Below are 115,343 nucleotides of genomic sequence, written 5' to 3' on the forward strand. Positions count from 1 at the left end.
AATAATAGCTGCTATCATTCTTCTGGAAACACTTCTTTTCAAATTTGGAATTGGAGGTGAGGCTTTTCTGAATGAGTCAAAATCTCTATTTACCAATCTCACCATCGCCATTTTTGGTCATGGTGATTTTGAAGCATTCTTTCGCGTTGGTACAGGTGTTCTTGAATTGGTTGCGTCCATCCTTCTTCTTTGGCCAAAACATGCCGGACTTGGTGCATTACTCGGGGTGTTTTTAATGATGGGAGCTATCATTTCACATATTTTCTTTATAGGAATTATCGTAGGAAACGACGGCGGACAACTAATGGTAATGGCACTCATCGTCCTCATGTGTTGTACCAAAGTTCTATTTGATGAAAAACAGCAAGTCCTTTCCTATATTGGAAAGTGATTTTTCTTATTTTACTATGAAGGAAGTGCTACCCATTTTATAGTCGTCAGTGTAGATTTCGAGGATGTACTTTCCCAAATCATAGTCACTGCCTTTATTGTACAAAAAGGTCATCTGTTGGCTATTTCTATCAAAAAGAATATCCTTCTTGACCGTGTAGAAGCTTTCCCTTCCATCGTACATAAATGTTCCAGATCCTGCAGCTACATCAAAAATCACGTTGCCATCCGGTCCGGTTATTTTTAGTAGTATGCCCTTGCCTTCAATCGGTGCTACTCTATTTTCTAATATTTCGAATTGTATATTCAAGTGGTCAATGTGCCTGTTCTTAAACGGAGATGGTCGTTCTTTTCCACTCGAACTAACCGCCAGAATTTGAACACGCTCTACTTTTAATTTTGAAGCTGTAGCTACTTTCTCTTCAAGTTGGGCCTTACTTTGATTTAGCCCTTTGATAGACTCGTTCAGCGTATTGGCCACTACCTTCAATTCTGTGTTCTCGCTCATCAATGAATCATTGAGCACCTTGAGTCTAGCTATTTCCACGTCTTGCGCTACCAATAACTCTTTGTATCCCTCCACTGTACTCTTCAGTTCATTGATTTGTTTGTATACTTTTTTTCTAAAGGATTTCTTCTCTTCTTCAAGTTGCATTTTTATTTGCAACAGCGTATCAATCTCTCCACCAAGTTGGGCAATTTTAAGAATTCTGGTGTCCAACTCATTGCTCATAGAATCGAGATCATTGTAGGCACGATCTAGCTGTTCCTGAGTTAATCTGTTCTGTTCGGCAAGTTCAGATGACTCAATAAACTTGTAGATCAAAGCTCCGCCAGCAGCAAGAAGTAGCATTACCAAAATGACGGTGACTATTTTTTTATTTTGAGTTTTTTCCGGAGGATTTCCGGGTTGAGATGTCGATGATTTATTTTCCATAGGTGAAAGTAATATGCTGCAAAAATAGAAGATAATTAGTGATAATCAATCTTACTTAACATGTTCTATTTTCTATTCGCTAGAAGCGCAGAATATAGTGTTTTTGTTCGCTTGGTCTATTTACAAATACTATTCCAATTTCATAATTTTCAACAAAAATACAAGTCTTGTTATCTTCAAGAATGCTGTTCCAAGCCCTATTCATATCCGGGGACCAATTGATGTCATCCAATATAATTACCCCTTCAGATGAAATTAAATCCATGCATTTTCTAAAGTATCGAATCGTAGCGTCTAATGTATGGTTTGCATCAATATATACTAAATCATATCTACGATGATCATTATCCAAAAAATGATCAATATCATCATTGATTTGATCAATATTGGAAGCTCCATGTGACTCAAAATGCAAGCGAGATAAAAGAGCGAGTTCTTGATTGCCTTCAACGGTTACCACTTCCTTCGTAGTATTTGCCTCACTTAAATATAGCGTATTGAGCCCGAGCGAAGTACCAAGCTCAAGTACCGTTTCTGCTTTTGTCCATTCAATAAGATTGACTAAAATTTCTGACTGTTTTGGAGTAGAAACACCAAATTTCGCAATACCACGGATTGATCCTCTCTGGCTAGTAGAAAGACTAGAACCAGAACCGTAAGTATTTGCAATGGTATGACGGCCTGCCAAAAGAGACTTCCTCAGTTCCTCAATAGTAGGACGGGTGATTTTATTCAGATTTGAAGGTGACAGAGCCTGTGTGTACAATTGAAATAAAAAAGGTGATTGCAAACTATGCTCGTCCAGAGCCAGAAGCCAATATCGTAAGTAACGATACACACGAAAAAAAAAGATTTTGAGGCTCAACCTAATCTAATCGATTAGTTGAATCGGTCTGGAACAACCATCACGAATTCAGGAATACGCACTTCAATAGTCTTCCCGTCAATAATTCGCTCAATAAGATAGGTGCCAATCATCTTGCCAACACCACTTTTCAGATTACACCCTGATACGTACACATGTTCTTGTCCAGGCTCAATAATAGGCTGCTGTCCTACTACACCCTCGCCCTCAATCTCTCGATCACTATAAGCGGCATCTTTGATATACCAATGACGGGATTTGAGCTGCACCGTATGTTCGCTTTGATTTTCGATGGTTACCTTGTAGGTGAAGACATAGTGGAACTGTCTGGGACTTGAATACTTAGGCTGGTATTCCGTCTCAACACTTACTTTTATGCCTTTTGTTATTTCTGTTACCATCAAAAATTAAGATTTCAATTACCAAATTGTGTGTGGATTGAGCGTACAAGTAAATCAATTTATTTTATTTTCGAAAATTATGGATGTAAAAATTGAGAAAAGCTGGAAAAGCAGACTTCAAGCAGAATTTGAAGCGGACTATTTTAAGAACCTGACAGTCTTTGTGAAGTCAGAGTATCAGAAGCATAAAGTATTTCCCCCGGCTAAAGATATTTTTAGTGCTTTTGAACTCAGCCCTTTTGATTTTACTCGTGTGGTCATTCTAGGACAGGACCCCTATCACGGTGTTGGTCAGGCGCATGGTTTGTGTTTTTCTGTGCAGTCTGGCACTCGTAAGCCACCTTCCCTGCAGAACATTTTCAAGGAGATCGAAGATGATTTGCAGATCACCCCACCTGCAGATGGTTGCCTGGACAGATGGGCAAAACAAGGTGTATTGCTCCTCAATGCTACTTTGACCGTAAGGGCACATCAAGCTGGATCTCATCAAAAGAAAGGATGGGAAGAATTCACTGACGCGGTCATCCGTGAACTTTCACATCAAAAAGAAAACCTAGTGTTCTTGTTGTGGGGTGCATATGCCCAGAAAAAAGGAGAATACATTGATCGCAAAAAGCATCTGGTTCTTAGTTCGCCACATCCATCTCCATTTGCGGCACACAAAGGATTTTTTGGCAACAAGCACTTTAGTCAGACTAACGCCTATCTAAAGGACAAAGGACTCGAAGAGATTAATTGGTAGTGTCAAATCAATCTATGCCGCTGAATAGTCTCGACCAACGGATTTTGTCGGTAAATCCACCATTAGGATCAATTGACAACCAAATGAAAGAGGCTTCTCCCACTACATGGTCTCCAGGAACAAATCCCCAGAACCTTGAATCTTCAGAATTGTGTCTATTGTCTCCCATCATGAAGTAATAGTTCTGCTGGAAGGTGTATGTTGCAGGTTTTTTACCATCTATGTACAATTCTGTTTCTTTGAGCTCAACATTATCCAGTCCTTCATAGTTTCTGATTGTGGAACCATACATGGCTATATTATCTTCTGTTAGGTCAATGGTCATTCCTTCTGCAGGAATAACCAGTGGTCCGAAAAAATCAGCATTCCATGGAAACCTCGAAGCGTTTGGGAAGATTCTTGGGTTTACAAAACCTTCAGGCTCTTTGTGTGGGATGACTTCTTCTATGAAGTCCAGGCTTTCAAATTTTTTGGCATCTTCAGGCCTAGCATGCATTTGATAGTATTCGTTGTTGTTCACACGGTTATAATCCCAAACGCCATTCCTCTTAAATACTCGATCGTTGATCACATTGCTACTTTTCAAGTAATAAGCAAATTGCATGTTTTCAGGATTTTCTCCTTCTTTCCCATTAATGAATACCTGTGAGTCTCTCACCTCAATCGTATCTCCGGCAATAGCGATACATCTTTTAATATAGTGAGTTTTAAGATCTGTAGGATGCTCAAATTCAGGTGGATAGTTAAATACAACCACGTCATTTCTTTCTACTTCACCAAAACCAGGGAATCGGTATTGAGGCAATTGAATGGCGTCTGTGTAGCTAGGAATATTGGTGAGCCAAATTTTGCCGTGTGTAAGGGGAAATTGAATTGGTGTTTTTGGTGTTCTCGGCCCGTAATTGATTTTGCTTACGAATAGATAATCTCCAACTAGTAGAGAATTCTCCATAGAAGGAGTCGGAATCGTAAAAGCCTCCATAAACGCCCAGCGTATCAACGTCGCTGCCACTACAGCGAAAACGATTGCATCTACCCATTCCTGTACAGGTCCCTTCTTTACTTCTTTCTTTTTCGGCTTAAAAAAATTCCAATTCATAGTTGACTTAATTTCCGCAAAGTTATGATTAAATATGATTCCTAAAAATTGAGTAAATCGTCCATAGTAAATACTCCCTTTTTGCCAGCAAGAAACTCAGCAGCTAACACGGCTCCCTGAGCAAATCCCTCTCTACTATGCGCTACATGGCTGATTTTTATGGTGTCTACTTCAGAATTGTAAATAACGTCGTGTGTGCCTGGTACATTGTCTATTCTCTCTGACAATATGGACAATTCTTTGGATTGTTCGGTGGGCCGATTTACCCAGGAAGTCTTAGATTTATTGTTAGCCATAAGGCCTTCTGCCAATGTGATAGCTGTTCCGCTGGGTGCATCCACCTTTTGGGTATGATGTATTTCTACCATCGAACTGTCGTAGCCTCTGCCATTCATCATTTTTGCCAGGTGCTCGTTGAGTTTAAAAAAAATGTTTACTCCCAAACTATAGTTGGACGCATAGAAAAAAGCTGTTTCATTTTGATTGCAATGTTCCACTACCTCTTCGTAGTGGTCAATCCATCCTGTACTGCCGGAAACAACAGGTACCTTGTTTCCCAGACAAGTTTTAATGTTCTGTAGAGCAGAGTCTGGAGTAGTAAATTCTATAACTACATCAGTGTTACTTGGACGTATTTCTCCAATTTCATCTATATTATCTATATTGATGATTTTTGATATTTCATGCCCCTTGTCGAGCAGTATTTTTTCAATGGCCTGTCCCATTTTGCCATAGCCTACCAATCCTACTTTCATTGATTGCTCTTTTTTTAATTATGGATAATTAGTGTCTGAGATCTTTGCTTTATTACTATTTGTTCAGTTTAAAAACCAAAGACATTCCTACATTTTGGGCAAAGTACTTTTCTCTTGGGTAATAAGTTGGATGCATGGCTAAATCATCGTTGATATCGAACTCGATCAAGTGTGCTGAAACATGCGCATCGACAATCTGAACGATATAATACACCACCCCCATAATCATCATAAAATCTCGGTTGCGTTTAAATTTTTCAGCATTTACTTGAAGCGCTTGCTCAGAAAATTGTGGAAATGGGTTTATAGTGAGATCATCTCCATCGGTTTCCGCGATATATGCATTTCGAAAGGCATTGTAGAAGTCATTGTTATATTTGATAAAATGACCTATTACGATGGCTCCACCATAGACGATGGGTAGCTTCCAATATTGTTTATTGTACATTTGACCCAAGCCAGGAAAAACAGCGGCGTAAAGGGCTGCTTTTTCGGGATCTAGTTTTGACTTACTTTGAAAGGTTTCAATTCCAGATAAATCGGTTGAAATTACTGTACTGTCAGAATGATTACGAATAATAGTCTCGGTTTGAGCCAAGGCGGATGTTGAGATGATTAGACCTCCTAAGACTACAAGTATCGATGATTTCACTTCTTATTTAAGCGTCAATTATTTCCAAAATACGATTCAATTCTGAAACGGAAGTGAAAGGTATTTTGATTTCTCCTTTGTTATTATCTTTCGAGGCAATCATGATTTTTGTCCCGAAATGCGAAGATAACTTGTCTTGAACACTTAATATCTCTTTATTCTCTTCTTTTTCTTCTTCTTTGATCTGCGGCTCATCAGGAAAAGAAGCTTGCTTTACCAGTGCTTCCACCTTTCTTACAGAGAGATCTTCATTGAGAATTCTCTTTAGCAAGTCAAGTTGAGACGAGGTATTTTCTACATTGACAAGTGCTCGTGCGTGCCCCATAGATATTCTACCATCTCGTACCGCTGCCTGTATGTCTGGTGGCAATTTTAATAATCTGAGATAGTTATTAACTGTCGACCTCTTCTTTCCTACTCGATCTCCAAGCTCTTCTTGCTTTAGGTCACATTCAGAAAGTAGTCTCTGATAACTCAATGCTACTTCCATAGCATTTAGATCCTGGCGCTGAATATTCTCAATAAGCGCCATTTCCAACATTTGTTGGTCATCAGCTGTTCTGATATAGGCTGGCACTTTCTCCAAGCCTGCAAGTTTGCTTGCCTGAAATCTTCTCTCCCCAGAAATAAGTTGAAAGGAGTTGTTGTTAAGTTTTCTAACTGTGATAGGCTGGATGATTCCCTGAACTTTTATAGACTCAGAGAGCTCCTGTAACGCCTCTTGATCAAAATCTGTCCTTGGTTGAAATGGATTGACTTCTATTTGATCAAGGCTGATCTCAGAAATACTTCCTGCCGATGCACTTCTCTCGCGAAGTGGTTTTTTAGCCAATACCTTTTCTGCTCCTGCACCATCATCATTAAGCAGAGCACCTAATCCTCTACCAAGAGCATTCCTCCTATTTCCTTTCTTTTGGCTCATCTAAACTATCTTTTACTATTAGGCCATCTCGGCCAATTGTTCGTTGTTGGCTACAATCTCGTTGGCCAGATTCAAATAACTAATGGCTCCTTTACTCTCTGCATCATGTGAGATCGCAGGCAGACCAAAGCTCGGAGATTCACTCAACTTTATGTTTCTTGGTATGAGTGTATCGAACACCATTGACTTGAAGTGAGTAGTCACTTCTTCTACCACCTGATTTGACAATCTTAATCTCATGTCGTACATGGTAAGTAGAATACCTTCAATCTCAAGATCAGGATTTAACCTTGACTGAATGATTTTGATCGTATTCAATAGCTTACCCAATCCCTCCAAAGCGAAATATTCGCATTGCACTGGAATGATCACCGAATCTGAAGCTGTTAGCGCATTGACCGTGATCAGACCTAAAGACGGCGAGCAATCAATAATAATAAAGTCATAATCCTCTCTAATAGCTTCCAATGCGGTACGCATTTTCATTTCTCGCTCATCGTAGCTGACAAGTTCTACCTCTGCTCCTACCAGGTCGATATGAGAAGGAAGTAGATCCAAATAGTCAATATCAGATTTAATGATACACTCATATGGGTCGATGGCATCCACCATGCACTCATATATTCCTGCTTTTATTTGTTTTGGGTCTTCTCCAATGCCTGACGTAGAATTGGCTTGCGGGTCAGCGTCTACCAGCAGGGTCTTATATTCCAGCGCTGCCAAACTTGCTGCCAGATTAATAGATGTGGTAGTTTTACCTACACCACCTTTTTGATTTGCAATTGAGATGATCTTACCCATAAAGCTCGTTGTCAGATTAAATGAAAATTGTCAATAAGTCGATACTTGCACATGATCGACATTCGCAAATATAATTTTCGTTTCCACATTTATTCTATTTGTGAATGGAAACTTCTCCACATTGAAATGTTGATAAATTCCTAAATGCCTGAAAACAAAAAAGTCCCGCTAAAAACGGGACTTTAAATTTACTTCTTTTTCTTTCCTTTTTTTCGCTGATCCTCGCCTGCCTTCATGGCTTCCTCGAGTTTGAGCTGGAATTTAGATTTTTTCTTATTTGCATTCTTTTTGCGATTCTCCTCCATTACTTTCAGAATTTTGTCTTCATCAACAAATTTTCTGAATAGAGCCATTTGTCCAAAAGACACAATGTTCGATACGAAGTAGTAGAACGTCAATCCTGCTGAGAAACTATTGAGGAAAAACAAGAACATAATAGGCATCATGTACTGCATAGTCTTCATCGGTCCCTGCATTTGCGAGTTCATCTGACTGTTGGACCAGGTATAAAGAATCGTGGATGCGGTCATCAATAGGGTGAACAAACTGACATGATCTCCATAGAATGGAATTTCAAATGGTAGGTTCAACACATTATCATAGGTGGATAAATCCTTCGCCCAAAGAAATGCTTGCTGCCTTAGCTCTATCGAGTTAGGGAAAAAATTGAACATCGCTAATAGGAATGGAAATTGGAGCAGAACCGGAATACAGCCACTCAGTGGATTAATCCCTGCTTTGCTATATAGCTCCATGGTCTCCTTCTGAGACTTTTGCATGTCTCCTTCGTGTTTCTCCTTGATGGCGTCCATTTCAGGCTTTAGCACCTTCATTTTAGCCATCGACATGTGTGACTTGTAAGTCAATGGCGCTAAAATCAATCTGATCACAAAAACCAGAATAATGATGATCACACCATAGTTGGAGATGAAATTTTCTAACAGGTTGAATATAGGAATAATCAGAAACTTGTTGACCAGACGGAAGATAAACCATCCGAGGTCTACATTTTGTTCGAACCCATCGACCACCTTCTTCTGAACAGTATAATCATTTGGTCCAAAGTAGTACTGAAATTTACCTTTACCGGTTTTCAAATCTCCTATTGGTAAGCTCAATACTGCTGTTCCTGATTTTACAGTTGAGCTATCCGAAGTATCAACATACGTACTCAAGGTGGCTTTGCTCATCTGGTTGTCAGCGATCAATGCACTGGCAAAGAAACGTTGTTTGAAAGCGAACCACTTCAATCCTTGCTCTATCGTCTCAGATTCTGTACCTTCTCCTACACCCAGGTCATCAAAATCACCACCAGTGGGCTGATAATTGATCGTCGTTTTCGCCCTTGACTCCTTGAGGGTATGCTCCACATTCTTCATGTGGTCTACCCAGGTTAACTGCGCATCTTGATTGTCTATGATGCCATCCATGCCTATCAGGTTGATTTCATATCTTAACTGAAATCCAGTGCCACCCAGTTTATACTTGTGCTCTATGTACCTGCCTCCGTCTATGGCTATCTTGAAGCTCAAACTGAGTGAATCTGTACCAGATACTTCCAATCTCGAGTAATCAGGCGTATAATAAAGCTCTGATACATTGACAGGCTTATAGTTGCTAATTAAAACCAAATCTGATTGGCTACTATTTCGGTCAATGAGTACGAGTGGCTCCTTGTCATATGTCAGATAGTCTTTGAGTTCTACTCGTTTCACGACGCCTCCTCTGCTAGAGAGCGTGATTTTGACTGACTCATTTTCGATATTAATTTCTTTGGCTTCCCCGCTGGCATAAGGTGCAAAAATTCCATATCGATCTTGATGAATCGCTGTGGTCAGCGAATCATTTACTATTGCTGCTGATGGCATGCCAGGATTTTCTTGCGCTGCTGGTGAGGCCACTGTGGTTTCCGTCGCAGCTTGTTCGACAGGCTCCTGGGGAATTTCATCAGCGAAGAATTGAAAATAAATGGTCATTAATGCAAGCATTAAGACCAATCCTGTGATCTGATTTTTATCCATTTAATTAAATATTTTTTTCTGATAAGTTGTCTTTCTTGTAGGCCAAAGCTGCTTTCACAAATTTGACAAATAGCGGATGTGGATTGAGTACTGTACTCTTAAGTTCGGGATGAAACTGAACACCAAGAAACCACCTGTGGTCTTTGAGCTCAATGATTTCAACCAGATTGGTCTTTGGGTTTCTACCTGAAGCAATCATCCCATTCTCTTCAAAATCTTTGAGATAGGCATTGTTAAATTCATATCTGTGTCTGTGACGTTCTTGAATTTTGGTGTGTCCATACACATTATATGCTTTAGTACCTTTTTTGATTTGGCAATCATATGCGCCCAATCTCATAGTACCTCCCATTTCTGTAATATTCTTCTGATCCTCCATGATGTCTATCACCGGATGTTTCAGTTTCTCAGCCATCTCTTTGGAATTGGCATCTTTTAGCATCAATACGTTTCTTGCGAATTCTATACTTGCACACTGCATACCGAGACATATACCGAAGAAAGGTATATTTTGTTCTCTGGCTATCCGAATGGATTCGATTTTACCTTCTATACCTCGCTCGCCAAATCCTGGAGCTACGAGCAGTCCATCTACTCCTTCCAACTGCCTGGCTGCGTTGTCAGACGTAATATCTTCTGACGACAACCATTTGACTTTCACTTTACATTCGTTTTCTGCACCTGCATGAACAAACGCTTCGGATATAGATTTGTAAGCGTCCTGGAGCTCTACATATTTACCCACAACCGTAATGTTGACTTCTGCTATGGGGTTTTTAAGTTTTCCCAAGAAGGTTTTCCAGTGCTCAAGTCCTGGCTCTTTTTTATATGAGAAACGCATTCTGGACAATACTCGCTCGTCCAACTTTTCTTTTCTCATTAATAATGGCACATCATATATGGTCTCAGCATCTTGTGCTTCGATCACGCAATTCACGGGCACATTGCAAAACAGAGCGATTTTCTTCCTCAAATCCATACTGAGCTTGTGCTCACTTCTGCATACCAAGATATCAGGTTGAACCCCTGCCTCTAGTAGCTGTTTTACCGAGTGTTGAGTCGGTTTGGTTTTAAGTTCGCCAGCAGCTTTTAGATAAGGCACTAAAGTGAGGTGAATATTGATAGCTTGAGTCGGGCCCAATTCAAATCTTGCCTGACGCATGGCCTCAATAAACGGCAAGGATTCAATATCACCTACACAACCACCAACCTCTGTGATTACAAAATCATATTTTTCTGTCTTACCTAAACGGTAAATACTTTCTTTTATCTCGTCTGTAATGTGCGGTACAACCTGAACAGTTTTACCCAGAAATTCACCTTCCCGTTCTTTCTTTATGACGTTATAATAGATTCTACCTGTGGTTACGTTATTAGCTTGTGAAGTAGGTTCGTTTAAGAATCTTTCGTAGTGACCTAAATCCAGATCTGTTTCAGCGCCGTCGTCTGTGACATAACATTCGCCATGTTCATAAGGGTTGAGTGTGCCTGGATCTACATTGATGTAGGGGTCCAATTTTTGAATAGTTACCGAGAAACCTCTGGCTTGCAATAACTTACCTAAAGATGCTGAAATAATTCCTTTACCAAGAGAAGAGGTAACCCCGCCCGTAACGAAAATGTATTTTGTTGATGTCATTTGATGTGTACTTGGAACCTTTTGTTACGGGGCTCAAAGTTATGTCATTAGTATCAATAATCTGAGGACAGGCTTGATAATATTTTGAGAATCTCTGCAAAAGGTAGAAGTTTGATTTCAGGATAGCATCTTGCATCCAAAGTCAGCTCAGATTCAAATGTCAATGGCGTATTTATGTATTTTACTTCTACTTAAAATTAGATAAATGATGTACTTAGACTGGGTTTTGAGTTGAATAACAAAAAAATAATATATTAATGATTAAACCATTGTAGTGTCAGAGCATCTAAGCACCAAATATTACTACTTTGACTGACCAGGATTTATTAGAAAAACTCAGTAGAGAGGAGAGTCGAAATCACGGCTTCAACTTACTGGTACGAGAGTATCAGGAGAGGATCTATTGGCATATTCGCAAAATGGTGGTGGATCATGACGATTCGGACGACCTGGTACAGGAGGTTTTTGTGAAGGTTTGGAAGAATCTTGATAAGTTCAGGGAGGACTCTAGTCTCTATACATGGATATATAGAATAGCAACAAATGAATGCCTGAGTTTTCTAAAAAAGAAAAGGAATAAATTCTTTCTGCCTATTAATGATGTTGCTGGTGAGCTTTCAGAAAAGTTGGATCATGGGTCTCACATTACAGGAGACGAGATTCAGCTGAAACTACAAAAAGCGCTACTAAAATTGCCTGACAAACAAAGACTCGTATTTAATATGAAATATTTTGAAGAAATGAAATTCAGTGAGATATCAGAAATAACAAAGACCAGCGTAGGAGCCCTAAAGGCGAGCTATCACCTGGCGGTAAAAAAAATAGAACATAATATTCAACTGGATTAAACCCTGGGCCTGAAATAGGGTCTAACACTCAGATGCTAAGATTATGAAAAATAAGAAATTTGATCTTGAAGACATAAGAAAAGAGAACATACATCAGGTACCTGAGGGCTATTTTGATGAACTTCCCTTGAAAATTCAATCGAGAATAGCTGTGGAGCAAGAGGTCTCTTCTCCCCTATTTATACCAAGAATGCAATTGACTCATGTTCTGACTGCTGCTATAGTAATTTTTGTACTTGGATGGTTGTTTTATCCTATGGGTCAAGGTGATCTGAGCATAGACCAAAGTTTGGCAGAAATAGACTCTGCCGATCTGATCGAGTATTTATTTGAAGAAAATGTAAGTACTGAAGACATCCTTGCGGTGGTTGACCAGGAATATCTCCTGGATGAAATAGGAGGATTTGAGCCCGAGCTTTTCGATGAGAGTTTATCGGAAGAAGAGTTGGAATCAATCTTCTCTGAAATGGATGACTCAATAGAATTTTTGTAAACTGCGTATTTAAAGTAAAGAGCCATGAATATATTTGTCATAATGAAAAAACTAATACTTGTGACCTTGTTGATGGGCATGGGCTGGGCAGGTATTGCTCAAAACAATGAGGCCAGACAAAAAATAGAATCAGCGAAAATCGCATTGATCAGCGAGAGGTTAGGGTTGACTCCTGAAGTAGCTCAGGAATTTTGGCCGATTTACAACGAGTATAGCAGTAAACGGCGCGAGAATCAAAGAGAGTTTAGTCAGGCTAGAAAAAATTTCAATGCGGAAACGGCTTCCGAACTGGAGACTAAAGACTTGCTGGAATTGGGACGCAAGGTGAAAGAAAGGCAGCTCAATCTAGAAAAGGAGTATTCTGACCGCATGCTAAAAGTACTCGATTCTAAACAGCTGATGTCCTTGCAGAATGCTGAAAGAGATTTTAAGAAAATGCTACTTAACAGACTCGATCAACGAAGACAACAACAAAATAGCACCAATGAGCAAATAAGAAGACAAAACAATGAACGTCTGAGAAACAAACGAAACAATTAGCCCCTCGCCTTTGCGCCTTACGACTTTAACCATATTATGCTTTTTATTGACCCTACTTTTTCTAGCACCTATTGGTGCCAGCGGACAAGATACGTTGCAAGATGAGTTGGATGCTCTCAATGCCGAATTGGATTCAATCTTTGCTAACGAGGCCGATTCTGCCTCCCTGTTCTCACTCATCGATGAGCTACTAAAACCGCAGCCTCGACAGTCCGAAGTTCAGTTTAGAATAGGCTACTCGAGTAGAGTCACTTCTGCCGGTAGAGATTTTGGACTTGATCAACAGGGCCTGACACCTGGAATTAGTCTGTACCATCACTCGGGCATCTATGTTGATGCCTCTGGTTTTTGGAATAGTGAACTGGACCCAAAATACAACCTTACAGTCATGACGTTGGGTTATCTCGGCCGAATCAAAAACAAAACCACATTCGGTCTATCGTATGATCATTCATTTTTTACGGATAAAGATGAAAGTCAGACACTAACTAACTCGTTGAGTGGATCTCTCACCCAAGATTTTAAATTTCTGTATTCTGGACTTGACTATTCTTATTCATTCGGTAGTGAAAGTGCCCATCGGGTGATATGGAATATCACAGGGAATCTAAGTATGACTGGTTTTGGTCCTATCAAACGAATTACCTTCCTTCCCTCCTTTGCGATTTTGTTCGGAAATCAAAATATCACTACCCAATACACACGAACAAGTCATGTGACACGATTTCAAAATACTAGCGATCGCGAAATGTTGTTATTTTCCAATCGTTTACAAAACGCTGGTTTCGAGAATACGACAGCCAGATTTCTGATCAGGCTTAGAGACGCTTTGAACAATGATGAACCACTGACTGATATTCAGTCAACCGCGTATGAGCTTTTGTTTTTGACGTCAGATAGTGAGAATAATTTTTCTCTGATGAACTACTCCATTTCAGTTCCTGTCATGTTTGAAACAAAGAGTGTCAACTTCTTTATGAGCTACAACTATAACATCCCTCAGAATCAGGAAGGAGCCGAATATGTATTCGAATCAAATGGCTATTTTGGATTCACGGCGACCTATAATCTACCTATCAAGAGTAGGTAAATGATCTGTTGAACGAATTTTCAAACCTATTAAACAGTTATACTTATACGGGAACCTCATTTTGCTTTTTTAGATCATTCAGGATAAGACTGGCTGCACCTATAATCGGTGTGTGCGTACTGTTTAGTTCGGAAGGAAGAATCTTTATTTTATTCTTATATATACTGAGGAGGTTTTTTTCGAAGTGTTTTATTGTCGGATCGAAAATCAAATTTCCTGCTTTAGCTAAGCCACCCATGATAAATATGGCCTCTGGACTGGTATGCGCAACGGCATCAGCTAACTTAGCTCCGAGCACCTTTCCGGTGAGAGCAAAGGCCTCCTGTGCCACTTTATCTCCTTTACGAGCGGCATCAGCCACCATTTTAGTATTCAGTTCGTCAAAGCTGCACCTTTTCAGCACGCTATCCATATGATGATCTGCAAGCAATTTATAAACGGTTCTTTTCAATCCTGTGGCTGAAACGTAAGTTTCAAGGCAGCCCTTTTTGCCACATTTGCAGAGACGACCACCTCCTATTTTGTAAGCGATATGGCCAAGTTCTCCAGCGTGGCCATCATGACCCTGTATCAACATCCCGTTGGACACAAAACCAGAACCTAGTCCGGTACCTAATGTGATAGCCAGGAAATCATCCATTCCCTGTGCACCACCAAACATCATTTCACCCATGGCAGCAGCATTGGCGTCATTGGTGAGTTTGACGGGTACATTAAATTTGCTCTCAAGCATATCGGCTAAGGCTATTTCTCCGGACCATGGTAAATTTGGTGCATCCTCTATTACACCCTTTTTGTAGTTTGCATTGGGAGCTCCTACTCCTATTCCCAGGATTTGAACCGGTTTGTCAAGATTTTCTATTTCTGATTTGATAGTATCGACCAACTCATCAAGGTATCCATTGATATCTGGATTCTCAGTAGCCATACTGTCGTGCATCACCACTTTACCCTCTGTATCTACCAGTCCAAATTTTGTACTGGTTCCTCCTATGTCTATTCCAACTATTAACTCAAGCATTATTTAGCAGTGAAATGTTTATTAATATGATATTGTACCAACTGTTCTATCGGCTCTTTGATAATCTTTCCCAATTCAATGTTTTTTTCCACTAAAATTTCTCTCAGGATATCTTCGAAAAAGAATGGGATAGAGCCTACAAAATGAACTGTATATTTGTTGTAATCTGGAAAACACTCCAGATAGATTTCTATATATTTTCTAATACCATCCTTCAGTATTGTTCTAAAAAAAGGATGATCCTTATATTTATGAATAAACGTCGCAAATGATGCCAAATAGACATTAGCAAAAGGCTTCATGTATACGTTTTGTAAAATATCGTCTTTCGTAATATTATAGGTTTGCTCAAAATCAATAGCGATCTCATCAGGTAACTGTTTGCGTAAAAAGCTCTGCAACAATATCTTACCAAAGTATGCACCGCTGCCTTCATCACCCAATACATAGTCGATACCAGGTACTTCTTGCCGTACTATATCGCCATCGAAAAAGCAAGAATTGGCCCCAGCCCCCATCAAACAAGTAAAATTGGGCGTGCCTTCATAGGTTGCAAAAGCGGCAGCTACAATGTCGTGATTCACGTAGATATGAGACTTTACGAAAACTTTGGATAACGCTCTATGAACAAGGTTTTGAAGTTTTTTGCTTGAGCAGCCACTGCCATAGAAAAAAACAACTTCTATATCATCGATATATGCTAATAACTCACCCATGGAGCGAAGAGAAACTTCAATAATATCTTCTGTATGAAAATATGGATTGATACCACTAGAGCTTAGTGTCAGGACCTTTTTATTGTCCTGAATGAGTTCCCAGTCGCATTTCGATGATCCACTTGTACCAATAAGTATCATAAATACAATCGCTTAGCTTGAGGTTCTAAATTAATTGTAATTATATCCATTGTACGATATTCTTTAAGGAAATTAAGTAAATGCCCATGATTTTTATGACATTTTCAAAACTGCCTACACCTTAATAAAAATATTCTTGCGATATAATATCCAAACCGGGACGTAACAAAGACTGACAAATAACAGCGCATAGACTAGCGAAGCGAAGTGATAGTCAGCCAAAATTGAAAATAGTCCATTATAAATAGTCTCATGCATTGATTGATCTCCGAGTGGAATAATTCCTAATAGAGAAGCTAGTATGCCTGACAAAGCGTAGGCTGTGATGGCATTGGAGCCAAATACCTCAAAAGGAAAAGTCAATTTTGATCGATACTTTTCAATATCAAGCAGCGCATACAATAGGGCGAAAAAATGGATGGCAACTCCTCCGGTATAGAGCACATACGAACTAGTCCAAAGACTCTTGTTGATCGGGAAGCTCATGTCCCAGGCTAATGCAACTACAATAAGACAATTGGCCAAAACAAACAGCCTGATCAAGGCTTTTTGCTTGTTTTCTGCACCGAAAAGAATCTTGCCGGTAAATATGCCTAACATACCGGTGACGACTGCAGGAAGTGTGCTCAGGAGCCCTTCCGGGTCCCAGGTTTTGCTCATGCTCCACATGTGTCCGGATAGCAACAGCCTATCAAACCAGGCGGCAAAATTAGTGTCAGGATCAAGATTAGGCGCACCGATACCCGGAACAGGAATAGCAGCCATGAGGACCCAATAAGCCAAAAGAAGGCTAACAGCTGTGTAAATTTGGGTACGAGTGCTGGTATAATGATACATCAGGCCTATTACGAGAAACACAATTGCAATCCGTTGAAGTACGCCGGGAATCCGCAAAGTTGAAAGTTCAAAGTACGGAAAGGCGTTGAGAAATAACCCTATCAAAAAAAGGTAGAGTGATCTCTTCAAGATCTTTTTGGTCAACTGTTTTCGTGCGTCACCTTCTTTTGGGGTACTCAAGGCTACCGCCGTACCTACCATGAATAGGAAAAATGGAAAAATCAAATCCGTGGGTGTGCAACCATGCCACTTGGCATGAAGTAATGGCGCATAGACATAAGACCAGGATCCCGGATCATTGACCAGAATCATTGCAGCTATAGTAAGGCCTCTGAACACGTCGAGACTCAGGAGTCGTTCTTTTTTCAATGCAGCGTATTAAAATTGAAAGATTACTTATGAATCAATTAGGCTGATTTTGCCAATTATAGAAAATGGTATCTTCTGAATCCTTCTATGGCTTCATATTCTGATAGTCCCAACTGATCATACATTTGGGCAGTCTGGCGATTTCGATCTTCCGATCTTTGCCAAAACTCTCGACTGTCTTCACCTTGAAAGACGACACCATCTTTCTGTGATTGGTGTCTGAAGATAGCCATTCTTTTTTTCATTAGCTCTTCCGGACTAATTGGGACTGCCATTTCGATTTCGTCGATTGGATACTCATGCCAGGCTCCACGATAGAGCCATACCCAGCAGTCTTTCATGTATTTTTGCTTTTTGAGGATGTCCAAAGCGGCGAATATGGCACGGAGGCAAACTTCATGTGTACCATGCGGGTCAGCAAGATCTCCAGCCGCATATATTTGATGAGGTTTGACTTTTTCGATCAATTGTTTGATGATATTGACGTCCTCCTTACCGAGCGGTTTTTTCTCCACCTTACCGGTTTCATAAAACGGCATATCCAGATAATGTACTTGCTCATCTTGAATCCCATAATATCTACAGGCACTAATCGCCTCTCCTCTTCTGATCAGAGCTTTTATCTTTCTGACATCAACTGGTGAGGTCTCGCTTTTAGAGCTATTTCTCAACTCTTTAAACAATTTGTCAAAGACTTTGCTATCGGCTTTCTCTCCTGCCGCATAGTTGTATATCTCTTTAGCAAATTCTGCAAACCTAAATGCCTCATGATCCGCTACCGCTATATTTCCAGAGGTCTGGTATGCCACATGGACTTCGTGGCCCTGATCCACTAATCGCAAAAAGGTACCTCCCATTGAGATTACGTCGTCATCCGGATGTGGGCTAAAAATGATGATTCGTTTTTTACCAGGAGTGGCTCTCTCAGGCCTATTAGTATCATCCGCATTTGGTTTGCCTCCTGGCCAACCGGTGATGGTATGCTGGAAGTGATTAAACATCTTGATATTGACCTCATAGGCACCATTTTCTCCAAGCAGTTCGGACATGCCATTGTCATTATAGTCCCTGTCTGTGAGTTTCAATATTGGCTTTTTCATTTTCTGACTGAGCCATACCACAGCTTTTCTCTTTAGTTCTCTGGTCCATTCCAGATCACCTACAATCCATGGGGTATCAAATCTGGTAAGATCCTTGGCTGCACTCTCATCCATGACAAACGTGACGTCCTCATGATCTTGCAGAAAACTAGCTGGCACATCAGTCAGCATCTCTCCTTCTACAGTTTTCTTAACAATTTCGGCCTTTTTCATTCCATAGGCCATGATTACAATCCGCTTAGCTTTGAGGATGGTACCGACACCCATTGTCACGGCTTTTCTAGGCACATCTGACATACTGCTGAATGCGAATGCATTGTCCTGACGTGTCAAATAGTCAAGTGTAATCATTCTTGTGGTTGAATTGATCTTGGAGCCTGGTTCGTTGAATCCAATATGTCCGGTACGGCCAATTCCTAGTAGTTGGAAATCAAGGCCGCCATAGCTTTCAATTTTTTCTTCGTATTGGGTACAGTACTCAGCGATATGTTCGAACGCAATTTTACCACTGGGTACATTGATATTCTCAGGTAGAATGTCAACATGATTAAACAAATGATGATGCATAAAATGGATATAACTTTGATTATCAGTTTTATCCAGTCCATAATACTCATCCAGATTAAAGGATACTACATGCTGAAAGCTTAGCCCTTCTTTCTTATGCATTCTTACCAATTCGGCATAGACTTGGATCGGAGATGATCCCGTAGCCAAACCAAGAATACATTTCTCGTTTCGCTCACTTTTGTACCGAATCAAAGCTGCAATCTCCTGAGCAATGATTTTTGACGCGGCCAAAGAGCCTTCAAATATCTCAGTATGGATTTTTTCAAATTTGGTAGACTCCATAGCAGCCCATTCCTTCCTGCTGATTCTCTTGGTGGTTGCTCCAGACTCTTTTACCATTGTTACACTCATATCCTATCTTTTATCCAGTGCTATTGCACTTCCATTATTTACGATATAAAACTAGATAAGTGATCTTGGTGATAGAAAAAAATTAGCTAAAGAGGGATTTTTTGAAGCTAAACGGGGACGGAATGAGTTGAAGGTCTTAAACAAGAAAAGATCACGACTACCGTGACCCTTTCTAACCCAAAACCCTAATATTATTAATCTGAGCCTCTTTGACTCAACTTTTACCAGTGCGTGCAAGTTTCTCAAAAGCCACGATAATGTATAATTATTTAGCCCAATGGAGGACGCTCAAAGCCGAATGACGTGGTTTTACCCATTAAGCACTGTTCTACCGTTGGATTACGAATCCACTGAGCGCAGATCGATTACCTGCGATCCACAGGGTGGGACCGGTTTTGGTCTCTACCACGGCAATGTCTCTCAAATTCGTGCGGACGAAAAAGCCGGTTTCAATTGGTGGGATGACTTTTAGATTGCCAGCTAAATTTTTGAACACTATACCTTTTGATGCATCATATCTTACCGTCTCAGACTCTGCTTCATATTTGTTGCCTACAGCAATGATTTCTTTGATTCCGTCATGATCCAGATCAAGAATTTCAAAATCGGTAATTGGTGACACCTGGGCTTCATTCGGAAGGGGTACTATTTCAAATTGATCATCTCCTCGATTCATGAGTGCTATGCTGTAGAGCATATCTGCTTGTATGTGATGAGCTTGACTAAGGTTGTGCTCTCCATAAATGTCTTCAAGACTTGCGGTAGCAAATGATTTGAAGGAATTGAAATCTTGTTTGATCGATGGTATTTGTTGACTGGAGCATTCTAATCCTCTGACCGGAACAAGATTTCCGTTGTATTTATTAGTCAGTACAATATCATACCTGCCACTTTGATCAAAGTCGTCGCTGTAGATATGAAACTCTTTCTTGCCTCCTATCTTAAATTTAGCATTCAAGCCAAGGTTTCCCATCAAATAGTCATCATCACCGTCATCGTCCAAATCTAATGCTATTACGCTATGCCACAGACCTATGGTCTCATTGAGTAAGTTTGAATTCAACTTTTTGAATGTTCCTTTTTCATTTTCGAAGAGCTGAATGGGCGACCATTCTCCTACGATCATCAGGTCCAAATCCCCGTCGAGATCAAAATCTGTACATGACGCTCCAGTCACCATACCACAGTTGATTAGCTCTGGTGCTATATCTTGAGTGACCGCAACAAACTTGCCTTTTCGGTTTTCGAGTAAGTAACTCTTTGGAGAAAGGGGGTATTTCCCAGATACCACCCGACCACCTAGAAACAAATCCAGGTCACCGTCGAGATCATAATCAAAAGCCTGAACTACTTTCCCATTTTGTCTGATTTTTGGTAGAGCCTCGCGGGCTAATACAAAACCTCCCTGACCATCGTTACGATAGAGTTGATCACTCAGCCATTCGCTATTCTCGTCGAACTGATAACTACCACTGACTACATAAAGATCCTGATGCCCATCTCCGTTATAGTCAAAAAACAAAGCACCAGTTTCTTCTCTCCGTGTTTGCGTATTCCACGGCCCTTTTGAAAGAAGAAACCCGCTCGTGGTTTGGATGTAAAGCGCTCCGCTATACCCTGCTGATCCTGACACATAAACATCAGTTAAACGATCTTCATTTACATCGCCTGTCGTGAGAGCAGGTCCAAGTTCCGACAGTTTGTGGGGTAGCAGGAGTTGCTTTGAGTAATCATCATATGGTTTTTCATGGCTAATAAATTCCACGCCTTTGTCTGACAGTTTCATTGCGGTAAGCCAAGTTTTTCTGACAGGTTTGTTTTCTAACGAAGGCGTACCGCTTTTATAAGCTACCTGAAGAATTTGACTTAAGTCCGGATTTTCGATTATTGAAACTTTTTGATCTGGCCAGGTGACTATGACTGAATCTACCTGGTCTTCTACACCCAATCCAAAATGCAATCTTGGCGCTACTGAGGATAGATATCCTCTTGATAGATACAGCGTTTTTGTCTGCGTATGACCGTTTGTAATCACTTCGACCTTAGTACCTATGGCCAGTTTATTGTGCCCGGATCCCTCGAGCACTACCGAAAGAGATTGGTTGGTACTTCCATTTCTGTAAATTTGAGCTTCTTGATTTACGTTGTTTACGATAAGATCCAAATCCCCATCATTATCCAGGTCTGCGTAGGCTGCTCCGTTGGAAAAAGTGGGCTGATCTATCCCCCACTCTTTGCGTTTATCTTCAAAGGTGAGGTCTCCATTATTTCTGTAAATGTAATTTTTTAATGGGTTTGATGGAACCATCTCTTGCGCTTCCTCTAGTGTCATTTTCACTTTGCTAGCGATTCTTGCCATTATTTTGTTGCGGTAGTCACTGTTAGCCAGATCCTTGAGTACTCCATTGGTTACAAAAAGATCATTGTAACCATCTTCGTCAAAATCTGCCAAAAGCGGAGCCCAGCTCCAGTCTGTCTTGGCGACTCCCGATAATTGAGCATAGTCGCTAAACGCACCATTTCCATGGCTGACTTGAAGCGTATTGACCATATACTGATGGTGATAACCACTTGCTACCAACTGATTAAAGTCCTCTGTGCTCATCGAAGGCATGTTTTCTTTGCTTCGTACGTGATCTTCTGGAGACATTTCCAGTACCATGAGGTCGTGATAGCCATCATTGTTGATATCGGCGAAGTCGGACCCCATGCTGTGCTGAGACAGGTGATCAAATGCCTCTAGATAGCTATTTGTGAAGGTTCCGTCTTGATTATTGAGGTAGAGAAAATCAGGTTGGAGGAAGTCATTACAAACATAAATATCCTCCCAGCCGTCTTGATTGAAATCACCGATAGACGCACTGAGTCCCCAAGCCATCGAAGTCAGTCCGGCTTCTTTTGTATTAAGAATAAATCTTCCAGATTCTTGAATATAAAGTTGGTTGGAGTAATGCTTATTCATTGGCACTTCACCAAGCGGAATGACTTCATCATTTTTATCAAAATCGGCTCGATGATTGACCAGAAACAAATCCAGATCCAAATCTTTGTCATAGTCAAAAAAATAGGCTTGCGTACTGTACCCGGTAAAGTCAATTCCCCAGGCTCGGGCTTCCTCCTTAAAGGTATTGTCCTTTTGATTAATAAATAGTTTGTTGGCCCTGAGCTGGTTATCGTTTAACGAACCGGACTTGCTGACATATATATCCAGCCAGCCATCGTTGTTGATGTCGCACATGGTCACTCCATTGGACCAACCAATTTTATCCGATACTCCTGCTGACTGTGTAATGTTTTCAAATTGAAAATCCCCTTTGTTGAGATAGAGTTGATTATTGGTTTGATTGGCGGTGAAATATAGATCGATGAGGCCATCATTATTGATATCACCAGCGGCCACTCCGCCACCATTGAATATGTAGGAGTAGTTGATGAAATTAAATTGAAGGGTTTCTTTGATTGGGTTTATGAAATCCACTCCAGTTTCACTGGAAGGTAGTAATTCAAACTGAGATTTTGAAGCTTGTTTTGGATTTAGTTGGACAATTTGATTGCATGAGAAAAGGCAAAAGGTAGCTATCCAAATTAGGCTTAAAACATAAACTAAAGATCTCATGATAAGCTATTTTAACTGAGTGGTAAAAATGAAAAGATCACACGTAGCTGTGCGATCTTTTCAAGTAATTCATTTGATTAAGTATTAGTCAACATCCCACCATAGATTTGTACCTCCGTCATCATCTCCACCAAGAAGATCGATGCCGCTTTGCACACCTGTTGGATTGGTAGTGAATTCTGCGTCGACAAAATTGATTCTTTTGATTTGCTCATCTGTATCAATTTTGCCCCCACTATTATTAATCACCACTGGGAATACTTTAGGATACCCTGTTCTTCTGAATTCTGACCAGGCTTCCTGACCATCAGGATACATAGCTATCCACTTCTGTGTAATGATCCTTTCGAGGCTGGTTTCGAAATCAGCAGCTGCATCCCATGCGATGGTGATGGTACTGAGATTCGGATCCCCTGCAAGTACGTCATTATCAGAATTGACTGCATCCACGAATGGTGCAGGTGTCTTCGTATTGTCGGCTAGATATGCAGTGATTGCTCCGGTAGATGCACCATGCTGAGTCATAGAGAGGGTTACTCCTGTCTCATAGTTGGCTTGAGCATCTCCCGCTCCTGTCCATCCTCGCAAAGCAGCTTCAGCTTTCAAAAATGCTACTTCAGCTGAAGTCATTAGTTGTATCCCACCGAATGTAGTCAAAGGTGAATGCGAAACATATACATCCTTGGAAGTAAGTTCTACACCCATTCTGATTCCTTTATACTGACCTTCGATACCTAAAGAAGCATCCGTAGCTGGCTCAAAATAGGCCGCCATTCTTGGGTCTTCATATCCTGACAAAATAGACTCCATTTCCGCACTCATTCTGATATCTCCCCAGCCATTATTGATGGTATTGAGTGGGTGATCACCAACTGATTCTGAAAGCGTAAAATTCCCTTCATTGTCTGCTATAAGACCTGCAGCATCTGCCAAAGCACTTTCGCCAACAGTTTTTGCATAGGTGGCGTCTGCCTCAGATATTCTGATAGCCAATCTCAATTTCAACGAATTGGCAAATTGAATCCATTTGGTCACATCGCCTCCATATACAAGATCAAATTTGGTAAAACCAGCAAAGTCAGTGTAATTTTTCAAGGTAGTGATGGCTTCATCCAAATCAGATACAAACGCCTTGTATACATCTTCTTGAGAATCATATAATGCCGGATTTTGCCCAAAGTTGGAATATATAATCGGACCATATATATCTGTGACTCTATGCATCGCCTCTACTCTGATGATCTTGCCCCAGGCGCTAAACTGTGGAAACTCCTCTCCTGCAGTTTCGTCCATTACAGATAATGGAAACATAACGCTCTGATAAGCAGTGGACCAGGGGAACCCATTCCACCCGTTGACTAAGGCATAATTCATATTGTTGACACCACCAGCAAATGGTGTTGGAGGTGTCATATATCCACTAAACACGTCCCCGATGAGATTCTGCTGTAGCTGAGTCAGCCAGGCAGGTGTCACTGAATAGATGTTTTGCGTGGCCTGAACGATACGTCCACCCAGGTGGTTAAAGTCCTGCGTCAAGGCTTCATTCGAAACCCCATATGGGTTTTCATTTATTTCTTCGAAATTATCTGTACAGCTGGTCACTGACAACATTGTCACCACACCAAATGCCAGAATTGATTTATATATATTATTAATTTTCATGATTTACTATTTTATCGTGAGCGGCTTACAGCGTCAGTGAAAGATTAAACCCTATACTTCTTGTCGATGGCAGTCCAAATACATGAACACCTTGTAATCCAGTGCCGGTAGACATAGACACGTCCGGATCGAACGGTGCATCATTTTTCAAGAAGAATATGTTTCTACCTACTAAAGAAACTTTGGCAGATTTGATAGGCCCTAGCTTGCTCATCACAGATGATGGAAGTGAGTATCCCAAGGACAATTCTCTCAACCTAATATTAGTTGCGCTATATACATAGTGCTCTGTGATCCCTGCTCTGCCTCCTACAGTAGTATAAAATGTCTGAGCAGGAAGCAATCCACTGTAGTTAGACCCATCAGCTAATACAGCTGGGATATCTACCCCGCCTGCATCTCTTGCATCCGCTGAAGCTCCTGATACACCGTAGAGATCGTTCATGGCCTCAGTGATTGACATCACTTCTCCGCCAATACGAGCGTCGATTAGGAATCCGAGTGTTAGGCCTTTGTAATCAAAGGAGTTATTCCATCCCCACATGTAGTCAGGATTAGGGTTTCCCACATATTCAAGGCCTTGATCTGATGGCTGTGGTCTACCGTCTGCATCTACGATAATAGATTCATTGCTATGTCTCGCAAATTTTTGTCCGTAGATATCACCAAACTGTGATCCTTCTTTGATGATCATGGCATAGTTATTCACTCCAGGTGCTGTCAGTTGAAATTCACCCTCTGCCAGATCTTCAGACAGCTTCTCTATCACGTTGGTGTTTTTGGTAAAGTTGAATGTTGACGTCCAAGAGAAATCTCCTAGTTGGAGTGGTACTGCCGTGATGGCCATTTCAATACCTTTATTCACAATTTCACCACCATTGATGTAGAAGAATCCACCGCCTTGTGATGCCGGAGCTACAATTGGAATTCTTTGATCTTTGGTATTAGTATTGTAATAAGCGAAATCTACACTCAGCCTTCTGTCTAATAATTCTACTTCTACACCTACTTCATATGAAGTCTGTATCTCTGGTTTGAGCACATTACCCGGTTCGACTCTATATTCTGGGGTCACTACGGTACCATAAGGTTCGATCGTATTAAATGAACCTGACCCTACATCATAGGCGTTTACACCATTTCCAACCTGAGCGTATGATCCTCTTACCTTCAGCAAGTCTATGACAGGAATATCAACCATTTCAGATATGATACCTGTCAGTCCAACAGATGGGTAGAAAAAAGAATCATTTGGAAGGGTCGATGACCAGTCGTTTCTACCGGTGACATCAAGAAAAAGCATCCCGTTGTAACCAAAGTTCAAGCTTCCAAATACTGATTGCAATTGTGATCTGCTACCGCCTTCATTGAATAGCGAGCTTCCGCCAACCGCAATATTCTGAAGTACAAATGTATTTGGGTAAAACAAACCTTCTACTCCTTGCCCGATATCTACTCGGATATCATCCCCGCCTTTCGAATCGAAAAACTGAGTCTGCACTTCGTTGTCTGTGATACTTGATCCCAAAGTAGCAGATAGACTGATCTGGTCAAACGTTTTGTTATAAGTCAAGAATGCATCTCCATACATCTGTGTAGCTTCAGCATTTTCTACGACATAGCGGCCGTTTAAATCTGACAAAGTAGCTTGTGTACTTGCATGTACCTTTTGGCTATATCTATCTACAGATTTGTCAATGTTTCCTCTCAGTCTAAAACTCAAATCATCAGTGATTTTAAAGCTAGCACCAAGATTTCCAATGACTCTGTTTCTTGAATCTTCATTGCGATTTCTATTCAAGATCCAATAAGGATTCTGTTGTACATCGATATCAGATACCCAATTCTGAACACTGAAATTTCTATCTGCATCGAAGGTTTCATAATTGTTTTTGTAGTTGTCGAAATTTAACCCTCTTGGGAAAAAATACAAACCAGTCAACGGATTGAAATACATTCCAGAAGTTGCTCTATTCTGAGTTTCTTGCTTGATCAGGCTCACTCCGCCGTCTATTTTCAACTTGTCATCCATGAGGCTCAATGACTGCTTATAAGTCACATTATGCTTTGTGAGTTCGTTGGTAGGCATGATGCCTTTAGAGTCCGTGTTAGCATATGAGAAATATGACTGAGCAGACTCATTACCCCCTGATACGGATACAGTATTGATCCAGGTTCTACCAGTATCGAAAAAGCTATCCACATGATTTGGAGCAGAAACCGATCCACCCCAACTGTCTATCGAATTAGTAGCGGTTTGGCCATATCTATACTGCAGATCCGGATCCAAAAGCACAGATTCGGTTGTAAAATTGGATGAAGCTGATACAGAAACCTTACCGGCTTTTCCTTTTTTTGTTGTAATCAGAACTACGCCGTTAGCTGCCTGACTACCATAAAGAGCGGCGGCAGAGGCGCCTTTCAATACTGAGATGCTTTCTATATCTTCAGGATTGATATTGGCGATACCGTCACCTCCGTCACGACCAGCACCACCAGTTCCAGAGGCCCCGGCAACTGTTGCATTTTGACCCCACACATCATTGGGCTGAGATGGAGAGAAGTTGTTCATAGGTACTCCGTCGATTACATAAAGCACATTGTTGCCTCTAGTCGAAGAGTTACCTCTCAAAATAACCCGTGTAGATCCGCCAACACCAGATCCGCTTCTGTTGATAAATACACCAGCAGCCTTACCCGTCAAAGAATTCATAAAATTGGCATCCTTCACTCTGGTCAGCTCTTCACCTTCTACTTCCTGTGTAGCGTAGGTAAGTGATCTTTTCTCTCTTGAGATGCCCAGTGCAGTTACCACTACTTCCTCAAGCTGTTCGGTATCAGTGTTTAGAACAATATCTGCTACTGTTCGTGAGCCCGTGTTGAGTTCTTGAGTCTTATATCCAATATATGAGTACACTACAACATCGTTTTCTGATACTTCGAGTTTATAGTTACCATCGATATCGGTGATCGTACCTGTGTTGGTATCTTTCACCGATACATTCACTCCCGGTAAAGCAGCGCCATCGTCTGCTCCGGTGACCTTGCCAGTCAGTGTCCGGGTTTGAGCATGTGCGATCAGCACCATGCCCATGACAAAACTTAATAAAAGTATTCTCTTCTTCATAGACTTAATTTTAGATAGTCATTATTAATAGATTTTAGCAACCTTAATTTTGAATAATATTTTATGGTTATTAAAAATAAATAGCTGAATGGAGCGATTTCACCTTTGAATGAAGGTGAAGATCAGATTCTATCTATCAAGTGCTATGTTTTGCTGTTGAGCAACTAACCTTATCCATCTGGCTAATTATTGAGCGCAGTGAGACTAATTTGACTATACTATCGGAAATTTTTCATTTTACAACTGAGGCAAATATTGTTAACTTCCAAGCCACACTATTTCAAACTGGATACAACCCAAATGCAGGGAGCACTAAATCTTGCAAAAAAGCCCATCGTGCATCATACCATTTTTTGGTTGGTGTATTTCACATTTAACTGGATCAGATGGGGCTCCTATTTCGACGATTATGCCTATTCCTTTCAGTCCAATCTTGTTGAGTTTCCTTTGCATATTGTTATAGTATATTTCAATATTTATTTTTTGATGCCGCGATTGATTCCCAAGCGATTGACCTGGTATGTGATTCTGTTGATCTTGTCTACTTTGATCGTTTCGTTCGTTCGAATCATCCTAACCTATCTTTTCGTGACCACCGATATTTACAAAGAGTCCAGCCTGGAAGATTTATCATTGTTCAATTTCAACTATGTAGCTGCCACTTTTATTGGCGAAATATATGTGGTAGCAATAGGTACGGCCATCAAGGTGACAGGAGATTGGATCAATTTCAAAAACAAAACAACTGAATTGCAAAAGGTAAATCTGGAAACCGAATTAGCTTTTTTGAAGTCTCAGATCCAACCTCATTTTTTCTTTAATACGCTCAATAATTTGTATTCACTTACCCTCGATAAGTCAAACAAGGCTCCTTATACTGTATTGAAATTGTCAGAACTGATGAGCTATGTAATCTATGACGCAAAGCAGAAAACAGTGCCATTGGTAAACGAGATCAAACACATCCAAAACTATCTTGATCTTGAAATGCTGCGATATGGAGAGAGACTGAATGTAGATCTTGAAATCTCTGGCGATATAGAAGGAAAAGTAATACCACCTGTCCTTTTACTGCCATTTATTGAGAACAGCTTCAAGCACGGCACGCGATTGATCGGTCAGGATATACCCATTCTAATTTCACTCAACGTAAGCGATGGAAGACTCACCTTTATTACTGAAAATAACAAATCTCCAGGCCCAATTGCCGACAACGGGTTACAGACATATAATCATGGGGTCGGTTTACAAAATACAAAAAGAAGGCTTAAATTGATTTTCGAAGAGGACTACTCATTAGACCTGATTGAAGGAGAGGAAAAATACAGAACCATTTTAAATATACCGCTAAATGAAAATTAGTTGTTTGATCATAGACGATGAACCATTAGCCATCAACGTGATTAAGAATTTTTTGATCAACTTCAAAAACTTCGAGGTTGCCGGCACCTGTAAGGATGCGGTAGAGGGGTTTAATTTCCTGTCTAACCAAGAGATAGATGTGATATTTCTAGATATCAATATGCCAACCATTTCAGGTCTTGATTTTCTACGAAGCTTACAAAAACCGCCTGTGGTCGTCATTACCACAGCCTATCGCGAGTATGCCGTAGAAAGCTTTGAGCTCGATGTGATTGACTATCTAGTCAAGCCATTCTCTCTGCAACGCTTCATGAAGACAGTCAATCGAATAGAACAACGCAAAACTGAAAAAGAGCCAAATGAGGTAAGTGCTGAGGATAGTGAAAAAGCTCATGTATTTTTCAAGATTGACAAGAAGATGATCAAGGTCTATCTGGATGACATCCTGTATATAGAAAGCCTAAAGGACTATGTACGCATAAAAACCTATGATGAAAGCCTCATCAATCACAATAATCTGGTAGGCATAGCTGAGATACTTCCATCAGAGGATTTTGTTCGAATTCACCGTTCGTACATTATCGCTATCAATAAGGTGAAAGCCATCGACGGTAATCAAGTAGAAATAGCAGATAAACTCTTGCCTATTGGCCGAAACTATCAGAAGGACATCAAAAATCTCCTATTAGGAACAGACTAACTCCAGTACTCTTGTTTTCTGATTGAATTCAATAAAGTGTAGGCGTGTTGCCAGTTGTAAAAACAATTTCTGACACCGACTTTTGTCAAATTGTGCTTGTGATTTGCAGTTTATTCATTGACTTTTGATTTGTGAATCAATATTCATTACATGAATTTAATCTCCTGGTCAAGGAGGTACTTAATACGCATCTCGAAAGATCGTATTGGGTGGTAGCGGAAGTCAGTCAAATCAATTTGCATTCAAATGGACACTGCTATTTGGAGCTTGTGGAGAAGGACAATAATTTCATCAAAGCCAAAGCCAGAGGCACTATTTGGGCTAATACTTTCCGCGAAATTCATCCATGGTTTGTCTCTCAAACTGGAACTGAACTCAAGCAGGGGATGAAAATATTGTTTAATGCCTCATTCGAATTTCATGAAGTCTATGGCGTAAGTCTAAACATCCGCGATCTTGACGTAAACTTCACCATAGGCGAGCGTGAAAGAAAAAAACAGGAAACAATTCAAAGGCTAGAGGCAGAAGGCATACTGCAAATGAATCAAGAACTTGCCTTACCAACTGTAATCCAAACCCTGGCGATTATAAGTTCGGCAACTGCTGCAGGCTATGAAGATTTTATCAATCAATTTGAGAACAACAGCTACGGATATCAGGCGACACTAGACCTTTACCCGTCGGCTATGCAAGGGGATGCTGCTCCACAATCCATGATTGATGCTTTGCACAAGATATACGAATCTGATGTAGAGTATGATGCCGTAGTCGTCATCCGGGGTGGAGGTTCTAAAATGGATTTGGACTGTTTCGATGACTATGAGCTATGTGCACATCTGGCTCAGTTTCCCATTCCTGTGATTACTGGAATAGGCCATGAAAGAGATCAATCCATCGCAGATCTGGTAGCCAATACTTATTTAAAAACACCTACTTCGGTAGCTGAGTTTTTAATATTGAGCATGCTTGAATTCGAATCGAGCCTCAACAGCGTTTACGAAAGCATCACTCTGCTGGCAAGAGAATTTATTCATGATCAGCTAGAATCTGTAACTGCACTCAGCTTTGGGTATCAGATGAATGCCAGACAAATCATCCAACGGCATAGCCTTCTTCTAGAACAGAATATTCACCTAATAAACAATCGACCTGCCGGTATATTAAAACAAAATCAGATCGAGCTAGAGAGTAAAACCAAATTAATAGAGGCCTATAATCCGGCGTCATTACTCAAAAAGGGCTACACTATTACTCGAGTGAATGGAAAAGTGCTCAAGGGCCAAAAGATTGCTATTGGAGATGAATTGGAAACAGAGACTACCCAGCAAAAAATCAAGAGTACAATAAAAGAAATCAAATGAGTAAAAAGAAATTGACATATCAATCTGCGTTTGATGAATTGCAAAACATCTGTCAGCAGCTAGAATCCGATGATGTGGATGTGGATCAGATCACCACGCTCGTCAAGAAAGCTAATCAGCTTGTTAAATACTGTCAGGAGCGATTACGGGGAATTGAAGAAGATCTGAATAGCGGACGAGAAGACGCTACCGAATGACTGTAAGCTACTCTTCAAGTAGCCTAGATCTAATTTTTACTTTTTTGGAGAACTCTCTGTAAGACACGAGTACATCCATATTTTCCTCACCGAATAGCTCAAACCGCCCCTCTTCATATACTTTCCCAGCGATAGGGTTCAGCACTTCGTAAGTAGCCTCGTAGGCAAGTGAGTAAACTAACCCTGATCGGCAAGTGACTATCGGATTGAGCCGAGTATATTTCTTGCCCGGTATGCTTTGGCTCGGAATCACTTCAATCTCCACTTCCATTTTCATAATCTCATTTGAGTTTTCACCTGCGAACACAATGAACGGCATGGCAATACGCTGTTTCCAGTCCAGCATGGCATGTAGCCCAAGCGGCACTTCCGAATAGTATACATCTGAATTGATCATGGCACCGTGATCACGAAGCAATTTCTGAAAAGGGACATAGTAGTTCCATTCTGCCGTTCCGATATCAAACCAAATCTTTTGACCAGATTGATACTTGTCAGCTTCATTAAATATAGCGAAATCATTGACCCACATTGACGGTGAAAATCCGCCCGCCATACCAAAAACGTCCGGATAATTTAGTGTCATCCAGAGTGCATTTAATCCGCCGAACGAAAAACCAAAAATCGCTCGTCCACTAGCTTGCGTGACTGTATTATAACTACTGTCTATATATGGAATAACTGTATCCAGCAAGTATCTGCTATAAATCTGAGCATAAGAATCACCATTTGGGGCACGTTGAAAGGCATCATTTGGATAAGGCACATATTTTTCTGATCGGAGCCGATCTGCAGATATCCCTACAACCATGAGATCATCAATGATTTCATTTTCAATCAGGCTATCCAGAGTTTGCTGCAATGCCATGCTCACCGCTTTATGGCCAAACAACATCTGACCATCATTAAAATATACGACTGGGTAAGATCTGTCCGTATTAAATTCCGGTGGCGTATATATTTCTATCGCCGTGCCTTCGATTTTGGTAAATACTACCCTTCCCTGACCTTTTGATGATAGGGAACCTAGTGTGAGCAGAAGACACAATAGAGGAAAATTTAGTTTCATCATGATGTTAATGTAAACATCTGAAAACATATCATCCACTATTAGTACGATTCAACAATGATTAGTCTTTTTACGAGAAAGGAAATATTCGACATCAACAGGACTGGATTTAGGAGTCGACCACCCAAATTTCTTCCTGATCTGGACGACAATTTTGCGCAGATACTTCATACAATAAATAGCTTGGTTCTAAGCAAAGGTACATATATTCTTAAAAACCAATTTATTTAGCAGATGAAATCTATTACAGATACTGCTCAAGGAATGCTGTTACTGCCGTCCAATAGCCTTGACTATCGCCGAATTGATTCCAAAGCGCCCTTGATCCATGGCTCCCCGAAGACTCCGGTATATAGTAAGTTTTCTTCTGCGTAGGGATAGCTTCATTGATACCCCACCAACTGTTTTTCTCGCTTCGTGAGGACGTTATAAACGAAGGACATTGAATCTTAGCTGCACTGGTGGTAATGAAGTCTTTCGGTTTGCCCATAGACTGAAAATACTCTCCAGGTGAAAAAGAGAGCACCCCATCGATTTCATTTGCTCGATCTCCAGCTATCTTTAGCACTAATGCTGCTGAATAGGAGCTGCCCCAAATAAGTAAATCTCCTTTCGCTAGAAATTCTTGAGCATGATTGATAGCAGCATTCATATCGGGAAGTGCATTGATGTATTTTGTTTCTTTCATCATCTGACGAGCACTGAGGAAAGTCTGGTTCTCGACATTATTTATACTCTTGCCGGATCTCTGATCTATTGCCATACAGTTAAAACCCATTTGATTCAAAATCGGCGCTATTTCCAAATATTCGCCTCTGCTCCACCCCGCCTGATGATAAAGAATGATAAAAGGAACAGTATCTGCATGAGCCAGATGTAGGTCTACGGTCACCTCTACACCATCATTGGCCTTGATCTTAATTGTTTCTATTGCGTGTGCGGCAAGTCCAAGAGTTAAGAAAAAAGCCAGTAGAAATATTCTCATGTGATTCAATTTTAGATTTGAAAAATTAAATCTAATGAATCTAACCTATACTGCAACGCTATTATCTCTCAGCGCATCGTTTAGCGACGTTTTTTTATTAGTGCTTTCCTTCCTGACACCAATAATGAGTGCGCAAGGCACATTGTATTCTCCTGCCGGAAATTGTTTCGCATATGATCCAGGTATCACTACAGATCTGTCTGGCACATATCCCTTATATTCCTTGGGTTCATTACCAGTCACATCTATGATTTTGGAGCTGGCTGTCAGTGTCACGTTTGCTCCGAGAACAGCTTCTTTTCCAATGCGCACTCCTTCCACCACTATGCAGCGTGACCCTAAGAATGCATTGTCTTCGATGATCACGGGTGCAGCTTGCACAGGCTCCAATACTCCGCCTATCCCAACACCACCACTCAGGTGAACTCCCTTACCAATCTGAGCACAGCTACCTACAGTAGCCCAGGTGTCCACCATGGTTCCTTCATCCACATAAGCTCCAATATTGACATAAGAAGGCATCATGATCACTCCACTGGAAAGGTAGGCGCCATATCTGGCAACGGCGTGTGGCACTACCCTCACCCCTAGTTTATCGTAGTCAGATTTAAGTGCCATCTTATCATGAAATTCAAATGGGCCAATTTCTATTCTTTCCATTTTCCTTATTGGAAAATATAAAATTACAGCCTTCTTTACCCAATCATTAACCTGCCATTCATTGCCATTGGGTTCTGCACATCGCAGCCTTCCTTTATCCAATTCTTCTATCACAAACTCGATAGCCTGTATGACTTCTGGAGATTGAAGTTTAGATCTATCTTCCCAGGTTTCTTCTATTATTTTTTTGATTTCTTCCATTTCGAATGCTATGATTTTTTTCCTGATTTTACGGTTGAATTAGGAGAGGCAAAACTAGCTACATTTCTAAGGATCAAAAACCTTTCGGCCGCTTTGATTTTCACGTGGCTTGCAGAGTCTGTTAAATAATTAACAATTAAAAGATAGAACAGCAATCCATTCACGCAAAACGATGGTTTAAATATTTAACCAATTATTTACTTTAGATATTAATATGTAAGTCATTGATATATTGTTAGATAAACTGATGAACAAAATTATATTTGGTTAGCATAATCGCATGATATGTCATATTAATCGCATGATTTACCTATCTTAACCTTCCCTATTTAACTCATTTATGATTGAATTACTTGTCTCTGAAAAAGTCAAAAATCTCATTCCTCAGTATAGAGATTTTATACAAACTCACCTCGTACCTCATGAGCTTAGCCTGCTAAGTACGGCCAGTACAGACACGCTGGATACTGCGCTTATGGGCATAAGAAATAAAGCGCGTGCTGCCGGTCTTTGGGCTCCTCACCTACCTGAAAAGGAAGGTGGATTGGGATTGAATCTCGTAGAGTTTGCACAGGTAAGTGAGATCATGGGTATGACACCATTAGGACACTTCGCCTTCAATTGTCAGGCACCAGATATTGGCAATATGGAGCTGCTCAAGGAATATGCCTCTGAGGATATACAACAAAAGTTTTTAGCACCACTACAAAAGGGGGAAATTAGAAGCTGCTTCTCCATGACGGAGCCTGAGCATGCTGGGTCCAATCCTCGACACTTGAGTACTACTGCAGTCCGGGACGGAGACCATTATGTAATTAACGGTCACAAGTGGTTTACCTCTTCTGCAGACGGTGCAGCATTTGCGATTGTAATGGCAGTCACCAATCCCGATTCAAGCGACCCGTATGGCAAAGCAAGTATGATCGTAGTACCCACTGATACTAAAGGGTTCGATTTGATACGCAATATTCCTATTATGGGCGAAGAGGGTCATGGCTATATCAGCCATGCTGAGATTAAATACGATGACTGCAGGGTTCCTCTTTCCCATCTGATTCATGAGGAAGGTCAAGGATTTATGCTGGCGCAGCAACGTTTAGGTCCGGGACGTATTCATCACTGCATGAGATGGATTGGGATTTGCGAGCGAGCGCTTGACTTGATGTGCAGGCGTGCTGTTGAACGTAAAATATCAGAGACCGAAGCACTTGGACACAAGCAAGCCATTCAGCATTGGATAGCCGAATCAAGGACTGAAATCGACGCTGCAAGACTTCTAGTATTAGATGCAGCGTATAAAATAGAAAATCAAGGAAGTAAGGCCAGTAGGAAGGAGATTTCCTCTATTAAATACTATGTAGCCAATGTATTGCAGCAAGTGCTGGATCGTGCCATACAGGTGCATGGTGCTTTGGGTATTACAGATGACACAATACTGGCATGGTGGTATAGACATGAACGTGGAGCCAGAATTTATGATGGCCCGGATGAAGTCCATAAATCAGTAGTGGCTAGAAGTGAATTAAAAAAATATCAATCATAAGTAAATGAGTCTTCGCGAGAGAAATATGCTAATGGATCGCTCAGGCATGATTAGGCCTGGAGAAAACTTGGATCTTGGATTGCTCAATCAATATTTGAAAGATTGGCCAGAGTTTGAGGAAGGTGTTAGCATTGAGCAGTTTCCCAGTGGGTTTTCAAATCTGACTTATCTGGTCAAATCAGGACCACAAGAATTTGTACTCCGACGCCCACCTGTAGGTGCTGATGTAAAAGGTGGGCACGATATGAAACGGGAATACGATCTGTTGACCAAAATCAATCCGGTATGTCCCTACTCCCCCAGGCCTATTCTTCATTGTGCTGACAAGAGTATAATTGGGGATGAGTTTTTTATTATGGAAAGGGTACGCGGTATCATATTGAGAAATGCACCGCCAAAGAATATGCCTATGACTTCTGACCTTATGCATTCGATTAGCAGCAATGCGGTTGATATTTTGTGCGATCTTCATCAAATTGATCTGGACAAAAACAATCTTTGGGAACTTGGCAAACCGGAGGGCTATGTGCAACGGCAGGTGACTGGCTGGATAGACAGATATGAAAAATCTAAGACTGATCAGCTACCAGGCATGGAAGAGCTGGGAGCTTGGTTATCTAAAAACGTCCCCAACAGCCAGGCTGTGGCACTCATTCACAATGATTTTAAATATGACAACCTAGTACTCTCACTAGACGATAACTCTGAAGTGCTGGCGGTGCTGGATTGGGAAATGGCTACCATCGGTGACCCCTTGATGGACTTGGGCACGGCCTTGGCCTACTGGGTTGAGCTAATGGATCCACCTGCCCTTAAGGCCTTTAATCTGACATGGATGCCTGGAAATCTCAACCGGCAACAAGTACTGGAAAAATACACAGAGCAAACCGGCATTGATACGTCCAATATCAATTTCTACTACGTGTTTGCATGTTTTAAACTCGGTGTGATTTGCCAGCAAATTTATGCCAGATACAAAAAAGGACTTACCAACGATCCACGGTTTGCGGGACTAATTGGAGTGGTCAATGCCTGCTCGCAGAATGGGCTAAAAGCGCTAAACAACGACAAAATTTCAAACTATTGACAGAGAAACTTGCATTACACGATATTAAAAATGTCCTGATCCTAGGTGCTGGCACCTTAGGCTTAAGAGTAGGGCTCCAGGCTGCGCTCTCTGGTTATAATGTTAAAATCTATGACATCAATCAAAAGCAGCTCGACATGGCACTGGTGGTGCAGCGCAAACTTGTTCGAACGTTGGAAAAAATGCCAACTTTCAAAGGCAAAGATATTGATGGGATCATTGATGGAATAGTATTTACAACTGACCCTGTCCTGGCAGCAGATGGAGCTGATATTATCAACGAGTCTGTAATTGAAGATATCGATATAAAGAATAAGGTTTGGACTCAATTTGGTGAATTGTCTCCTGCTCATACCATTTTCACTACAAACACATCATTTCTCCTTCCGTCGATGTTTTCTAAGTCTTCAGGAAGACCTGAAAGGTTTTGTGCTTTTCATTTTCATGATGTATTTGTTGCCAATGTGGTGGATATCATGCCACACTCATCGACGGCTGATTGGGTAATTGATTTGCTTTATGATTTTGGAAAGAAACTAAACCAAACACCTATTAGAGTCAAAAAAGAATCTGCTGGATATGTATTTAATTACATGTTGATGAGTTTTTTACAGGCTGCTGTCACACTATTAGCCAATGGCGTAAGTAATGTTCAGGATATCGACCGATCCTGGATGGGTAATTTCAACATGCCGGTTGGCCCTTTTGGTATGCTCGATCAGGTGGGATTAGATACGGCCTGGCGAATAGCCAGCAGCCAGCAGACTCCACAAGGCAAGCTGTTTGCCTCTGTGTTGCAAGAATATGTTGACAATAACCATCTGGGAATAAAAAGTGGTAAAGGATTTTATAGCTACCCTAATCCTGAATATCAGGAGGCGAATTTCCTGCAGTAGTCACCGCTGCTAATTATGCTTTTAACTAAGTAGAAATCTCTCAATTGACCAAAAATCAATTAGTATCAAAGCAAAGCCTGTACATAAGGACGGCTGCACGTTTCGATTGAATCGGCAAGTAGTTCAAATTGCCAGTCTCGTTGGCTGTATGATCGTCTGACCCTGCTAGCCCCAGCCCATCAATTGCCATATCTACCAGACCATTCGTGAACGATACATCTGCTGCCCCGGCTTTTCTGGGATGCACTGGTTTCACCTCGCCATATCCCAAATCCTGGCTTACCTTCGAATAATATCCCAACAATACATGGTTGCCTTCTGTCTCCGTAAGTGGAGGGTATCCTCCAGCCTTAAAAGTCAATTCACTGCTGGTTCCCGGGCGATTTTCAGCGGTTATCCTTAGCATGGCTTCTTTGGCTCGGGACAGTTGCTCCAACGATACCGCACGAATATCCCCATTGACAAGGGTCTGTTTCGCTACCACGTTACTTTTGCCGTATGCGGTTCCGCCGTTTTTATTATTGTCATAGGTAATCGCGGTTCCACCCAGTATTACACCTGGATTAAAGGTGAGATTTTCTTCAGTAGACAACTCAGTATAAAAGGCGTTGAGAATTCGGGAGGTTTCATAGATAGAACCTACACCTACCCTTTCGGTAAATATCTGTGAGCTATGTGCAGCATTTCCAGTGACTTCAAGCTTCCATCCAGAAGAACCCCTTCTGGTCACTACTATGGTCCTGGGGTCGCCATCGGCGTTTTCAAAAGCTAACGCAATATCAGCTCTTTCCGAAGCCTCGATGATTGCTTTTTTTGACAATTCCAGAGGGCTTCCGCTCTTCTCCTCGTCGCCCGTGAGTACGACTTCAATATGCATATCCTTAAGTACACCAGCGTCCTTGAGCGCATGTAAGGCGGCAAGAATAATCACATCACCGCCTTTCATATCTATGACGCCAGGCCCTTGAATTAGGGAGTCATTCAGCATTTGAAAGGACTGAAAAGGATGATCAGGCTCGAAAACTGTATCCAGGTGTCCAATCAGTAGCAATTTTGGTCCTTTGGTGCCTTTATTAACTGCCACAAGATGGCCGGCTCTGTTAAAGGATTCACCGCTGACCCAGGTCGTTTCCATTCCTAGGTCATCAAAGTATGGTTTGAGTGTCATGCCTACGGCTCGGACTCCATCGAAGTTCATCGTACCACTGTTGGTGTTTACCACGTCTTTTAGCAACTGAACGTAAGTTTGATTATGTATTTCGACAGACCGAACGATTTTGGATTCTATTTTTGAGATTTGAGCTGAGCACATCAGGGCTAGACCAGACAGTAAGAGGGCTACGAGAATTGATTTCATATTCGCTTTATTATAAGTAAGCAATATAGGGTTTGGACAAAAAAAATCCCCAATCTTTCGAATGAGGATTTTCAAAATTACGTATTAGGTCAATCTTTTCTGAACTTTTTCAAAATCTGTTCCATATGTTTTCCTGCAGCCTCACGTCCACCAAGGCCATAGGCCAGTGCAACGGTAACGGCTAGCGATCCTAGCGTCAGACCAAATGCCAAGTCAATGATACTATTGGCTATTCCCATTGTGCGTAGTGCAATGGCGAGAAACAATCCTATGATTGCCATTCTAGCGATTCCAGCAGCAAATTGGTTTTCTTCTGCTTTGGCCAAAGAGCCATAGACCATAGAGGCCACAAAATTGCCCAGCACCATGACTACCAATCCAAACAATATATTACCTGACAGGTTGAGGATACTGTGTAGCACTTCTGTCAATCTATCCAGACCAAGAAGCTCGATTCCAGAAATGATTCCAAAGAAAATGATAAAGAAGAGTATCACATTGGAGATCACTTTAGACAACGACTGGTCTTCGTGGATAATAAAAAGATGTAGCTGTTTGGTCAGTTTGTCTGTACCGATATTCACCAACAAATCATTGATAAACGAGGTCACAAATCTTCCACCTATGAAAAATATGGTAATGATCAAACCTGCTCCAATAATGTTGGGTACGGCATCCATCAAAGTATGTAGAATATTGTTGGCTGGTGTAGTAATCGCCTCTAATTCTAGCGCATTCAATCCTTGAATAAACATAGGGATGAATATTACGATGAACACAATTTGCTGAACGAAATGAATGAATTTATCCGTCTCTTTGAATCCTATCTTATCTGATACACGATCCAGAAAGCTTCCAGCCATTTTTACCAGGTTTGATACAATTTTGGCCAATATATAACCAACAAAAATAAAGGCTCCAGCTGCGATTATTTTTGGTACAAAGCCGATAAACTCGTAAATGGTATTTTTGATCAAATCATATTCATAACCAAATCCTAATAAATTTAGAACGGTGAGCAATACAACGATCAGTATAATGTAGTATGCCAAATTAGCCAGAAACTTATTAGTATCTACAATGGTGTTTCCAAGCAGGCGCTCATCCCAATCTGTCCTTTTCATTAAAAAATAGACAAATTTGCGAACCAGGACAGCAAAAAGCCACCCTAGAATAAACACCACCAACGCGCCCATTGCGCCTGGCAGATAGCCATTAATTGTGTCAATAAGATTTTGTATGTAATCAGGTAGTACCATATTTTCCTCAGTTTAGATTTGTTTTAATTTTCTGGTGAATAAGTTAGCCCAAGCCTGTGAATATTCCTAACATTGCTTTCAAAGAAATATTGGAATAATTCAATTCAATCCTATATTTATCTAATCAGGACAATGCTTTTTGAATCAGTCTAACATCATTAGTTGAATAATCCATTTGCATGGCTCGTTCCTGACCTTTCTCGGTCATTTTGGACCATGTCTTTTTTAGTATGTCCACAACCTTTTCATCATCATGCTTTTGCGCAAATTTTGAAAACTGGTATTTTAAAAATACAAGGCATACTACATCTTCCAGCTTTTGTGTCTCCGGATCATTTTTCAATCGCTTTTTGGTCACCAGGTCATGCACTTCTTGAGCTAACTCTTCCTCCCCTTTTGAATCACGTATAAGTTTAGAAAGTAAGTCACCGTGAAATAACTTAAGCTCAGTTCGCCATTTGAGATATCCTTTTCTATCCATAGGATAGTCCGATCTGGGAATCGCCCATCGTTTGATATGTTGCCCTCGTGTTGCAATCTGTAATGCATCGGAGGGTGACTCTTCATATTCGAACAGCATGGCTGTCATACGCTGGCTGTATAGCAGCTCTTTGGGATATCCCTGGCCATTGTAAAGCTCGATATTTGGATCATTTGCGTTGATCTCATCTATGGCCGCCAGAATCTTTGTAATCATAGATTGAACATTTATAAGGATTAGGTAAATCTAGCTTACAAAATTGACTATCTATCCAGATCGTTTATCTTCGCGCTATGAATATTGGAAATCAAAAAGTAGTATCTATCACCTATAAGCTGCAAGAGGGGGATAAAAGTGGTGCTACAGTACAAGAAGTAGACAGCAATGAACCCTTTGTTTTTTTGTTTGGCGCAAGCCAGGTATTGCCAGATTTTGAGGTCAACCTAATGGATAAAACCATTGGTGACTCTTTTGAATTCGGAATTAAAAGCGACAATGCCTATGGTCCTATCGATGACAACGCTGTTGTCGATTTGCAGAAGAGCATGTTTGAAGTAGATGGAAAATTAGGAGAAATAGTAAAGGTCGGAAATTTCCTTCCTATGAACGACCAGGAGGGCAATCCACTTCAAGGATTGGTGGTTGAAATCACTGATGAGCATGTAAAAATGGACTTCAATCATCCTATGGCTGGAAAAGATCTGTTTTTCTCTGGTGAGATTATAGAAGTTAGAGACGCTACAGCAGAAGAAATAGAACACGGTCATGCACATGGTACGGGCGGTCATGATCACTAGACATTTTTAAAACAATAAAAAAGCCTGATTTGAAATTCAAATCAGGCTTTTTTTATGACTAGTCACAGTATTCTTATTTCTTAAGAACTCTAAATTGTTTATTTCCTAAATCCGTTTCAATTATCACCTGGTATACACCGATTTGTGTATGGCTTAAATCTATTTCGAAGGAATCGCTATCCAATCCGGCAAGCACCTGCTGATAAACAATTTGCCCGGTGGTAGACACGACCATAATTTTTGCACTATTCAAATTTTCGTTTGCTCTGACCTTCAGAACATCTTCTATAGGGTTTGGATGGTAGTTGAATTCTAATTGATAGTATGGTGCGTCTATTCTAAGTATTTCAGAATACATATACTCTCCATCAAAATCAATCTCCTTGATCCTATAATAATTAACAGCTGCTGAAGGTGAACTATGCGTAAAGTAGTAGTCATTCACCAAGGACTTATCGTTTACTGCATCCAAGGTGCCAATAGAAGAAAATGAACTTCCATCCAGACTATTTTCTATTTCATAATGGCTGACATTGACTTCATTAGCTGTTACCCAATTCAGCACAACTACTTCATCCTCATATTGCCCCTCGAATGATAAGAAATCTAATGGAAGCGGAGTGGTCTCATCGTCTACATTGGTGACATTGACTGTTTGTGCTGGCAGTGAGGTAAATGCTGCATCACTAGTACCATCGACTGATACGGTGATCGCATATACTTGATTACCATCCGCATCCGCGTCATCTGCTGGGGTTACCGTGATGACTTGTGGAACATTCCAGTTGCCAGCGTCAAACGTGATGTTAGTTGGACTCACGGATCCTTCATCGCTACTTTCGGCTATTGTAATATCCACATCACTCCCGGGAACTACATCCAGAACGATTGTAAAGCTGTCTGAGGCACCTGCCTCCGTTGTGGTCACGCTAGTCGTACTCAGTATCACGCCCTGATCGTCATCCTGATTGGTCACGGCTACCAATTCATCACTGGCTGGGTCGAACGCATCATCACTCGAAGCATCGACCACAGAAAGTGTAATGGTATATCCCTGATCGCCATCCAGCTCGGTATCGTCTTGCGGACTTACAGTTACATCTTGTGGTACATTCCAATCACCAGATGTAAATGTTAGCGTTGCCGGACTAACTGTTCCTTCATCACTAGATCCGTCATCTACGTTGATTACCACATCAGTAGCTGGTGCGATGCTCAACTCTACTGAGAAGGTCACATCTGATCCACCTTCGATTGTGGTGACAGGATCACCAGACACTCTGATCGACCCTTCATCATCTTCATTTGTCCCATCTATGGTTTGATTTGCCGCATCGTCATAATCGTCATCACTACTTGGGTCGTTTACCGAAACGGTGATTTCGAAATCAATATCTCCATCATTGATGCCGTCATCTACTCCGTTGACACTTACGCTCTGAGGAATGTTCCAATTACCGGAATTAAAGGTGAGACTTGTAGCACCTAATGACACTTCGTCGGCACCACCTGTAAGGGCAATATTTATAACTACATCGGTGACTGGCATGAGGGTAAGGGCTACATCGAAACTATCGTTTGTGCCATTCTCTCCTGTTGTCAGAAATGACTCTGAAACAGTAAAATCACCGTTTTTGTCAATGTAATTTTCTTTTCCATCAGCATCGTTGTCGGGCTTACCACTTACATTTCCATAGAAATCGCCTCCCGAATCCACATCGAATAGGTTGATAATACCGTCGTTGTCTTCATCGACGTAGCTAGTAGGAACATCAGGATCTAAGAAATCAGGCCAATCATCTCCATCTGAATCAGTGTTTAACCAGGACAAATCCAGTTGGTTATATTCACTTGCGTTGGAATAGGCTACAGCTCTGTCAAAATAGTCATCGTTATATTCATCATCTTCGTCATCATCAAATCCTTCGAGGTAGTCAAATACTCCATCTCCATCGGCCTCCAGATCAAGATAATCAGGGTTGTCAGCACTATCAGTATTGGGCACTGTCAAGGCTGTACCGCCATTGTCAGCGTCTACCAGATTGCCCCAACCGTCACCATCTGTATCTCCTACAGTATCCAGAATACCATCTCCGTCGGTATCACTTCCTCCAGCTTCAATCAGATCTACAAGTCCATCATTGTCGGAGTCTTTATCAAACATATTGTTAATCCCATCTCCATCGAAATCGCCAATAACCAGAGCAGTACCGCCTTCGTCCGGATCTAAAGTATCGATGATACCGTCATTGTCGTCATCTCTATCCACTCCATCGACAATATCATCACCATCTGAATCTACACCGCCTGAAATACTGAAGTCAAAAGCGTCATCTATTCCATCGCTGTCCAAATCTACTCCCAAGGTGGCATCCACGTCATAGGTATCCAAGAGTCCATCGTTGTCTGCATCGTCCAGTCCGTCGAGTTTGCCATCATTGTCTACATCGGTACCTCCGTTTTCGACTAAGTCAGGAATACCGTCATTATCACTATCCAAATCAAAGAAGTTAGGCACACCATCCAGATCGGTATCATATTCATCCCATATCCCATCTCCATTGGAGTCTGTCAAAGTGCCAGGGTTGTCGAGATCATTGTAATTATAAACTCCATCCATATCTGCATCTGCAAATGGATCTATCGCCGTAGCTGTGTATTCGTCATCGTTGAGTACTCCGTCCTGATCTCCGTCAAGATCTTGACCATCAGCTACCAAATCTTTATCAGAGTCATTGAAGTACAAGTAATCAGGTGTGGCTCCACCCCCTTGTACTTTGTCATTGGTCCAGATTCCATCTCCGTCTACATCCTCAATAGTGGTGGTGATGTTGTCCTGATCGTCGTCTGTATCTCTAAAGTCAAGGATGCCATCATTGTCAGTATCCTGTAAATCTGCATTGCTACCCAAAATATTATTTATTCCAGAACCGGAGAAATTGTCAAACAAGTCCCAGAGTCCGTCTTCGTCAGTATCTGTGTTATATCCTGATTCATCCGAAAGAAGTCCATCTTGATTGGTATCCAGATCGCTAAATCCATTTCTATTGGCATCGAAGGCCTCAATGAAATCTGCTATAAACAAAGCATTGCTAAGGTCATTGTCTGAATTGGTATCTCTATAATCCGGTTCGTCAGTACCGTCAGAATTGACAGGTGTCAGCGGTGTGCCGCCGTTATCATTGTCATAGTTGTCATCTAATCCATCGCCATCTGTATCTGTGCCTGAAGGTATAGTTAGGCCCGCAGTAGATTGCCCTTCAAGGTTATCTGTGAGGCCATCATTATCACTATCCAAATCAAGGAAATCGTCGAGTGCATCACCATCCAAATTATCATTGTTTAGCGGTGCGGAGGCTACCGCATCAACTAACCCATCATTTGGCGTAGTATCTGTACCACTAAATCTTCCGGTGTTAATGTCAAAACCTCCTATGACAGGTACGATACCATCATTGGCTTCTACTGCATCATATAATCCATCGTTGTCAGAATCCAAATCAAAGAAGTTTGGAACTCCATCTCTATCTTGATCTACTCTATCATCTACCCCGTCTCCGTTGGCATCTACATAGCTAGTATTGTTGACATCATTATCATCCAGATAATTGTAAATATCATCTCCATCTTCGTCTCCAAACGGATCGCTGTTAGGAGTTCCCAGGTCATCATAGATGACACCTGCGTACTCGTCTGTATTCAACACTCCATCGTTGTCAGAATCTCCATCTGAATTATCTGCTACTCCGTCACCGTCTACATCAGGACTGTACAAATAATTAGGTACTGCTCCGCCTCCCTGAGTAAAGTCATCTGCCCAGTTTCCATTGGTATTACTATCTTCTCCACTTGCCCCTGTCGAGCTTGTAAGCAAGCCATCTTCATCATCATCGGTGTCTCTGAAATCAGGTTCTGAATCTCCGTCGGTATTTTGTAATGTTTGGTTAGAACCATCTATGTTGGCAATGGTGCCGAGCCCTGAATTACTATCGAATATATTCCAGATGCCGTCATTGTCAGAGTCAACATTGTAACCAATTTCATCGGTGATGTCGTTGTCTCCGTCGGTATCCCAATCAGCAAAACCATCGCCATCGCCATCCCAACCTTCTATGATATCCAATACTCCGTCATCATCAGAGTCAGAATCAAGATAATCGTTAGGCACTGTCGAATCGAAGTTGGTTGGTGAAAATGCACCAGCTCCTTCATATACATCCAGAATTCCGTTTAAGTCAGTATCTCCTGCACTTGGAGCGATATAGTCGGCAGTTGTCTGAGCTTCTCTATTGTCTGTAATTCCGTCGTTGTCAGAGTCTAAATCCAGAAGATCATCTATGCCATCGGAATCAGTATCTATAGTGGACCACGGCGTGCTATCCAAAGTATCGTCAGCACCATTTGGGCCGCTATAATTCGGTACAAACGACTGACATTCAGCAACAAGGATGGTGTAATTCACTTGGTTTCTTCCAGTAATGGCGTCTCCGGTAGTTCCGTCCACATTGAGACCCATGGTATGGTTATCACCATCGTCTGCATCGAAATTAGTAGTGATAATTCGTATTTCATTACTTGCTTCAAAGAGCAGCATCTGAACTGTACCTGTTCCACCAGCTCCGAAGAATGGTACTGCGTCGTAGGTGACTACGAATGTTCTATTCGGGAAAGTGCCATTGGTACCATAGGTAACTGTCCCACCCGCAGATGGATCCCAATCTCTATGATTCATGAAAATGGTATTTGTGTAAGTACCATTTGGTATGGCCACCGCTGCTGTAGCATTGCCATTCGTGATGTTATCAAAGCTAAACCAGCCATTGGATTGCAAAGTAGTAGTGGTTCCGCCTGCTATAGTGCTGCTATAGAAATTAAAATCAAAAGGCAGTGTAGGATTTGAATAGGTATCATCTCCGGTCGGACCATTGGTGTGTCCTACTGTAGATTCAAACGTGGTTGAACAACCTGTGGATATGGTGTAAGATGCGAAAGCGCCTCCACCAGACACATCCGTAAAGCCGTCCACTGTTCCATCATTGTCTACATCTGGTTGGCCAATTTCTACTATGTCAGGAATACCATCATTATCCGAATCTAAATCTCTGTAATCTGGTCTGCCATCCAAATCTTTATCGAACTGATCAATGACCAAATCATTGTTGGTGTCAGTAAATCCTGTAGTATTTGTACCTACTCCATCTCCATCGGTATCTGCAACATTAGCAAGCCCATCACCATCAATGTCAAAATCCTGATAATTATACAGTCCATCGCCGTCGATATCTCCGCTCGGATCAATAGGAATACCACCGCTTTCATTGACATTAGTCAAGCCATCATTGTCAGCATCTACGTCAGAATCATTGTTGGTTCCGTCACCATCCTCATCTTGATTACCATATAAGTAGTCTGGAATGATTCCTCCCGGATCCAATATCGGAGTGGTAGCTTCTGCAGAAGTTAATATTCCGTCACCGTCATCATCGGTATCCTGAAAATCCCATATTTGATCTACATCTGTATCTTGAACTGCTGAGGAGCTCCCCGTGATGTTCACTGATCCGGTGCCGTTATTAGAATCAAATAAGTCGAAGATACCATCCTCATCTACATCAGCATCCCATCCGGTTTCGTCGGTCGGATCATTGTCGTTATCGCTATCCCAATCTCCATACTGGTTGCTATCGTCGTTAGCGCCCTCCACGTTGTCATTGATACCGTCTCCATCAGAATCTGCATCAAGAAAATCTTCATTGCCTGCTACATCAGTATTAACAGGGGTGATCAATGAACCTCCGTTATTTGGATCATAGGCATCATCAAGTCCATCTCCATCGGTATCTAATCCTGACGGAGCTATATACGTTGCTCTGGTTTGCGCCTCAATGTTGTCAGGAATACCATCATCATCTGAGTCCAGGTCGATATAATCTGCTATACCGAATGGATCACTATCGGAATCCGGGGCAGTGATGGGTGTAGATTCTTGTGTATCATTCCATCCGTTGCCATTTGCATCGGTGAATCCGCTCAGCTGACCAGTCGCTGGATCAACTGCCTCTCCATATTCATATGGATTAGGGATTCCATCGTTGTCAGAATCGAGATCGTGAGAATCCGGATTACCGTCTCCATCTGTATCACTATTCAAATAAGGATTTGATTCTAAAAAGTCGTCCAGGCCGTTTCCATCCGAATCGGAATCAAAAGTATTATCTATACTATCGCCGTCATCATCAGAGCCTCCTGTTTGGTCGACATCAAATAAATCATCAATACCATCTCCATCAGTGTCGACGCCTGATCCTCCATTAGTAACAAAATAGCTGATGTCTACATTGTCTGGAATACCATCATCATCAGCGTCCAATGAATTGTCGACCATACCATCTCCATCAGCATCTGTACCGCCTGCTTCTATTATATCTGGAAGTCCATCATTGTCAGCGTCTAAGTCCTGGTGGTTTAAAATACCATCATTGTCGTCGTCTAATGCACCAACGGGTGATCCACCATTATCAGGGTCAGCAGTATCTGACCAGCCGTCTCCATCGGTATCTGCGGCGTTGTCGACATATCCATCACCATCAGTGTCTCCCAGTCTGCTTTCTACTGCGTCGGTCACACCATCATTGTCGGAGTCAAGGTCTTTGTAGTCATCCAAGCCATCATTGTCTGTATCCGGAATGGTATAGGCAGTGCCTCCGTCATCCGTATCGACTATATCAGCTAATCCATCAGCATCTGTGTCTGTGGCATCATCCACCTTACCGTCATTGTCAGAGTCAGTTCCGCCTGCTTCGATGATATCCGGGAGCCCATCGTTGTCGGCATCAAGATCGGCAGCATCAGTATAGCCATCTCCATCCGTATCAGCAGATACAAGTGGAGTTCCCCCATCATCCGAATCGACAGTATTAGCCAAACCATCTCCATCGATGTCCAGATCTCCAGTATCTAAAATGTCATCACCATCTGTATCGGTTCCACCGCTAACACTAAAATCATAGATGTCGTCTATTCCATCGCCATCCGAATCTGCACCAAAGGTTACATCTACGTCAACATTATCTGGAATACCGTCACTATCGGCATCATCCAAACCATCAACACGTCCGTCTCCATCAATATCAACTCCTCCTGCTTCAATAATATCAGGAATACCATCGTTGTCTGAGTCTAAGTCTTTGAAGTTTGGCAGTCCATCCAGATCGCTATCGAAATTATCCCAAATTCCATCGCCATTGGCGTCCACTTCTACTATATTATTAATAACTGCAGGATCATCTGCATCCCTAAAATTAGGAATACCATCTGCGTCATCATCTCCACTAGGATCGACACTCTCGCCGTTAGCTTCATCTACATCCAGAATACCGTCATTGTCAGAATCAGCATCCAACGCATCAACAATAAGGTCTAAATCAAAATCACCGTTGTATAAGTAATCTGGTATGGTGCCTGACTGACCACTGGTTTGATCATCAGCATAATTTCCGTTGCCATTGTTGTCTTCATCGATAGTATTCGCTCCATCATTGTCATCGTTAGCATCCCGCCAATCATTAAAATCCGTACCATCAGTATTTTGCATACTTGCATTCGAACCGGTCGCATTGTCTCCTGATCCCAATACTACATTGTCGAATATATCATCCAATCCGTCGCCATCAGTATCCGTTCCATATCCAGAACCTGCCTCATCCGTGATATCATTATTGGAACCTGTAGCATCCCAATCGCCAAACCCATCGAAATTTGCATCGTGTCCTTCTATGATATCATCAACATCATCATTGTCTGAATCTGTATCCAAATAGTCGGCTAGGTCTGCTCCATCTGAATTAACAGCGCTAATCAAGGTACCGCCGTCATCTGGATCGAAACTATCATCTATACCGTCACCATCATTATCAGATCCGCTTGCTGCTATGTACCCAGCCGAAGATTGAAATTCAATGATGTCAACGATTCCATCTCTATCACTGTCAATATCTCTATAGTCATTTACACCGTCACTATCACTATCAGCGTTGGCCAAGGTAGATGTTCCACCAGCAGAGACCACATCACTGTCTATATAGTTCATGAGGCCATCATTGTCTGGATCATTGAGTCCAAACATCCCTGTGGTGACGCTTAAACCAAATGGTACCTCTCCGTTATTTGCCTCAATGGCATCAAGCATACCGTCGTTGTCTGAGTCCAAATCCAGAAAATCCGGAACGCCGTCAAAATCGGAATCAAATACATCATAGATTCCGTCCCCATTGTCATCATCGGTAGAGGAAAGTCCACTGGTAACTGTAGCGTCCGCAAAATCTCTATAGTTTGGTACAGAGTCACCGTCTTCGTCCCCACTAGGGTCTATAGATTCTCCATTACTCTCGGTGGCGTCACTAATACCATCATTGTCTGAATCAGCATCAGAAGCATCAGCAATCGCATCGCCATCAAAATCACCTCTATATAAATAGTCTGGTGTCCCGCTTCCCTGTCCTTCAGTAAAGTCATCAGCCCAATTTAAATTTCCATTGGCATCTTCACCAGCGGTAAGATTGCCATCATTATCATCATCAGTGTCCTGAAAATCCGACAAACCGGCGCCGTCCGAATTTTGTACCGGAGCTGCAGTACCGCTGTTGTCAGTATCGAAAATATCCCATAGACCATCTGTATCTGTATCCACATTGTATCCAGTTTCATCAGTGATATCATTGTTGGACCCTGTAGCATCCCAATCTCCAAAGCCATTGAAATCAGCGTCATGTCCTTCGATGAGATCAATTACTCCGTCTCCGTCAGCATCAGAATCGAAGTAATCCTCTGAACCATTGGTATCAGTATCGACAGGTACAATTAAGGTTCCACCGTTGTTTGGATCATAGACATCCAAGAGACCATTAGCATTGGTATCACCAGCAGCTGAGGCTATGTAGGCATTACTAGCCTGAGCTTCAATATTGTCTAAGATGCCGTCATTATCACTATCAATATCGCGATAGTTAGCAAAAGTACCATCCGCATCTGAATCTGTGAGTGCCAGCGCGGCAGACTCTTGCGTATCGTTCCAGCCGTTGTCGTTGGCATCTGCAAAACTGGCAATCTGACCATTGGTTCCGGCTGTACCGCCTGCTTCAATCACATCGACAATTCCGTCATTATCGCTATCCATATCAAGATAATCAGCGAGTCCATCGCTGTCTGTACTGGTCGGTACAATAGCCAGACCATCGATAGTGTCATCTACACCATTGACATATACCGGTATGAACGATTGACACTCTGCAGAGAGAATTGTATAAGCCTGCTGATTTCGACCAGTAACAGCATCTCCAGTGGTGCCATCTACATTTAAACCCATGGTTTGATTATTACCGTTGCCAGGGTTGAAATTAGTAGTTAGAATTCTGATTTCGTTAGTCGTTTCATGCAGTTGCATTTGAACTGTTGCAGTTCCTGTGGTATTCCAAAAAGGTACATTTGTATAAGTGTAAACGAAGATTTCGTTGGCGCCTGTTCCATTCACTCCATAAGTAACCGTCCCTCCCGAGCTTGGATCCCAATCCTGAATACTGAGGAGTACCGTATTGGTATAGGTAGCGTCTGGAATTAATGGTGCGTCATTACCATTTCCTCCTGGGTTGAGATTATCAAAACTGAACCAGCCATTGGGTGCAAGTGTAACTGTAGAGCCGCTTGATTTAAGATTGCCATAAAAATCAAAATCAAAAGGCAAAGTGGTAGTAATTTCAGTATCATCAGCGGTTGGGCCAGTTGTATGACCACCGGTAGCCTCAAATGTAGTAGAACAGCCGCTCGAAATCGTATATTGAGAGAAGGCTCCACTACCAAAACTTCCCCCTGACACATCTGTAAAACCATCGACAGTACCATTGCCATCAGCATCGGTCTGACCAGATTCGATTGCATCAGTGATTCCATCATTGTCACTATCTAGGTCGATTGCGTTTGGAATTCCATCCAGATCAAAGTCAAAATTATCATTGATGCCATCTGCATTACTATCTACAAATCCTGCAAAGTCAGTATCTACATAGTCTGGAATACCATCCGCATCAGTATCATCATCCCAATCTCCCTCTTGTGCGTCAGAGAGTCCGTCATTATCACTATCAAAATCGCTGGTGCCTGTGATACCATCTCCATCGTTGTCACAGACATAATCGAAGTTGATGGTTTGAGTATTTACCTGATAGTAACCAAAAGACCAGGTATTATGAAGGTCAGAATCAGTTGCAGACCAATTGTGGTTGTCTAGATTTGAACCATCCAGTTCTGTTGTAGGGGTCTCATTGGTGGTTACATTTGAGTCATCCCAAAATATAAGGTCAGAACTTGTTGCCGGCCTTACATCATTCATGCGAATACCCGCTGTGTTGTTTTCCACATCATAAAGCGGAACGTGCAATGGACCTGAAGTAAATCTTCCTGTAATGGTTAAGTTAGTCCCTGCCGCTACGGGATTGCCCAAACCATCGATTCCATCCCATGTTATTATTGAATATCCTTCTGCAGCCACTTCAGCTTCAATGATGACATCTGTAGAACCGGCATCGTAACCAATAGCACCATTTAAATCAATAATTACAGCAATTTGCCCATTCTGGTTTGATTCAAAAGTAATAGCGGCCTCTCCTCCTGTACCAGAAGAATTACAATAAAAGTTGGCATCGGTGATGGTTACCGTTGGTAAGGTACTGGTCGGGTAAATTTCCAAATCAGGGTTATTGATAAACAAATCATACTCAATGAGTGCTATTTCAGTACCTTGTGATTGTCTCAATAATGTAAAATCAGTTGTGCCCGCTTGTGCAGCATCTGCACCAGTCGAATTGGAATAAACGGACAGAGAGTAAGGTGCAATACCTGACAAATCCAATTCTTTGACATAGTATCCGGCATCGACTCCACCTACAGTTGAAGGAATCAGTGAATAGAGTTGAAATTCAGTAGACAGTACATTTGTACCTCCATTTGCGCTAAAGCTTAATTTTCTTCCATGTAGTCTTCCTGTTTTTTCTTCAGATCCATCATATACAGAAAAATCCCAAAGATCATACTGACTTCGGGCATCTATATCGTTGGTATATCCGGCGTTAGGACCTCCGTCGGCTTGAAGGAAAATAATAAAGAAGTCTTGATCTAATCCAGTGTTGTTCGTGTATGAGTTGGCATCGTATCCCCCGGCTCCTACCACAGCTAATGGACCAGCTGTAGCCTCCGCGTAGGTATGAATCACTCCTGAACCGTCAACAAATGTGGAATTATCAGTAGTGCCTTCGTCATCGTCCAACAACCATGTGGCGACTGGCGCATCTACTCCTGGCGTTTCACCAATTTCAAAAAGTGCAACGGTTAATTGTTCATTGGTAGCACCGGCTGAGAACCGGTTGAGCCCCCAGTAGAGTGTCTCTCCATCATTTATGTAGACATAGACTCGTTCGTTCACCGGTGCCTGGGGATCGAAAAAATTTCGTGTGTCTATGCCTCCGGCATTGACATCGTGTTCTAGATATCCTATGAAGGTATTGGTGCCTGTGGCCGTACCGGTATTCGCTGGGGTAAGGTTTTTAGAGCCTTCCGAATACACATAAAATGACCATAAGCATAAGATTGCTGCTGAAACTATCTTTCTCATTGTGCGCTGACTTGTAAACTTCGATCCAATATTAATTCTCTTTCGCCTCCAAAAAGGAAATTATTGGACGAATGCCCATATATTTTCTACGAAAAAAGGAAAACGAGCTAAAAACTGGTGGAATTAATTGAAAATCTATTCAATTGTGTTTTCAAAAATATCGCAATTGTACAAAAAAAAGCCTTAAAATTATAAATTTTAGACCGAAAAGTACAATTTACTAAATTGACTTATCCTAGTATTTGACTAGTATGATCTTTGGTCTTCACCTTGCCTATGATCTCTGATATTTTTCCGTTTTCATCTATCAGAAATGTAGTCCTGACGGTTCCCATATATTTTCGCCCATACATTTGTTTTTCTGCCCACGTGCCGTATAGATCATGGACCTTTTTGTCTGGGTCAGAAATCAAGTCAAATGGCAATTCGTACTTATCAATAAACTTAACATGTGATTTCTCGGTGTCAGTGCTTATGCCCAATACTACATAACCCTTTTTTTGGAGCTCTTCATGGTTGTCCCGTAGATTACAGGATTGTGCTGTACAACCGGGTGTATTGTCCTTTGGATAGAAATAAAGAACCGTCTTTTTGCCTAGGTAATCGGATAATTTTACTGTTGAACCGTCTTGAATCTTTGCCTCAAAATCGGGAGCAATGTCTCCTACTTGTAATGTCATGTACTTGATTAATTTGTCCAAAAAATTAGGCGCAATTTACACACTTATTTGATTGCGGCATCAACATAATTCGCCCTAGGGGTATAGGTTTTTTGCATCTTACACAAAGGCCAAATTCTTTGTCATCAATGCGTTCAAGTGCAGACTCCAACTTTTTCAGTTTATCTTCAGACTGCGCTAGCGACGCCTCATTGATGCTTTTGTTGTTGATCGCGTCCATTCTGCTTACTCTTCCGATTGCATTTTCAGGAGATATTGGTTGGGTAAGATCTTTGAGGGTTATGATGTTCTCTTTTACTTTAATCAGCTCTTCCTTAATTTTTTTCTTGACCTCATTTTTATCAAACTCCATAGCTACAAGTACTATTAATATCCACGAGAAATAATTGTACCGAGCTCATCGGTATCCACAAGAGTGATTTGGTTTGACTTGATTTCAATTAGATTCTCTTTTTTGAAGTCTGACAAGGTTCGAATGACTGATTCAGGAGAGGTACCTACAATATTAGAAAGGTCTTCACGCGAAAACTGAAATCTTTTTTGTTCAGACCCATAATTTTTCTGAACGGTGAGCAGCGCTTCCGCTACTCGCTGACGCACAGAGTTATAGGCGATGTGCAGCATTTTCTCCTCCTGATCTTTAAGATTTCCGGAAAGTATTTTTATAAACTTAGAAGCTACAGAGCGATCTTTATAAATCAATTTTAGGAAATCATCTTTAGGGATGTAGTAGGATTCGCTATCCTCAATGGCCATGGCAGAATCTGAATGGTCGGACTGAGTGATAAGGTCATGGAAACCTATAAAATCTCCAGATCCGTACAGTCCAGTAATCAGCTCCTTCCCATCCTTATTGGTTTTGTAGGTTTTAATCTTGCCCTTATTAATAAAGATTAGATAGTTAGGATAATCACCCTGAAAATAGAGGTTGGTCTTTTTCTTATGATGTCTGATACGTTTTTCTTTTGACATCTCCTTTAAGCTTTCTATCTCACGCGCATCATTGAAGAAGTTGTCCAGGCCAGAAATATTTGCGTCATATTCGCTTTGAATTTGTTTAGTTCTTTTCAGCCGTGCTTCTACAGCACCGAGCAGCTCAATATCATCGAAGGGTTTGGTCAGATAATCATCAGCCCCTAGATTCATTCCTTTTCTCATGTCGGATTTTTCCACCTTTGCAGTAAGAAATATAAATGGAATATGAGCTGTAGAAGGGTTTTTGGAGATGATATGTAGCACGCCATATCCGTCCAATTCCGGCATCATAATATCGCAAATAATAAGGTCTGGGTGTTCAACTTTCAACTCTTCAAGGCCTTCTTTTCCATTTGTAGCAGTTTTTACTTCATAGCCGGATAATTCAAGAATTTCGGCTGTATTCTCTCTTACTTCTACATTATCCTCTATCAATAAGATTTTATTCATTTTCAATAGCTTTTAATTTTATTTTGAAGGTAGAGCCTTTCCCTTCTTGACTCACAAAGGTAATTTCACCATTTATTAATTCAAGATACTTCAATACAATATTCAATCCTAAGCCAGTCCCTTGAATATGGGCTGCATTATGCGCCCTGAAGAACTTATCAAACAGATGTTTTTGATCTGCCTTTGGTATACCAATACCCTGATCTATGACCTCGATGGTCAGATATCCAGATTCAACGACTACTTTCAGTGTAATCACAGATCCTTCTGGAGAATACTTAATAGCATTAGACAGGAGATTAACGATACCTTGCTTTAATATCTGTGTGTCTGTAGAAAACTGAGCTTCCGGATGCTCACAAATTAACTCTAGCTTCTGATTGCTTTTCATCAGCTGGCGCATTTCCTCAGCGATTTCGTTGAGGAAATCACAAATCACTATCGTTTGTGGAGAGATGTTCATTTTCCCAGCATCCAACCTGTCCATAGATAAAAAATCATTGAGAATGCCAGTCAACTCCCCGACACTCGACTTTATTCTATTGATGTGTTTTAGTTTTTTATCCTTGTTTTCATCTGTGATGTATTTTCCGATCAACGATACCGATGAAAGAACCGCACTTAGCGGTGTTCGAAACTCGTGAGACGCCATAGAAACAAAACGCGTTTTGAGTTCGCTTAGCTCCTTCTCTCTTTCCAGTGCAATTCGAGCTTCGTTTTCGGCCTTCACCCTTTCTTTCATTTGTTCTTCGAGCTCGCCGTTGGACTTTTTTAATTCTTCGATGGCTTCATTCAATTTCCTGGTCCGGTCTTGCACCCTTTGCTCAAGCTCGGCAGCATACTTCAAAAGTTGCTCTTCACTTCGTTTAAGCTCTTTTTCTGCCTCCTTTCTTCGGGAGATATCAATGATATGAGCTACCGTTACATTCTTTTTGTCTACTTGCGCCACATTCAAACTAATCTCTACGGGAAAGGTATCTCCGTTCTTTTTTAAGGCTACCAAATCTCTTCCTACACCCATTTGTCTAGGCTCAGGATTACTATCATATGCTAATCTATTCTTTTCATGATTGGACCTAAGGTCAGCGGGCATGAGTGATTCAATCCTCATTCCATTGAGCTCGCCAGGCGTATACCCAAACAGTTCTTCGCATTGTGGGTTTGCCAGTTCTATTACACCATGATTTACCACAAGGATACCTTCTACACAGGAATAAAAAATACTCTGAAAAGTGTTGGTATTCTGATCTAACATGGTCCTTCCTTATTCTGGTTCCAAAAGTAGATGTAATGATAAATTGAAAAACTGATTTTTATCATAAAATTCGCTGATCATTGCCATGATGCTGAGGTGACTCTATTGGTAATTTTGAGTTAAACTGAATTGGAATCAATGAACTCAGCTCGCAGGCTACTCATACCTATTGATTTTTCTCCCGCCTCCAAGGCTGTGGTGAAATATGCATTAATCGAAGAGGAATATAAAAATGATCATATTTTAATGTTTCATTCATTTAGATTGATTTCAGATGAGTTTAGTGACTATCGATATGCGCCGAGGGATTTAAAAAAGAGACTGGAAAAAGAGCTTTCAACTACATTTCAGGAGTTTAATCAGGATCTAATAGAGCTTTCTAAAGCGTCAGAAATTGAATTTAGAATGGAGGTGGGTTTTATGGTCAATTGCATCAATACGATATGCAGCGAATCCAAAATTGACATGATTCTCTATACATTCAAACAAAACAAAGAACACGCAGTTCTTGCTGATTTAATTGAACTGGGTTGTGCACCTATTTTGCTTATTCCAGAGACGATCAACCCGGAAAAAGAGATTCCATTATCCATACATGAGATTTCAAAAGACAGTTTCAATGACAATTGGATTGAGTATATGCGTGAATTGGAATCAAACTCAAATTTATCCTACAAGGTAATGCCAATGTAAGCCTGTATCTAAACTGGAATCATTAAATTTATATTTTAAAATAGAAGATTGAGAGACTCACTTACCAAGGAAAAAACTACCTGCTATCATTGTGGAGAAGACTGCGATTCCCAGCCCATATGGCACGATGAGCGGTCGTTTTGCTGTTTCGGCTGTCAGACAGTTTTTGAGTTGCTCAGTGAGAAAGATCTATGTGAGTACTACAGCTTTGAGAACAATCCTGGCAATCAGCTGCGACACTTCACTCGCGATAAGTACCTGTTTCTAGAGGAGGACGAAGTGGTCAGTCATTTATTGGATTTTCAATCTGACACACTGTCCAAAATCACTTTCAATATTCCTTCTATACACTGCAGCAGCTGTATTTGGTTGCTCGAAAACATTCGTCGATTTGATGAGGGTATCATTCATTCAAAGATCAATTTCTCCAAAAAGAGGCTTCATGTCGATTTCAATCCGTCAAAAACAACACTTAGAAAGGTAGTAGAGCTACTGTACCAACTTAGCTATGAACCCGAAATCTCACTGCATAATAGTGGAGAGCAGAGCGTCTCGAGTAACAAAAACAAATATCTTAAAATTGGTATCGCCGGTTTTTGTTTTGGTAATATTATGCTTCTTGCCTTTCCTGATTATCTGGGAATAGAAATGGATTCAGAGTTTATCTCCTATTTCACTTATATCAGCCTTCTGCTATCTCTGCCGGTTCTTTTTTATTGTTCTAGTGAATTTTATCTGTCCGCTCTGGGTGGATTGAAAAAGGGGCTATTAAACATAGACTTGCCTATCGCCATAGGTATCACAGCCCTATTTGGACGAAGCCTGTATGAAATACTCAGTCAGTCCGGCGGTGGCTATCTTGACTCACTTGCCGCGCTGGTTTTTTTTCTACTTATTGGTAGATGGGTTCAGGACCGCACCTACGAAGGTCTATCCTTCGATAGAAATTTCAAGTCTTATTTTCCTTTGGCAGTTCAAAAAATCATTGGATTGGCAAAAAAGAGCACTCTGGTTTCCAGACTAGAAGTAAATGACCTCATAGAGGTTAGAAATGATGAAATCATTCCGTGCGACGCTATCCTTATGAGTAAAATGGCATTATTGGACTATAGTTTTGTCTCGGGTGAGTCCAGCCCTGTGCAGATTACCGAAGGTGATAAGATCTTCGCCGGAGGGAGAGTGAAAGGCGCTGCCGTGCAAATGAGAGTCATCAAAGCGGTTTCACAAAGCTACCTGACTCAGCTATGGAATCATGCATCTTTTGATGAAGCTGTAGCCAACCCTTCCCCATCACTGATTGATAAAATTAGCACCTATTTCACACCCATTGTATTGCTGATTGCTGTGATAGCGGGGCTGTACTGGATGGTCGTGGACAGCTCGAAAGTATTATTCGTTATTTCCTCTGTTCTGATTGTAGCATGCCCCTGTGCCTTAGCATTGGCCGCACCGTTTACGCTAAGCACTACTATGAATGTATTAGGCAAACATAAGATGTATCTCAAAGGAACACCTGTAATTGAAAAGCTCTGGGACATTCGAAAGATCGTCTTCGATAAAACCGGAACCATTACAGCAGGGTCCAAAGAAAATATAATATGGCAGGGTGATACGCTTAATGAGCAAGAGCAATCTTACCTGTCTGCTTTAGCCAATCAATCCATCCATCCACTAAGTCAGCAGCTTGCTGCTCATTTGAACCATGGCGTATCATGCCAGATCTCCGAATTCAATGAAATAAGAGGCTCGGGTATACAAGGAAAAACAGGGGACGTTTATACAATGATAGGCTCGCCTAAGTTTACTGATCAGCCAATTAGCGATATAGACGGATCAGTTTTATCAGTAAAAATAGATGGCGTATATAAAGGTTATTATTTGATTAAAAATAATTACAGAAATGGATTGAAATCGATGATTGATCAGCTAACGAACCGTTATCATTTAGCTGTGCTCTCCGGTGACAACAATAATGAAGAAAAAAATCTCGGTCAGTATTTTCCCAATGATACTCCGATGTCGTTCAACCAAAGTCCTGAAGAAAAGCTACATATGATTCAGCAATACGAATCAAAGGAAAGGACAATGATGATAGGCGATGGACTAAATGATGCAGGAGCGTTAAAATCCTGTCACCTGGGTGTTTCTATTACAGAAAATATGTCCAGCTTCACTCCTGCCAGCGATGTCATTTTGATGGGTGATCAGCTGATCAATTTGCCCAGATTTTTGACATTAGTGCGCAAATCAAAATCTATTATCCTGGCGGGATTTGTTGTATCTTTCCTCTACAACATCATCGGTTTGTCCCTGGCTGTGGCAGGATATATCACTCCTGTAATCGCCGCTATACTTATGCCTTTGAGTAGTATTTCAGTAGTACTTTTATCAACTTTAGGCGTCAAATATTTAAGTTATAAATATTTATCATTCAAATGAAAATACTCGTCATACTTATCATTGTCAGCCTATTTATCGCTCTATTGTTTCTTGCTCTTTTTATATGGTCTGTAAAGTCTGATCAGTACGATGATACAGATTCTCCATCCATGCGAATATTATACGACGATAAACCAAAGTCTCAGACTAATAGTCAAACAGAAAACAAATGATGTAGATCATGTTTTCAGATGACTCATCACTTTAGGTGTCGATAATTGATTTGTTTGTTTTGCTGCAAACTTAAATCAGCATGTCAACCGAACTCATTAGAAAATATAACGTACCCGGGCCACGCTATACGAGCTATCCAACCGTACCTTTTTGGAAAGAAGAGTTGGATCTAGAGGAATGGAAAAACCGAATCAAACATACGTTTGACATCACTAATAAGGCCAAGGGAATAAGTCTATATATACATCTGCCGTATTGCGAAAGCTTGTGTACTTACTGTGGATGCACCACACGAATTACAATCAATCATGCGGTAGAGAAACCATACATTGACACGGTGCTCAAAGAGTGGAATCTATACCTCTCGTTGTTTCAGGAGGTACCAGAGATTGCGGAGATTCATTTAGGCGGAGGCACTCCGACCTTCTTTAGTCCAGACAACCTTCGAAGATTGATAGAAGGTATTAAGCAAACAGTGGTCGTCCGAAAAGATGCAGAATTTGGCTTTGAAGCCCATCCTAACAATACATCATCTGCCCATCTACATACGCTTTACGATTTAGGATTTCGTAGAGTGAGCTTTGGTATTCAGGACTTTGACCCTGTAGTACAAAAAATCATCAACCGGGTACAGACTTATGAGCAGGTTAAAAATGTAGTAGATCTGGCTAGAGAAATTGGTTATGAATCAATCAATTTTGATCTGATCTATGGGTTGCCTTTGCAATCCGCATCAAGCATCAAAGATACGTTCAATAAGGTACAGCATCTAAAACCAGATAGAATTGCATTCTACAGCTATGCACATGTGCCGTGGGTCAAGCCGGGACAGCGAATGTTTACGGAGGAGGACTTGCCAAGCAATGAAGAAAAACGCAACTTATATGAACTAGGCAAAAATTTGCTCACCGAAATCGGATATTGCGAGATAGGAATGGATCACTTTTCATTGCCTGATGATGCACTATTTCAATCAGCTATTAAAGGTAAAATGCATCGGAATTTCATGGGCTATACCACCAGCCACAGTCAGCTGTCTATAGGGCTTGGTGTCTCTGCGATAGGTGATTCCTGGAATGCCTATGGGCAGAACCTAAAAAAGGTTGAGGAATATAAAAAGGTGGTGGAGCAAAGACAGTTTCCTATATTCAAAACGCATATCCTTTCTAAAGAGGAGCTTTTTATTAGACGACACATCACTCAACTCATGTGTAAATTTCATACCGACTGGAATCCTGATGAACCTGGAGCCAGATTCCTCGAAAGCGGCAAAGATAGGCTTTTAGAAATGAAAAAAGATGGCTTGGTAGTTTGTACACCTAATAGTATTCGCGTGACAGATAAAGGACGTGCTTTTGTCCGAAATGCGTGTATGTCGATAGATATACATTTATGGAATAAAACAGAACCAAGGCCTAAGTTTAGTTTGACGATTTAGTATATGATCAAGGTCATATTATGCCTTGAGATTGCTCACAGTAAACCTAAGCCCGGCCGCATAAATTAGTACTTGAGAATAAAATCAACAAGAACCATGCAAACTATAGCAGTACCATATGACAAAAGTGATTTTGCAAAAGCAGCACTCGATTTTGCTGTTCAAATTGCTGAAACACAAAAGGCAAAGATTAAGCTGATTCATGTGATTGAATATCCTTTAGCTACGACATTCAACGTGAGCGGTGAAATTGAAAGTTACGACCCGATGGACAAAATCTTCACTTTGGAACTTATTAATAAAGCGAAGGAAACATTGAATTTGGCCATTGAACCATACACTAATCGGGTTGAAATAGATCCGGTCATGCTCATGGGTAATCCTTATGATGGGATCACAAGCGAAATAGAAAATGTACAAGCTGACCTGATCGTAATGGGCACAAAAGGTGCAACCGGACTGAAAGAATTATTGGTAGGATCAAATACTGAAAAAATTGTAAGGAATGCACATTGCCCTGTTCTTGCTATCCACAGCAAATGTGATTTTAAAGAAATCAAAAACATCATTTTCGCATCTGATCTGGATGGCTCTCATGGAGATGTACTGGATACGTTTGTAGAGTATCAGGAAATGTTTGGCGCCAAAATTCATCTGGTATGGGTAGAAACTCCATACAACTCAATCAACGAAGACCTTGGTAAAGAGCGATTGGAAACAATCGCCAAAGATCATGCGCTTAGCAATTATGAAGTCCATGTGGTGAAAGCATTTAAGCCTGAGGACGGGATATTATCCTATGGCTGGCAAATCAACGCCGATATGATTGCTATGAGTACCCATAGTCACAAGGGCCTACTCCACCTATTTGCGGGAAGCGTGGCAGAAGATGTGGTCAACCATTCTAACCTACCTGTATGGACCTGCAGTATAAAATAATATGCCATGGAATATAAAAAAATCCTGGTCCCAATGGACTTCTCAGATTGCGCAAAAAATGCATTTAACATGGCATTGGAAATTGCGGATAGAACGGGTGCGTCGATCGATTTGGTCTGCGTAACTCATCTTCCACATCTTCATGCAGAAATGGTGGGAGCCGCAGCGGTGGTTCAGCCACTGCTCAATGATTATCATCAATTGATCGACGAACAGTTTGAAGAGTTGAAACAGCAGACTGATTTGAAAAATACTCAGGTGGAGATGAGCAAATACAATGCTCCGCTTCACGATGCAATCTACAGTTGTGCGTTGCAAAATAGGTCTGATCTGATCGTGACTGGTACCAAATCCCAACATGACTGGCTTGTCAATGTATTGGGCAGCAACAGTACCGACATGATAGACAGAAGTAAGGCTCCGGTGATAGTCGTACCTGAAAATAGCAAAATCAAGGCATTCAGACGAATAGGTGTAGCCATTGATTATTCTGATTTTGGTGATCCCGAGTTGCTGGACCCTTTACGCACTTTTGCTTTGCTCTACGAATCCAGTTTATGTTTTCTAAATGTCACTACAAAACACCATAAGCTTTTTGTTTATGATGACATAAAAGTGAGTATTTCTGATTATTTTAAGGAACTCAAGCAGTCCTATCACACCTATACCGATAGCCGACCGCTTAATGAAATTCTATTGGAAGCCATTAAAGATTTAGATCTCGATATGCTCTTTATGTTACCAAAGAATCATTCAGTAGTGCAGCGGTTGCTTAAAACCAGCAACACCAAGTCTATGGCTTTACACATAGACAAGCCACTGATGACCATTCACGAAAAAACCCTAAAATCATGACCACGATTCTCGCAGTAATTGCGGCATCTTTTGCCATATGGGCTCTTATTTCTGTCGCACAAAGTAGCCTAAATACCAACCAAAAAGTCATTTGGTTTGCCATTGTCATACTCCTGCCGCTACTAGGGCCAATCATTTATTGGTTCAAATTTTACAAGTGAGAGTTGGTCAATTGAAAAGCGAGAATTCATCACAATGCAATACTAAATCATCATTGATTTATGCAAATCATTTAACATGATATAAATCATGAATCTGAATGATATCAAAAATATTATCAAGCAAAATTCTATTCTAAATTAGTCGCAAATTATAAAATCAAACGCCTCATATGGAACTCGAAAAATTTAGTTATGACAATAAAATTGTCAAGTACTTCACCATTGCATCCATAGTCTTTGGAGTTGTTGCAATGCTAGCAGGGCTTACAGCAGCCATTCAGCTATTTTATCCAGCATTCAATTTCGATCTACAATACACCACATTTGGGCGAGTCAGACCACTGCATACCAATGCTGTGATTTTCGCTTTTGTGGGTAATGCCATGTTCGCCGGAGTCTATTATTCGATGCAGCGACTGCTCAAAACCAGAATGTTCAATGATACTCTTTCATGGGTTCATTTTTGGGGTTGGCAGCTCATCATTCTTGCCGCTGCGATTTCGCTGCCGATGGGATACACTACCAGTAAGGAATACGCTGAGCTTGAGTGGCCTATTGACATTGCGATTGCACTCATATGGGTGGTGTTTGGTATCAACATGATCGGCACTATCATAAAGCGACGAGAAAGACACATGTATGTTGCGATTTGGTTTTATATCGCCACTTTCGTGACTGTGGCTGTATTGCACATCGTCAACTCGGTAGAAATACCCGTGACGTTTATGAAAAGTTATTCGTGGTACGCAGGCGTACAGGACGCATTAGTTCAGTGGTGGTATGGTCACAATGCAGTGGCTTTCTTCCTGACTACCCCATTTCTGGGCATCATGTACTATTATCTACCTAAGGCGGCCAATCGACCGGTATACTCTTACCGATTGTCGATCATACATTTCTGGTCTCTCATATTTATATATATATGGGCTGGACCTCACCATTTGCTATACACTTCTCTTCCAGACTGGGCTCAGTCTCTGGGTGTAGTCTTCTCTATCATGCTCATCGCTCCGTCCTGGGGTGGCATGCTCAACGGCTTGATGACCCTAAGAGGTGCTTGGGATCGCGTACGCGAAGATCCTGTTTTGAAATTTATGGTGGTGGCGGTTACCGCATATGGTATGGCCACATTTGAAGGGCCTATGCTTTCGCTAAAAAATGTGAGTGCTATTGCCCATTACACAGATTGGATTGTGGCTCACGTCCACATCGGTGGACTTGGATGGAATGGATTCCTGATTTTTGGAATGTTCTACTGGTTAATCCCTAAAATGTGGAACACTTCGCTGTTCTCAAGAAATCTGGCCAATACACATTTCTGGTTAGGTACACTGGGAATCATATTCTATGCACTGCCACTGTACATCGCCGGTATTACTCAGGCTTCTATGTGGAAGCAGTTTGATGCAGAAGGCTTCCTGGTATACAAAAACTTCCTTGAGACTGTAGTACAGATATTACCAATGTACATGCTACGAGCGGTTGGTGGTTCATTGTACTTAGTAGGTGTCATTCTAATGATCTATAATTTGATCAAAACTGCAGGTACAGGGTCATTTATTCCTAATGAAGATGCTGAGGCACCTGCACTTGAGAAAAAGGTAATCACTGGTGGCCATTGGCACAGCGTACTGGAAAGAAAGCCAGTACTCTTTACAATGCTGTCTTTGATAGCCATACTCATTGGAGGTATTATCGAGTTGGTTCCTACTTTCCTAATTAAATCAAATGTTCCAACTATAGCTTCTGTCAAACCCTATACCCCACTTGAACTCCACGGACGTGATATCTATATAAGGGAAGGGTGCAACAATTGTCACTCTCAAATGATCCGACCATTCAGATCTGAAACTGAGCGCTATGGTGAGTATTCCAAAGCCGGGGAATTTGTATATGATCACCCATTCTTATGGGGATCTAAAAGAACCGGACCAGATCTCGCACGTGAAGGCGTAGGCAAGCTGAAAAAATCAGATTCGTGGCATTTTTATCATATGCTAGATCCTGCCCAAGTATCTGAAGGCTCTATCATGCCGCCATATCCATGGCTATTTGAACAGACCATAGATAAAGAATTGACCGCTGGTAAGATCAATGCACTGAGGACAGTTGGTGTCCCATATGCAGAAGGATACGAAGATACCGCGAATACCGACCTTGAGGCTCAGGCTAAAACAATTACTGATAATCTCGCTGCTGAGGACGTCGATATTTCTGGCGATGCCGAGATCATTGCATTGATTGCCTATCTACAAAGGTTAGGTAAGGATATAACTGTAAAAGAATAAAGGAAAAAATTATGTTTAAATACTATTTCGAACAAGTGAATGGTGTGGAAATATGGCCAATTATTTCCTTGACCATCTTTTTTATCTTCTTTGTAGGCCTCCTTTGGTGGGTATTCAAAGGCGTAGATAATTCTTATATCGATGAAATGAAAAATTTACCCATTTCCAAAACACCTAAATCTTAATGATATGAATACTTTTAAAAAATATATGAAGGGACTTGGGATATTTTTGATGTTGCTGATTACAGGACATACCTCATCCGCACAATCCGAAACGTTCAACCTCTCAGGAGAAGAGACGACCATGATTGTAATATCGCTGGTATTGGTTGTGATGATAGTAGTGCTCATTGTGGCCTTCTATCTGCTCTCAATTCTAAGAGTAATGGTTCGTGAAGATGGATTGAGAAGAGCCAAAGAAAAAGGTGTGCCCTTTGTCGAAGAACCTGGCATGTGGTCCAAATTTTATGCGAGCCTAACAGATGCCGTTCCAATCGAGCAAGAATCTACAGTTGAGCTTGATCACAATTATGATGGAATCAGAGAGCTGGACAATCATCTGCCACCCTGGTGGACATATATGTTTTATGCCTCTATCGTTTTTGCGGTGGTCTATATGTTTATGTACCACATCAGCGGAAGTCTTCCTTTGCAAACGGAAGAGTATGAAATCGCTATGGCAAAGGCTCAATCCAATATGAAAACTGCAGAAGCAGGAAGTAGTATCGATGAATCCAATATTGTCTTCACTGATGATCCTGCGGTACTAAACAGCGGAAAAATCGTATATGAAAGAAACTGTATAGCCTGCCATAAAGCTGGCGGTGAAGGCGGTATAGGCCCTAATCTCACAGACGACTATTGGTTGCACGGCGGCAGTATACAGGATGTATACAACACCATCAAAAACGGTGTACCAGACAAAGGAATGATCGCTTGGGGAGACGTATTGTCTCCATCTAAAATGAATGATGTAACTTCCTATATACAAACACTGAGGGGTACTAATCCTGATAATGCCAAAGCTCCTCAGGGAGAGCTTTACAAAGAAGAGAGCATCGATTCAGAAACAAGCGAATCGGAAGCTGCTGAGTAATACTATGGAGAACCATTATGAGTTTGAGGAGGAGTACCGCGACACAATAGCGACGGTAGACGAGTCGGGAAAGCGAATTTGGATTTATCCTAAAAAGCCTAAGGGCAGGTATCATAATTACCGAATTCTGGTCACTGTAGTTTTGCTTGGTTTACTTTTCAGTGGGCCATTTATCAAAATCGGTGGACATCCCCTGCTTTTGCTAAACATCTTCGAACGAAAATTTGTAATCCTGGGACAGGCATTCTGGCCCCAGGATTTCTTTTTATTGGCTCTTTTGGCCGTGACCTTTTTTGTTTTTATTATTCTATTTACCGTTGCCTTCGGACGTGTGTGGTGCGGATGGGCATGTCCACAAACGCTGTTTATGGAAATGGTATTTCGAAAAATTGAATATTGGATAGAAGGCGATGCCAATCAACAAAGAAAGCTGAATGCTGCACCGTGGAATTTCAAGAAGATTTGGAAAAAATCACTCAAACAGTTCATCTTTCTTGCGATTTCAATACTGATCTCTCACACAGTGATGGCATACCTGATAGGTATAGAAGAAGTGAAAGTTATTGTTTCTCAGCCACCTACTGAGCATATGAGCGGTTTTATTGGTTTGATGGCATTTACAGGCGTCTTCTATTGGGTCTTTGCCTATTTCCGAGAACAAGCTTGCACAGCAGTGTGCCCCTATGGAAGGCTCCAAGGTGTATTGATTGTAAAAGACACCATGGCGGTGATGTATGACTGGCTGCGTGGCGAACCTCGTACCAAATTGAAGAAGGCCGATCCTAAGCAGGATGCTGGTGATTGTATCGATTGTAATTTGTGTGTACACGCCTGCCCTACTGGTATTGACATCAGAAATGGTACGCAGCTCGAATGTGTTAATTGTACAGCATGTATGGATGCTTGTGATGAAGTGATGACCAAAATAAACAAACCAGAGGGCCTTATCAGGCTTTCCTCTCATACAGCCATCGAAACCGGGCAGAAGAAATTATTCACACCGAGGGTCGCGGGGTACTCTGTCGTCCTCATCGCTATGATCAGTTTCTTATCCTTCATGCTCATATCGAGATCTGATGTGGAAATTACCGTTTTGAAAGTACCTGGCACTTTGTATCAGAAAACAGATGACGGTCAAATCTCCAATCTTTATAATATTCAGTTTGTAAACAAAACATATGAAGATATGGAACTCGAACTGAGGGTAATGAACAATCCCAAGGCAGTCATCAGTCGTGTGGGCACACAGCGGATTATTATTCCGGCCAACGACAAGTATGAAGGTGTGTTTTTTATAAATATGCCTATGGGTGAAATTAATAAGACGAAGACAACAATAATCATTGGTGTGTTTGGCGCCGGTGAATTGATTGAAGAGATTGATACCAAATTTTTAGGTCCTGTAAAAATGAAATCATGAATTGGGGAAAAAGTATTGTAGTTGCATTTGTTCTATTTGCAGGGCTGATTATTACCATGGTGGTGATTTCCATGAAACATGATGTGAATCTTGTAGATCCAAACTATTATGAGGAAGAACTGGCATATCAAGATCAAATAGACAGAATTCAAAACTATCAGGATCTAGCCCTAAAACCAGAAATAGTAAAAACCACAGATCAAATCATACTTATTTTTCCGTCTGAGCTCGCGGACCTTATGAACAGCGGAGAGATCCATTTCTTCAGACCATCTGATCACGCCGTAGACCAGAGGATGAAGATCAAGCTTGACAATGAAAATAAACAGGCTTTTTCGATTTCGGGTTTCGGCCGTGGATTATGGAAAACAAAGCTTCGTTGGACTGCTGGTGACAAAGAATACTTTTCAGAACAAAGAATAGTTTTGTAATGTACTGGACGGCCCTTTTTCTGGGATTTGTAGGTAGTCTACATTGTGTAGTCATGTGTGGACCCATTGTTCTGGCTATGTCTGGTCAGCAGACCTTGAGTCGTTTCCTCACCAGCCGTCTTTTGTATAACTTCGGACGCATTTGCACTTATGCGATCATCGGATTGGTATTCGGGTTATTAGGGGAGCTCATTTTTCTTGGGAGCTATCAGCAGGCATTCTCTATCGGTATGGGGCTTTTCATGATTGTACTGGCCTTAGGGCTGGGCAGCTCGGCAAAAGGCAAGCTTTACCGACCGATGTACAATGTCACACAATATCTGAAATCTTACCTCAGCCGCTGGCTTAAAAGCAGCGGATTACTCAGCTCATTCTTACTTGGTTCTCTCAATGGTTTTCTTCCATGCGGATTGGTCTATGCTGCAGTTGCTGGTGCATTGACTACAGCCAATCTGGGCAACGGCTTACTCTATATGATTGTATTCGGTCTCGGTACGTTTCCAGCCATGTTGTTTATGGCACTCTCCGGACGGGCACTTAAAGGTTTTTCTCTAGTTACTCTCAACAGGTTGTCTCTTGTATTTCTTACCAGTTTGGGATGTTTGTTGATCATTAGAGGGCTCGATCTGGATATCCCATATCTGAGTCCAGCCATCTCCTATCTCTATCCCACGACCGATATCACAGTTTGCGACTAACCTTATAGGTTACCTTGCGGTGTAGTTTTCCATTAAAACTAAGCCTTGATTCATATCCAAAGGACCATCTGCATTCGAATAATTAAATGGGATAGTTGACTGCCTATCAAAATTGGTTCTGTCCTTAAAAAGTGCCACATGTGTATGTGGACCTGATGAACATCCACTATTACCGCTCAATCCAATCTCCTGCCCTTGTACCACTCGATCGCCTGTCTCCACAAGCACACCATCAGTGGTAAAGTGCACATAGGACATGACTGTGCCGTCATCATGCAATATGAATACAAAATTTTCTTTACCACCGCTGCAATCTCCACCTATGTTAGGCTGATCCTCTTTCGTAGCTATGATCTCACCTTCTCTGGATGCTAGCACTATTGTACCGTTGCCCATATCTATATCATATGCAAACCAATTGTGATGCCCCCAAGCAGGGTTTTCAGAACAATAAACTTGACCAAAAGTATAGGTTTCGCCTAAAGTATAAGGCAATACGTAGGGAGAGTCTTCAGGATTTCCAAATTCTTGATCACAAACTATCTCACCTAACTCTACAACTATACTATAAGAAAGTTCGGAGGACAAATCACCTTGTTGCAAATCTAATTTGACAGGAAAAGACTCATTAACATTTGGCCAACCAGCTGTACCAGACAAAATATTGGATTCAGGATCAAAAGAAAGCCAACTTGGTATCTGCTTTTCAATTACGACTAGCTCGCTATTACTATCAGAAACAGATCGGATACTATAGGTATACTCTCTATTATGATCTGTAACCAATGGCGGTTCACTTTTTAGCATAACTTCGGAGGAATCCGAATCTCCACAACATAAAAACACTGTCAGCATCAGAGATAGAAGGAATCTTTGTTTAACCTGCGAAATCGCTATTGAAGTCATCATTTTAGTGCTTTTAGTTTACCTAATAATAATGTAAACTAAGCGCTGGAATAAACCGCTCATCAACTTTTTCCTGACTTTTTCCTGAATCCGTTAGAATTGCTATTTAAACACATTGTCTCATGCAAAAGGAAAACTATCGCCCTCATCCAAGCGAAATATTTCACTACTCCTTCAATTCCAATTTTTCGTATGACTTGAAGAAGCTCAAATTCAGCTTATCTACTTCAGATTGAAAATCCTTATAATCTGAATCAAAGAAAACATTTGTCTTCTCCAGTACTTCTTTAAGTTGGTCTCCAAGTTGCTTTGCATACAACTCTTGTGTCCTATTATTTTTACTATAAAGTTGAGAGTAGAAACTAGCCACCCACAATCGATTGGATATTAACATTCCGTCATCGTTGAATCCTTGTAGATCTTCCTTCTCGTTGATCAGCTCTCTCAACTCCTTTATCTTCGTTTTTATTGTTTTTGCACTAGCAGACAAACTATCGCTAGATATCTGCTGACGTTTCATGTTTTCAAGGATCAAGTCTATACTTTTTTGAGCCTCATTCAGCTGATCTATGGCCGTCGTTGCTAAAATTTGATATTCGTTTATACGGTCACGTGTTTGTGCGTTTTTGGTCATCTCTTCTATTGAGATGTCGATTCTTGGATCCTTTTTGATTTGCACACTGGTACTTACCGAATCCGTCCCGTATCTAAACTGAACTCTATATTGACCTGGAAGCACCCATCTACCAGATACATCTTGCTTCTCCTTGTCAGGTCTGGCTGTATCACTGGAGCGAAAGCCACGGCGACACATATCCCAATTGTACCTATTCATTCCTTGCTGGCCTACCATGAGTGACTTTCTGATTTCCTCATCTTTTTCGTTGAATACTTTGATCCATACCGTATCAGACTTAATAGTCGTGTCCTGTTTGGATGTCTTGCCAAGCGAAAAAGTCAGCAGCGCACCATTGGCTTTGTCTTCTCCTTTGAAAATAGCGTCTCCTTGAAAACGGGTACCGGCTGCCTCTTTTCGAGAATACAGATAAGCATCGGCAGTTTCGTAGGCATAAATATTCTTTTTTAGCAATTCAGTCCCTTCCTTTGCCAAAGCACGCAGTGACCTGATATCATCGAGCACCCAAATGGATCGACCAAAGGTGCCTATGACTAGGTCGCCAAAAGCCTCCTGAATTTTGAGATCATAAGTTGACACGGTTGGATAGCCTTCTTTCCATTTGTTCCATGACTGGCCTGCATTGAAGCTGACATATAAGCCAAATTCTGAGCCTACGAACATCAGATTTGGCTCTTTTGGATCTTGCGCAAAACTTAATACATACCCAGAGATATCCTGATTATCTATCAGACGAGTCCAGGTTTTTCCATAGTCAGCGGTTCGGTAGAGCCAGGGAGTCCAATCGTCGCGACGATAGTCATTCACTACCAATACAGCTTCTCCAGCGTTATACTTTGAGGCTTTTATCTGTGGCATCCATGCACCTGCCTTCAATCCTTTTATTCTGTCGTTCAACTTGATCCAAGTTTTACCACCATCTTTTGTCAATTGAATGTTGCCATCATCGGTAGATACCCAAATTACTTTGTCATCGATAGGTGATGGTGAAATTGCAAGAATTGTAGTATAGTTTTCTGCACCGGAGGCATCCATAGTCAAACCGCCACTTTCATGGCTCTTCTGCTTGGTTGCATCGTTAGTAGTCAAATCCGGTGAGATTATTTCCCAGTGCTGGCCCTTGTCCGAACTCTTATGGATGTACTGGCTTCCAAAATAGATCACATTTGCATCATGTGGACTTTGAGCAATTGCAGCATTCCAGTTGAAACGAAGCTTTTCGCCTTCAGGGTGTATCGGTTTGATATATTGCGACTCTCCCGTTTGTAGGTCTATGTACAGCAGGTTCCCACCCTGCCACATGCCAAAGGCATATCTTGAGTCGGAGCGGTCGGGCACGACGTCAAAGCCATCTCCGAACGCTATTTCGTCCCAATAGCTGTTTCTCATGCCTCCATTTCTCAACGAATTTGATGGGCCTATCCAAGAGCCATTGTCCTGCATTCCGCCATATATATTGTAGGGCACCTGATCGTCTGTCGAAATGTGATAAAACTGTCCAACGGGCAGATTCTCTACAAATCTAAAGGTCTTTGCTCTATCTCTGGAGATTGCCAACCCACCGTCATTACCAATAATGACGAATGACGGATTCTCGGGATGAATCCAAATGGCGTGATAATCACCATGCACTCTCGTTGGAGACCATCCCAGCAGTGTTTTAAAGTTTTTCCCTCCATCTTCACTTAGTCCTACCTCAGAATAAATATTGTAAAGACGGTTTTCATTCTCTGGATCAGCTGCTATTTCAGCATAGTAAAACGGTCTTCCGCCGATGTTTTTATCCTGCACTTTGCTCCATTTTGCACCGCCATCCTCAGATTTATACAATGCATTTTTCTTAGACTCGATCAAGGCGTAGACCACCTTCGAATTGTTTTTGGAAATAGCAAGCCCCATTCTGCCAAGGTCACCTTTTGGCATTCCTTCTTTTTCGGTTAGTTTTTTCCAGGTTTCTCCACCGTCATAAGTCACATGTAGCGCAGAGCCCGAACCACCAGACTTAAAATACCAGGGCCATCTTCGGAACTCCCACATACCTGCAAACAATTTATTCGGATTGTTGGGGTCCATAATCAGTTCGCCAATTCCCGTTTTTTTATTCGTATACAGGATTTTTTTCCATGACTTTCCTCCATCCGTAGATTTGTAAACACCTCGGTCTACACTCTCTCCCCATGCAGACCCTTGAGCACCTACATAAATGGTATTCGAGTTTCGTGGATCAATGATCACACGGTGTATGTTTCTCGTGCCTTCAAGTCCCATATATTGCCATGAGGCACCACCATCAAGACTTTTGTAGACTCCGCCACCTGAGGTTGCACTATTTCTTGGATTGCCTTCTCCAGTGCCTACCCAGATAATATCAGGATTGGATTGATCAATAGCCAACGCACCTATGGAGGCCACTTTCTCCTTCTCAAAAATAGGAGTCCAGGAGACCCCGCCTCCTTCAGATTTCCAGAGACCACCAGAGGCTGTGCCTACATATATAATATCCGGATTGCTCACAACGGCGTCTATTGCAGTAACTCTGCCGCTCATTCCGGCTGGTCCTATGCTACGCAAGCTTAAGCCCTTCATGAGGCTCATATCGATCTCTTGAGCTAGCAACAAATGTGAAACAATAAGTAAGGTAAATGTGGTGAAAATCTTGCGCATGGTGATGATTGTTTTTAACTAAAATAATCATTCTATGCAGAAGCTGAGTCGTATTCTGATAAACGGGTTAATTTCAGGATGAGCAGGGCACAAAAAAACCACGCCTGAACGTGGTTATATAGTTGAGGTTATGTAATTCCTGATTGCATAACCGGTTGAATCTATGACAATAATAGAAATTTTAAGTCAGTTCTGATGGAATCAGATTCGTTTTTTTCTGAAAGTAATCGGAATGTACTCATCAGTTGGGATTCCTATATGGGCTAGGTCCCATTTCTCATCATAGCTTGATACCAAATTTTTTATGCACTCCACCCTATCCTCAGTTGGAAACGGGCACTCTTCCCAATAGAAGATTTCAACACGGTAGTTGTATTGTTTTTTGATTCCATTGATTTTAACCTCAACACTAATGTCCTGATCTTCTTCCAGTCGTGGGATTTCAATTCCAATTACACTCATAATTTCAAGTTTTATGTTATACGTTATTTTTTTGTTAACAAAAAATATACCCAACAGTTTATCTATCTGGTATACTGATAGTTACACAAAATGTGAAATTTCAAAAATGACCGATTATGAGACATTGTATGTGCGATAATCAAGCATATTTTCTTTTGATTTCGATATTAAACCAATTGTGCAAACATATTTTCGACCTACACGTAGACATGACTCAAGAAAATATTAATTTGGCAGATTGAAAGCAAGTTTATCTTATATGATTTCTAATAATTGGTGGAGGCTTCTTGTAGTGCTCGTGGTTCCAATGGCGATTAGTGGTTGTTATCGTCCCGAATATCCATCCAAATTCATTTCTTCAGACTTGAAGGAGTTTGAATCCTATCAAAAAAAATGCGCTTCCAGGCCCTCTCCTCCTGCTCGATCACTCACTACCTTTGGTGACATTGATGTTTTTATCACCTATAGCCAACCAGCCGTAAAAGGTCGTACGATCTGGGGAGATTTAGTGCCATACAACAAGGTATGGAGAACAGGTGCCAATGAAGCAACTGTGCTCTCATCTACTGGCGATATTTTGGTAAATGGAGATACGCTTTTAGCTGGCAACTATGCGCTGTATACCATACCAACAAAAGACAAGTGGACGGTCATACTCAACACTAAATATGAGGTTTGGGGAGCCTACGACTATGATCAGTCTATGGATGTATTACGATTTGAAGTAGAACCAATGACAGCAGAAGAAGCTTCAGAAAGAATGACTTTTGATATCGATGCCTCCGGCACTGTTCAATTCTCCTGGGACAAACTTAAATTCGATTTTTTAGTCATGCCACTATAGTCTCAGGAATTGATTTGGATTTGTCTTTAGCCAAACCTTGACCTACACAGCCACCGCATCGGCTACACGTAATGCGCCATCCTCATCCAAATCTTCAATACGCACTACTTTGACCTGATTGACCAGCTGTTCTTCATAGGGTACTTTTACCTTGAGATAGTTCTCGGTAAACCCATACATATAGCCATCCTTCACGTCATTTTCTAATAACACAGAATATTCATGACCTCTTTGTGATTCATAGAATGCTCTTTTTTTCTTTTCAGATAGGATGCGTAGCATATTGGATCGTTCGGTACGTTCTTTTTTTGATACTATATCACCCATCTCCACAGCAAGAGTATTGGCCCGTTCCGAATAGGTAAAAACATGCAAATAAGACACCGGCAATTCATTGATGAAATTATAAGTATCTAGGAAATCCTCATATGATTCTCCAGGAAATCCTGTAATAACATCTACTCCAATACATGCTTCAGGCATTAACTCTTTAATCTTAGCCACACGCTCCACATAAAGCTCGCGCAGATAGCGCCTGTTCATTAACTTCAATATTTTGTTGCTGCCGCTTTGCAATGGAATATGAAAATGTGGAACAAATTTCTTGCTCTGCGCTACAAATTCAATGATTTGATTATTGAGCAGGTTCGGTTCTATCGACGATATCCTATATCGATTGATCCCATCGACTTGATCAAGCGCCTGTATCAGTTCCAAAAATCGCTCTTTCCTTCTGCCTCCTTGTACGCCAAAGTCGCCAATATTGACTCCAGTCAACACAACTTCCTTTACTTCGGACGCTGCTATTTCTTCTGCTGATTTTATAATGTTGGCGATCGTGTCACTACGGCTTTTGCCACGTGCTAATGGAATGGTACAAAACGCACATCCATAATTGCAGCCATCCTGTACCTTCAAGAAGGTACGTGTCCTATCTGCAATAGAGTATGCATTGTTAAACTCTGTAGCGTTAGAAATTTCCGAGGCACAAACAATCGTCTCCTGCTTCTTCTCGAAATTATTGAGGTGTTCGAGGAGTTTAAATTTCTCCGCTGCCCCTAATACGGCATCCACTCCAGGTATTTCAGATATCTCCTTTGGTTTTAATTGAGCGAAACACCCAATAATCACAACAAAAGATTGAGGAGATATCTTCTTTGCATTTTTTACAATCTGTTTACATTTCTTATCCGCATTCTCGGTGACCGAGCATGTATTGATCACAAAGATGTCGGGTGATTCTTCGAATGCTACCTTCTGATATCCTTCTTCTTCAAAGAGCCTTGAAATAGTGGAGGTCTCAGAGAAATTGAGTTTACAACCCAGCGTATAAAATGCAACTTTTTTCATGTACAGGAATAAAACGCAAAGCTAGTAAAAAAAAGAAAGCCCCACTAGGGGGCTTTCCAAAGGTATTATCTACCTTTTTCTCAATGAAGCGTCTTTGTTAAAAAATATATCTTACGCCCAGTTGCAATTGCCACCTTGATCTTAAGCTAAAATCATCGACAAAAGTCTCTCTGGCGTTGGTATCAAAAGTATAAATCGGCTCTCCGGTACCATCGAAGCCAGCCACACCAATCGGTGAAGTATTTAGCGGTAATTGCCTCACACCCCACTTATTAGAAATCATATTTCCAATATTAAGTATATCTAAGCTTAACTGCAAGGTATGATCGCCCATATAAATGTCTTGAAGTACTCTCATATCCCAAGTTGAGAACCAAGGGCTCAAAGCACTATACTTCTCAGCATATCTTCCTCTGCGATCACTAAGATAATCATCTTGAGCAAGATAGGACTTCAAACCTGCGCGCTGTGATGCCTCGGTGGCGAAGAAAGTATCAAACTGCATCTGATCAACTTCAGAATCCAATGGCACATAAATTAAGTCGTTTAGACCCGAACCATCATTGTTTATATCTCCAGCATAGGTGTATGAAAATCTGCCTCCTTGTGCATACTCAATAACAAACGATACAGTTGTAGCCATTTTATCACCGCTGTACTTAAATTTCTTATTCACAGTACCAATGACTCTATGTCTGTTACCATATAGCGATGGACTTGCTGTTGCAGCATTTACATTATTGATCGCTGGATTTCTATCATACGTATCGCTAGATATCTCACCTACCAAAGAAGATGCGTCTTTAGAATCAAGGAAGTTGTAAGCAACAGAGGTGTAAAGTCCATTTGTCCAGTTCTTTTTCAATTCGAATGACACGTTGACGCTTCTACCAACGTCAGAATTGCTCAATACATAAGCATTGGTAGCTCCGCCAAAAACAGTAGCTCTATCTGTGGCACTGTACACCATTCTTCCGGGCTGCCCAGGTAGTGAAGCCGTGGGCTGAATCAACCCGTAGTTTCTAACCATGATGCCATTGACATCACGAGAATACACCAAATCGGCACTCATCGTAAACCCTTCTCCTAGCTTTTTATCTACCCCAATATTGGTTTTCCAAACTTGAGGAAATTTAAAATCAGTTCTTGATACTGTGTAAAAGAAGAAGTTAGGATTTGCTACCTGATTACCGATCCATACAAATGGAAATCTACCTGTGAATAAACCCGTACCGCCTCTAAGTTGAACTGAGCGGTCACCATTCACATCCCAATTGAATCCGAATCGGGGTGAGAAAAGAGGTTTTTGATCAGGGAATTCTAATGAGTTGAAGGTTATCGGTGCGCCGTCTTCGTCGTAGTACTGAATGCTCGGGTCATAACAACAGTTTCTGTCAATGTTCTCCTGCATTTTATCCTCCGTATCGAAGTAAAGAGGCATATCCATTCTCAGTCCGAAGGTCAATGTTAGGTTGTCAGTTGCTGACCATTCATCTTGTCCATAGAATGATAGCTGACCAACATTGGTTTCGGCGAGAGCCCAGGAATCGTTATTGTTGTTGGCATTAAACAAGGCTTCTGCATCAGCCATTTGAGTAGCAATAGTGCCATCATCGATCGCTGTCTGAAAATCTGCGACACTTGCATATGGAGGGCCAAAAGATCCGCCATAAGCTCCAAGATTAAATGAGTTGTCGAAGCTAAATTTCTCAAAAGCAACACCTACGGTAAATGTATGAGCACCTTTGAAAATATTTAAGTTGTTGGTAATCTGAATTACATCCTGATCCAATTTATTGTTAATAGAAAAAGGTTCATGACCCGCGACGATATAATTAATAGTATTGTTGGCAATGTTCAAATCTGGGAAAGGTGCACTTGCAGGAGTTCTGGCATCTCTAAATGAAGTGATACCTACTTGCAGTTTGTTTGATACCGTATTGCTAAAAATCGAGTTCAGCTCCAGCATTCCAGATTGGATCTTGTTTTCAATGTTGTAACCCGAGTTCTCAAATTGCATAGTCGTTTGATCCGGTCCTCTTCGAATCAGGGCCTCTGGGTGTGCCGGTAAATCACGGTTTGCATCCAGCATGTTGTACGTTGCTGTCAGGCTATGTTTGTCATTGATGTTCCAGTTGATCTTCAGCATAGCTTTCAAATTCTCAGTATTGTGAGTATACCCCTGATACCTTCCCGGATCATATCCAATGCCCCGTAGTGCGGTTTGCACTGCTCTCAGATCCGATTCTAAGACTCTGGAAACATTGCTTGCGCTTGAGTTGCTTCCATTGTTGGCTACCACGTTTTGTCCTAGATCTTCTCTTCTTTCAATTTCGGCATTAGCAAAGAAGAAAAGTTTGTTTTTGATAATCGGCCCTCCTATGGAGAACCCCCCTTGGAATTGTGTCAAATCTGGAACTTCTATTTCAGTGCCGTCTACCTTTTTGCCTGTCATGGCTTGGTTTCTATAGAATCCAAACACAGTTCCTTTCACAGTATTCGTTCCACTTTTAGTAACCGCATCTACAGATGCTCCTGTAAAACCTGCCTTGGTTACATCAAAAGGGGCTACTGAAACCTGAATTTGGTCAATCGCATCCAACGAAATAGGTTGAGCACCAGCCTGCCCTCCTGGTGTAGCTGCATCCAATCCGAAAGGATTGTTGAAGATGGACCCATCCAACGAAAAGTTGGTATCATGATCACTTCTACCTGCAAACCCATTCCCATCATTGGAAGGTGTCAGTCTGAATATATCTTGTGTCGATCTTGAAATAGTTGGTAATTTCACCAGCTGATCATTACTGATTGTCGTCTCAGCACCGGTTCGCTCACTGTTCATTACGTCATCACGGTTGGCGCTAATTACAATTTCTTCGATCGTTGTAGCATCTTCTACCAACAGAAAGTCCAATCTTTGCTTTTGACCCAATGTCAGAAATACGCCGGTTATTTTTTGATTCTTAAAACCAACGAATGAGACTTCAACTGAATAAGGTCCGCCTATTTTAGCATTAGGAATATCATATCCACCATCTAATCGGGTCGAAACTCCGTACCTGGTACCTGTCGGTTCGTGTACGGCAATGACAGAAGCGCCTATTAGACCTTCTCCATTGGCATCATTCACGCGACCCGTAATCCATGAGGTCGTTGTCTGCGCATAGATACCAATGCTATATAGCATGAAACAAATCCCCAGAATCAGGAATTTTAATGTAAACGTTTTGATCATATGATAAGAGTTTGAGTGAGCATCAAATATAGTCGAATATTATTATGCACGCATACAAAAAAAAGTCAAATAAATGTATCAACAACTACTTTAATAAATTGTGATGCAACCTTTGTTAAATTGTAAGGTCTTTAGATCAAAAAAATCAAAACTCATGAAATGTTCGACTGTCTGCATATTGTAAAATATTATTTCCACTATTGAATTATGACTTCGGCGTTTCCTCATACCGTTAAAATAAATAGACTGATGAAAAAGATAATAACCTGTATCGGCATTCTCCTGGCCAGTTTTGTAGTAGCCTCAGCACAAACCAGCGAGACTAGAAATCTAAGCGACTTTGACGAAATAAAAGTCTCGGAATCGATCAACGTAAGAATGAAAAAAGGAGCTTCCAATGTAGCAAAGATAGAAACTCGTGGTGTAGACACAGAAAACGTGGAAACCAAAGTTGAAGGATCCACACTATATATCCGCATGAAAAGAGGTAATTACTTTTCGAAAAATGTCGACATTGACCTTACCTATAGCGACGATCTCAGTGCAGTATCAGTGAGTTCGTCCGCATCTATCATAGGCAGTGATGAGATAGCGGCAGAAAGATTTGAAATCAAGGCGAGCAGTTCTGGACGTGTAGATCTTATCATTAATGTCAGAAAGCTTGATGTCAGAATATCTAGCAGCGCTGATGTAATACTGGAAGGTAAGGCCAAATATCAAGATATTGATATTAGCAGTTCGGGTGATCTTTCCGCATTTGACATGGATAGCGAGGAGGCTGATATAAGTGTGAGCAGCTCTGGCAAAGCCGAAGTGACGGTTCATGGACTGCTCGATGGTCGAGCGAGTAGTAGCGGTAAAATCTACTATCGCGGGAGTCCTGATAAGGTCTATGTAGATACGAGCAGCAGCGGCAAGGTTAGAAAAGACGATTGATCCGATCTGAGAATTTAGGGAAATATAGCATTCTCCAGCATGCGACATGACGAGCTAGTCTTAGTACACCAGTGCAATATTTCAGGAATAAAAGGACCTTCTTAGTTATAGAAGGTCTTTTCTTTTTTCTTAATAAATAGTTGCCTAAAGCTATTCCCGGAGAAAGCTCCAAGTGCGCCAGCAAAACCTCCTACAATGGCTGCGACAATGATAAGCATGTTGCTGTCGTCCACTGGAAACAATTCTACCATTTTGGCTGACATAATCGAAGCTGTTTCAATATCCACCTTCCATGCCATGACCATCCAAACTAGCCCTACTCCCATAAATCCGCTTAAGAATGCATTAAAATTGTTGCCAGGCAAGAAAAAGGCCACCAATGCGGCGCAAAAGATAGTTGACCACCAGGGAGAAATAAGTGCCAGTAGATAGGTAAATACAGCGATAAGTAAGAGTCTGAATAAAAATATCATTGGTCTTCTGGTTGAATTGTATGTGTAAAAATTAGTCGCTCGGATTCCTCATTGCTATCGCTGAGAAATAGTAAGGGTGAGTAATTGCCGGTAGCCCAATCTTCGATCATATGTCCATAGGTCGGATTGCCCGGATTACCTGATTGGCTTCCAGGATAAATACCCCAGGCTTTCACACCCGTAGCCCCCAGCTCAACGACCATTCTCCAGCTTGGTCCATGTCTTTCACTAGCGGCGTTTACGATATTGTTATACCCGCCGATTTTCACCTGATCAAAAGAGAATGGCTCTAACCCGAGGATGTGTTTGATTCTCGTATTCTTATATTTATACCAAACGTATTCCTGTCCATTTTCTTCTTTCCACTTCTCCAAAGAATCTAGTGCTCTATCAAATGATACATTGATCAGGTCTTGCAAGGTCTCATTCTGTGATGTGTTTTGAATATCAAAGAATTTGCTGCTCGAGTCATTGCGCATCATATAGATCGTGTGGAAAATTTGAGGCCTGCTCATGGCCAGTTCCTGATCATCAAATTCATCCCAAATCAAAGCATAGAGTTCGTTCCACCAGGTTTGATATATGGAAGGTGCTATCCACTCTGGTTCGGTAAAATAATCCCATTGCTTTAGCAAATGAAATGCCTTGGCTTTGTTGCCAGCCATTTTGGTGGTATCCAAGTTGTCCAGCATTATGGGTAGACTTTCAGAAGCCCGATAGTTGTAGTTATCATTTTGCAATCGGACCATTTCTTTGACATTTACATTTCGCAGAAGTTTCAATCTATCATTGATCCTTCGATTTCTATAGTGCTCATATTTATAATCATAGACATAATATGGATAAGTAGAATCAACAGGATGCTGATTAGCGGAGCTTACAAACCCTCGCTCTGGATTTTTTACAGTTGCATTTTGCTCATATGGTATAATATCTTGCCATTCCTGACGAGAGTCTTTCCCGTCCAGCAGAAACTTACCTTGTCCCTCCCATTTCACTGGGAACTTACCTTGTATGGTCATAGCAATGTCGCCCTGCACACTTGCAAAAGCAAAATTCTGAGGCGGCCCGGTGTAGTATCTAAACGCCTTAAGAAACTCGTCATAGTTCGAAGCTCTATTGACCTCGAATAACGTTCTGAGCTCATGAGAGCCTTCATGCGCCGTCCATTTCATGGCAAAGTTTACTTTATCCTGATTACCCAAAAAGTACTCATCATAGCTAACCGGACCGTAGTGCGTATAGACAATGGTATCGTAGAAATTGTCCCCATCTCGCACGACGAACTCTTCTACCATCTTCTGCGTCTTGAGCCATTTGTCATCATAGCGATATTCCTCGCGTCGTTCATCTCTAAATTCTATATTGTACCAATCCACCACATCCCGTTTGGCATTGGTAAGGCCCCAGGCTATCGAATCATTGAATCCGATGATCACATTTGGAGCTCCAGGCAGCGACGCTCCCATGGTATTGATTCCTGGTGCATTGAGCTGTACTACGTACCAGATCGACGGTAGATTCAAACTCAGATCCGGTTCGTTGGCGAGCAGTACATTGCCACTCATGGTCCTGGACCCAGACACCGCAAAATTGTTTGATCCATTTCTGGGATCAGGTTTTTCTATCACTTGACCAGTAAATGCCTGGGGGAAATCAATGTCAGGTTTGCTGACACTTTTAGGTGGAAAACCCCATGTGGTCCCAGCAGGAATCACAGGATCTATTGAAGAATAGGTTTCAGGAAACAAACGATTGAAATCTTCAATTCCAAAAGTCTGCAGCGCGTTTGTATTTTCAAGATCATTTTCTCCTCTGGATAGCATATCTGCCATATTCTTAAGGAGCAGCATCACCTTCAGGTCACTCCATTCTTCGGGGGTATAGTCTAACAATTTGTATTCAATCGGATAGTCGTCATAGTCCAGTTGATTGATCCAATGGTTGATGCCATCAGTATAGGCTTGAACCATTTTTGTAACCTTTGGATCTGATTGAATAGCTTCAAGAGACCGTTGTGCCCCATAGGTCAACCCCTTCCTTCGTTGTATACGATCAAATTCCAGCTGGCTTTCTCCTACGATTTCTGCTGTGCGTCCGGCAGCGGCCAAAACCTGAAATTCCATTTGCCATAATCTATGAAAGGCGGTAACATAACCCTGCGCGAAATATAAATCATATTCGTTTTCAGCGAAAATATGAGGGATCAACTTGTCGTCGAATTTAATAATGACTGGCGCACTGAGTTCCTCAGCCTCTAATTCATTAGGAAGATCTAAATCGTTGATTTCGCCATTTTGCCAAAAACCTGAAAATGGACTTAGAAATTTTCCCAATGGAGGAATCTTTCCTTGCTTGTAATTGAGATAAAAAAAGAAAAGTAGGGTGAGAATAAGTGCAAAGATAAATCTAACTAACTTCATGCTGCTTGATAATAACTGTAGCTGGGTTGAAAAGCACTAATATAAAGCAGATGAGATAAGCAAACAACTCAATGTTGTGTTCAACATCTCACGGGCGCCTTATCCTTTATGATTTCAAGGATTCTGTCTATTCTGGTATAATGATTAAATGACTTGTTGAAATTTTAAATCTATTAAGATCAATTTGTCTAACTTTTTTTTATATCTCTTAAACATTATGTACTTTTGAATATGAAGAAGTCTATAGTTCTCGGTGCCGGAATCAGTGGATTGGCGGCTGCTGCAACACTGGCTAAACACGGCTCGGCTGTAGAGGTTTTCGATAATCATGCTGCAGCCGGTGGAAGATGCCGAATCATGGAGGCCAATGGGTTCAAATTTGATTTGGGGCCAAGTTGGTACTGGATGCCTGACGTCATGGAGAGGTTCTTCAACAGGTTTGACCGAACCGCCGCAGATTATTTTGACCTGAAACAGCTCGATCCAGGATTTAGAGTATTCTTCTCAAAAGAAGATTTTTTAGACATCCCAGCGAACGTAGAAGATCAAAAGAATCTATTCGACACGATTGAACCAGGTGCTGGTGACCAACTGGCCGCAGTACTTGCTGATTCGAAAATCAAATATGATGTTGGCATAAACGACTTGGTGTACAAGCGATCTGATTCAATTTTTGAATTCTTTTCCTTGCCCCTACTCGCTAAAATGGCTCAGCTTGGAGTGCTGCAGTCTTTTCACTCCTACATTAGAAAATACTTCAAAGATCCAAGGCTAATTGCGCTTATGGAGTTTCCGATTTTGTTTCTGGGAGGCACGGCCAAATCTACACCATCACTGTATAGTTTGATGAATCATAGTTGTTTTGCACAGGGCACCTTTTACCCCATGGGCGGATTCAACCGACTCGCTACGGCCATGTACGATTTATGTATTGAGCTTGGCGCTAAATTTCATTTCAGCACTGATGTAGACAACATAGAAATTAAACAGAAGCTGGCGCATACTCTAGGCGGCAATGAAATGGATGGTTTGGTATCATCCATCGACTATCATCATTTTGATAAACACATTCTAAAAAATAGCAATAGTAACTACAGTGAGAAGTACTGGGGCAAAAGAGTGTTTTCGCCTTCAGCATTAATATTTTACCTCGGTGTAAAAGGAAAAGTCAAAAATCTCATTCATCATAATTTATTTTTTGATGAATCTTTCGATCAGCATGCCGAACAAATATACAATCAACCTCAGTGGCCAGACAAACCCTTGTTCTATGTTTGCTGTCCGTCTAAGAGCGATGTAGACGTTGCTCCGGCCGGTGACGAAAACTTGTTTGTACTCATGCCACTTGCCCCCGGCCTGGAGGATACTACGGAGCTTCGTGACAAGTATTATGAAATGCTCATGAATAGATTGGAAACCATGACACGTGAATCCATTCAAGACAGAGTTTCTTTCAAAAAATCATACTGTATAAATGACTTTAAGAAGGATTACAACTCATATAAGGGCAATGCCTACGGCCTTGCCAATACTCTAATGCAGACCGCGTTTATGAGGCCAAAAATGAGAAACAAAAAAATTAAAAACTTATTCTATTGCGGACAACTCACGGTTCCAGGACCGGGAGTACCTCCCTCGATCATCTCAGGTCAGGTGGCTGCTGCGCAGTTAATGTCGTACTACAACAACCAATCCTATGAAACATATCTATGATGAAGTAACACTTGCTTCAAGCAAACTAATCACCAGAAAATATAGTACCAGTTTCTCATTGGGCATATATTTTTTAGACTCCAGGATTCACAATGAAATATATTCTATTTATGGATTTGTGAGGCTGGCTGATGAAATTGTAGATTCATTTCATGGATATGATCAGGAGAGTATGCTAAAGGAAATCAGAAGAGAGACTGAGGCAGCGATCAAAAACAAAATCAGTATTAATCCTGTGCTGAATGCTTTTCAGCTCACGGTAAACGAATACAACATAGAATGGGAGTTAATCGATACTTTTCTGAAAAGTATGGAAATGGACTTGACCGAAGAGGCACACGATGTGCATTCATTCGACTCCTATATTTTAGGTTCGGCAGAGGTGGTTGGTCTCATGTGTCTTCGAGTATTTACCAACAAAGATGACAAGCTCTATCAAGAACTCAAGGGGTTTGCTATGAAGCTGGGCTCGGCTTTTCAAAAGGTCAATTTTTTAAGAGATCTTAAGGCCGATTACCAGGAGCTGGGACGCAGTTACTTTCCGAAGGTTGATTTGAGTAAATTTACAACTGTAGATAAGGAAATGATCGAAAAGGGTATAAACGATGATTTTGACGCCGCACTGATTGGAATCAAAAACTTACCCAAATGCGCCAAATTAGGTGTGTATCTAGCCTATATCTACTATAGAAGTCTATTTAACAAAATTGTAAGACTGAGTCCCGATCGTGTGATGAACGAACGGATAAGAATTCCAAATTATTCTAAATTTGGGTTGATGTTCGATTCTATCATTAGATACAAGCTCAACCTGATATAATGCTTCTGAACGTATTGATATGTGTGGCCTGGCTTCCTACAGACAACATCGAGTTGTTGAGAAAGCAATATTTAGATGCAGCGATTGACAAGTCGAAATTAGAACTATTGGTAGAATCCTGTCAGAAATTGGATACTACGACTAAGAGTTCGGAAAAAGGATATTGTACGATGATTCATTTTTTGAAAGCAAAGAATGCTTTTAGTCCGTATAAAAAGCTAGATGAATTCAATCAAGGCAAAAAGAAACTGGATGAGCTGATCGCAAAAGATTCAACCGATATCGAGTTGAGATACTTGAGACATTCTATACAGGTAAGGGTACCCTGGTTTCTCAACTATCATGATGACATAGAACAGGATCAGAAATTTATGTCTGGAAATTTGGATGAGGTTTCAGATTCTATAGCATTTAATCTAATTTATGAATACTTAAAAAACTCAGAAGAATAATACATGGAAGAAGTAGTGCTAGTAGACGAAAAGGATAATGTAATCGGTAGGTCCGAAAAGCTGGAAGCTCACAGACAAGGACATTTGCATCGCGCATTTTCGATCTTTATCTTCAATACGAAAGGGCGAATGCTACTACAGCAGCGAGCTGCTGATAAGTATCATTCTGGAGGACTTTGGACCAATGCCTGCTGTAGCCATCCCCGACCGGATGAGTCTACTCCTGAAGCGGCCAATCGTCGACTGAAGGAAGAGTTGAATATGGAGGCTGTTCTCGAATTTATGTTTTCATTTCAGTATAAAGCTGCCTTCGAGAATGGTTTGATCGAGCACGAATTAGATCATGTATTTGTAGGTACCTCAGACGAGTCTCCCACACTTAATACCGACGAAGCCACGGCCTATAAATATGTCTCTACAGATGAGTTGCTCATAGATATCAATATCCGACCAGAGGCTTATACCTTCTGGTTTAAAGAAATAGTTGACAAGGTGATTAATAATTACAAGAAATGATCTGGATCAAAAACATTGCAGTCTTACTTCTCACAGCCGCATTTATGGAATTTGTGGCCTGGTTTACACATAAATATGTAATGCATGGATTTTTATGGTTTCTCCATAAGGATCATCATGACAAGACTTCTAAAGGCTGGTTTGAAGACAATGACTTCTTTTTCTTGCTATTTGCTATTCCAGGCATTTTGCTTATTTATTTTGGCAAAGACAACCCCATGAATGACTTGAGGCTCTGGATCGGAGCTGGGATCACACTTTATGGGTTTCTATACTTTAGCATCCATGACATCTTTATTCATCAACGCTTCAAATGGCTCACCAGATCGAATCACTCCTATCTCAAGTCAATTCGAAAGGCTCACAAAGTGCATCACAAGCATCTCGGCAAAGAGGATGGTGAATGTTTTGGTATGCTCGTAGTGCCAAAAAAATACCTAAAAGAGTATAAATAAGATGAAATCTTATACGTATCTCATCATTGATTTTTTCACAATTCTAATTCCGTTTGTCTTTAGTTTTCACCCAAAACTAAGATTTGATAAAAGATGGCCAGCCTTCTTTCCTGCCATGGCTATTGCAGGTTTTATCTTTCTAGTCTGGGACGAATATTTTACTCGAATGGGAGTCTGGGGCTTCAATCCTGACTATCTGGTAGGACTATCGATCTTCAATCTACCCTTGGAAGAGATACTTTTTTTTGTTTGTATTCCATATGCCTGTGTATTCACCTATCACTGCTTCCAGCGACTCAAAATCAATCCCATTCCTTTATCCGCCTCACACTGGATCACTTCAGCACTAGTGATTTTACTTGGCACCTTATTAGCGTTTCATTGGGGCAAGTGGTACACTTCAGCCACATTTCTACTCCTTAGCTGCACGCTGATTTATCTTCAATGGATAAGAAAAATGAACCTAAGTGCGTTCTATTTCACCTATCTCATTCTGCTCGTTCCATTTGGGTTGACCAACGGCATTCTCACCGGATCGTTTATTCCCGAAGAGGTCGTTTGGTACAACAACGATGAGAACCTAAACTTCCGACTGGGCACTATCCCATTCGAGGATATTTTCTATGGTATGATGCTGATTCTATGGAATGTAGCTCTGATGGAATATTTCTCAAAAACCGATCATTCGAACAGCTCCGCCGCTGGCTGACCAGTGCAACCTGATGGAAACTTAATATTCAGTAGAGTTGCTACCGAAGGAGCTATATCCGTAATTGGATGATACGTAACGGTACTACCCTGATTGATGCCCCATCCATAAAAGATCATAGGCACATGTGTATCATAAGAATAACCCGAACCATGCGTCGTTCCTCCATTCTTCTTGTGCCAGTCTGACAACCACCCTGCACGTAGTGTATATACTATATCGCCTGACATCTGACTATTCAAGCCGGCTGCCAGCAATTTCACATCCAGGTCATTTCCAGCATAGCCGGCAATGGTTTTCGCATCAAAAGCGGAACTAAAACCTTCCATGGTATTCAGTTTGTTGATGATAAATATTTTGATCTCCTGTATGTCAAGTTGTTTTTTTCCAATCTCTTCTTTATTCAGAAATACTTGATGATTGCTTACATTTTCTATCAGTTGGTCAGAACCAAACTTCTCTTTCAAGGCGTCGAGCATCTCTTTTTTCCGCTCTGACGCTAAGGTATAATCCGTAGTCTGACCTTGCTCCTGTAGATAAGCCGGAATATCGGCTACTGCATGATCTGCAGTGAGAAACATACTCCAGTTGCCTTCTCCTAGTCGGTCATCAAGCGCCTTCATCAACCTTTCCAATTCGAGATCGAGACGAATATATGCATCCTGAATTTCCTTTGAATATGGACCGAAGGCATGGCCTATATAGTCTGGTGAAGAATAGCTGATCGCCAAAAAATCCGTGATATCATCCTGTCCCAGCTCTTCTCCTGAAATAGCTTCTAACGCCACGTCTGTTGTGATCACACTGCCATATGGAGTAACTCTCATCAATTTATAAATATTGGTAGATTTATCAAGTTTGCTAAAGTCATAAGGAAATACTGATGGAAGTCCACCCAGATCGGTAGCTTCATAAGGACGATCATCTCTCGCACTTTCTACATATTCGGCTGTGGGTTTGTAAGTATCCCAGCCTTGGCTCATATAGGCTTTAGCCAATTTCTTTTTGTTGAAGGCGGTCAACCATTCAGGAAGTGACTTTTTGTAAAAGGTACTGGTAACAAAGTTTCCTGACTCAGAATCAAACCAATAGGCGCCAGTAGGATTATGACCTGCAGGTAGTATGGCTCCACGATCTTTTATAGCTATTCCGATTACCTTGGCTCTATTTTGAGTAAACAATCTCAATTCGTCCGTCAGGGTACTGGCTTTCAAATTTTTTGGTGATCGCTGACCGACCTTTCCTTTGCCACCTACTCCCTTCTGATTATTATCCTCCACACAGTACCGCTCTCTTTTCTCGTATTTATCATACCAGTCATTAGCGATTATCCCATGTACTCTGGGCGTTGTACCTGTATATACTGAAGCATGTCCAGGACCAGTATAAGTAGGTATATAGTTGAAATGCGCATTTTTAAATACAAATCCGTCTTTCAATAATCGCTTAAAACCACCATCTCCATAGTGATTACTAAATCGATGTAGGTATTCATATCTCATCTGGTCGACTACTACGCCAACAACCAACTTAGGTTTATCTTGCGATTGTGCCACGGACGTAGCGCCCCATGCGGCTACCATAATTAGAAGGCTAATTTTCCTCATTTTATTCTCTCGCTTAAATGCTATGCTTTGTAGATTCGAAATTAATTGAAGAATGACAAATCGTATTATCTCATTATTAACAAATTAAAATTAATTTTGAGCAAAGCTTAATTCATTGAATTTAAAATCACACCTCGTACCCGAAGAAATATTCTCTTCTGTGGCCTCCAGTGCTACAAAAATCAACCTTAGTGCCTTCGTAATTGGTGGATTCGTAAGGGACATTATTCTCAATAGACCTTCCAAAGATATAGATTTTGTATGTGTCGGCAGTGGAATTCAACTAGCTAAACAAGTAGCTCAGGATTTAAACAGTAAAAATCTATCTGTATTTAAGAATTTCGGCACCGCCATGGTACGACACAAAGATCACGAATTGGAATTTGTCGGTGCCAGGAAGGAATCCTATCGACGAGAATCCAGAAAGCCTATAGTTGAGAATGGCACACTAGAAGACGATCAGAATAGAAGAGACTTTACGATTAACGCTTTGGCTATCAACCTTGCTCCTGATGCCTACGGTGAGTTGATAGATCCCTTTGGTGGACTTGAAGACATCGAGAAAAAAATAATCCGAACACCACTCGAGCCTGCTATCACTTTCTCTGACGATCCTTTGAGAATGATGCGGGCGATAAGGTTTGCCAGTCAACTTACGTTTGACATAGAAGCAGATACTTTCCAAGCCATTATTGATCAGGCCGACAGAATCAGTATTGTGTCCAAGGAGAGGATTATTGATGAGCTCAACAAAATCATTCTGTCACCTACTCCGAGTTACGGTTTTAAACTTCTTTTTCAGAGTCAATTGCTGCATCACATTTTCCCCGAAATGATCGCGTTGCACGGGGTGGAAACTCGCAACGGCAAAACTCATAAAGATAATTTTTATCATACGCTTCAGGTGCTGGATAATATCTCGAAGAACACTGATTCGCTGTATTTGCGATGGGCTGCTATTTTACATGACATAGCCAAACCACCGACCAAACGATTTCATAAAAAAGCTGGTTGGACATTTCACGGACATGAAGATAGAGGCGCACGAATGGTGCCGGGTATTTTCAAACGATTAAAACTTCCGTTGAACGAAAAGATGAAATATGTCCAGAAGTTGGTGCGCCTTCATCTACGCCCAATAGCTCTGGTAAGAGATGAGATTACTGATTCGGCTGTCAGGCGGTTGCTATTCGAAGCCGGCGATGATGTCGATGATTTGATGACACTTTGCAATGCAGATATTACCACAAAAAACCCAATGAAGGTGAAGCGCTATTTGGCTAATTTTCAAAAGGTAAAACTGAAACTGGTCGAACTGGAAGAAAAAGACAAACTGCGAAATTTTCAGCCACCTATATCTGGTGAGGAGATTATGGAACGTTATAAACTGAAACCTTCCAAAATCGTGGGTGAGATTAAGAATGAAATCAGAGAAGCAATTCTCGACGGAAAAATTGAAAACGAAAGATCACAGGCACAAGTTTTGATGGAAGAGATTGCCAAAGCAAAGGGATTGGAAATCTAAAATGTAGCCATTACCTTGCAGGCCTTCAAGAAAAAATTATGAAAAAGACTTTATTATTATTAATCGTTTTAGCTGCAGTAGGATTGACAAACAATTCTAATGCTCAATCGGCAGATTCCTTAAGTTTTATCGATGTAGATGTACGAAAGAACATTGCCATCTTTGAGCTGGCGAGCCAATTCAATGATCAGGTCGTCGCTAGAGTCGCCCTATACAATCTCCTATTCTTTAGCAATGATCAATCAGCAGTACTCGATTCGCTGGCATTAATGTACTATAACATGAATCGCATGCCCTCTGTGGCGCTCGTCACTAAAGAAAACCTAAGGTTGAATCCTGATAATCAGGTAGCATTGGAGCTGGGGGCTATCGCGTTAAATCAATTGGGAGCAAAAGATCAGTCTTTAGACAATTATGAAAAACTGTTTCTCAAAAACAATGACAGCCGCACACTCTATCAGGTCGCTTATATGCAGTATGACCTAAAGAGGTATGCTGAATCTGGAACTTCTATAGAAATACTACTTAAGCGTACTGACATCGATGAGCTTAAAATGACTTTTATGAAGCTAGATCAGACGCAGCAAGAAGTATCCATGCGTGCCGCTGCAACAAATCTAAAAGGCCAGGTAGCTCAGGCAAATGGCAATATTCAGGAGGCAAAAGCATTGTTTTTGGAAGCAATAAATCTCGCTCCCGGATTCGAAGTGGCTCAAGTTAATTTGAGCAAAGCTGGAAAATAGATAACCATAAAATATTGAATGAAGTAAAAGCTGATTCACGTTGTGAATCAGCTTTTTTTTTTGATAAACGTCGTGCCATCCAAAATTAATCGCTTTGGATGGCAACTATTTTAGTCCCAATTTTATCATAACTAAAAAACTCAAGTATGATCAGAAATTATCTAAAGACTGCCCTTCGCTACCTCGCCAGGCAAAAAGGGTACACTGCGCTAAATATTGTAGGACTTACTATTGGTATCTCATCTAGTTTGATCATTGTACTCTATTTATATAATGAGTTAAGTTTTGATCAACATCATGAAAAGGCAGATCGCATCTACAGGATAAGTTCTGACATCCGAGAAACTGACGATGCTTTCAAATGGGCCGTCACGCAAAATCCACTCGGAGCGAAACTGGTATCAGAATTTGCGGAAGTCGATCAATATGTGAGATTCGCAGATAATGGACGCACAGAATTAGAGCTGGATGGCATCAGCTATTTCGAGAATCAGGTATTCAATGTAGACTCTACGGTATTTGATGTTTTCACTTTTGATTTCGTTTTAGGTGACGCTGAAACGGCACTAGATGCACCTAAATCTATCGTAATAAATAAAACAATCGCTGATAAGATTTTTAAGGGTTCCAATCCTATAGGACAATCGTTGCGAGTCGATGGAGGGGATCTATTTCAGGTAACCGGAGTCTATCGGGACATGCCCAAAAATGCTCACATTATTGCTGATGTGATGATATCGGTAGACAACCGACCCAACATGAGCAACAACAATTGGGGTGGTTTTAACATATTCACCTATGTATTACTCAACCCAACTGCAGACGCTGAGGCGTTCGAAGTAAAATTGGACGATGTAATTCAAGAGCACGTAGCTCCTATTTTTGCACAATTCAATATTGATGTGGTCTATGAATTGATCAACATCAAAGACATTCATCTTTACTCTGATTTTCAGGGTGAACCCCAGCCGCTCGGAGACATCACCTATATCTATATATTCTCCGCAGTGTGTGTTTTCATGATTTTCATTGCTTGTATCAACTACATGAATTTGGCCACAGCGAGATCGGTAAAAAGAGCTACTGAAGTAGGTATCAGAAAAGTCATGGGTGCTGGACGTAATCTTCTGATAGGTCAGTTTCTTACGGAATCAGTATTAATTACGCTGTGCTCATTTTTGCTGAGTATTATCATCGTGTTATTCATGATCCCAGTGATCAACAATGCACTTGACATTTCTCTAAAAATAGGCATGCTCGCACATCCATTGTTGTTAGGCATCATGCTTTTAATTTTGCTCATAGCCGGTATATTCGGAGGAAGCTACCCTGCCTTCTACCTCTCTGCCTTCTTACCCGCTGAAGTGCTAAAAGGAGGAAATTCAAAAAGATCAGGAAATGCTTTTCTACGAAGAACTCTTGTGGTCATCCAATTTGCAATTTCGATCTTTATGCTAATAGGTACTGCAGTCATTTATGATCAAATGCAGTATGTAAGCAGTAAAAATCTAGGTTTTGATAAGGAGCAAGTAATTACATTCAACTTTACCAATCGGGATCAGCGTAACAAATGGGATGTGCTGCGAAGCAAATTCTTGCAAAACCCAGACATCAAAGATGCCGCTACAGGTGGCTCCAGGCCAGGACGAGGATATGGAAAAAACTTGATGCGTGCAGAAATGGAAACAGGTGGGTTCGAAGAGAAAGGCATCAATGGTTATGCTATAGATTTTGATTATTTTAATACACTAAAGATAGATTTTGTAGAAGGCAGAAATTTTTCCAGGGAATATCCTTCAGATACTGCATCCTCTGTTATAATAAATGAAGCTATGGCGGCTCGGTTCAGTTGGTCAAATCCGATAGGAAAGCGAATTCAAACTATGGATGGGTCAGATACCACTATCGTTCTCAAAGTAATCGGTGTAGTCAAGGATTTTCATCAGCAGTCCTTATACAATCCTATAGAACCTCTTGCTTTCTTCTTAAATGAAAACAATAACAACGCAATAGTCAAAATTGACAAAAACCCCAAGGAAGCAATTAGCTCGATCAAGACAAGTTGGGAAGAAGTATTTCCAAACCTTCCTTTTGAATTCACTTTTCTAGATGAAGACTTTCAGGATCAGTATGAAACAGATCAGCTTAGAGGAAATCTATTTTTGGGATTTTCTTTGATGACCATAATCATCTCGTGCATGGGACTCCTTGGCTTAGCTTCGTTTACTGCCGAGCAGCGTACCAAAGAAATCAGTATTCGAAAAGTGTTGGGCGCCAATGTCGTTGGGCTGATTAGACTTCTTGTCAAAGATTTCATATTACTGGTATGTATCGCGGCCATTCCGGCATTTATTGTGGCTTGGTATTTCGCACAGAATTGGTTGCAAAACTTCGAGTATAGTGTGGAAATAAACTATTTCATCTTTCTTGGCGTGTTGCTACTGACTATGCTTATTACTATTTTATCTACAGGATTCTTTGCTTTGAAGGCGGCTACTTCTAATCCAGCGGAAAATCTAAAATATGAATAAGGCATTAGTCCTTCAAGACGTTCTATAGTATCGAGTGTCTTGAAGGACTAAAATTTAACCTGAAATATGCATTAGATAATCCAGGTTTAAAAGTACCACCCCAATTCAAATTTCAGAAAATCATCTTCTCTAAACAAGTAGATAAATTCTTCGGTACTTACATCCTGGAAAAGGCGCATTTCCAGATTGGCCTTGAAGGATTGTCCCAAACGGCGGCTGGCTTCCAGACTGACCAACCTAGTGCTTCTTTCTACATCCAGAATAGTTCCAAACAAGACCTCTGTACTCTGAGTATCATTGAACGCCAGTCTGCCACCAAGCAATACATCGCTTTGCAAACTGTTGAGCGCCCTGTCGCCCCGATCATCATAGAGGTACTCTCCCAATAGACCCAAATCGATCCCACTACCTCCTATGTTACCAAAAGTATATTCGATGCCTACATCAATCGCCTTCATATTTTGGATATCGCTTCGTCGAATAATCGATTCGAGTTTCCACAGAATAGGTCCAGTAGTGGCTTGTACATCCAACCCGGTTTGTTGGATGACAGGATACACACCAAAAAGTGATCCATCGTCGTTGATTCCCACGATAGGCTCCCTTCCTGTGCCATAAAAATGAGACAAACCAATATCAACCGGGCCAAAATAATGAGACCATCTGACCGCACCTTCCGGTCTGGATTCTTCCATTTCACTTTCGAAGTCAATCGTAGCCGTTGTGATTCTTTCAGGCGTACGGAGCCTTCCATCTACGCCTGGAAATTTCCTTTTTCTAAATAATGACAGTGCAAAAAAATCGAAAGTTCCTACATCAGTCTGGATGGACAAATGTGCCATCAGTTGACCTAGTTTTTGCTCACCATCAAAGGTTTCTAAGTTGTCAGTCTGATTGATAATATCCACCAGATGACTGGCCTCCGTTACTCCCCAGTAGATCTTCTTTAGTCCCAAACTAAATTCCCATTTGTCACTTACCGTCTGCCAGTATAATTCCCTGATATCCAGGTGATTTCGCTCAGAGTCAGTAAAATCTACACGCCCAAACCCAGTAAAATTGATCAAATGCTTACCGTCCGCCCATTCAATATAATATTCTGGTTGAATGCTTAAGGCTGGAAAATGATTTTTTTGACCGAGGTATAATCCATCGTTTGTGAAGAATCTGTATTCGAACCCCACTTGTCCAGAAAATTCGGTGTATATGCCATCAGATTGGGCATTTGCATGAGCTGATGCAAAAAGTAATACAGCGAGCAAAACCACTCGCTGTATTTTAAAAAACCAATCTAAACTACTCTTATCTTTCATCTGCATTGTTCGTATGGTTTCAGATAGAATCCTGACGCAAACATTAGGTATTGAAATTTCGAATACCAAAAGCAGTGCATCAGAATCAAGTTACCGCCCTGCTCTAATTAGGCTATTCTGAGAAAAATTAGAAGCGGTCAACCCAATCTTAAATTGATAATTTTCGAACTTCAGACTTGTTTTTTTACCAGTTTGATGGTTGACCATCAAAAACTCTCCTGCCCTCCAGTGTTTCCCCAGGTATTCGCGGTAGTTCAAATAGGTAAGTGTTTTTAACAGCACATTTTTACGATCATAAAACTCTGCCTTTTCTAGTCTATAGTTGGCTTTGTTGTACCAAATCAATTGGCGGGTATATCCTGATTTTGGGTCTACAGGATCTCTTTCTACCACATAGGCATCTTCTCCGTTCACCTGATCATCTTTGATATACTTATAAGTATACTTCTCTACTTCTTGTGAGGACAAGTCTTCATAGGCAAATTCACTCCCCATAAACGGTCCCGATTTGTTGTCCGACGAGATTCTTTTCACCCTCTTTATCGCTGGTAGATATAACCACTGATCATCAGACCCCTCTTTGTGTGTGTAGGTCAGGGTCGCTGTTCCTTTTACATCATTCGGGCTGTTGAATACGATGAGTGACTGATCCCCATCTTCGATCAGCTCGAGTGTTTTTGTTTCAAGATATCTGGTACTTTCCTGGCCATGCTTGTTAGTCAGAGTCATCGTAAGTTTTACCTCAGAGGATTCAAATCCTTCATCATATTTGGCTGCTTCCTGAGCTATTTTCAGACCTTTTTCTTCAGGGCTTTGAGCGAATAGCGATGTGGTACTGAGAAGTACAAAGGCTAATATTCTTATGCTTTTCATAGTATGTTTAGTTAAATGCGAGCCAGGCGCTACCCGGCTCTATAAAATGGTTTGTTTTATTAAGCTGGGCTTAGGCGACCAGACTCCAAAGTTGAAGACTGCGAATCGGTCTTTGATTTTGTACTCTTGCCCACATTGAGTAGTAATGCCGGTAACAGCAAGAAATCTAGTGCCAAAGCAAACGTGATAATCAGGACAGTCACCTTAGCCATTCCGCTGTTCATCCCGAAACTAGACTGAGCCAAAATGGCAAACCCTGCAACAAGGACTATGGTGGTCACAACAAGCGCTTTACCTACGGTATCGAATGCAAATCTGACCGCCTCTTCCTTAGATTTGTTCAACTCTCGTCTTGCTCTCAAATATTTAGATAAAAAGTGCACCGAGTCATCTACAATAATTCCGAGCGTCATACCGAATACAATCGAGATTCCTACATTGATGATCCCACTAGTAATTCCCCATACGCCGAAGCCGACTGCAACTGGCAGTAGATTGGGTATGAGACTAATTAGTCCATGGCGAAAACTGCGGAGTACAAACATCAATATCACTGAAATCAGAATCAATGCTGCTATACTTCCATTCATCATGCTGTCCACTTGTCTTTTGGTCAAGTGAGAGAACATCGTGGCCGCACTCGTGGCGTCAGAGTACATCGTTTCTGGCGCATTACTTTTGAGCCAGTTCTGAGCCTCCGCACCCAGGGCGATAAATTCCTTTGACGAAAGATTAGTTGTGGTCGCTATCAGTCTGGTTTCAGACTTCTCCACATTGATCTGATTATTCAGGTCCAGCCCAAATGGTAGAGACATCTCGTACAGTAATAAAAATTGTGCAGCCTCTTCTCTACTCTCTGGCACTTTGTAATAGCTCAGACTATCGCCGTGCATACTTTTATTGATTCTTCTCGCGATTTCAGAATAAGCACTTACGTGAACGACTTCAGGTTTTGACTCCAACCAGTACTCAAACTCTTCTAGTTTGTTGAGATAGTCAGGATCATTAATACCACCCTCTTCTCCTGATCCCAGCGAAAACTCCAGTGTATATATTCCGGTAAGGTTTTCAGAGATGAAATCAGTGTCTTGTCTAAACTGCACATCCTGATCAAAATATTTGATAAACTCTTCGTTGAATTCATTTTTTGTAATCAGAAGAGTGATCATCAATGACGCTGCGATAGAACCCCAAAGCACTTTCTTGTCATTTCTGATAACGAAGTCCGCCAGTCTTCCAAAAAATGAATTGATCTGAGCATCTCCGTTCTCTTGTGGTCTTACTTTGACCCGTACTGGCAAAATGGCCATCAGAGCTGGCAAGGTGAGGATCGAATAGGTAAAAGCTCCCAACATGCCAACAGAAGTAATATTTCCTAAATCATGGAATGGAGGGGAATCGCTAAAATTCATCGACAGAAACCCTATCACAGTAGTCAAACTAGTAATCATGACAGGCATAAAGTTTACTCGAATACTTTCAACCAGCGCATCATGTTTTGCCAGTCCCTTTCTCATGCCTTGCATGAATGTAATGAGCAAGTGTATACTGTCTGCCACTGCGAGTGTCATGATAATAGTGGTGGCCGCAGAGGATGGTGGTGTAAGCATGATTCCAAACCATCCGGCAAATCCCATCCCGGTCATGATAGACATAATAATCACCAACAACGTAGCAAATGTTCCGCTAAGTGTTCTGGTGGTCAAATAAATCGTAAGGATCACCACTAAAAACATCAACGGCACTAAGGATTGCATGTCTCCGTAAGCTGACTCCTGAAAAGCGCCAGAAAGCATAATCATTCCGGACAAATAGGTTTTCAAATTTGGATTTTCCTTCTCGAATTTGGCAGTAAGTGCTCTGACATGCGCTATGATCTCTGAGCCCTCCTCCATATTTTCTCCTGGTAGCTGAACGGTAATGTTCACAGCCGTGAGATCTGAATTCTCATTGATCAGTCTATCTTTCAGCAATATCTCCCCTATCGCAATTTTTTTGAGCTCTTCGATTTGCTGTGGAGAATAAGCGGATGAGTTTTGTATGAGATCATCTACATATAAATCGTCGGCTACTGCCTTTGTATGTTGAAAATTAGTAATAGCATCTACCCGAGTCGAATAAGGCGTTTGCCAGGCGTCCGCAGTGAGTTTCTCAACAGCTGCGAGTGTTTCACTGGTAAAAACCTTACCGTCTTTAGGCTCTACTACGATAAAGACGTTATCATCTTTAGTATACTTGTTTTGAAGGGCATCGAATGCCAACATCTGCGGATTATCATCACTGAAGAAAACATGATAATCACTATTGAAGCCAACGAAGCGACCTCCGCTTCCGACTATGGCAGTAAATCCTAGACTTACCACCAGCACCAACCATCTCCACTTAATTATCCATTTAGCGAAGCTGATCACTGATTGTTGTCCCTTTTCCTGGAACTCTCTGATTGCTTTTGTCATTAGTATCTGGTTATTGGATGAGCGGGCTTTCCAACATCAAATAGGTATAGATCGCCCTGTTTGGGTGACTATTACGACAACCAAATACTATGGTTTCAATATATTACGAAATTCGTACTATTTATTTTTAGAGATGCTATTTAGCCGTGGGTACATAGTTGACAAGATTAGAGGTAACCTTTTCCAACAAATAGATCAAATCTGCCTGTTCCTTGCTATTAAGGCCAGACAACATAGCACCTCCCATGTGATGGAGCGTACTCTGCAATAGATTAAATGAATCCTGGCCAAATTTGCTTAAGCCAATTTTTATGGTTCGACGATCTTCCTTAGAATGATATCTTTTTAGAAACCCTTTTTCTACTAATTTATCTATTACTCCGGTAGTAGTACTCACAGGAATCCCGAGAAAGGTGGCAATATCCCTCATAATAACGTCCTCATTTTTTCCCACGAAGATCAACACAGCAAAATCACGCTTACTGATATCCTTTGTAAGCTCGATACAAGTATTGTCCGCTTCTTGCATCTTCATCATCAATGCTTCAAGGCAATGTGTAAACTTCTCAATCTTGTCGTCTACGAATTCATTATTCATGAGGTGTGTACTTATCAGTTATAGGACTACTGTTTAAATCTACAAATATAATGTAAAATGAAATGTTATAATTCACCATACTAGTCAAGCGACAACCCGATAATTGCATATACCGGTTTATATTTTAGAAAAACCAAAGGTATAAAAATCTAAATTTGGTTATTAATTGTACTTTTTCGATGAGTAAAAGAAATATTCAGACATAATTTGTCGCATATTGTACTTTTCCAATTTTTTATTTTCTTTTTAGAATATGATTATTTATATTTGATTTATAATAATTCACAGTTACCTAAACATCTAAATCTGCAATCCATGTTACAAGCTCTATTTTCCCGCACAAAAGACACAGGACGAAACCTAAAATTAAAATTTAGTAAAGAAGACAACTCTTGGGTTGTATTGAAAGGACATAGCATTATGTTCATCGGTGGTGAAGATCAGTGCAAGACTTATATCACTAACTTCTCCTAAAAAAGAAATGAAATAGGGATTGAATTCCCTATTTTTTTATGGCCATACGCATCAGATTGTCTAGCGAATGGCCAACATAATCCACGCCCCTTTTCCTACCTACCTAATCTTGGCGGGTTGCTCATTTAGCTGCCTGTTTTTTTTTATCTCAACCAGTGTTTCGCATGGCACTGGCAATCGCATTGATACTCAGCATCAATTGACGCTGCAACTCATCTACATTATTTCCTTTAGCTTTTTCACTTCTCCAATTCTTGAGTAAATCAATCTGCTTTTGATGCAAATGTGTCATTAGTGACGATCTAAGATGGTTTGAATAGTAGTGGTTTTCTCGTCGTACTTCTATCTTTTCACCAAGTAGATCAAGCAAGAGCGCTCTGGTAAGCTCTAGTTCGGACAAGAACATAGATAAAAACTCCTCTTTGACCTGCTCGTCTTCGACCAATTGAGCATACGCTGAAATAATAGACTCGTCAGTTGCTGCCAGACTGGTATCCACATTGGTTAATACATATCTGATGAACGGATCATTGTTAGTAGCTTCTTTAAATCTCTGATAATCATCAGGGGTATTCTCCTTAAGTGCCTTTAGTGAAGAACCTACTCCATACCAGCTAGTCATATGAAATCTGGATTGGCTCCATGAAAATACCCAGGGTATAGCTCGCAAATCTTCCAGAGAACTAGCCCCTGTTCGTTTAGCAGGTCGTGAGCCAATCTTACTGTTTTCAATAGCATCTATTGGGGTAGCCTGTCTAAAGAATTGAATAAAACCTTCCTTATGCGTCAGTGCCTCATAGTGTAATTTGCTTTGGCGAGCCAAAGCATCCAACACATCTGCCAAAGGATGATACTGACGTTCGGATTTTTCATCAATGATAGTTTTTGAAAGAGAATTAGCTACTAGCAATTCAAGATTGTACCCGGCATTGACCTTGTTTTCATATTTCTGGGCGATGGTTTCTCCCTGCTCAGTCAATCTTACATTTCCTTGAATAGATTGGTATGGCAGAGCCTTAATGAAATAGTGTGTCGGTCCTGATCCACGGCTAATAGATCCTCCTTTTCCATGGAAGAATGTTATTTTCACTTTATACTTTTCGCCGATTTCACTTAGTTTGAATTGTGCTTTGTACAAATTCCATTGGCTGGCAATAATGCCACCGTCCTTGTTGCTATCGCTATACCCTACCATCACCTGCTGTCGTAAATTCTTATGGTTTCTCACCTTACGGAAATATTCAAGACTGCGCTTGGTAAAATCATGGTTTAAGAATCCGTCAAGAATACCAGGTCCGTTCTCCAAATCAAGAATAGTTTCGAGTAATGGCACTACGGGAATCTCACAGACCAATCCCTCCTTTGTCTGACGAGTCAAACCGGCTTCTCTTGCGAGTAGATAAACAGCCAGAAGATCCGATAAAGATCGTGTCATACTTACAATAAATGACCCTATACCCTCTGTTCCATATTTAGATACGTGTGATTCTACCACTCGAAAACAAGATAATACCGCCTTGGCATTGTCTCCTAGCTCAGCTTTCTCATGAGTAAATGGACGATTAGATTCCAGCTCTTTATTTAAAAAATCGAGTCTCTTTTCTTCATTCCATTCAGAGAAGCTAGTGTCTTCGAACTGCGCAGCTTCCAATAGTTGTTCTATGGCGAGGTCGTGAAAAGCGCTATTCTGTCGAATATCTAGTTTGGCAAGATGAAAACCAAACGTTTGTACGTTGCGAATAGTAATATTGACATCGTCATAAGCAATAGATTGAGCCTTAAAGTCTAGCAAACTTTGTTTGAGCAAGTTCAAATCCCCTACAAGTTCTTGAGCTTGCAGGTAGCAACCTGGATGTTCTGACAATTGGGTAGCATGGCCTCTTTGAGTATCCACGGGAAGCTTGGCCAATATAAGATTGGTGTATTGTCTAAAGACTTCTCCCTTGTTTCTCTCAAATGCTTCATTTCCAACTGATCCAAGTTCCGTAATCATTTGCTTGATCCTCAGTTGAAGTCCTTTGCTACATGCGTCTAGCTCACAGGCGAAGCTCAGCTGTCTGACCAGAGCAATCAATTTGCGTCGTATCACTACGAAAGCATTTAGACGAAGTAGATCGAGCGTCTCAGCTGTAACTGTATCAGTGACTAGTGGATGGCCATCACGATCACCGCCAACCCAATTCCCAAAACTGATTTTGGGAAAGCTGTGATGCTCCAGTAAGCTTAATTTGGATAAACCACAAGCCTTCCACGCCTGAATCAATCGTCTATCCAATACTGGGATTACCTCTGGGAATACATTGACGAGGTAATGTATAATGTTTCGTAGTTCTGAGCTGAGATCAGGCTTTTCCATGTAGATTTCACCTGTCTTCCAGAGTCTGAAAAGCGTCAGTTTAATGTTGTGACGTATATTCAGCAGTTCTTTATCTGAATACATCTTATTCTCAAGACTCACAAGCAACAAATATAAATCTCTGTGATGGTCAAGTACAGTTGCTCTCTTTGCCTCTGTTGGATGTGCGGTCAATACAGGCTCAATCTGTATTTGAGGCAGTTTTTCGAGGATCACCTGCTCGGTGACACCAAGATCAAGAAGATGTTTGATATTGTTGGCGAATAATCCTCGTACCGTGGATAGTTCCTTATCGTTCTCAACAGAACGTCTGTGCTGAACCGCACCATTTACTTCTGCCATATTCACTAGTTGAAAAACGAGTGAATACATCTGAATATGCTTATCTGTCAGCTGGACACCATTGTCAAATGAGTATTTGTTGATAAAAGGAATTTCGTTTGCGATACTTTCTTCCCCATTTTGTATCAAAACCTCCTTTAAACACGTCAATAAAAACTCGAAATCCTGGTACGGTTTCCCCAATCTTTCCTTTACTTCCTCTAATATCGAATTCATTCCCAATTAAATTATGAATATTGTAAAAATTGGGTGTGGATGTTGTCAAATGTTATGGCAATTTAAATAATTATTGCAAGGAGACATAAAATTAATTGATTTTATTAAATGATAACTAAACCAAGAATAGATTGAAAGATATCAAGACTAATTGCATTTTATGATTCGAAATTTCGATTAGTAAAATAATTTAGTTAAGATTGAATCGCATAATTAATTAACACTAGAAGCACCCCCTTATTAAATGGAGAAATTTAGATGCGTCGCCATCGACGATGATTTGGTTTATCTCGAAATTTTCAAAAAGTTGGCAGAAAAAGTTGATTGCATTGATTTGGTAGGTACTTTCAGCAGTGCCATTGATGGAGCTGTTGGCGTATCAAAACTTAAGCCGCAAATATTATTTCTAGATATAGAGATGCCTTATCTGGATGGCTATGAAACCATCTCTACTTTAGAAGAAAAACCCAAAATCGTAATCGTCTCTTCTCATCTTGAATATGAAACTGATGAGCTCAAAATTGACGTGAAAAAATACGTGCGCAAGCCTTTTGAAGGACCTGAGCAACTAGAAACAATAGTAAAAGAAGTCATGCAGCTAGAAGACTAATCTCTTCAACACTTACTTTACCCTAAAATCTTTTTTCATTGTTGCCTGGGAATTGGATCCCACATAGACCGAGAATTCTCCTGGTTCTAAGATTAGCTCACCTTTGTTATTATAGAATTTTAATTGATCGGTGTGAATCGTAAACTCTATTACCTGACGTTGATCAGCCTCAAGATCTACTCGTTTAAACGCTTTTAGTTCTCTTACGGGACGAGTGATGCTGCCAAACTTGTCTTGAATATATAATTGCGCGGTTTCTACCCCCCGCACTTCTCCAGTATTAGCCACTTCGAATTTCACTTTGAGCTCCTCTCCGACAGATAAATTGTTATTGCTAATTGACAGACTAGAGTACGCAAAATTAGTATAGGACAATCCATATCCAAATGGGTAGAGTGGAGTAAAACCGTCGTCCAAATAATGCGAGTTGTTACCTAGCGAACTCTGCCATGCGGCAATTGGAATATCATTGATTCCGACAAAGGACGTAGAATCCGCGGGTCGGCCAGTATTTTTATGATTGTAATGGAGTGGTATTTGGCCTACAGATTTGGGCCATGTCACTGGCAATCTTCCGGAAGGATTACTGGCTCCAAAGAGTACATCGACAATCGCAGGGCCACCCATTGTGCCTGGATGCCAAGCCATAAGTACGGCATCTACGCTTGCACTGATATTTTCCAGAACGATCGGCCGTCCAGCCTGTATCACCAATACTACAGGTTTCCCTGTTTGCCTCTTTATAGCGTTGATAAGCTTTTCCTGAGCACCTGGCAAGTTGATGTGTGCCCTACTGTGTGCCTCACCTGACAGTATCGCTTCTTCTCCTCCAAAAAACAGTACGACGTCCGCCTTCTTAGCAGCAGCGATGGCTGTTGCAAATTTATCTTCAGATAGATCTCGACTGTGCGATAATGCAGTTGCTACATGCAAATTACCAATCCCGTTGGCTTGTCTTAATGCTGCCAGTGGGGTGAAGGAATCTTTCTTGTCTCCGTCGAATATCCAAGTGCCCAATTGGTCTAATGGTGCGTCTGCTAAGGGCCCAACTATAGCCAGTTTCTTACGCTTGTCAAGAGGTAGTAGCCCCTCGTTATTTCGAAGTAAGACTATACTTTGGACAGCAGCTTCCTTAGCTTTAGCCAGATGATCTTCAGTCAATATTGCTTTAGGATTATCCACTCGATAAGGCTGATCGAAAAGACCCATTCTAAATTTAACTCTTAGTATAGCCCGCACCATGCGATCAAGATGAGCCACGTCAATCTGTCCCTCTTTTAGCAGCTCTTCGAGATAATGGTCATACGATTGACTGGTCATCTCCATATCTACTCCCGCTATGGCGGCTTTCATTGCGGCCTCTTTTTCATTGGCACAATACCCATGGGCGATCATTTCAGTCACTGAATTCCAATCGCTTACTACAAATCCATCAAACCCCCACTCTTTACGTAGAATTTGATCAAGTATAAATTGGTCGCCTGATACTGGAACCCCATTGAGCTCATTGAAGCCCGACATAAAAGTCTGAGCTCCAGAAGACAATGCAGCTTGAAAGGGTGGCAGATAAACATTTCTTAATAAAGACTCATTAATAATTGCAGAGTTGTAATCACGGCCTCCTTCTGCGGCTCCGTAACCTACAAAATGCTTGGCACAAGCTACCATACTGCTGGGATCAGTAAGGTCAGGCCCTTGAAATCCTTCCACGTAGGCCGAAGAAAGCACGGATGCCAGATAAGGATCTTCTCCCGGAGATTCGGCAATGCGTCCCCATCTTGGATCTCTTGCTATGTCCAACATTGGCGCAAAGGTCCATCGGATTCCATAGGTACTGGCTTCAATGGCTGCCACACGAGAACCTTCCTTCACAAGGCTTGGATTCCAGGTAGCTGCCTGACCTAATGGAATGGGAAAGATTGTTTTGAAGCCATGAATCACATCTCTTGCGAAAATCAAAGGAATACCATTTGGGCTTTCTTCGACAGCTATTCGCTGGAGTTCATCTACGTACTCTTTGTTCATTACATTGATCAGCGAACCTATTCGTCCTTCTCTGACAGCCGTTATCAGCTCCTCTGAAAGGGGACCTTTCACTCTGCTTGATGTGCCTCGTTGAGCGGTCTGACCGATTTTCTCTGCCAGTGACATCTTGTTCATCAAGCTGTCAATTTTTGCTTCTATGGGGTCTTGATTCTCTGTGACGGTCTGGTCACAAGCAAAAAATATAATTGATAAGGAAATGATTACTAAGAGCTGTTTCATGTCTTTCTTTTTCACAAAAATCTATAAATCACCTCAGCATTAGCCATGACAAATCTATCATAAAAAAGGGGGTAATTCTTCCGAATTACCCCCTTTGGCGAATTTACTGTCAACTCATACTATCTTTTCTGAACTCTCCCACCAAGGTTCGTATCAGCCAGTACCTTATCCGGATCACCTTTATAGTATAACGATCCTCCTGTACCTGCATCAACCTCCAGCTTGTCTTTAACTGATACCCGACCAGAACCACCTGAGCTTACATCTGCTTTAATCGCTCCACATACCAAGTCATAACCATCCAGTTTGCCTGCCGAACTGGCATCCAAATCCATCGAAGCACATGTTCCTGATAATTCTAATGATCCGGCGCTGCTTACTTTTACTCTAAGATCTGTCACATCCAACTCGAGTTCAGCATTGCCAGCACTGCTGGCATTGAGCTCAAAATCAGTGGCTTTGATTACGGATTTCGAATAAATAGATGCTGCAGAATTTACAGATAGTTCATCAATACTCTTGTAGGTCAACCTGACGACAACCTCCCCGCGGTTATTCGTATTGTTAGTATTGTTTCTGGACCGTCTCTTTATATTCAACTCTGACCCTCTAACTTCAGTGATTACATCCTCTAGATCAATATCGTTCACTTCCACTATTGCTTCGTTAGTATTGCCTTGAGTGATGATCAATTCGATAGCAGTTCCAACTTCTATAGCAGAAAAATTGTCGAATTGACGAGTTTCAGTTTCTTGAGCAAATGCTCCGAATGTCAATGCCGTAAGCATTGAAAGTATCATTATCTTTTTCATAAGTTTATTTTTTGAGTTTCTCATTTATCCAAAGAGTCTACAAAAAATGAAGAGTTGCATCCTCTAATAAAAAACTTAAATAAGTTGCTCAATCAGAATCAAATTTCCCTCTACTTTTACTTTTATGTCAAACCCCAATTCTGATCCACAAATACATCAAGCAGCTAATCGGCTAGAAGTACTCTATGCGGATGAAGATTTTGTAGCGATCAACAAACCTCATGGTCTACTGGTACACCGCTCAAAAATAGCAGCTAACACCGACGAGTATGCAGTACAAAAGCTAAGAGATCAACTAGGCAAATATGTATACCCAGCACACAGACTGGATAGAAAAACTAGTGGAGTATTGTTATTTGCACTAAACAAACCTGCTCTGCGAGCGATCAGGGAGTCATTTGAAAAGGAAAGAATTCAGAAAAAATATTGGGCCATTCTTAGAGGACACACTGACAAGGAAGGGCTTATTGACTATGCACTGATCAATGACAAAGGCAAAAAACAAGAGGCTCAAACCCGATACCTTACTATGAACCGCACTGAAATAGATTTGCCTTTTGGGAAACATCAAAGTTCACGCTATTCCTGGGTAGAAGCCCGACCCACCACTGGTCGGATGCACCAGTTGAGAAAGCACTTTGCTCACATATTTCATCCGATCATCGGAGACCGTCCCCATGGATGTAATAAACAGAACAAACTTTTTCTTGAGAAATGGAATATGTCATCTATGATGCTGCATGCTGTGTCCATAGCTTTTGAACATCCGTTGACTCAGCTTCCAATTGAGATAAACGCGAGTCCAAGCAGTGAATTTGTAAGGATGATCAAAACGCTTGAGTTTGACACAAGTCTATTGCCCTAGTTTTCCGGCAACAAATCCCGTAGACCAGGCTGCTTGAAAATTAAATCCTCCTGTAATACCATCAATATCCAGCAGTTCTCCTGCGAAGAACAACCTCGGGGTTTTCCGACTTTCCATAGTGTTGAAATCCACCTCTGCTAAGTCTACACCACCACAAGTCACAAACTCCTCCTTAAAAGTAGTTTTGCCTTCTACCTTATATTCATCGTTTAGTAGGGCGTTGATCAATCTGTTCTTATCCTTCTTTCTAATCTCACTCCAAACGGTATTGACGTTCATCTCTAGTTTTGCAAGTAGGTAGTCCCACAGCCTGTTTGGTAGGTCGAACGGTTTGGCATTACTGATTTTTTTTCTAGCCTGTCCCTGGGCAAAATTTTCTAACTGTTCTCTGAGTACATCTTCATTATTGACACCAGTCCAGTTGACCTGCACTTTGAAATTATATTTCACCTCAGCCAGTTGACGAGCTCCCCAAGCTGACAGTTTGAGTACTGCCGGACCACTTAACCCCCAATGGGTAACTAGTAAAGGTCCTTCCTGCAGGAGTTTTGTGCCTTGAATTTTAACAACTGCATGTGGAACAGCTAAGCCCATCATAGCTTTAAGCTTATCTTCACCCGGAATATTGAATGTAAACAGCGAAGGAACCGGATCAACCACTTGGTGGCCTAAATCCCGAATCCAATTATAGCCTTCACTTTTAGGACTTCCTCCGGTTGATAATATTACATGAGTAAAACAGGCTGATTCGTCTTGACGGAAATGTAAATCAAACCCATCTTCATTTGCCTCTATTGATACCGGTCCACACTTCGTTTTCAAGTCTATTTCTAACCTGCTGACTTCATCTCTCAGGCAATCTACAATGGTCTGTGAGTCGTCAGTGATTGGAAACATCCTTAGGTCCGTCTCGACCTTCAATTCTACCCCCTTACTTTCAAACCACTCAATAGTATCATTTCTATTGAAGTGATTAAAAGTCTTCTTCAGTTGCTTCTGACCTCTGGGGTAATGTCTGAGGAAATCTGACAACGACTCGCAGCCATTTGTGACATTGCATCGCCCACCACCTGAGACCTTGACTTTGGACAATGTCTTGTCCGATTTCTCATACAGCGTTACAATGGCGCCTGGATGATGATTTTTACATGATATAGCGGCAAAAAAACCGGCAGCACCACCTCCTATTACAGCTACTTTCATATGATTGTCCTCTCTATTATAGGCGATCAATAATAAAACTATTTTTTCTTTTGGCAGACAAAATCAGTAACTTTGCGCCTTCAAAATTGAATAGATATGATATCGGTTAACAATATTTCATTACAATACGGCAAGCGAATTCTCTTCGACGAAGTAAACATCAAATTTACTCAAGGCAACTGCTACGGCGTAATCGGTGCAAATGGTGCTGGTAAATCTACGTTTCTAAAAATCCTATCAGGCGAAATATCTCCAAACTCTGGTCAGGTTGTACTCGATCCGGGAAAGAGAATGGCAGTTTTGAATCAAAATCACTTCGCATTCGACGAATCTACAGCAATTCATACGGTCATGCAGGGACATGCAGAACTCTGGTCTATCATGCAAGAAAAGGATGCGCTATATGCAAAGGCTGATTTCTCAGAAGCAGATGGTGTTAGAACTTCCGAATTAGAAGAAAAGTTTGCCGAAATGGACGGTTGGAATGCTGAATCTGATGCAGCAGCTCTCTTGAGCGGGTTGGGTATTGTAGAGGACGATCACTACCGATTGATGAAAGACCTGAATGGTAATCAAAAAGTAAGAGTCTTGCTGGCTCAAGCGCTTTTTGGAAATCCAGACGTACTTATTCTCGATGAGCCAACCAACGATCTGGATATCAATACTATTTCTTGGTTGGAGGATTTCCTACTTGATTTTAAGAATACAGTAATCGTAGTTTCTCATGATCGTCACTTTCTTGACACGGTATGTACGCATACTGCTGATATTGACTTTAGTGCGATTTCTATTTTTACCGGCAATTACAGTTTTTGGTATCAGTCCAGTCAATTGGCTTTGAGCCAAAGAACTTCGGCTAATAAGAAGGCCGAAGAGAAGAAAAAAGAACTACAAGAGTTTATTGCAAGGTTTAGTGCAAATGCGGCTAAGTCCAAACAGGCTACCTCCAGAAAAAAGCTTTTGGAGAAAATCAACGTGGAAGACATAAAGCCATCATCCAGAAAATATCCGGCCATTATTTTCAATCAAAACAGGCAGGCTGGTGATCAGATTTTGGAGGTCAAAGGATTATCCAAAACGATAGACAATAAGCCGCTATTTAGTAATCTTGACTTTTTTGTAAACAAGGGTGATAAAATCGTATTTATTGCAAAAGACAGTTTAGCTATTACCACTCTATTCAAAATACTAAATGAAGAATTGACGGCGGACAGCGGTGAATACAAGTTTGGCCAAACGATAACTAAGGCATATCTGCCAAATGAGAATGAGTCCTACTTCAAAGAAAAGCAGAATTTGATTGACTGGCTAAGGCAGTATTCAGAAGGTGATAAGGATGAAGTCTACATTAGAGGGTTTTTAGGTAAAATGCTGTTCTCTGGAGAGGAGACCTTCAAAATGTGTGATGTACTATCTGGAGGTGAGAAGGTAAGATGTATGGTTTCCAAGATGATGCTAGCTGGTGGAAATCTCCTCATTTTGGATGAGCCAACCAATCACCTGGATCTGGAGTCGATTACGGCATTCAACAATGCGCTAAAGGACTTCCCTGGCACAGTGCTCTTCACTTCTCATGACCATGAGTTTGTACAGACAGTGGCTAACCGGGTAATTGAATTGAAGCCTGATGGATATGTAGACAAACTCTGTACCTTTGATGAATACCTGAATAGTCAAGCAGTGTTGGCCTAGTCATCATTAAATAATCCAAGTTCTAACTGTAGATTGACCGCTTACCAGATTATTACAAGGATATGAGCTACATGGTTTTCCTTTGTGCCTGTTTCGTATAAATGTAAGACATTGACCAAAAGACTCATCATCACCACTCTGCTTGGATTCATTTGGATAGTAAGCCATGGACAAGGCTTGATTTATCAAATCAGGAGAACTCAGGAGAAAATTATTATCGATGGCGCTCTGAATGAATTGGGGTGGCAAAAGGCGGACATTGCAGACAACTTCAATCAATATTTCCCCAATGATAGTACGGCTGCTGATTCCCGGACTGAGGTAAGGCTACTCTATGACGACGAATTTATTTATTTCTCGGCGAAGATGTATAATTTGTCTGATCACAGAGACTATGTAACCCCATCACTAAGACGCGACTTCAGTGGCAACGCAATAGATGGTATCACTTTGCTCTTCGATACTTTTCAAGACAAAACCAATGCTTTTCAATTTGGTGTCAATTCTTATGGAGTGCAGAGAGAAGGGTTGATTGCCGGAGGGTTTGGAGGCACATCCTGGTCCTGGGACAATAAGTGGTATGCAGAGGCTGAGCAGTACGATGGCTATTGGATTGCTGAGGGAGCTATTCCATTCAAGTCCGTACGATTCAAGGAAGGCAAAGATCAATGGAATGTGAATTTCTACCGACTGGACAGTGAGGCGGGCGAAAGGTCGACCTGGCATCAGGTCCCACGCAACTATGACATCAAGTCTTTAGCTTTTATGGGCGTCTTGCAATGGGAAGAACCACTAGTAAAGCCCGGGTCTAATATTTCTTTGATTCCATATACCGCACTAGAAGTCAATAGAGATTTTGAAGAGGAAGATCAGTCTAAGGCGGCCTCAAGATTGAATATGGGTGGTGACGCCAAAATTGCTTTAGGCTCCGGATTGAACCTCGATCTTACCTTCAACCCAGACTTCTCGCAGGTCGAGGTAGATCAGCAAGTGACTAATCTCGATAGATTCGAGCTTTTCTTTCCTGAAAAGCGGCAGTTCTTTCTCGAGAACGCAGATCTCTTTGCCAATTTTGGCCATCCTTATTACGCAAAGACATTTTTTTCTCGAAGGATAGGCATAGTCAACGATACGATTAATGACCGACTGGTTCAAAACAAAATACATTATGGAGCGAGGCTCAGTGGGAAGTTGGACAATAATTGGCGTCTTGGTCTGCTAAATATGCAGACTGAAGCCATCGAAGATATCAATTTACCAGGATTCAACTACTCAATCGCAGCACTTCAGCGAAAGGTATTTGCCCGATCAAATATTGGCGCCATTTTTTCAAACAAGCAGAGTTTTGATAGTGACAATGACGACCCAGATTTCGACCCTAATCACTTCAATAGAGTTTTGGGTTTTGACTACAATCTGGCTTCAGCAGATAACAAATGGATTGGCAAGACAATGTATCAAAGGTCCTGGGATAGCAATGATGAAAATGGAGAGGAATATGCTCATGCTGCGTGGATTGCCTATCGATCTCGCAAATGGCAGGTTGAATGGGCACATACCTTGGTTGGAGAGAATTTCAATGCGGAAATGGGATTCGTTCCGCGAAACGGGCTGTTTCGAATTGAAAATATCCTGGCCAGAAATTTTTACCCTAGCAAGGGACCAATCAACATTCATCAAACGCAACTGGCCTTAGAAACGCTCTGGGGCGATACCGAAACCACAGGCGAAACGATAAAGTCTGATCAGTTGATGGCCATTGATGAAAACATGCAGTTTCAGAATACAGCCAAGCTCGATTTATCGTTCAAACGTCGATATACTTATCTGTTTGATTCGTTTGATCCAACCAATACTGAAGGGGTAGAACTGCCTACTGATAGTGACTACACCTACTATTTTCTCTGGATGAGATTCCAATCGGACCGTCGAAAGACACTATCCTATACATTGATCGGACAAGCCGGTGAATATTTCAATGGTCATCGATATAGATTTGGTGGTACTATCAGATATCGGCTGCAGCCTTTTGCTGCGTTTAACATAGACTTCAACTACAATAAGCTATCGTTGCCCGAGCCATATAACAGTGCTGATTTGGTACTCATCGGATCGAGGATAGATGTCACTATGACGAGAAAGCTGTTTTTAACTTCCTTTCTCCAATACAATACTCAAGCGGAAAATTTCAATATAAACACTCGTTTGCAATGGAGATTCAAGCCGGTATCTGATTTATTCATCGTCTACACAGACAATTATGCCACAATGGATGAAAACCAAGAATTCAGATTTACAGAAAAGAATCGAGCGCTGGTTATAAAATTTACCTATTGGCTCAACCTGTAAGTCCATGTTTTATGCGTTCAGTGTCACCATTTTATCTTATCCAAGATCGGATCAAAAGTTGATTATTAAGAGAAGTTCACGACTGGTTGTTAAGCAAATTTCCTAATTTGCATACTGCATTCTCCTAATTATCTCTCAACAAATTTATTATGCTTACATACTATCTCATAATTATATAGGTTTGTCTTCGATTGTATTCTCATCAATATGAAAAGGTTTTTTTTGATAATTGCGGTATTATACGCTATGCCGTCATTTGGCTTGCAGGTAAGTGATAAAAAGCTAAGTAAGAAAAAACTGATTGAGCAGGCCGACTATTACTTCTTCAAAGAAGATTTCTCACGTGCTCTCAGTCTGTATACTCAAATACTTGAAAACTATCCTAAAAATCATTATGTCCAATACCACGCTTTTGTAGCCTATCACCTGTCTACAGGCAGAGGCACGGACATGACGGCTCTCAAAGAATACGAAGCCAATGAAGGTATCACGGATAAATTTTACAATTACTGGCTTGGGCGCATTCACTACAGCAGATATGATTTTGATATAGCAGAAGAACATTTTCAGGCTTTTCTGGATATGGATATCTACAGAACTAATGAGATCAGAAAAGAATCTGAAAATCTTTTAAAACAAGCTCAAATCGCCAAGGAGTTTCACGCCAGGCCTAACGATTTTGAAATCGAGCCTATGGGAGAGCCTGTTAATTCTGCCTACTCTGATGTCTCTCCAGCGTTCTATTCTGATCATGAAGAATTATTATTTTTATCCTCCAGGCCATCTCAATATGACACCAGCCGTTATCAGGTTTTTCACAGCTACAAAACATCGGGCACTTTTAGTCAACCAAAAGCCATTGTCAACTTAGGTTCTTTTGAGGCAAGACATGCAAAAATCGAAGTAGTCAATAATGATGGTCGATTATTTATCTATAAAGATGAAAATGGCGGAAACCTGTATTATGCAGAACAGCAATCAACCGGATGGTCCTACCCCGTAGAATTTAATACGCAATTGAATGACGATCGACAAGAGTCGAATTTTTACATTAATGCCACCGAGGATTTGATCTATTTTTCAGCCCCGGCATCTAATAAAAAGCTAGAGTTGTACCAGTCGACCTACGATCCTACTACGGACGCATGGTCCACCGCCGTACCGGTTCCCAGATTGATAAACTCAAAATATAATGAAGACCATCCTTTCCTATCCTCTGATGGAAAGACATTATACTTTAGCTCGGACCGAGCAGAATCTATAGGGGGATATGATGTATTCAAATCAGAAATGGACCCTTCTACCGGGTCTTGGGGAGTTCCTACCAACCTTGGATTCCCAACAAATACGATAGACGACGAAATTGGATTCAAGCTGAATGAAGATAATATATCTGGATTTTTGAGCTCTAATCGATTACATGGCCAAGGTGATTTTGATATCTATTATTTTCATAAGCAAGGCAAAGTGCTGGCTACTGGCAAAGTTTATAATCAGGACACCAATGAATTGATGCCGCAAGCAAGCATCAATTTTCATCCTGTCAAATACCAAGATGAATCCTTCCATACCGTTGTTGACAATTTTGGAAGTTATGAAATTGAGATTTTCGAAGAGGAGGGCTTTGTCGTGGAGATATTTATGGATGAAACTAGATTGACTACTACACGGGTGACTTCGAATCATGAGGAGCATACAAAAGTATTCGAACAAAATTTTTACGTTTCTCTGCCAGATCAAATTGAGCAGAAGACCGATTTCGCTACGTTGTATCAGGGCAAGCATACAACAAAGCAGTCCTACGAAAAAATTGAAATGCTGGGCAGCAAATTTAGGTCTGGCGAGAAAGCTATTCTTAACAATATTTATTTTGACCTACATTCTGTCAATTTCAAGCAAGAATCATATGTTGCATTACAAAAGATCAGAGAAATAATGATTGAAAATCCCGACCTGGCCGTTGAGATTGGTGGACATACCTGCAATATTGGATCTCATGAAGTCAACATTGAAATTTCACTGGCAAGAGCGCAAAGCGTAAAGGACTACCTGACCGACCAAGGCATATCACCCAGAAGGCTCGCGACAAAAGGATATGGCGAAACTCAACCCATGGCATCCAATGACGACGAAGTCAACGGACGGGAACTCAACCGACGTATAGAAATCAGGGTTATTCAATAATTTGAGTCAAATTCTATAGGAAATTCTCTTACCTAACATCCGTTTAAACCCTTAATTTTCAGTCTTTTAAGTTCAATTCGATTGCTTTATTAGATTTTATTCCAAAGCTTTGTGACATAATGTTAAGATAGGTGACTCGCATCACGAATCAAACATTCAGCGCTATGAGAAATAAATTGATTACTATGTTGGCTCTTGGCTGGGCACTCTTTAATTCGCTGACCATCTATGGCCAGACGGAAAACTATAAAAAAGGACTCGCCGCGATTCAGGCAAATCGCTATCACGAAGCCATGATCTGCTTCACCAAAGTAGTGACAGATGAAAAGTTTGAAATAACAGGCAAAGATCTTTCAATGGGTTATGCTTATTTAGCTGTGATCCGTACGGCATATTTGGAGAAGGGATTACAGGG

Annotated in this window: 89 protein-coding genes (2 of these 89 cut by a window edge); 45 read left to right on the forward strand and 44 right to left on the reverse strand. The window is 41.1% G+C overall.

Annotated elements, in window-relative coordinates:
- Positions 1-391, forward strand: the 3' portion of a protein-coding gene (locus ABJF11_RS14590) for a DoxX family protein (RefSeq protein ID WP_348120629.1). It extends 35 nt beyond the left edge of the window; only the last 391 of its 426 coding nucleotides appear in the window; the start codon falls outside the window, past its left edge; it ends in the stop codon at positions 389-391.
- Between the two features lie 6 nt (positions 392-397).
- Here the strand turns inward: ABJF11_RS14590 and ABJF11_RS14595 are convergent, their stop codons facing one another.
- The 3 genes from ABJF11_RS14595 to apaG all read right to left on the reverse strand — a co-directional run bounded on the left by ABJF11_RS14595 (position 398) and on the right by apaG (position 2,593).
- Positions 398-1,327 carry a chromosome segregation protein SMC gene (locus ABJF11_RS14595; RefSeq protein ID WP_348120630.1) on the reverse strand — a complete coding sequence of 310 codons (930 nt, stop codon included), beginning with the start codon at positions 1,325-1,327 and terminating at the stop codon, positions 398-400.
- A 79-nt stretch (positions 1,328-1,406) separates the two neighbouring features.
- On the reverse strand, positions 1,407-2,192 hold the full coding sequence (locus tag ABJF11_RS14600; RefSeq protein WP_348120631.1) for a class I SAM-dependent methyltransferase: 786 nt from the start codon (positions 2,190-2,192) through the stop codon (positions 1,407-1,409).
- Positions 2,193-2,206: 14 nt separating this feature from the next.
- Positions 2,207-2,593: a Co2+/Mg2+ efflux protein ApaG gene (apaG, locus tag ABJF11_RS14605; protein ID WP_348120994.1), complete on the reverse strand. Its 387-nt coding sequence runs from the start codon at positions 2,591-2,593 to the stop codon at positions 2,207-2,209.
- Positions 2,594-2,672: 79 nt separating this feature from the next.
- On the opposite strand from apaG, the gene ung reads away from it, so the two are divergent.
- The gene (ung, locus tag ABJF11_RS14610) at positions 2,673-3,335 is read left to right on the forward strand and encodes a uracil-DNA glycosylase (RefSeq protein ID WP_348120632.1); all 663 of its coding nucleotides are present in this window, start codon (positions 2,673-2,675) and stop codon (positions 3,333-3,335) included.
- Positions 3,336-3,342: 7 nt separating this feature from the next.
- On the opposite strand, the gene lepB is transcribed toward ung, so the two are convergent.
- The 7 genes from lepB to ABJF11_RS14645 form a co-directional block, all read right to left on the reverse strand.
- A complete protein-coding gene (gene lepB / locus ABJF11_RS14615; RefSeq protein ID WP_348120633.1) occupies positions 3,343-4,434 on the reverse strand; it encodes a signal peptidase I in 1,092 nt (363 codons plus the stop codon).
- Positions 4,435-4,475: 41 nt separating this feature from the next.
- On the reverse strand, positions 4,476-5,189 hold the full coding sequence (gene dapB / locus ABJF11_RS14620) for a 4-hydroxy-tetrahydrodipicolinate reductase (RefSeq protein ID WP_348120634.1): 714 nt from the start codon (positions 5,187-5,189) through the stop codon (positions 4,476-4,478).
- Between the two features lie 55 nt (positions 5,190-5,244).
- Entirely contained in the window at positions 5,245-5,841 is a 597-nt protein-coding gene (locus ABJF11_RS14625) for a DUF5683 domain-containing protein (protein ID WP_348120635.1), read from the reverse strand.
- 7 nt (positions 5,842-5,848) lie between these two features.
- On the reverse strand, positions 5,849-6,763 hold the full coding sequence (locus tag ABJF11_RS14630) for a ParB/RepB/Spo0J family partition protein (RefSeq protein ID WP_348120636.1): 915 nt from the start codon (positions 6,761-6,763) through the stop codon (positions 5,849-5,851).
- Between the two features lie 18 nt (positions 6,764-6,781).
- Positions 6,782-7,564 carry an AAA family ATPase gene (locus tag ABJF11_RS14635; protein ID WP_348120638.1) on the reverse strand — a complete coding sequence of 261 codons (783 nt, stop codon included), beginning with the start codon at positions 7,562-7,564 and terminating at the stop codon, positions 6,782-6,784.
- Positions 7,565-7,752: 188 nt separating this feature from the next.
- Complete coding sequence (gene yidC, locus ABJF11_RS14640) at positions 7,753-9,585, reverse strand: membrane protein insertase YidC (RefSeq protein ID WP_348120640.1); 1,833 nt, start codon at positions 9,583-9,585, stop codon at positions 7,753-7,755.
- 4 nt (positions 9,586-9,589) lie between these two features.
- Positions 9,590-11,224, reverse strand: coding sequence for a CTP synthase (locus ABJF11_RS14645; protein WP_348120642.1), 1,635 nt, complete (start codon positions 11,222-11,224; stop codon positions 9,590-9,592).
- Positions 11,225-11,532: 308 nt separating this feature from the next.
- On the opposite strand from ABJF11_RS14645, the gene ABJF11_RS14650 reads away from it, so the two are divergent.
- Genes ABJF11_RS14650 through ABJF11_RS14665 form a run of 4 tightly spaced genes read left to right on the forward strand, consistent with a single transcriptional unit; the run spans position 11,533 to position 14,195 of the window.
- Complete coding sequence (locus tag ABJF11_RS14650; RefSeq protein ID WP_348120644.1) at positions 11,533-12,072, forward strand: sigma-70 family RNA polymerase sigma factor; 540 nt, start codon at positions 11,533-11,535, stop codon at positions 12,070-12,072.
- Between the two features lie 43 nt (positions 12,073-12,115).
- Complete coding sequence (locus ABJF11_RS14655; protein ID WP_348120645.1) at positions 12,116-12,565, forward strand: hypothetical protein; 450 nt, start codon at positions 12,116-12,118, stop codon at positions 12,563-12,565.
- 42 nt (positions 12,566-12,607) lie between these two features.
- Positions 12,608-13,105 carry a hypothetical protein gene (locus tag ABJF11_RS14660; RefSeq protein ID WP_348120646.1) on the forward strand — a complete coding sequence of 166 codons (498 nt, stop codon included), beginning with the start codon at positions 12,608-12,610 and terminating at the stop codon, positions 13,103-13,105.
- Positions 13,106-13,151: 46 nt separating this feature from the next.
- Positions 13,152-14,195, forward strand: coding sequence for a hypothetical protein (locus ABJF11_RS14665; RefSeq protein ID WP_348120647.1), 1,044 nt, complete (start codon positions 13,152-13,154; stop codon positions 14,193-14,195).
- A gap of 43 nt (positions 14,196-14,238) precedes the next feature.
- Here the strand turns inward: ABJF11_RS14665 and ABJF11_RS14670 are convergent, their stop codons facing one another.
- From ABJF11_RS14670 to ABJF11_RS14700, 7 genes are all read right to left on the reverse strand, one after another.
- Complete coding sequence (locus ABJF11_RS14670; protein WP_348120648.1) at positions 14,239-15,216, reverse strand: ROK family protein; 978 nt, start codon at positions 15,214-15,216, stop codon at positions 14,239-14,241.
- Complete coding sequence (locus ABJF11_RS14675) at positions 15,216-16,073, reverse strand: hypothetical protein (RefSeq protein ID WP_348120650.1); 858 nt, start codon at positions 16,071-16,073, stop codon at positions 15,216-15,218. The genes ABJF11_RS14670 and ABJF11_RS14675 overlap by 1 nt, the downstream gene beginning before the upstream one ends.
- A 114-nt stretch (positions 16,074-16,187) precedes the next feature.
- Positions 16,188-17,279: a DUF5009 domain-containing protein gene (locus tag ABJF11_RS14680; protein WP_348120651.1), complete on the reverse strand. Its 1,092-nt coding sequence runs from the start codon at positions 17,277-17,279 to the stop codon at positions 16,188-16,190.
- A gap of 56 nt (positions 17,280-17,335) precedes the next feature.
- Complete coding sequence (nagB, locus tag ABJF11_RS14685; RefSeq protein ID WP_348120653.1) at positions 17,336-19,300, reverse strand: glucosamine-6-phosphate deaminase; 1,965 nt, start codon at positions 19,298-19,300, stop codon at positions 17,336-17,338.
- A 328-nt stretch (positions 19,301-19,628) separates the two neighbouring features.
- Entirely contained in the window at positions 19,629-22,916 is a 3,288-nt protein-coding gene (locus ABJF11_RS14690; RefSeq protein ID WP_348120655.1) for a VCBS repeat-containing protein, read from the reverse strand.
- 84 nt (positions 22,917-23,000) lie between these two features.
- Positions 23,001-24,581, reverse strand: a complete 1,581-nt coding sequence (locus tag ABJF11_RS14695; protein WP_348120656.1) for a RagB/SusD family nutrient uptake outer membrane protein — start codon at positions 24,579-24,581, stop codon at positions 23,001-23,003.
- Between the two features lie 25 nt (positions 24,582-24,606).
- Positions 24,607-27,708 (reverse strand): SusC/RagA family TonB-linked outer membrane protein, encoded by a 3,102-nt coding sequence (locus ABJF11_RS14700; RefSeq protein ID WP_348120658.1) that lies wholly within the window; start codon positions 27,706-27,708, stop codon positions 24,607-24,609.
- A 300-nt stretch (positions 27,709-28,008) separates the two neighbouring features.
- Between ABJF11_RS14700 and ABJF11_RS14705 the strand changes: the two genes are divergently transcribed.
- From ABJF11_RS14705 to xseB, 4 genes are all read left to right on the forward strand, one after another.
- A complete protein-coding gene (locus tag ABJF11_RS14705) occupies positions 28,009-29,070 on the forward strand; it encodes a histidine kinase (protein WP_348120659.1) in 1,062 nt (353 codons plus the stop codon).
- Entirely contained in the window at positions 29,060-29,770 is a 711-nt protein-coding gene (locus ABJF11_RS14710; protein ID WP_348120661.1) for a LytTR family DNA-binding domain-containing protein, read from the forward strand. The genes ABJF11_RS14705 and ABJF11_RS14710 overlap by 11 nt, the downstream gene beginning before the upstream one ends.
- A 131-nt stretch (positions 29,771-29,901) precedes the next feature.
- Positions 29,902-31,131 carry an exodeoxyribonuclease VII large subunit gene (gene xseA, locus ABJF11_RS14715; RefSeq protein WP_348120662.1) on the forward strand — a complete coding sequence of 410 codons (1,230 nt, stop codon included), beginning with the start codon at positions 29,902-29,904 and terminating at the stop codon, positions 31,129-31,131.
- A complete protein-coding gene (gene xseB / locus ABJF11_RS14720; protein WP_348120663.1) occupies positions 31,128-31,328 on the forward strand; it encodes an exodeoxyribonuclease VII small subunit in 201 nt (66 codons plus the stop codon). Before xseA ends, xseB begins: the two co-directional genes overlap by 4 nt.
- Positions 31,329-31,335: 7 nt before the next feature.
- Here the strand turns inward: xseB and ABJF11_RS14725 are convergent, their stop codons facing one another.
- The 3 genes from ABJF11_RS14725 to ABJF11_RS14735 form a co-directional block, all read right to left on the reverse strand.
- On the reverse strand, positions 31,336-32,400 hold the full coding sequence (locus tag ABJF11_RS14725; protein WP_348120664.1) for an alpha/beta hydrolase-fold protein: 1,065 nt from the start codon (positions 32,398-32,400) through the stop codon (positions 31,336-31,338).
- A 241-nt stretch (positions 32,401-32,641) separates the two neighbouring features.
- The gene (locus tag ABJF11_RS14730; protein ID WP_348120665.1) at positions 32,642-33,382 is read right to left on the reverse strand and encodes an alpha/beta hydrolase; all 741 of its coding nucleotides are present in this window, start codon (positions 33,380-33,382) and stop codon (positions 32,642-32,644) included.
- 45 nt (positions 33,383-33,427) lie between these two features.
- Complete coding sequence (locus ABJF11_RS14735) at positions 33,428-34,243, reverse strand: 2,3,4,5-tetrahydropyridine-2,6-dicarboxylate N-succinyltransferase (protein WP_348120667.1); 816 nt, start codon at positions 34,241-34,243, stop codon at positions 33,428-33,430.
- Between the two features lie 340 nt (positions 34,244-34,583).
- On the opposite strand from ABJF11_RS14735, the gene ABJF11_RS14740 reads away from it, so the two are divergent.
- From ABJF11_RS14740 to ABJF11_RS14750, 3 genes are read left to right on the forward strand one after another with little or no spacing between them, the layout of a single operon-like run.
- Positions 34,584-35,786, forward strand: a complete 1,203-nt coding sequence (locus ABJF11_RS14740; protein WP_348120668.1) for an acyl-CoA dehydrogenase family protein — start codon at positions 34,584-34,586, stop codon at positions 35,784-35,786.
- Positions 35,787-35,790: 4 nt separating this feature from the next.
- Positions 35,791-36,873, forward strand: a complete 1,083-nt coding sequence (locus ABJF11_RS14745) for a phosphotransferase family protein (protein ID WP_348120670.1) — start codon at positions 35,791-35,793, stop codon at positions 36,871-36,873.
- Positions 36,870-37,769 (forward strand): 3-hydroxyacyl-CoA dehydrogenase NAD-binding domain-containing protein, encoded by a 900-nt coding sequence (locus ABJF11_RS14750; RefSeq protein WP_348120671.1) that lies wholly within the window; start codon positions 36,870-36,872, stop codon positions 37,767-37,769. Before ABJF11_RS14745 ends, ABJF11_RS14750 begins: the two co-directional genes overlap by 4 nt.
- 55 nt (positions 37,770-37,824) lie before the next feature.
- Here the strand turns inward: ABJF11_RS14750 and ABJF11_RS14755 are convergent, their stop codons facing one another.
- The 3 genes from ABJF11_RS14755 to ABJF11_RS14765 form a co-directional block, all read right to left on the reverse strand.
- Complete coding sequence (locus tag ABJF11_RS14755) at positions 37,825-39,126, reverse strand: M20/M25/M40 family metallo-hydrolase (protein ID WP_348120673.1); 1,302 nt, start codon at positions 39,124-39,126, stop codon at positions 37,825-37,827.
- A gap of 89 nt (positions 39,127-39,215) precedes the next feature.
- Positions 39,216-40,385, reverse strand: a complete 1,170-nt coding sequence (locus ABJF11_RS14760) for a mechanosensitive ion channel (protein ID WP_348120675.1) — start codon at positions 40,383-40,385, stop codon at positions 39,216-39,218.
- Positions 40,386-40,509: 124 nt separating this feature from the next.
- A complete protein-coding gene (locus tag ABJF11_RS14765; protein WP_348120677.1) occupies positions 40,510-41,082 on the reverse strand; it encodes a DUF4202 domain-containing protein in 573 nt (190 codons plus the stop codon).
- Between the two features lie 77 nt (positions 41,083-41,159).
- Between ABJF11_RS14765 and ABJF11_RS14770 the strand changes: the two genes are divergently transcribed.
- Positions 41,160-41,663: an FKBP-type peptidyl-prolyl cis-trans isomerase gene (locus ABJF11_RS14770; protein WP_348120678.1), complete on the forward strand. Its 504-nt coding sequence runs from the start codon at positions 41,160-41,162 to the stop codon at positions 41,661-41,663.
- Between the two features lie 73 nt (positions 41,664-41,736).
- On the opposite strand, the gene ABJF11_RS14775 is transcribed toward ABJF11_RS14770, so the two are convergent.
- The 5 genes from ABJF11_RS14775 to ABJF11_RS14795 all read right to left on the reverse strand — a co-directional run bounded on the left by ABJF11_RS14775 (position 41,737) and on the right by ABJF11_RS14795 (position 56,685).
- Positions 41,737-53,325, reverse strand: a complete 11,589-nt coding sequence (locus tag ABJF11_RS14775) for a T9SS type A sorting domain-containing protein (RefSeq protein ID WP_348120680.1) — start codon at positions 53,323-53,325, stop codon at positions 41,737-41,739.
- Positions 53,326-53,555: 230 nt separating this feature from the next.
- Entirely contained in the window at positions 53,556-54,005 is a 450-nt protein-coding gene (bcp, locus tag ABJF11_RS14780) for a thioredoxin-dependent thiol peroxidase (RefSeq protein WP_348120681.1), read from the reverse strand.
- A 25-nt stretch (positions 54,006-54,030) separates the two neighbouring features.
- Positions 54,031-54,357 (reverse strand): TraR/DksA C4-type zinc finger protein, encoded by a 327-nt coding sequence (locus tag ABJF11_RS14785; protein ID WP_348120683.1) that lies wholly within the window; start codon positions 54,355-54,357, stop codon positions 54,031-54,033.
- A gap of 14 nt (positions 54,358-54,371) precedes the next feature.
- Positions 54,372-55,430: a response regulator gene (locus ABJF11_RS14790; RefSeq protein WP_348120685.1), complete on the reverse strand. Its 1,059-nt coding sequence runs from the start codon at positions 55,428-55,430 to the stop codon at positions 54,372-54,374.
- On the reverse strand, positions 55,423-56,685 hold the full coding sequence (locus ABJF11_RS14795) for a PAS domain-containing sensor histidine kinase (RefSeq protein ID WP_348120686.1): 1,263 nt from the start codon (positions 56,683-56,685) through the stop codon (positions 55,423-55,425). The genes ABJF11_RS14790 and ABJF11_RS14795 overlap by 8 nt, the downstream gene beginning before the upstream one ends.
- Before the next feature lie 138 nt (positions 56,686-56,823).
- On the opposite strand from ABJF11_RS14795, the gene ABJF11_RS14800 reads away from it, so the two are divergent.
- The 13 genes from ABJF11_RS14800 (at position 56,824) to ABJF11_RS14860 (ending at position 69,319) form a co-directional block, all read left to right on the forward strand.
- The gene (locus ABJF11_RS14800; RefSeq protein ID WP_348120688.1) at positions 56,824-57,378 is read left to right on the forward strand and encodes a hypothetical protein; all 555 of its coding nucleotides are present in this window, start codon (positions 56,824-56,826) and stop codon (positions 57,376-57,378) included.
- Between the two features lie 48 nt (positions 57,379-57,426).
- A complete protein-coding gene (locus ABJF11_RS14805; RefSeq protein ID WP_348120689.1) occupies positions 57,427-59,817 on the forward strand; it encodes a heavy metal translocating P-type ATPase metal-binding domain-containing protein in 2,391 nt (796 codons plus the stop codon).
- Positions 59,814-59,990, forward strand: a complete 177-nt coding sequence (gene ccoS, locus ABJF11_RS14810; RefSeq protein ID WP_348120690.1) for a cbb3-type cytochrome oxidase assembly protein CcoS — start codon at positions 59,814-59,816, stop codon at positions 59,988-59,990. The genes ABJF11_RS14805 and ccoS overlap by 4 nt, the downstream gene beginning before the upstream one ends.
- Positions 59,991-60,070: 80 nt before the next feature.
- Positions 60,071-61,429 carry an oxygen-independent coproporphyrinogen III oxidase gene (gene hemN / locus ABJF11_RS14815; RefSeq protein WP_348120691.1) on the forward strand — a complete coding sequence of 453 codons (1,359 nt, stop codon included), beginning with the start codon at positions 60,071-60,073 and terminating at the stop codon, positions 61,427-61,429.
- Between the two features lie 96 nt (positions 61,430-61,525).
- Positions 61,526-62,368 (forward strand): universal stress protein, encoded by an 843-nt coding sequence (locus tag ABJF11_RS14820; RefSeq protein WP_348120693.1) that lies wholly within the window; start codon positions 61,526-61,528, stop codon positions 62,366-62,368.
- A 6-nt stretch (positions 62,369-62,374) separates the two neighbouring features.
- Positions 62,375-63,223: a universal stress protein gene (locus ABJF11_RS14825; RefSeq protein ID WP_348120695.1), complete on the forward strand. Its 849-nt coding sequence runs from the start codon at positions 62,375-62,377 to the stop codon at positions 63,221-63,223.
- The gene (locus ABJF11_RS14830) at positions 63,220-63,384 is read left to right on the forward strand and encodes a PLDc N-terminal domain-containing protein (protein ID WP_348120696.1); all 165 of its coding nucleotides are present in this window, start codon (positions 63,220-63,222) and stop codon (positions 63,382-63,384) included. Before ABJF11_RS14825 ends, ABJF11_RS14830 begins: the two co-directional genes overlap by 4 nt.
- Before the next feature lie 170 nt (positions 63,385-63,554).
- Positions 63,555-65,672, forward strand: coding sequence for a cytochrome-c oxidase, cbb3-type subunit I (gene ccoN / locus ABJF11_RS14835; protein ID WP_348120697.1), 2,118 nt, complete (start codon positions 63,555-63,557; stop codon positions 65,670-65,672).
- Positions 65,673-65,683: 11 nt separating this feature from the next.
- Entirely contained in the window at positions 65,684-65,857 is a 174-nt protein-coding gene (locus tag ABJF11_RS14840) for a cytochrome C oxidase Cbb3 (RefSeq protein ID WP_348120698.1), read from the forward strand.
- 4 nt (positions 65,858-65,861) lie between these two features.
- A complete protein-coding gene (locus ABJF11_RS14845) occupies positions 65,862-66,770 on the forward strand; it encodes a cbb3-type cytochrome c oxidase N-terminal domain-containing protein (protein WP_348120699.1) in 909 nt (302 codons plus the stop codon).
- Positions 66,691-68,190 carry a cytochrome c oxidase accessory protein CcoG gene (gene ccoG, locus ABJF11_RS14850; RefSeq protein WP_348120701.1) on the forward strand — a complete coding sequence of 500 codons (1,500 nt, stop codon included), beginning with the start codon at positions 66,691-66,693 and terminating at the stop codon, positions 68,188-68,190. The genes ABJF11_RS14845 and ccoG overlap by 80 nt, the downstream gene beginning before the upstream one ends.
- Positions 68,187-68,621 (forward strand): FixH family protein, encoded by a 435-nt coding sequence (locus tag ABJF11_RS14855; protein ID WP_348120703.1) that lies wholly within the window; start codon positions 68,187-68,189, stop codon positions 68,619-68,621. Before ccoG ends, ABJF11_RS14855 begins: the two co-directional genes overlap by 4 nt.
- On the forward strand, positions 68,621-69,319 hold the full coding sequence (locus ABJF11_RS14860; RefSeq protein ID WP_348120705.1) for a sulfite exporter TauE/SafE family protein: 699 nt from the start codon (positions 68,621-68,623) through the stop codon (positions 69,317-69,319). Before ABJF11_RS14855 ends, ABJF11_RS14860 begins: the two co-directional genes overlap by 1 nt.
- A 9-nt stretch (positions 69,320-69,328) precedes the next feature.
- Here the strand turns inward: ABJF11_RS14860 and ABJF11_RS14865 are convergent, their stop codons facing one another.
- From ABJF11_RS14865 to ABJF11_RS14875, 3 genes are all read right to left on the reverse strand, one after another.
- Positions 69,329-70,228, reverse strand: coding sequence for a M23 family metallopeptidase (locus ABJF11_RS14865; RefSeq protein WP_348120707.1), 900 nt, complete (start codon positions 70,226-70,228; stop codon positions 69,329-69,331).
- Positions 70,229-70,391: 163 nt separating this feature from the next.
- Positions 70,392-73,526, reverse strand: coding sequence for a hypothetical protein (locus ABJF11_RS14870; protein ID WP_348120708.1), 3,135 nt, complete (start codon positions 73,524-73,526; stop codon positions 70,392-70,394).
- 201 nt (positions 73,527-73,727) lie between these two features.
- On the reverse strand, positions 73,728-73,988 hold the full coding sequence (locus tag ABJF11_RS14875) for a hypothetical protein (RefSeq protein WP_348120709.1): 261 nt from the start codon (positions 73,986-73,988) through the stop codon (positions 73,728-73,730).
- 259 nt (positions 73,989-74,247) lie between these two features.
- Between ABJF11_RS14875 and ABJF11_RS14880 the strand changes: the two genes are divergently transcribed.
- The gene (locus tag ABJF11_RS14880; RefSeq protein WP_348120710.1) at positions 74,248-74,832 is read left to right on the forward strand and encodes a DUF2911 domain-containing protein; all 585 of its coding nucleotides are present in this window, start codon (positions 74,248-74,250) and stop codon (positions 74,830-74,832) included.
- 42 nt (positions 74,833-74,874) lie between these two features.
- Here ABJF11_RS14880 and mtaB read toward each other — a convergent pair whose 3' ends face one another.
- The gene (gene mtaB, locus ABJF11_RS14885) at positions 74,875-76,182 is read right to left on the reverse strand and encodes a tRNA (N(6)-L-threonylcarbamoyladenosine(37)-C(2))-methylthiotransferase MtaB (protein WP_348120712.1); all 1,308 of its coding nucleotides are present in this window, start codon (positions 76,180-76,182) and stop codon (positions 74,875-74,877) included.
- Between the two features lie 97 nt (positions 76,183-76,279).
- Positions 76,280-79,417, reverse strand: a complete 3,138-nt coding sequence (locus ABJF11_RS14890) for a TonB-dependent receptor (RefSeq protein ID WP_348120715.1) — start codon at positions 79,415-79,417, stop codon at positions 76,280-76,282.
- Positions 79,418-79,666: 249 nt separating this feature from the next.
- Between ABJF11_RS14890 and ABJF11_RS14895 the strand changes: the two genes are divergently transcribed.
- The gene (locus tag ABJF11_RS14895) at positions 79,667-80,353 is read left to right on the forward strand and encodes a head GIN domain-containing protein (protein ID WP_348120716.1); all 687 of its coding nucleotides are present in this window, start codon (positions 79,667-79,669) and stop codon (positions 80,351-80,353) included.
- Positions 80,354-80,454: 101 nt separating this feature from the next.
- Here the strand turns inward: ABJF11_RS14895 and ABJF11_RS14900 are convergent, their stop codons facing one another.
- Positions 80,455-80,826, reverse strand: a complete 372-nt coding sequence (locus tag ABJF11_RS14900; protein WP_348120717.1) for a hypothetical protein — start codon at positions 80,824-80,826, stop codon at positions 80,455-80,457.
- On the reverse strand, positions 80,823-83,249 hold the full coding sequence (locus ABJF11_RS14905; RefSeq protein WP_348120719.1) for a penicillin acylase family protein: 2,427 nt from the start codon (positions 83,247-83,249) through the stop codon (positions 80,823-80,825). The genes ABJF11_RS14900 and ABJF11_RS14905 overlap by 4 nt, the downstream gene beginning before the upstream one ends.
- A gap of 231 nt (positions 83,250-83,480) precedes the next feature.
- On the opposite strand from ABJF11_RS14905, the gene crtI reads away from it, so the two are divergent.
- The 6 genes from crtI to ABJF11_RS14935 are packed head-to-tail and all read left to right on the forward strand — an operon-like array spanning position 83,481 to position 87,914.
- Complete coding sequence (gene crtI / locus ABJF11_RS14910) at positions 83,481-84,962, forward strand: phytoene desaturase family protein (RefSeq protein WP_348120720.1); 1,482 nt, start codon at positions 83,481-83,483, stop codon at positions 84,960-84,962.
- A complete protein-coding gene (locus tag ABJF11_RS14915) occupies positions 84,946-85,782 on the forward strand; it encodes a phytoene/squalene synthase family protein (protein ID WP_348120721.1) in 837 nt (278 codons plus the stop codon). The genes crtI and ABJF11_RS14915 overlap by 17 nt, the downstream gene beginning before the upstream one ends.
- A complete protein-coding gene (locus ABJF11_RS14920; protein ID WP_348120723.1) occupies positions 85,782-86,234 on the forward strand; it encodes a hypothetical protein in 453 nt (150 codons plus the stop codon). The genes ABJF11_RS14915 and ABJF11_RS14920 overlap by 1 nt, the downstream gene beginning before the upstream one ends.
- A gap of 3 nt (positions 86,235-86,237) precedes the next feature.
- A complete protein-coding gene (gene idi, locus ABJF11_RS14925; RefSeq protein WP_348120725.1) occupies positions 86,238-86,750 on the forward strand; it encodes an isopentenyl-diphosphate Delta-isomerase in 513 nt (170 codons plus the stop codon).
- Positions 86,747-87,205 (forward strand): carotene hydroxylase, encoded by a 459-nt coding sequence (locus ABJF11_RS14930; protein ID WP_348120727.1) that lies wholly within the window; start codon positions 86,747-86,749, stop codon positions 87,203-87,205. The genes idi and ABJF11_RS14930 overlap by 4 nt, the downstream gene beginning before the upstream one ends.
- A 1-nt stretch (position 87,206) precedes the next feature.
- Positions 87,207-87,914, forward strand: coding sequence for a lycopene cyclase domain-containing protein (locus ABJF11_RS14935; protein WP_348120728.1), 708 nt, complete (start codon positions 87,207-87,209; stop codon positions 87,912-87,914).
- Here the strand turns inward: ABJF11_RS14935 and pafA are convergent.
- Positions 87,887-89,521, reverse strand: a complete 1,635-nt coding sequence (pafA, locus tag ABJF11_RS14940) for an alkaline phosphatase PafA (protein WP_348120729.1) — start codon at positions 89,519-89,521, stop codon at positions 87,887-87,889. The genes ABJF11_RS14935 and pafA overlap by 28 nt on opposite strands.
- Positions 89,522-89,636: 115 nt before the next feature.
- Here pafA and ABJF11_RS14945 point away from each other — a divergent pair, with 115 nt between their 5' ends.
- The 3 genes from ABJF11_RS14945 (at position 89,637) to ABJF11_RS14955 (ending at position 94,320) form a co-directional block, all read left to right on the forward strand.
- Positions 89,637-91,046, forward strand: a complete 1,410-nt coding sequence (locus tag ABJF11_RS14945; protein WP_348120731.1) for an HD domain-containing protein — start codon at positions 89,637-89,639, stop codon at positions 91,044-91,046.
- A gap of 38 nt (positions 91,047-91,084) precedes the next feature.
- Positions 91,085-91,789, forward strand: a complete 705-nt coding sequence (locus ABJF11_RS14950; RefSeq protein ID WP_348120733.1) for a hypothetical protein — start codon at positions 91,085-91,087, stop codon at positions 91,787-91,789.
- Positions 91,790-91,935: 146 nt separating this feature from the next.
- The gene (locus tag ABJF11_RS14955) at positions 91,936-94,320 is read left to right on the forward strand and encodes an ABC transporter permease (RefSeq protein ID WP_348120735.1); all 2,385 of its coding nucleotides are present in this window, start codon (positions 91,936-91,938) and stop codon (positions 94,318-94,320) included.
- Positions 94,321-94,406: 86 nt separating this feature from the next.
- Here ABJF11_RS14955 and ABJF11_RS14960 read toward each other — a convergent pair whose 3' ends face one another.
- The 4 genes from ABJF11_RS14960 to ABJF11_RS14975 all read right to left on the reverse strand — a co-directional run bounded on the left by ABJF11_RS14960 (position 94,407) and on the right by ABJF11_RS14975 (position 99,560).
- Entirely contained in the window at positions 94,407-95,633 is a 1,227-nt protein-coding gene (locus ABJF11_RS14960; RefSeq protein ID WP_348120736.1) for a hypothetical protein, read from the reverse strand.
- 90 nt (positions 95,634-95,723) lie between these two features.
- Positions 95,724-96,506: an outer membrane lipoprotein-sorting protein gene (locus ABJF11_RS14965; RefSeq protein ID WP_348120738.1), complete on the reverse strand. Its 783-nt coding sequence runs from the start codon at positions 96,504-96,506 to the stop codon at positions 95,724-95,726.
- Positions 96,507-96,565: 59 nt separating this feature from the next.
- Complete coding sequence (locus ABJF11_RS14970; protein ID WP_348120740.1) at positions 96,566-98,962, reverse strand: MMPL family transporter; 2,397 nt, start codon at positions 98,960-98,962, stop codon at positions 96,566-96,568.
- A 136-nt stretch (positions 98,963-99,098) separates the two neighbouring features.
- Positions 99,099-99,560: a MarR family transcriptional regulator gene (locus ABJF11_RS14975; protein WP_348120741.1), complete on the reverse strand. Its 462-nt coding sequence runs from the start codon at positions 99,558-99,560 to the stop codon at positions 99,099-99,101.
- Positions 99,561-99,875: 315 nt separating this feature from the next.
- Here ABJF11_RS14975 and ABJF11_RS14980 point away from each other — a divergent pair, with 315 nt between their 5' ends.
- The gene (locus tag ABJF11_RS14980) at positions 99,876-100,034 is read left to right on the forward strand and encodes a hypothetical protein (RefSeq protein WP_348120743.1); all 159 of its coding nucleotides are present in this window, start codon (positions 99,876-99,878) and stop codon (positions 100,032-100,034) included.
- Between the two features lie 148 nt (positions 100,035-100,182).
- Here ABJF11_RS14980 and ABJF11_RS14985 read toward each other — a convergent pair whose 3' ends face one another.
- The gene (locus ABJF11_RS14985; RefSeq protein ID WP_348120745.1) at positions 100,183-102,948 is read right to left on the reverse strand and encodes a phosphoenolpyruvate carboxylase; all 2,766 of its coding nucleotides are present in this window, start codon (positions 102,946-102,948) and stop codon (positions 100,183-100,185) included.
- Between the two features lie 244 nt (positions 102,949-103,192).
- On the opposite strand from ABJF11_RS14985, the gene ABJF11_RS14990 reads away from it, so the two are divergent.
- Complete coding sequence (locus ABJF11_RS14990) at positions 103,193-103,558, forward strand: response regulator (RefSeq protein ID WP_348120746.1); 366 nt, start codon at positions 103,193-103,195, stop codon at positions 103,556-103,558.
- A 12-nt stretch (positions 103,559-103,570) separates the two neighbouring features.
- Here the strand turns inward: ABJF11_RS14990 and bglX are convergent, their stop codons facing one another.
- The gene (bglX, locus tag ABJF11_RS14995) at positions 103,571-105,823 is read right to left on the reverse strand and encodes a beta-glucosidase BglX (protein WP_348120748.1); all 2,253 of its coding nucleotides are present in this window, start codon (positions 105,821-105,823) and stop codon (positions 103,571-103,573) included.
- Positions 105,824-105,942: 119 nt separating this feature from the next.
- Complete coding sequence (locus ABJF11_RS15000) at positions 105,943-106,635, reverse strand: head GIN domain-containing protein (RefSeq protein WP_348120749.1); 693 nt, start codon at positions 106,633-106,635, stop codon at positions 105,943-105,945.
- A 124-nt stretch (positions 106,636-106,759) separates the two neighbouring features.
- On the opposite strand from ABJF11_RS15000, the gene ABJF11_RS15005 reads away from it, so the two are divergent.
- Positions 106,760-107,500 carry a pseudouridine synthase gene (locus ABJF11_RS15005; protein ID WP_348120750.1) on the forward strand — a complete coding sequence of 247 codons (741 nt, stop codon included), beginning with the start codon at positions 106,760-106,762 and terminating at the stop codon, positions 107,498-107,500.
- Here the strand turns inward: ABJF11_RS15005 and ABJF11_RS15010 are convergent.
- The gene (locus ABJF11_RS15010) at positions 107,489-108,703 is read right to left on the reverse strand and encodes an NAD(P)/FAD-dependent oxidoreductase (RefSeq protein WP_348120751.1); all 1,215 of its coding nucleotides are present in this window, start codon (positions 108,701-108,703) and stop codon (positions 107,489-107,491) included. The two genes, ABJF11_RS15005 and ABJF11_RS15010, sit on opposite strands and share 12 nt — an antisense overlap.
- Before the next feature lie 96 nt (positions 108,704-108,799).
- Between ABJF11_RS15010 and ABJF11_RS15015 the strand changes: the two genes are divergently transcribed.
- The 4 genes from ABJF11_RS15015 to ABJF11_RS15030 form a co-directional block, all read left to right on the forward strand.
- Positions 108,800-110,395 (forward strand): ATP-binding cassette domain-containing protein, encoded by a 1,596-nt coding sequence (locus ABJF11_RS15015; RefSeq protein WP_348120753.1) that lies wholly within the window; start codon positions 108,800-108,802, stop codon positions 110,393-110,395.
- 111 nt (positions 110,396-110,506) lie between these two features.
- Positions 110,507-112,744 (forward strand): DUF5916 domain-containing protein, encoded by a 2,238-nt coding sequence (locus ABJF11_RS15020; protein ID WP_348120755.1) that lies wholly within the window; start codon positions 110,507-110,509, stop codon positions 112,742-112,744.
- A gap of 207 nt (positions 112,745-112,951) precedes the next feature.
- Entirely contained in the window at positions 112,952-114,928 is a 1,977-nt protein-coding gene (locus ABJF11_RS15025; protein ID WP_348120756.1) for an OmpA family protein, read from the forward strand.
- 164 nt (positions 114,929-115,092) lie between these two features.
- On the forward strand, positions 115,093-115,343 hold the beginning of the coding sequence (locus tag ABJF11_RS15030; protein WP_348120758.1) for a hypothetical protein. The gene runs 607 nt beyond the window's last position; 251 of the gene's 858 nt are visible here — the first part of the coding sequence; the start codon lies at positions 115,093-115,095; its stop codon lies beyond the right edge, outside the window.

The organism is Reichenbachiella sp. (genome assembly GCF_039941815.1).
Taxonomy (GTDB): domain Bacteria; phylum Bacteroidota; class Bacteroidia; order Cytophagales; family Cyclobacteriaceae; genus Reichenbachiella.

Bases quoted from the DNA above. Each gene is read 5' to 3' on its own strand.
- ABJF11_RS14595 (WP_348120630.1), bottom strand. From the start codon at position 1,327: ATGGAAAATAAATCATCGACATCTCAACCCGGAAATCCTCCGGAAAAA.
- apaG (WP_348120994.1), bottom strand. From the start codon at position 2,593: ATGGTAACAGAAATAACAAAAGGCATAAAAGTAAGTGTTGAGACGGAA.
- ung (WP_348120632.1), top strand. From the start codon at position 2,673: ATGGATGTAAAAATTGAGAAAAGCTGGAAAAGCAGACTTCAAGCAGAA.
- lepB (WP_348120633.1), bottom strand. From the start codon at position 4,434: ATGAATTGGAATTTTTTTAAGCCGAAAAAGAAAGAAGTAAAGAAGGGA.
- dapB (WP_348120634.1), bottom strand. From the start codon at position 5,189: ATGAAAGTAGGATTGGTAGGCTATGGCAAAATGGGACAGGCCATTGAA.
- ABJF11_RS14630 (WP_348120636.1), bottom strand. From the start codon at position 6,763: ATGAGCCAAAAGAAAGGAAATAGGAGGAATGCTCTTGGTAGAGGATTA.
- ABJF11_RS14635 (WP_348120638.1), bottom strand. From the start codon at position 7,564: ATGGGTAAGATCATCTCAATTGCAAATCAAAAAGGTGGTGTAGGTAAA.
- yidC (WP_348120640.1), bottom strand. From the start codon at position 9,585: ATGGATAAAAATCAGATCACAGGATTGGTCTTAATGCTTGCATTAATG.
- ABJF11_RS14645 (WP_348120642.1), bottom strand. From the start codon at position 11,224: ATGACATCAACAAAATACATTTTCGTTACGGGCGGGGTTACCTCTTCT.
- ABJF11_RS14655 (WP_348120645.1), top strand. From the start codon at position 12,116: ATGAAAAATAAGAAATTTGATCTTGAAGACATAAGAAAAGAGAACATA.
- ABJF11_RS14660 (WP_348120646.1), top strand. From the start codon at position 12,608: ATGAAAAAACTAATACTTGTGACCTTGTTGATGGGCATGGGCTGGGCA.
- ABJF11_RS14670 (WP_348120648.1), bottom strand. From the start codon at position 15,216: ATGCTTGAGTTAATAGTTGGAATAGACATAGGAGGAACCAGTACAAAA.
- ABJF11_RS14675 (WP_348120650.1), bottom strand. From the start codon at position 16,073: ATGATACTTATTGGTACAAGTGGATCATCGAAATGCGACTGGGAACTC.
- nagB (WP_348120653.1), bottom strand. From the start codon at position 19,300: ATGAGTGTAACAATGGTAAAAGAGTCTGGAGCAACCACCAAGAGAATC.
- ABJF11_RS14690 (WP_348120655.1), bottom strand. From the start codon at position 22,916: ATGAGATCTTTAGTTTATGTTTTAAGCCTAATTTGGATAGCTACCTTT.
- ABJF11_RS14695 (WP_348120656.1), bottom strand. From the start codon at position 24,581: ATGAAAATTAATAATATATATAAATCAATTCTGGCATTTGGTGTGGTG.
- ABJF11_RS14700 (WP_348120658.1), bottom strand. From the start codon at position 27,708: ATGAAGAAGAGAATACTTTTATTAAGTTTTGTCATGGGCATGGTGCTG.
- ABJF11_RS14705 (WP_348120659.1), top strand. From the start codon at position 28,009: ATGCAGGGAGCACTAAATCTTGCAAAAAAGCCCATCGTGCATCATACC.
- ABJF11_RS14710 (WP_348120661.1), top strand. From the start codon at position 29,060: ATGAAAATTAGTTGTTTGATCATAGACGATGAACCATTAGCCATCAAC.
- xseB (WP_348120663.1), top strand. From the start codon at position 31,128: ATGAGTAAAAAGAAATTGACATATCAATCTGCGTTTGATGAATTGCAA.
- ABJF11_RS14725 (WP_348120664.1), bottom strand. From the start codon at position 32,400: ATGATGAAACTAAATTTTCCTCTATTGTGTCTTCTGCTCACACTAGGT.
- ABJF11_RS14730 (WP_348120665.1), bottom strand. From the start codon at position 33,382: ATGAGAATATTTCTACTGGCTTTTTTCTTAACTCTTGGACTTGCCGCA.
- ABJF11_RS14735 (WP_348120667.1), bottom strand. From the start codon at position 34,243: ATGGAAGAAATCAAAAAAATAATAGAAGAAACCTGGGAAGATAGATCT.
- ABJF11_RS14740 (WP_348120668.1), top strand. From the start codon at position 34,584: ATGATTGAATTACTTGTCTCTGAAAAAGTCAAAAATCTCATTCCTCAG.
- ABJF11_RS14745 (WP_348120670.1), top strand. From the start codon at position 35,791: ATGAGTCTTCGCGAGAGAAATATGCTAATGGATCGCTCAGGCATGATT.
- ABJF11_RS14755 (WP_348120673.1), bottom strand. From the start codon at position 39,126: ATGAAATCAATTCTCGTAGCCCTCTTACTGTCTGGTCTAGCCCTGATG.
- ABJF11_RS14760 (WP_348120675.1), bottom strand. From the start codon at position 40,385: ATGGTACTACCTGATTACATACAAAATCTTATTGACACAATTAATGGC.
- ABJF11_RS14765 (WP_348120677.1), bottom strand. From the start codon at position 41,082: ATGATTACAAAGATTCTGGCGGCCATAGATGAGATCAACGCAAATGAT.
- ABJF11_RS14770 (WP_348120678.1), top strand. From the start codon at position 41,160: ATGAATATTGGAAATCAAAAAGTAGTATCTATCACCTATAAGCTGCAA.
- ABJF11_RS14775 (WP_348120680.1), bottom strand. From the start codon at position 53,325: ATGAGAAAGATAGTTTCAGCAGCAATCTTATGCTTATGGTCATTTTAT.
- bcp (WP_348120681.1), bottom strand. From the start codon at position 54,005: ATGACATTACAAGTAGGAGACATTGCTCCCGATTTTGAGGCAAAGATT.
- ABJF11_RS14785 (WP_348120683.1), bottom strand. From the start codon at position 54,357: ATGGAGTTTGATAAAAATGAGGTCAAGAAAAAAATTAAGGAAGAGCTG.
- ABJF11_RS14790 (WP_348120685.1), bottom strand. From the start codon at position 55,430: ATGAATAAAATCTTATTGATAGAGGATAATGTAGAAGTAAGAGAGAAT.
- ABJF11_RS14795 (WP_348120686.1), bottom strand. From the start codon at position 56,685: ATGTTAGATCAGAATACCAACACTTTTCAGAGTATTTTTTATTCCTGT.
- ABJF11_RS14800 (WP_348120688.1), top strand. From the start codon at position 56,824: ATGAACTCAGCTCGCAGGCTACTCATACCTATTGATTTTTCTCCCGCC.
- ccoS (WP_348120690.1), top strand. From the start codon at position 59,814: ATGAAAATACTCGTCATACTTATCATTGTCAGCCTATTTATCGCTCTA.
- hemN (WP_348120691.1), top strand. From the start codon at position 60,071: ATGTCAACCGAACTCATTAGAAAATATAACGTACCCGGGCCACGCTAT.
- ABJF11_RS14820 (WP_348120693.1), top strand. From the start codon at position 61,526: ATGCAAACTATAGCAGTACCATATGACAAAAGTGATTTTGCAAAAGCA.
- ABJF11_RS14825 (WP_348120695.1), top strand. From the start codon at position 62,375: ATGGAATATAAAAAAATCCTGGTCCCAATGGACTTCTCAGATTGCGCA.
- ABJF11_RS14830 (WP_348120696.1), top strand. From the start codon at position 63,220: ATGACCACGATTCTCGCAGTAATTGCGGCATCTTTTGCCATATGGGCT.
- ccoN (WP_348120697.1), top strand. From the start codon at position 63,555: ATGGAACTCGAAAAATTTAGTTATGACAATAAAATTGTCAAGTACTTC.
- ABJF11_RS14840 (WP_348120698.1), top strand. From the start codon at position 65,684: ATGTTTAAATACTATTTCGAACAAGTGAATGGTGTGGAAATATGGCCA.
- ABJF11_RS14845 (WP_348120699.1), top strand. From the start codon at position 65,862: ATGAATACTTTTAAAAAATATATGAAGGGACTTGGGATATTTTTGATG.
- ccoG (WP_348120701.1), top strand. From the start codon at position 66,691: ATGCCAAAGCTCCTCAGGGAGAGCTTTACAAAGAAGAGAGCATCGATT.
- ABJF11_RS14855 (WP_348120703.1), top strand. From the start codon at position 68,187: ATGAATTGGGGAAAAAGTATTGTAGTTGCATTTGTTCTATTTGCAGGG.
- ABJF11_RS14860 (WP_348120705.1), top strand. From the start codon at position 68,621: ATGTACTGGACGGCCCTTTTTCTGGGATTTGTAGGTAGTCTACATTGT.
- ABJF11_RS14865 (WP_348120707.1), bottom strand. From the start codon at position 70,228: ATGATGACTTCAATAGCGATTTCGCAGGTTAAACAAAGATTCCTTCTA.
- ABJF11_RS14870 (WP_348120708.1), bottom strand. From the start codon at position 73,526: ATGCGCAAGATTTTCACCACATTTACCTTACTTATTGTTTCACATTTG.
- ABJF11_RS14875 (WP_348120709.1), bottom strand. From the start codon at position 73,988: ATGAGTGTAATTGGAATTGAAATCCCACGACTGGAAGAAGATCAGGAC.
- ABJF11_RS14880 (WP_348120710.1), top strand. From the start codon at position 74,248: ATGATTTCTAATAATTGGTGGAGGCTTCTTGTAGTGCTCGTGGTTCCA.
- mtaB (WP_348120712.1), bottom strand. From the start codon at position 76,182: ATGAAAAAAGTTGCATTTTATACGCTGGGTTGTAAACTCAATTTCTCT.
- ABJF11_RS14890 (WP_348120715.1), bottom strand. From the start codon at position 79,417: ATGATCAAAACGTTTACATTAAAATTCCTGATTCTGGGGATTTGTTTC.
- ABJF11_RS14895 (WP_348120716.1), top strand. From the start codon at position 79,667: ATGAAAAAGATAATAACCTGTATCGGCATTCTCCTGGCCAGTTTTGTA.
- ABJF11_RS14900 (WP_348120717.1), bottom strand. From the start codon at position 80,826: ATGATATTTTTATTCAGACTCTTACTTATCGCTGTATTTACCTATCTA.
- ABJF11_RS14905 (WP_348120719.1), bottom strand. From the start codon at position 83,249: ATGAAGTTAGTTAGATTTATCTTTGCACTTATTCTCACCCTACTTTTC.
- crtI (WP_348120720.1), top strand. From the start codon at position 83,481: ATGAAGAAGTCTATAGTTCTCGGTGCCGGAATCAGTGGATTGGCGGCT.
- ABJF11_RS14915 (WP_348120721.1), top strand. From the start codon at position 84,946: ATGAAACATATCTATGATGAAGTAACACTTGCTTCAAGCAAACTAATC.
- ABJF11_RS14920 (WP_348120723.1), top strand. From the start codon at position 85,782: ATGCTTCTGAACGTATTGATATGTGTGGCCTGGCTTCCTACAGACAAC.
- idi (WP_348120725.1), top strand. From the start codon at position 86,238: ATGGAAGAAGTAGTGCTAGTAGACGAAAAGGATAATGTAATCGGTAGG.
- ABJF11_RS14930 (WP_348120727.1), top strand. From the start codon at position 86,747: ATGATCTGGATCAAAAACATTGCAGTCTTACTTCTCACAGCCGCATTT.
- ABJF11_RS14935 (WP_348120728.1), top strand. From the start codon at position 87,207: ATGAAATCTTATACGTATCTCATCATTGATTTTTTCACAATTCTAATT.
- pafA (WP_348120729.1), bottom strand. From the start codon at position 89,521: ATGAGGAAAATTAGCCTTCTAATTATGGTAGCCGCATGGGGCGCTACG.
- ABJF11_RS14950 (WP_348120733.1), top strand. From the start codon at position 91,085: ATGAAAAAGACTTTATTATTATTAATCGTTTTAGCTGCAGTAGGATTG.
- ABJF11_RS14955 (WP_348120735.1), top strand. From the start codon at position 91,936: ATGATCAGAAATTATCTAAAGACTGCCCTTCGCTACCTCGCCAGGCAA.
- ABJF11_RS14960 (WP_348120736.1), bottom strand. From the start codon at position 95,633: ATGAAAGATAAGAGTAGTTTAGATTGGTTTTTTAAAATACAGCGAGTG.
- ABJF11_RS14965 (WP_348120738.1), bottom strand. From the start codon at position 96,506: ATGAAAAGCATAAGAATATTAGCCTTTGTACTTCTCAGTACCACATCG.
- ABJF11_RS14970 (WP_348120740.1), bottom strand. From the start codon at position 98,962: ATGACAAAAGCAATCAGAGAGTTCCAGGAAAAGGGACAACAATCAGTG.
- ABJF11_RS14975 (WP_348120741.1), bottom strand. From the start codon at position 99,560: ATGAATAATGAATTCGTAGACGACAAGATTGAGAAGTTTACACATTGC.
- ABJF11_RS14980 (WP_348120743.1), top strand. From the start codon at position 99,876: ATGTTACAAGCTCTATTTTCCCGCACAAAAGACACAGGACGAAACCTA.
- ABJF11_RS14985 (WP_348120745.1), bottom strand. From the start codon at position 102,948: ATGAATTCGATATTAGAGGAAGTAAAGGAAAGATTGGGGAAACCGTAC.
- ABJF11_RS14990 (WP_348120746.1), top strand. From the start codon at position 103,193: ATGGAGAAATTTAGATGCGTCGCCATCGACGATGATTTGGTTTATCTC.
- bglX (WP_348120748.1), bottom strand. From the start codon at position 105,823: ATGAAACAGCTCTTAGTAATCATTTCCTTATCAATTATATTTTTTGCT.
- ABJF11_RS15000 (WP_348120749.1), bottom strand. From the start codon at position 106,635: ATGAAAAAGATAATGATACTTTCAATGCTTACGGCATTGACATTCGGA.
- ABJF11_RS15005 (WP_348120750.1), top strand. From the start codon at position 106,760: ATGTCAAACCCCAATTCTGATCCACAAATACATCAAGCAGCTAATCGG.
- ABJF11_RS15010 (WP_348120751.1), bottom strand. From the start codon at position 108,703: ATGAAAGTAGCTGTAATAGGAGGTGGTGCTGCCGGTTTTTTTGCCGCT.
- ABJF11_RS15015 (WP_348120753.1), top strand. From the start codon at position 108,800: ATGATATCGGTTAACAATATTTCATTACAATACGGCAAGCGAATTCTC.
- ABJF11_RS15025 (WP_348120756.1), top strand. From the start codon at position 112,952: ATGAAAAGGTTTTTTTTGATAATTGCGGTATTATACGCTATGCCGTCA.